The sequence below is a fragment of the Streptomyces sp. NPDC093064 genome (assembly GCF_044754605.1).
In the GTDB taxonomy this organism is placed as follows: domain Bacteria; phylum Actinomycetota; class Actinomycetes; order Streptomycetales; family Streptomycetaceae; genus Streptomyces.
Window position 1 is genome coordinate 1 of sequence record NZ_JBIVPK010000017.1, and the last position, 115063, is coordinate 115063.

Sequence of the window (115063 nt, forward strand, 5' to 3'; positions counted from 1 at the left end):
CCACGACCACCTCCAAGATCAGACCTTGGGGACAGTCTGCTGGCCGACGGGCAGCAGGTCGATTACCCGGCCAAGGCGGCGTGACAAGCCACTAGCTGTCAGAAAGAGCGCCGCCGCTCAGTCTCCATGAGGCCGAGCCAGGCCGTGGTCATAGGCGAAGATCACCGCCTGGATGCGGTCGCGGGCGCCGATCTTGGCCAGGACGCGGCCGACATGAGTCTTCACCGTGGACTCCGACAGGACGAAGCGGGCGGCGATCTCGCCGTTGCTCCAGCCCTTGCCGATGGCGACGAGGATCTCGCGCTCACGGTCGGTGAGGGAGCTCAAGCGCGGGTCCTCAGCGGAGCCGTGGCCGCCAAGTGGCACGAGACGGGCGAACTCGTGCAGGAGGCGGCGGGTGAGCGCGGGGGCGATCACAGCGTCTCCGACGGCCACGGCCCGGATGCCCGCAAGGAGTTCCTCGGGGCGGGCGTCCTTGAGGAGGAAGCCGCTGGCTCCGGCGCGCAGAGCCGCATACACGTACTCGTCCAGGTCGAACGTGGTCAGCATCAGGACGCGCGAGCGATCGCCGGCGGCGACGATGCGGCGGGTGGCCTCGATGCCGTCCATGCCCGGCATGCGTACGTCCATGAGGACGACGTCGGGCCGGAGCTCGGCGGCCTTGCGCACCGCTTCCGCTCCGTGCGCGGCCTCGCCGACCACCTCCGTTTCGGGCACGGAGTCCAGGAGCATGCGGAAGCCGTACCGCTGGAGCGGCTGGTCGTCCACGACGAGGACGGTGGTCACCGGGCACCGCCCTGGGGAGTGAGGTCGAGTGCGGCCCGTACCGTCCAGCCGCCGCCTGCGGGACCCGCGCTTACGTGTCCGCCGTAGAGAGCCGCTCGTTCCCGCATGCCCACCAGGCCGTGTCCTTCCTCGTTCGCCGTGCTGGGACGCTCGGCCGGGACGAGTGGGCCGGAGTCCTGGACGGTGATGGTCAGCCGCGTGTCCTCCACGGCGATAGCCAGGTTCACATGCGCGCCGGCGCCGGCGTGTTTCAGGGTGTTCGTCAGGGCCTCCTGCACGATGCGGTAGACCGTGAGCTGGACCCCGCTGTCGAGGGCGTCTACGTCTCCGGCGGTACGGTAGACGACCTCCAAGCCGGCGGCGCGCACCCCTTCGCACATCGCGTTGATGTCCGCGAGACCGGGCTGCGGGCTCAGCTCGGGCTCGGCCGGCGGGCCGTCCACCTCGCGCAGCACGCCGAGCACCCGGCGCAGTTCGCCCAGGGCCTTGCGACCGGTGTCGCCGATGAGGTGGAGGGCCTCCCTGCCCCGCTCCGGAGCGACCCCGGCGGCATAGGCACCCGCGTCGGCGAGCGTGATGATGACGGACAGGTTGTGGCCGACGACATCGTGCATCTCACGGGCCACCCGTACCCGTTCGGCCGCGACTGCGAGCCTGCCACGCTGGTCGCGTTCGATCTCCAGCCGGGCCGCACGGTCCCGAAGCCCGGCCAGCTGAGCCCGCCGGATACGGATCATCAGGCCGAGCGCGAGGGCCGCGGTCGCCGTGCTGAGCAGGAAGAACAGCGCGTCCCAGACCGACACCGCCACCGACACCCGTGCCGCGACCAGGCCCACCGCGCCCGCCGTGGCCGCACAGGCCCACGGCAGCTGCCGCAGCCGCCCGTGCAGGGCCAGGCTGTACAGGGCGACGAAGAGGGCGACGTCCGCACGGAGCGCGGCGCCGAGGGACCACTGGAGGACGAACACGGCCGCGATGGCGCCGAACGCGGCGGCGGGCGCCCGGCGCCGCCACAGCAGCGGCAGCACCAGCCCGGCCTGCAGGGCCAGCATGCCCGCCACGGGAAACCGGGTGAACACCAGGCGGAAGCGGCGCGGACCGTCGCCTTCCCCGTCGATCGCGCCGACCGCGTGCAGCAGGTCCGGCAGGCAGAACATCAGGAAGACCAGCACCACGACCGCGGTGTCCAGCACCCACGGACGGGCCCGGTCGGCATGCCGGAGCCGCTGGCCGGCCCGGCCGAGCCGGGCGACCAGCGGCCCCATCCCGCTGAGATCTTCGGTGGTCACGGAGTTCACCTACCCATGATGCGGGTGGCTGCTCAGACGTCGCTGCGCCGCAGCCGGTACGCCGCTGCAGCCAGCGCCAGTGCCGTCCAGCCGAGGAAGACCCAGAGCCCGGCGCCCGGCGACAGGGTGGTCGAGTCGTGGGTCAGGGCGAAGATCGACTCGCCGGCGTGACTGGGTAGATAGGGGTCGATGTTCCCGCTCCATGAGCTGGGCAGCAGGGAGATCAGTCCGGGTACGAGCATGAGGGCGGCCACCAGGACCGAGATACCGCCGGCCACGGACCGCAGCAGCGCGCCCAGGGCGGTGCCGATCACGCCGACCAGGCCCAGGTAGAGCCCGGCGCCCAGCAGACTGCGAAGGACACCGGCGTGGCCGAGGCCCATGGCGGCGGGCGTGCCGGAGACGACCTGGCTGCCTACGAGGAAGGCGACGAACGCGCCGACGGTGGCGATCACCAGCGTGACCAGCCCGTACACAGCCGCCTTGGACCACAGCACGGGCAGTCGGCGCGGCACCGCGGCCATGGTGGAGCGGATCATGCCGGTCGAGTACTCGCCCGCCGTGACCAGCACGCCGAGCACGCCGAGGGCCAGCTGGGCGAAGTTCGTGCCGAAGAGGGACAGACTCACGGCCGTCGCGTCGGCGAAGTCGCCGTGCATGGGGCGGCCGGAGTCGATCCCGGACTTGTAGCGGCTCGCGGCGATGACGCCGAAGGCGACGAGGAACAGCAGGCCCAGGCCGAGAGTGATCCAGGTGGAGCGCAGAGACCACAGTTTGGCCCACTCCGAGGCCAGCACGCGCCGTCCGGTCACCCGGTAGGCGGGGCGGGCCGACGCGGCCTGGGCGGTCTCGGGGGACTCCGGGGTTGCCGTGAGGGTGCTCATGCCGCGCTCCCGGAGGTCTCGGTGCCGGTCGTGGAGCCGTGGTATTCCACAGCGTCCCTGGTCAGTTCCATGAATGCCTCCTCCAACGACACCGCCTTCGTGGTCAGCTCGAACAGCGGAATCCCGTGCTCGGCCGCCTTCAGCCCGATCTCGCGGGCGGACAGCCCGGTCACCTGCAGTTCCTCGGAGCCCACGCGGCCGGTGATCTCCACGCCGTATCCGGCCAGTACCTCCCGCAGCCGTGCGGGGTCGTCCGTCGCGACCTTCACGGCGTCGCCGCCGGCCTCGCGGACCAAGTCACGTACGGTCGTGTCGGCCAGCAACCGTCCACGGCCGACGATGATGAGGTGATCAGCCACCAGTGACACCTCGCTCATCAGGTGCGATGAGACGAACACCGTGCGCCCTTCGCTCGCGAGGGAGGTGAGCAGGTTCCGGATCCAGAGGACGCCCTCGGGGTCCAGCCCGTTGACCGGCTCGTCGAGCATCACGGTCTGCGGATCGCCGAGCAGGGCGGCCGCGATGCCGAGCCGCTGGCCCATACCGAGGGAGAAGGCACCGGCCCGCTTCTTCGCGACGCTGCCGAGACCGGCAAGGTCGATGACCTCGTCGACCCGGCGGCGCGGGATGCCGTGGGTGAGGGCGAGGGCCCGGAGATGGTTGTAGGCCGAGCGGCCAGGGTGGATCGACTTCGCCTCCAGCAGCGCCCCGACCTCCTGGAGCGGCGCCTGGTGGCGGGCGTAGCGCCTGCCGTTCACCGTGACCGAGCCGCTCGTCGGAGCGTCAAGCCCGACGATCATGCGCATCGTCGTGGACTTGCCCGCCCCGTTGGGGCCGAGGAAGCCGGTCACCGTGCCCGGCTTCACGGTGAAGTCCAGCCCGGCGACGGCTGTCTTCTCCCCGTACCTCTTGGTGAGCTGCTGTGCCTCGATCATTCGCGTTCCCTCTTTCGGACTCCGGCGCGCCCTGGGCGCCTGACGCCTCCTCCGTCACGCTAAGCCCGCGATCTGCCGGATCCGGTGGTACCGGGGACTGAACACTGCCAGGCGGGTGGTACCGGGGTACTACAGCCCCGCTGGCGGCGGGGCGTGGTGCCGGGATACCAGTGACACGGGCGGCCGTCATCGGCTAGGGGAAACCCCAGGGGACTCCTCCATGACCACCTCCTGATCCTGAACCGCGTGCAGCGCCCGGACAGCACCTGGCAAGCGCTCTACACCCTCACGATGACCACGGAGGTGTGTGAGGAGCTGGGCCTGGCGACGGTGCCCCGCGAGGTGACGCCGGGCCTGCGACCGGCAATGGAGATAGCCGGAGTCGGCTACGAGCTGATCGACTGGTCCTCACGCACGCTGACGACGACCACCACCACGACCAGGCGGCGGCGCCGACGCCGTCGGCCACCCGGGCCGGGGCGCCGGAGACCGCCACCCCAGTAGTCGGCGCGGTGAGTGCCGCCGCCGTCCGTGTGCGGAGTCGCACGCTCGGTACGGCAATTACTACGAAGAGTTCCTAGTAATCGATGTTCGCGGCACGTATATGCGGATGAGGCGGTATACCATTTCGTAACCTCATTGGAGTTCTCTCTTCATGTCTTGCGGAGCCGACGCCGGATCCCAGCAGCCCAATCCCCATGCCGATCCGGTTCGCGCCCGCGGGTGTGAGGAGTGCCGGGAGTGGGGCAGCGTGGTCAATGACGAGGGCGGGCACGAACTTTGCCCCAACTGCCAGACGGACGTGGTCGGGGCTGAGTCGGCCGCACGTTCGCCGCGGACTCGAGACGGCGGCGGCCGGCCTGGTTCGGTTCAGGCCGGAGGCGCTCAGCAGGTGATTGACGACGCGTGCCGGTGAGCGGCCTGTCATGGCGGGCCGCTCACGGGCCGCCTTCGGAGACGAGGGGTTGCCGGCTCAGGCCACCGAGTTTGGAACGGTGGTGGACTTCCCGGGTGAGCGGATGAGACGGCGGGCCACCAGCGTGATCGCGGTCCAGGTGGGAATCAGGTCCGCGGGCCTGGATACGCCCAGGGCGGGTCCGCCAGGATGCGTTCCAGAGATCGTTGACCCAGCCGGCTCATAGTCGGGTTGCTTTCGATGTAGTACCAGACCAAGCCCATCGCTTGAACGAAAGCCCACGCTTTGCCTCGCTGCCATTCAAGGTCGTCGCAGCCCAGGCGATCGCGGAGCACCTGCCGTGGCCCGGCCTCAAGCAAGTGCCACGCGCTCACAAGATCCAGCGAGAGGTCAGCCGGCGCGAAACTGCCGACGTCGAGGATCCCTGCAAGCCTGCCGGCAGACACGAGCATGTTGCCAGGAATCAGATCACCATGAGCCATGACGTCCTCGGGCGCACTTCGTGGCAGTTCACGCGCAGTTGACCAGATGTGGCGAAGCCGAGGAACATCCAAGAGCCGCTCACTGTGCCTGAAGCAGGTCTCCATCCACGCGTCATGGGACTGCAGGTCGCCGCCTCGACCCGTGCCGGCAAACGTGCGGCCCGCCGTGTCGATCGCGCGTAGATCACCGATGAGATCGGCCAGGTCGCGGGCGAAGGCAACAGATTCGCCCGGGTCCTCGTCGTCGGCCACGGTCCCGGGAAGCCACGTCTGCACCGACCATGGGAGTGGGTAACCTGCCCCGGGTTCACCAAGCGCGACCGGCTCGGGCGTGGGGAAACGAATGCGACCCACCAGCTCGCGAGCCGCTTCCACTTCGCACTCCAGCCGGCGTCGCGCCGACTCGACGTCTGCGGACTCAAGAGGGAATCGGGCTGCGAACCGATCGCCAATGCGGAAGATCGCGTTGACCGTCCCCTGCGCAGCGATGCTCCTGATGGGCAGGCTCCGCCACTCAGGAAACTGCTGATCCACCAACGCGCGCACCGTCGTCGGTGGCACCGTCAGCTGGTTGGCGTGCATCTTCACGGTGGAAGCATCCGCGTCACACTCTTGAACCGCAAGCCGTTTTCATTGCGCAACCCTCCAGGTGCAGGTGGTCTGCTGGCTGTTTTTTCACGGCTTCTGATCTGCGACATCGGGAGTTTTGTCACCCGGACGCCGTCCGCGCGGTGTGGGAAGACGCCGTTGCCGTGCCCGCCCATCCCTCGGGCATGGCGACCTCATCGTGATGGGCGGCTCCTGCAGCGCACCTGGGAACACGCGATCCCCAAGTCGGAGCGGGCGGCCGGGCCCAGGGCCAGCATCCAGTTCCTGCTGGACGGCGTGCGCTCAGCCGGCACCCGGCCCCCCGCCCGCCGCTCCGGAGACCCCGCCGGAGCCGACGTGACCTGGGGGAACAGCAAGTCGCACACCTCAAACGCGAGTTCGGGTCCACATGTGCATCGGGTCCGGCCCGTGCCCGAGTCCGCCACACCCACGGACCGTGGTGGGACACGGAGTTGATCCCACCCCTTGTCCCGCAGCCCGTCGGCACCGAAGAATGCGCACGGCAACCATCGGCTACAGACGTCACACCCGGCGTCGGCAAGGGGGCTCCACCCAATGTCACCTGCAGCACCGATGACACGCACGACACGTCGCTCACCGAGGATCGGCAAGGCGCTCACCGGCGCGGCGTTCGCGCTCGCCCTGGTCGGCGCGGGCGCGGCACCCGCCGTCGCCGGGACTGCGGGCGGGGACGCCGGCACCCGCACGAGACCGAACGACGCGCCCGTCACGTTCGCCGGCACCGTCGCGCTCAGCAACTGTTCCGGCTCCGTCGTGCGCACCCCGCAGTCACAGCCCGACGACCCCGCCCTCGTGCTGTCCAACGGGCATTGCATCGAGGGCGGCTTCCCGAAGGCCGGCCAGGTCATCGTGGACCGGCCGTCCACCCGCACGTTCAAACTCCTCGACGAGGACGCCGGGGTGCTCGGCACGCTCCAGGCCGACCAGATCTCGTACGCGACAATGACCGACACCGACGTCTCGCTGTACCGGACGACCACCACCTACGCCGAGATCGAAAGCAAGTACCACGTACGGCCGCTGCTGCTCGACCCGCGCCACCCGCGCAAGAACACCGAGATCACCGTGACGTCGGGGTACTGGAAGAAGCAGTACAAGTGCTCCGTCGACGGGTTCGTGGACCAGCTCAAGGAGTACTGGTGGACCTGGAAGGACTCGGTGCGCTACACGCCCGGGTGCGAGACCATCGGCGGCACCTCCGGCTCCCCGGTGATCGACGACCACACCGGACGCGTGATCGCCGTCAACAACACCCATAACGAGGACGGCGAGCAGTGCACGCTCAACAACCCCTGCGAGGTCGACCGCAAGGGGCTCATCACCGTCCGCTACAACGCGCGCTACGCGCAGGAGACCTACGGGATCGTGCCGTGCGTCGTCGACGGCAGCAAGCTCGACCTGGGCCGCAAGGGATGTGAACTCCCCGAGCCTCAGGCCTAGTCCGCAGAGGGCGTACGCCGTACGGATCCTCGATGACGAACCGCCCGTCGATCAGCACGTGCGGGATGCCCACCGGCAGGGTGCGCGGCGCCTCGACCTCGTCAAGGGAGCCGCAAGTGGTGCGATCTCCGCCGACTATGTGTGCAGCACCTTGTAATCGCATTCGGGACAGGAGATTTCATGGCAGACACCGCGCTGACCGCACGCACCGGCTGGTTCCACGCCGCCGCGAGTCTGCTGCTCGGAGTCGTATCCGTGGCAGCCCTGGCGGTCAACTTCCTGCTGGCGGTGCCGGTTGGGCTCGCCGCGGTCGGCAGCTCGTTGGTCGGCCGCCGACGCGACGCCGAGCACCGCGGCATCCACAGCGCCGCGCTCATCATGGGTGCCGTCGCCGCCGTGGCGGGACTGCTCCTGGCGATGTTCCTGCTGTCGGCCACCACCGACGTCAGCAGCACCAGCGTTCCGGCCCCGTGAACCACCGGGGCAGCACTGCCTGATCGCGGCCCATGGGCCCCGTCCGCCGGCCCAAGGCGGACGGGGCTTCTTGCGCGTTGGGCGCTGGGGACAGCTCGTCATGTTCCTGGTCGGTGATGCGCGTGATGATGTGCTCGACGGCGACCGCCAACCGCTCGTTGTCCTCGGCGGCCCGGGACCGGCCGGCTGCCGCAGCGTCGGCCTGCAGTTCGCGCATTCGGGCGAGGGTGTCGCGGTGAATGGGAAGGAACTGCCGATCGCCTTGGAAGTCCTGGCAGAAGTAGCAGCCGTCCGCCGAGGTCTTCGGGCAGGGCCGCGAGATGTGCCGGCAAGGCTCCGGCCGGTGCGGCTGAATGAGCGCCACGTGCCGTCGGTGAAGGGCCGTCCACCCCGGGACGCCGACGGGGCCTTCGGCCAACACCCGGAGTCGCGCCTTCGTGTTACGGCACCGGCAGGCGCCGTAGTAGACGTGGGGCTGTGCTGCGGGACATCGGCGCGGCCAGGACACGGGCGAGACGGGTGGCCGCACGACCGCACAACTTCCGTGCCGCCTCCGAGATCTGGCCCGTCAGCCGCACCGTCCGACGCTGATGACGTCGGCGTGGGGCATGATGAACGGACGAGCACGGCAGCCTTGCGGATCTTGAGGCTTAGACAACTCCATGATCCACATGTGCCGTGCTCGTTTGAGTTTCCCCTCCCATCCCGCCGTGATCAAACGGGCGAAGCGAACTCTCCCCGGGGTTCTGAGCCGAGTTGAGTTAACGGGTCACGGCTTACTGCCCGTTGTTCGGCACCGCGTCCATGACGGTCAGCGTCATGCTGTTGTTCTTGTAGGACACCCGGAACAGGTAACCGCCCACGTTCAGGACCCGGTTCTCCGGGAGCGCGTGGAAGGCGCCCTTGATCGAGCTACCGCTCATGATCGTGAACACGGTGCCCGGGGTCAGCTTGCCCCGCACGTCCAGGTCCAGCTCACCGTCCAGCACCAGGCTCCCCGCCGCCCGGACGCTCGTGCAGTCCCGGTCGCCGGAGATCGTGACGGCAACGCGACCCTGCTTGCCGATGGTCGCGTTCCCGCCGACGTTCAGGACATTGCCTGCGGCGCCGGAAGCGCCGGTGATCTGCGCGGCCTCGTCGGCCGTGAGACCGGGCCGCAGCACGCCGCCGCCGACGTTGATGCTGCCCCCCACGGTGCCGCTGCCGCCGAGCGATCCGCCGCGCACGTCGACAGCGCTGGCGTGCGAGCCGACGATCGAGAGTTTGCCGTCGAGGACAGTGCTCGTCCCGTGCCAGGTCTCGCTGCCGGTGAGGAACAAGGTGCCGGCGCCACGCTTCGTGAGGCTGCCCTCGTAGGCGCGGGCCTCGCGGGCCTGCTCACGGCGGACCCCGATGGCGTAGTCCGACTTGTCGGCGTCGCTCGCGCCGGCCGGCAGGCCCTTGGTCCAGCCCTTGGCGGCCTTGGTCGCCGCCCAGGCGTCCGCCTCGGTGGCGTCCTCATGCTGGCGGGCCCGGATCGCGACGTCCGAGATGTCGTTCGACCACACGTCGTCGCGCCCCTGCGTGTCGACGACGAACGGCCCCAGGAACTGTCCCGGGCCGTTCATGGCCTCCCGCAGGCTGACCGTGCCCCAGCCGTTGCGGCTGTCCGGCACCTGCACGATCTGGCCGCTGGCGGGGTTCAGCACGGCGTTGCCCGCCGCGTCATTGATCGTGTTGTTCTGCCGGCCGGTGGTGAACATCGTGTAGAGCGCCTGCTCGTTGGTCATGTACGGGAAACGCTGCATGATCAACGACAGCGCGGCCGCCGAGTGAGGACCGGCCATCGACGTCCCCGACGCACTGCCGTAACGGGGCTCGGGCACGCCGGCGACGACCGACACGGTCGTGCTGTTGATGCTGTTGGCCGGCGCCGTCACGCAGGACCACTTCGCCACGCCGCACTGGTTGAACGTCTGCTGGCCGGGGACCAGGACGGAGCCGTCAGGGTTGAGCGTGCGCCCCTGGGTGGGGTTGATCCCCGACGTCGTGTACCAGCTACCCTCCAGTTCGGGCATGAAGTACGGAGCCGCGCCTCGCGGCGACGGGTTCACGTAGCCACTGTTACCGGCGGTGAACTGGATGACCGTGCCGGAACGCGCGGCTTCGATGGCACCGTTCAGCCAGTGGGCGGCGCTGCCGTTCGCGTCGACGACGCCGTCCGGAGTGGACCAGAGGCGCCATGCCGTGTTCAGACCGAAGCCCGCCGGGCTGCCGGACGGCGTGTCATACGTGTTGTAGTTTTCCGTGTTGGGCTGGCTACCCCAACTGCTGGTGATGATCCTGATGGGCTTGTCGTTCGCCGTCTTGGCGGAGTTCACGGCCCGGTAGACATTGCCGATGTAGGCGTCGTCCGGCGTCTGCGCGGCGGTCGCGTTCGCCGGCAGGAGACCGTAGAGCACGCCGTCCGTCTTGCCGGTGTTGCCCATGTACACGTTGCTGTTGAACGCGACGCCGTGCATGTTGGCATCCGGCCCGGCCGGTTGCGTCTCGCCGACGCCGTCGCGGCTCGCACCGATGGTCCCGGTGACGTGGGTGCCGTGGCTGTCGTTGAACGCCGGGTTGTAGAACCCCGGCGTGGGGCCCGTCTGGCCGCCCTGGGCCTCCACTGAGAAGTAGCGGTCTCCGACCGCGTAGTTCGTGTCCAGGCTTCCGTGCTCCCGGACGTGCCCGGCGAAGACGCCCGAGTCGACGACGCCGATGTTCATCCCGGTGCCGGAGTAGCCTGCGGCGTAGGCGAATTCGGCTCCCATCGACGCCAGGCCGGCGTCCCGGTTGAACTCAGGGGTACGCCAGCTCGCCGCGTCGCCGAGCCGGCCGGGATCTCCCTCGTACGTCTTGATCGGCGGTGGCACGGGCACCTGCCCCATCGCCGGCTGCGCGGCGACGCCGAGCACCACTATCGGTATCAGCGCTGTGATCAGCGCCGGCTTCACGCGTTTTGTGTTCGGCACTTCGACCCCTTCCAAGATCGATCGCGCCGGATGCTATTCCTCCTTCAGGAGCGGTTCAAGGCCTCGGCGGGCACGTTATCCATCCATCGAGGTCCATGAGTTGGCGGAGGCGGTAGAGGGTGCCGGGTATGGGTGGGTCGTGGAGAGTGCCCTCGTGCCGGCCTCTGGTGCCCACCGCACCTACCGGCGACTTCCCGCCCGTCGTCACGAGTAAGCGTTCGCTGGGCCGTCCCGCCAACCGCATGGCCGGAGGCTTCGCTCTTCGCATGGCCGACCGCGTCTACGAGCAGGCGGTCGTAAAGCTGCGCCACCGCCTGAAGCTGCCGCCACTGTCCGCGGCTGCGATGCGCCGACGGCAGGAACAGGCGAATTGGCCCATCCTGCACGGCTTCAGCACGGCACTGGTGCCTCGCCCCTCCGACTGGCGCTCCGGCCTGGAGGTAGTGGGCACCTGGTGGCCCCATCAGGATGCGTCTGAACGGCTGCCCACGGGCCTGGAGGACTTCCTTCGTGCCGGACCCCGGCCCGTCCTCATCGGCTTCGGGAGCATGGCAGCAGGCGACGGGGAACGGCTGAGCGAGATCGCCGTGCGAGCCCTGCGCCACGCCGGGCTGCGCGGCATAGTCCAAGCCGGCAGTGCCGGACTCGCGGCCGACGGCGACAACGTGCTCACCCTTGGGGACGTACCGCACGCCCTACTGTTCCCACGGCTGGCTGCGGTGGTTCACCACGCAGGGGCCGGCACGTCGGCCGCGGCGTTACGCGCCGGAGTGCCCGTGGTCACCGTGCCGGTGACCGCCGACCAGCCGTTCTGGGCGGGACGACTTGCTGCCCTCGGCGCCGCCACAGACCCGATCCCCTTCCGATCCCTGAACGCCGAACGGCTCGCCGACTCACTCGACCAAGTCGTGAAGCAGCAGACATACGCACGAGCCGCCGCGAGAGGCACGCAACACATGGTGACCGAGGACGGAGCGGGCCAGACCCTCAAGGCCATCCAGCAACTGACCAACGGATGATGTCGATCCGTTCCCGACCGTCGTCACTCAACGTTGTGCTCCGCCAGCCTCCATATCGAATCACTGAGCCTTTCCAACCTGGCTTGCGGCGAGCTGAGTCGGCGTGAGGAGCGGGTACGAGAAAGGGTGAAGCCGAGCGCCGCGAGCCCGCAACACGCTGGCGCCGGTTGTCGGCCGGTCAGCAGGCACTGCTCGTGCAGGCGCATCTGCGGTGCGAGCACACCTACGCTCAGCTCGCGGCCGGTTTCGGCGTCGCGTCCACCACCGTCTACCGGTACGTGGTCGAGGCGTTGGTGGCCACCTCGCTCCAGTCTGAGTAGGTGGATGGCTCAGTCTCCAGACCAACCCCAGAAGTAGATCTCCTGTGGCGTCCCGTGGTCGTCGTGCAGTACTGCGCAACGGCCGTACCAGCGCTCGCGAGCGAGGTCTTGGATCGCTGGAACGTGTTCGCGGGTCAGCCGTTCAGTGCCGATGGCCCTCTGGGCCTCTTCGGTGGTCACCGGCTGTACTGCACAGACCTCGGGCACCTCGTCTTCCCGTTGAACACGGAAAACATCGAGAATCGAGTGGGTTCCAGAGTGCTGCGTCCACTCGTCGGCCCACAGTTCGTCCAGGGTCAAAGGTTGCGGGCGGCGCTCCACCTCAGGAAGCCAGTCGCCACCGCGCACCCAGTAGTAGTCACCAGCGAGGAACACTCGGTGCCGCAACTCCTCCAGTGCGGCGCCAAGATCCTCCTGGTACGGCACGTAGTAGTCCCAGGCCGAAGCGCCCATCCTGTACCCCTCCGAGTCAGCTGCCATTGTGGTACCACGTCACAAGAACGTTAGCTGTCGCCCCCGACAGGCCATGAAGGCTGACGACGTCCCTCCTGCAGCGACGCGGAGACGTACCGAAGAAGACGACCAGCCCATGCATGGTCGACGAAGAGCCGAGCGGAGTTGTCACGCTGCGCAAGGTCTGCCCGCCGTGACCAAGGTGCCGGGCCCAGGCGGGGCGACTACTCTCGGCCGCTGCCCAACAGCGTAGGTGGGAGCCGCACTTGGATGCGCGCCTGACCGAAGTCCATCATGGGCGGTCGTGGGGCCCATTCGGGCGGATGGCACCGGCGGCCGGGCGTGGCCGCGTGGCATGGGATCTTTGGGCCCTTACTCTCCGGCTGACTGACCAGCAGCATACGGATCTCCGGCTGGACGTTCCCGGTCGGGGCCCGCCCGTTTTCCTGGGGGAGACAAGTGACCCGGCCCACCACACGTTGTTCCTCGCCGTCCCGCATCGTCGCCGGTCTGCTCCTCGCCGCGCTCTGGCTCGCCGGCTGCGCAGGTAGTGCACCGAGCGAGCGCTCCAGCGCCACGCAGGGATCCGTGGTTGAGGGCGGGCCCACACCCCCGGGCACGGGGCCGCGGCTCCAGGATCCCCCGGAGGTGGTGAGCCGCAACGGTGTGCTCAGGACCACGATCGTGGTGGAACGGCGAAAGGTCCGCGTGGGCAACCGCCAGTTGTACGCGACGACCTACAACGGGGCCTACATGCCGCCGACGTTGCGCGTGTGGCCCGGCGACCGTATCGACCTGACCATGATCAACAGCGCCGACAAGCACACCAATCTGCACACGCACGGACTGTTCGTTTCGCCGCGCGCCCCCTCGGACGACATCTTCATCTCCATCAAGTACGGGCAGTCGTACCACTACACCTATCAGCTGCCGCGCAATCACCCCACTGGCACCTTCTGGTACCACTCACACGCGGACATGCTGTCCGCCCCGCAGGTCGCGGGTGGTGAGTCGGGCATCCTCGTCGTCGGGAACCTGAAGCAGCACCTGCCTTTGTCGTTGCGGAACATCACCGAGCACACCATCGCGCTCAAGGACTTCCAGGTCCAGGGCGACGCGATCAAGACCCATCCCCTGAGTATCGGCGCGTCCACCGACCGCACCGTCAACGGCCAGCAGAACCCGGTGATCCACATCCGGCCCGGAGAGACCCAGTTGTGGAGGCTGGCCAACATCGGCGCCAACATCTACTACAAGCTGCACCTTCCGGGCACCCGCTTCCACGTGATCGCTCAGGACGGCGTCCCCGTGGGCAGGGTCTACGCCGAGGACACGCTGCTCATTCCCGCCGCGGCCCGCTTCGATGTCCTGGTCCAGGGCGGCGCCCCCGGCACCACCCGGCTGGAGACACTGCCGTACAACACCGGCCCGGCCGGGAACCAGTTCCCCCGGGCCGACCTCGCTACGGTTGTCACCAGTGGCACGCCCGTGACGCGGGCCGCGCTCCCGACCGACCTCGGCCCCTACGAGAACCTGAGCCACGCGACGATCGCGGACCGCAAGACCGTCGTCTTCACGGAGAACAAGGCCGGCACGATCTTCTACATCAACGGCCGGACGTACGACGCGAGCCGGACCGACTTCGTCTCCACCCTCGGCACCGTCGAGGAGTGGACCGTCCGCAATGACTCGGACGAGGACCACAGCTTCCACCTGCACACCAACCACTTCCAGTTGATGAGTACCAACGGGAAGGCCCACGACCCCACCCGCGGCGTGTACGACACGGTGAACGTGCCGAAGCGCGGTGCGATCGTCGTCCGCATCCACTTCAGGGACTTCACCGGCAGAACCGTGTATCACTGCCACATCCTCAATCACGAGGACATGGGCATGATGGCCGTCCTGGACATCGTTCCGCCCGGCGCGCGGCCCCGGGCCACCCACAGCGGATGACCGTCGACACGTGGCGCGACCGCCCGTCCCCAGGCCGGACCTGTCCCCGGCTGCGACGACTTGTACATGGCTCGCCGTGGCGCCTGTCCGGGCGGTCAGCACCACGGCGCATTGTTCTCGACGCGCACTACTTGTCAGCGTTCGGTCAGGGACGGCACGTGATGTGCAGGTGCGCCGCGGCGTTGTTGGCGTATCCCCTGGGATTCCAGACCGTCGCCGGGGATTCGGCCTGCACGGCCGCGGTGGAGTCCCAGGCGCGTGCGATGAGCTCGGCCTCACCGGGGGGCAGGGTGACCATGGCCCGCCAGTGCTGCCAGGTCCAGGGATTCTCCGGGGGGTCGAGATCCGTGGAGGTCCACGTGCTGCCGTGGTCGGCGGAGACATCCACGCGTGCCACAGTTCGGTCGTCCCCGGCGAAGGCGAATCCGCTGACCTCGGTCGGTCCAGAGGGCAGGTGCTCGTTCTTGCCGGGCCGTAGGATCGCGCAGTGGATGGCGACCGGGCCGAGGGTGATGCCGTCGTCCGGTCCAACGGCCTCGGGGTCGGCTTCGGGGGGCAGGACGCTGTATTCGGCTTGGAAGTAGTTGTCGGTCGGTTCGGCCTGTGCGCTGATGCGTTGGAGCCATTTGACGCTGCGGGCGCCGATCCAGCCCGGAACGATCACGCGCAGGGGAGCGCCGTGCGCGGCGGGCAGTGCCTGATCGTTCATGGCCCAGGCCAGCAGCACCTCGTTGGAGGTTGCCTTGGCCACCGGTATGGAGCCGCCGAAGGGCTGGGGTGGGGTGGCCTGCTGTGACACGTCGGCGCCGGTGAAGGCGATGTGGGTCGCTTCCGGCTGCGCTCCGGCCTCGGCCAGTACGTCTGCCAGGCTCGCCCCGCTCCATCTCGCAGTGGAGATGGCTCCTGGACCCCAGGGGACCTGGCCGGGTATGTCTCGGACCTCGATGAGATCGGCGCGGCGGTTGCCGGCGCACTGCAGCGTGGCCACCACTGTCCGCTCGGTGAAGCGGCGCAGATCGTCCATCGACAACTCCAGGGGACGGTCGACCAGACCTTCCACCCGCAGCCGCCAGCTCGCGGAGTCGATGCGGGGGATCGGCGCGTGGTTGCGGCCGTAGAAAGTGTCCAGGGAGGTGATCTGGGCTGCGAGGGCGCCAGGAGGCGTTTCGGCGTTGTAGGGCTCGTCTTGGTGTACGAGCATGTCGTCACGTTTGCCCCATATGTCCATGAGGTCAATCTCCATCACGTCGGGCGCGGACGCCAACCCGGTCACCAGGGGGGCAGGCTGGTGGCGTATGGATGGCGCGGGGGTCGGCAGGTGCTGAAACGGCAGAGATTCGCGGCGTCTCCTAGCCTGATGAAGGGCGGCACATCATCCCGCGCGCACGGGAAGGGGTGCGGTCAATGTGCTTCGGGCCGATTCGACGCCGACGCCGCCTTGAAGGCGTCGCCGGCGCCCGCCGCTCAGGAGAGCCACGGGCGGACACCGACGAGGGCGCCGAGCCCGACCCGCGTTTCACCTTCGCCAATGAACGCACGTTCCTGGCGTGGAGCCGCACCGCATTGGCGCTGGTGGCGGCTGGGCTGGCCGTCACGCAGCTCCTGCCGCCCTTCCCCGGAGTCTCCTGGGGCCGCCGTGCCATCGGCGTGCCGCTGATCGTGCTTGGTGCAGCCGTCGCCGTGATCAGCTACGTCGAATGGAGCCGAGACCAGCGTGCGCTGCGAACAGGCAGGCCTCTGCATCACACACATCTGCCGTTGATCCTGTCCCTGGTGATTGCCGCGGAATGCCTGTTGGCAGCAGCCCTCGTGATCTTTGCGAAGGGAGTCTGACCATGTCCGGATCCGAGGGATCGCCACGCCCGACTGTCGCCGAGGACCTCGAAGATCTCGACCCCGGACTCGCCCGGGAGCGGACCTGGCTGGCCTGGCGCCGCACGGCCATCTCCTTGACGGCCGTCAGCGCCGCCGTGCTGAAGATCTCCCCGATCGACGGGGCACTCCTGCTGGTGATGACCCTGGCGGTATGGGCCACTGGGCGAGGGCACGTCGCCACAGGAGCACGCTCGAGTGATACAAATGCACGGCGTCCCGCAGTACGTCTCACCGCGTCGACCATCGTGCTCACCGCTTTGGCCGCCCTCATCGTGGCCTTGCGATCGTATTGAGCGATCCGAACACTTCTGTCTGGGCGACCGCGACAATCTCGGTGAGCTGCAGGGCCGCTTCCCCGCCTCGCCGCTGCTGAGCAACCTCAAGCAGCGGACGTATCCGGTCGCGGACGGTGACCCTGCTGTCGAGGCCACCATCGCCGAGGAGGCCTTTCCGTCGGTCTTCGCCGCCGACGTGCCGTCGTCGAGGTGGAGGGCGCGTCGCACGCCGTCGCCGTTTCCCATCCCAAGGGGGTCGCGGACCTGATCCGCGAAGCGGTACGCGCGACGAGCTGACGGGCGGCAGGGAAAGCCGCGCGGGAACAGTCTCCGCACCGCGTCCGTGCGGCCCGGTCGTCGTGCCTCCCGGACCGCACGGGTCGCGGGCCGCGATCCCAGTTGCCGGGCCTTGAAATCGGGACGGGGGTCAGAGGGCCTCGCTCGGATGTGGTTGGCTCAAGCTCTGCCGGACGGTTCGAGCCCTTGAGGCCACCGACGGTGAAACCGTCCGAATCCGACATGAGTCAAGTACTTCAGGAGCCAGCTTGTCCCGGAGCCACTCTCGCAAGTTCTCTCGTTCTGAGACCACACGGGCTGAGGCCTTCAGCGACGGTGTATTCGCCATTGCCGTCACGCTTTTGGTTCTGAATCTCGCTGATCCGCCGCACAAGCCGGGCGGCCTTGGCCAGGCTTTGCTGGCTCAGTGGCCTGCCTACCTCGGCTACTTGGCGTCCTTCGGCTATGTTTCGGTGATCTGGCTCAACCACCACCAGGCCTTCGTGCGCATCAGGGCCATGGACCGCGGACTGCATGCTGTCAACCTGTTTCTCCTGCTCACCACGGCGGCGCTTTCCTTCCCCACAGCGGTGGTCGCGGACGCACTGCAGGCTGACCCTACGGGCTCCGACGCGCGGGTGGCCGTCGCTCTCTACGCCGGCCTCGCCGCAGCGATGTGCCTGAGCTGGGTGGCCTTCTACCAGCAGATCGCCCGCCGACCCGAGCTGCTGGACCCCGACGTGGAGGACACGTACGTACGGCACGGACAGCTTCGTTCCGGGGCTGGAGCCGTTGCCTACACCGTTGCCGGCCTTCTTGGGGTCTTCGTCGCACCGTTGCTGGCGATCGCGGTGTTCGTCATGCTCCCTGTCTTCTACTTCGTCACCAGCGAAGGTCTGCCCGGCGGCCGGGACGGCTCTCCTGATACAGGACCCCATGCCGACGAGGGAGGCCGTGGCGGTGCGGTCTGACGCGTCCTGACACGCGGTGGCACGGTGTCGGCCGGGCGGGCGGCGTCCTACAAGCGTCCGGATCCCTGGATGGATGGGCCACTCGAGAGGAGAGTGGCGCGCACTGGGCCAAGCTGCTCAAGAGCGGCCGAAGGCCGGCACGCGCTCGTCACGCCGTGCCCGGGTGATTCACCTCGCCGATGGCGACGGGGACAGCTCGATGGGAAGGTGCCGGGGTCCGCGCAGCACGACGCTCTGCCGGTAGGGGGGAGGGTCTTCGACCAGGGTTGCGGTGCTGAGATGGGGTAGCAGCGCGCCCAGGGCGATCTGGGCTTCGATCCGGGCGAGGGGTGCGCCGTAGCAGATGTGGATGCCGCTGCCGAAACCGAGGTGCTGGTTGTCCTCGCGGGCAGGGTCGAACCGGTCGGGTTCGCGGAATCGTCTGGGGTCACGGTTGCCCGAGGCCAGCACGAGCACTACGGGCACGCCCTTGGGGATGGTCTGGCCTGCGACCTCGATGTGGGTGAGGGGGACTCGCTGCAGCATGTGGACGGGTGGCTCGTAGCGCAGCAGTTCCTCCACCGCGCCTGGCAGCAGGCCGGGTTCCCGGCGCAACCGCTCCAGCTGGTCGGGGTGGCGCAGCAGGGTGAGCACGCCGTTGGTGATCAGGTTGACCGTGGTTTCGTGTCCCGCGACGAGCAACAGCACGGCGGTGGCCGACAGCTCCTCGCGGGTGAGCGCTCCGGACGGGTCCGGGTCGTTGACGAACGCGGACAGCATGTCGTCACTCGGGCGGCCACGGCGCTGTTCGGCCAGGTCCACCAGGTAGCTGCCCATCTGCGCCCGGGCCTGGATGCCGGCTCGTTGTCGCTCGCCGGGGTCCTCGCCGGGCCGGATGTCCACGGATTCGATGATCGCGGCGGACCACTCGCGGAACACCGGCTCGTCCTCGCGTGGGACCCCGAGCAGTCGGCAGATGACGGTGACGGGCAGCGGGTAGGCGAAGTCGTCGACGACGTCGACGCGCGTACAGCTTCGAAGCGTCTCGATCAGTTCCTCGGTGATCCCGGTGATCTCGCCGCGCATCGCGTCGATCCGGCCCGGGCTGTGCGGTGGACCGAACGGCCGTGTGGCCAGGCTGCGCAGCCTGCGGTGTTCGGGGTCGTCCAGCCGGATGAAGGAGTGCTGTTGGTCTTCCGCGTCGAGGTCGCGGTAGGGGGCGGCGCGGTTGCGGCGGTCGGAGCTGAGCCGCGGGTTGTGGAACAGGGCGACGATGTCGTAGTACGTGCCGACCAGGTAACTGCCGTCCGTCTGCCGTGCCACGCCCGCCTCGCGGAGTTCCGCATACAGCGGGTAGGGATCGGGGCGGTTGGCGTAGTCGGTGATCCGCTCCAGCAGGGTGTCGACAGCCATGTGCGGCTCCTCGTGGTGGAGAGGGACTCAAGGGGTCATCCGGCGGGTCGCACCACGATGAGCCGGCGGTCCGGCAAGTGACCGGTGAGCGCGACGGTGGGGCTGTGGGAAACCCCCTTGGGGTCCGGTACGTCGGAGGGGAGCGCGAATTCGGTGATCAGTGGGTGGCCGTCCGCCGCGCCGGGTGTGGGCGGGAACGGGGCGGCGGTCTCGATCAGGCCCTGGTAGTACTCGAGCCATTTGGCCATGTTGACGGTGACCGCGGCGGTGATGCGGCCCCGGTAGCCGTAGACCGCCACCAGACGGCGTTCGGCGAGCGAGCCCTGGGCGATGACGACCTCGTCGGAGAAGGTGGGGACGCCCACGGACTTGATGTTGACTCCGAACTGGCTCGACCAGAAGACCGGCACGCTGAGGTGGGGGCGTCGCAGCGGTCCCGGGCTGACCATGTTGTGGGCCGCCACCTCCGCCTGCGCGACCGCGTTGCCCCAGTGCTCCAGGGAGAGCATCTGGTAGTCGAAGAGCGGGTGCGGGAAGCGAGAGACATCGCCGGCCACGAAGACGTCGTCGGTGACGATCCCGTACATGTCGAAGGCGCGGCACCCCGCGTCGCAGGCGACCCCATGGGGGCCCGCCGCGAGTCCGGAGTCCGCCAGCCACTCGACGTTGCGGACGGCACCCAGGGCGATGACGCACACGTCCGCGTCGACGCGGCTGCCGTCGGACAGTTCTGCTCCGGTGAACAGGCCGGTCTCGTTCCCACGCAGTGCGGTGACCGTCACTCCGCAGCGCAGGTCCACACCGTGGGCCCGGTGCAGGCCGGCCGCGAGCTTCGCCAGGGTGCCGCCGAGTGCGCCCACCAGCGGCGCGGGGCCGCGTTCTGCGACCGTCACCTCGATGCCCCGCTCCCGGCAGGCCGAGGCGATCTCCGAGCCGGTGAAGCCGCCACCGATCACCAGCACCCGGCGCGGCCCCGCTGCCAGCCGGTCGGCCAGGCGAACGGCGTCGTCGCGGGTGCGCAGAGTGAACACGCCGTCCAGGTCGGCCTGCACCGGCTGCGGCCAGGGACGCGCCCGGGTCCCCGTGGCGATCAGCAGCCGGTCGTAGGGCAGCGACTCGCCGTCGGACAGCCGCACTCGCCTGCCGACCGGGTCGAGCCCGGTGGCGCGTACGCCGAGTCGCCAATCGGCTTCCGGATCCCGGCGCATCGGCAGCCCGGTCATGTCCGCCGCCGCGATGCCGAGCAGCACCTGCTTGGACAGCGGTGGCCTGTCGTAGGGCGGACAGGGCTCCTCTCCCACCACGGTCAGTGAGCCGGTGAAGCCGCTCTCGCGCAGCGCCTCCGCGGCTCGCAACCCGGCCAGCGACGCGCCGACGATGACGATCCGGCCCTCCCGAAGGTCACCGGGCACCGGCGCTCACCTCCGCACCCACGAGAATGGCCTGGACCGGGCACGCCGCTGCCGCCTGACGCACGCGGTCGAGCTGTTCGTCCGGGACATCCGGCCGGTACAGCAACGTCTCCTCCCCAGGCAGGTGGAAGACCGCCGGAGCGAGGAACACGCACTGCGCATACGCCTGGCAGCGGGTGAGGTCCACGACGACCCGCATCTCGAGCCACTCCCTCCGTCGCCTTGAGCTCCCTGTCCCTTTCTAGGCGCGGACCGGATCAGGCGCTCGCCCGGCTACTGCCGCGGAGCCCAGCGGGGCGCAGCACAGTCTGGGCCACATGCCGCATCCTGAGCGGTGCCTTCGGGCTGCTGCTTCCGGTGTCGATCCCGGTGTGCCGTTCTCCAGCACAGAGGGCTTGTTCGGCTGACCGAGTGAATACGGGCACTGGCCGGCTTACCGGCCGACATGGCGTTGGGGCACCCGGCATGGCGCAGGACCGGAGCCCGGACGAGGCCGTCGACAAGCGCTTCCGCAACCTCACTACGCACGGTCCGCTCCTACGAGTCCTGCTATCAGACCGTGACCTGCCGGCCGATCCGTGCCGCGTCCGGGACCTGCTTCAGCAGGCGGTGCCGCCGGACGGCGTGCAGGCGAGTCGTGGCGTCCACCGTCGCGCGCCGAGCTGACCGAAACGGCCCGGGCGCCCCCGTTTCGACCAGTACCGTCGCAGCACGACGGTCGGCGTCGGAAAGGGGGAGTCCATGAGCCGGAACGCCGGCGACATCTCACGTCCGGAGGACGCGGCGCTCACGCGGGCCGCGCAGGCGGGCGACGTCGCCGCCCTGGGACAACTGCTGGAACGGCACCGGGCCGGCATGCGCGCGGTCGCGCTGAGCGTGTTGGGGCCAGGGCCCGACGTGGACGACGTGCTCCAGGACGCGGCCGTGACCGCGCTGAGGCGCGTGGGGGACGTGCGAGACCCGGCGGCTGCGGGGGCCTGGCTGCGGATGATCGTGCGCAATGCGAGCCGTTCCCTGCTGCGCGGCACTGTGCCCGCACGGCCCATCGACGATCTGGACCTGCCCGCCGCCGAATCCGGTCCGGAACACCAGCTGGAACGGCATGCACTGCGGGACTGGATCTGGGAGGCGATCGACCAGCTCTCCCCGACCTTGCAACTTCCCATGTTGCTGCGCCACTTCAGCCTTGGCGTCACGCCCTATGAACGGATCGCCGAGGCCTGCGGTGTCCCGGTCGGAACGGTCCGCAGCCGGCTCAACCAGGGCCGGTCCAAACTCGCGGCCGCGCTCGCCGTCACCGCGGACGCCCCGCACGGCGACTCCGCCCAGCGCACGCGCGCCAGTCACATCGAGGCGGGCGAGACACTGGCCGCCGCCGAGCGCGGACATTTCGGCCGTCTGATCACCGAACGCTGGTCGCCCGACGTCCTCCTGCTGCGGGGGAACGAACCCGTGGGGGACAGGGAGCTGCTCGTACGCGCAATGGACGGCGACCTCGAAGTCGGCGTACGGCAGCGCCTCGTACAGGCCGTGGCCGGGCGGTCCGTCGTCATCTGGGAGATGGAGCTGCTCAACCCCGCCGACCACCCCGACCACTGCCCGCCCTCCGTGGCCTGGCTGCTGACCCTGGACGACACCGGCCGCCCCCACCGACTTCGGCTGGTGCACCCCAGACCGGTGCAGGCGATCCAAGCACTCTCGCCAATGTGACCGGGGTCACATGACCCGGATCGAACTTCCTCCCGTCTCCCGCGTCCTGTCGGTGTCATCGACACCGACAGAGCAACGGAGACCCCGTGACCGCATCCTCCGCCGAACTCACCGCCTTGGCCGACCCCCTGGCCACCGGCACGCACACCGTCCACATCGACGGCATCCCGCTGCGCTACCAAGTCCACGGCACGGGACCGGTGTGCGTCGCGCACTCCGGAGGGCCGGGCATCTCGTGGGAGTACCTACGTATGCCCTCTCTGGAACGGCAGTTGACTGTTGTGTACCCGGAGCCGATCGGCACCGGCGGCTCCGGCCGGCTGCCCACCCACCCGCACGGCTACACCCGCGACCGCTACAGCCGCTTCCTCGGCGCACTCATCACGCACCTCGGCGTCGACCAAGTCCACCTCCTCGGCCACTCGCACGGAGGATTCGTCGTCCAGCACCACGCTCTGAGGCACCCCGAGGGCATCGCCGGGGTGATCCTCTACGAAAGCTCCCCCGTGACGGGGCCCGAGCACGCCGCCGAGGCCGCGCGCAGGGTGGCGGCGTACGTCGAGCGCCACGCCAACCACCCCGAACTCCCCGGGATCATTGCGGCTTTCCAAGCACTCCCCGAGATCTCGGACGACGCGGGGATGACCAAGGCGGCCAGGATGCTGCTTCCCGCGTACTTCGCCGACTACTGGGGCCGGCAGGAAGAGTTCGCTTCCTTGCGTGCCTCCGTGACGGCGACGCACATCTCCGGTCTGGACGAGAACCTTGCCCCGGACCCGGTCGACGACCGCACGGCCCTCGCCACGCTCGCCGTACCCGCCCTGGTCGTCGTCGGCCGGCATGACTTCATCTGCGGGACGCGCTGGGCGAAAGATCTGCACGCGCTGATCCCGGGATCGGACCTGCTGGTACTGGAGAACAGCGGTCACTTCGGCCACCTCGAGGAACCACAGGTCTTCGCCCAGACGGTGGCCGGCTTCGTCGCCCGCCACACCACAGACCTCATCCAGCCTCCGTCGACTTACCGGCCGGGGTGTCAGCCGGTAAGCCAAGCCGCGCCGCTGCGATCCCTCCCCTGACCGATCAACGAACCAGCGCAGATCAGACATCTGGGAGGACGCCGACGAGGCCGGCTCGGCGGAAACCTCCACGAGTACCAACATGCCGCCTGACCAGGACGGATGATCAATCGGCCCTCGTGGTGTCCACTTTGACCTAATATCAGGCAAATTCTGACAGAGATTCACGACGAACCAGGGAGCGTCCGCATGTCCGGCAAGATTGCGCTCGAAGAGCACTTCAACCTTCCGGATTTCAGCGACGAGGTCCCGGAGTACGTCAGCCCTGAGAACATGAGGGAGATCAACCGGCGTCTGCTCGATCTGGGGGCGGAGCGGCTGGGAGAGATGGACGCCGCCGGTATCGACTTCCCGCGTCAGGCTGTCACCCGGGCCCAGGCCGCCAACGACCAACTGGCCAAGGTCGTGGCCGCCCACCCCACCCGCTACGGCGGATTTGCCGCCCTGCCCCTGCAGGACCCGGCCGCGGCCGCGGCCGAGCTGGAGCGCTGCGTGACCCAACTCGGGTTCCACGGCGCGTTGGTCAACGGCTTCACCAGCATCGGTGACGCCGACACCGGCTGGTACTACGACCACGAGCGCTTCCTGCCGTTCTGGGAGCGCGTCGAGGCGCTGGGCGTGCCGGTCTACCTGCACCCGCGTGACCCGCTGGCGGGCAATCAGGGGATCTACGAGGGTCATCCGGAGCTGTTCGGCGCGGTGTGGACGTTCACGGTCGAGACCTCCACCCACGCGCTGCGTCTGATGACCAGCGGCCTGTTCGACCGCTTCCCCAAGCTCACGGTCATCCTCGGGCATCTGGGCGAGACACTGCCGTTCAACATGTGGCGTATCTCCCACCGTGCGGCCGCGATGGGCGACCTGATCAAGTTCGAGAAGCCACTGCGCTCCTACCTGCTCAACAACTTCTACGTGACGACCAGCGGCAACTTCCACACCCAGACGCTCAACGCGACCCTGGCCGAGATGGGCGTCGACCGGGTGCTGTACTCCAGCGACTACCCGTATGAGTCCATGCGCGAGGCCTCCGACTGGTTCGACAACGCCGCCATCAGCGACAACGACCGCCTCCGGATCGGCTACACCAACGCCCGGTGCCTGTTCCCCAACATCCCGGAGAAGATCGGCCAGTGATCTGGTCTTCCCAGCTCCAGCACTCCTCACGACCACGGGCGCAGACTGGATCGGCGTGGGGACGCGCCTGCATACGGGCCCGGGCACCCTGCCAGTGCCTGCATACGGGCCCGGGCACCCAACTGGCAGGGGGTCCGCTTCGCCGCCTCCCAGGCGGGAGCGGTCCAGCAGGCCCGGGCTCGCGTCCTGACGGCGCGCCTGGCGCAGCCCGCTTGACGGCCGCCGCCGGCGTGCTCCTCAAACCGGCACGACGACGGGCCGGATCGACCGACCGCAGCACCTCCTCCAACGAGAGCGATGTCGCTGACCTGGGACGAACCCCGGTGTGAGATAGGTCAGTTGGGACTGCGGTGTGGCATGGGCCGCACCGGCCCATGCTTCGACGCCGTCGAGTCGTTCTTCGCACTACTCAAGGAGGAAATCGGGACCTGCCGCTGGCCCGACCGGGCCAGCGCCCGCGCGGACATCTCCGCTTTCGTCGAGACCCCCTCACCCCGCTGGTGACCCGACAGCGCCTCGAACGAGAACTCGCCCTCGTGGCATGAGCATCGAGTGTCCAAGGTCACGGGGAAGCTTCATTCCTCAGGAGAATCACAGATTGGTGCAAGCGTGCTCTCAGGGGATGCCGACAAGGTATCCACCATGACCACGACCTCACCCCAGGGGCGCACCGAACTGCTCAGGCCGGACGGGAGCCCCGTCCGAGTGCTGGTGGTGGACGACGAGCCGTCGATCACCGAACTACTGTCCATGGCCCTCCGTTACGAGGGCTGGCAGATCCGCAGTGCGGGGGACGGACAGGGCGCGATTCAGAGCGCGCGCGAGTTCCGGCCCGATACCGTCGTCCTCGACATGATGCTCCCGGACATTGACGGCCTGACCGTCCTGAGGCGGCTGCGGCAGGAACTACCTGACGTGCCGGTCCTGTTCCTCACCGCGAGGGACGCCGTCGAGGACCGCATCGCAGGCCTGACCGCAGGTGGGGACGACTACGTCACCAAGCCGTTCAGCCTCGAAGAGGTCGTGGTCCGGCTGCGTGGGCTGATCCGGCGGTCCGGGGCCGCTGACCGCTGCTCCGAGTCCGTACTCGTCGTCGGTGACCTCACCCTCGACGAGGACAGCCACGAGGTGTCGCGGGCCGGCGAGGACATCCATCTCACGGCGACCGAGTTCGAACTGCTGCGCTTCCTGATGCGCAACCCGCGGCGCGTGCTCAGCAAGGCACAGATCCTGGACCATGTGTGGTCGTACGACTTCGGCGGGCAGGCCAACGTCGTCGAGCTGTACATCTCCTACCTGCGGCGGAAGATCGACGCCGGACGAGAGCCGATGATCCACACCCGGCGCGGCGTGGGTTACCAGATCAAGCCCGCGACGTCATGAGCAAGCGGCGACGGCCGCGTACGCAGAGGCGAGGACGGGGGCCGCGCACGCTGCGGACACGGCTCGTCGTCTCGGCGGCCGCGCTGATCGCGGTGGTGTGTGTCGTGATCGGAACGGTCACGACGATCGCACTCGGCCAGCACCTGTACCAGCAGCTGGACAACCAACTGGGCGAGGTGGCGGCGCGGACGACGGGTGGGCCCATGGGCGGGCCGGGCGGGCCCAGGGAGGGGCTGCCCGAGCACGAGAACACGAAGGCCACGCTCCGGGACTTCGTGGCCCGGGGCCCCCAGCCGATGAACACCATCGCGGCGAAGGTCGACAACAGCAGCATCACCGAGGCCATGATCGGCAAGCGGTACAAGGACGCCAACGGCGTCGTCCAGTCGAGTGCGCGGTCCCTCGACACGGCCCAGATCGCCGCGCTCGGTTCCGTCGCCAAGGACGGCAAGCCGCACACCGTGGACATCCCCGGGCTGGGCCAGTACCGCGTCGAATACCGCACTGGCCTCAACGGCAGCTACTACGCGGCCGTGCCGACCACGGACGTCACCAACACCATCAACACCCTCATCCTCGTCGAGGTCAGCGTCACCGCGGCCGGTCTCGTCGCCGCCGGGATCGCCGGATCCGTACTCGTCGGCCTCGCCCTGCAGCCCCTGCGCAAGGTCGCCGCCACCGCCACCCGGGTCTCCGAACTCCCGCTGCACGCCGGCGAGGTGACCCTCAACGAGCGGGTCCCGGAGTCCGAGACCGATCCGCACACCGAGGTCGGACAGGTCGGGGCCGCGCTGAACCGCATGCTCGACCATGTCCACGGCGCCCTGCACGCCCGGCAGCAGAGCGAGATGCGGGTGAGGCAGTTCGTCGCAGACGCCAGCCACGAGCTGCGCACGCCGCTCGCTTCCATCCGCGGGTACGCCGAGTTGACCAGACGCGGACGGGAGGAGACCGGCCCGGACACTCGGCACGCCCTGAGACGGATCGAGTCCGAGGCCGGGCGCATGACCCTGCTCGTCGAGGACCTGCTGCTGCTCGCCCGGCTTGACGCGGGGCGGCCACTCCGGTTCGAGCGGACCGACCTCGTACCACTCGTCGTGGACACCATCAGCGACGCGCGCGCAGCAGGGAGCGACCACAACTGGCGGCTCGAACTGCCCGACGAGCCCGCGCTCGTGTCGGCCGACGTGGAACGGCTCCAACAGGTGCTCGTCAACCTGCTGGCCAACGCCCGCACCCACACCCCGCCCGGTACGACCGTCACCGCACGTGTGCAACGACGCGGGCCATGGCTGTGCGTGGACATCCAGGACGACGGCCCGGGCATTCCGCCCGATCTCCTGCCACACGTCTTCGAGCGGTTCGCACGCGGCGACTCCGCGCGCTCCCGGTCCACCGGCTCGACCGGACTCGGACTGGCCATCGTGCGGGCCGTCGCGACCGCGCACGGCGGTGCCGTGACCGCCGACAGTGGTCCCGGGCAGACCGTGTTCACCGTGCGTCTGCCCACGCTCACTCCGTACGCGGCGGCGCCCGCTGCCGAAACGTACCGGCAGCCGTACTCACAGGCACACCACAGCGCCACCACACGGGTACAACAGGACGTTTGAGAAGAGTCGGTTCCATGCGAACCGATTCCTCTCCCGGCACCCTGCCGGCGCGGGAGCACCTCCCGGCCGCCGGAGCCGATACGCCCGTCCTGGACGTAGTGATTCCCGTCTACAACGAAGAGAAGGACCTCCGCCCATGTGTGCTCAGGCTGCAGCAGCACCTCATGCGCACGTTCCCGTATCCGTTCCGCATCACGATCGCGGACAACGCGTCCACGGACGCCACTCCGCTGCGGGCCGCGCGCCTGGAGGCGGAGATCGCGGAGGTGACGTCAATCCGGTTGGACCAGAAGGGCCGCGGCCGGGCGCTGCGCACCGTCTGGTTCGCCTCGGAGGCCCCGGTCCTCGCCTACATGGACGTGGACCTGTCGACCGACCTCAACGCGCTGCTGCCCCTGGTGGCCCCGCTCATCTCGGGTCACTCCGACCTTGCGATCGGCTCCCGCCTCAGCCGCAGTTCGCGGGTCGTGCGCGGAGCCAAGCGGGAGTTCATCAGCCGCACCTACAACCTGATCCTGCGGGGCTCGCTGCAGGCCCGCTTCTCGGACGCGCAGTGCGGCTTCAAGGCGATCCGGCGTGATGTGGCCCAGGTGCTGCTGCCGCTGGTCGAGGACACCGACTGGTTCTTCGACACCGAGATGCTGGTCCTCGCCGAGCGGGCGGGCCTGCGCATCCACGAGGTCCCGGTCGACTGGGTCGACGACCCCGACTCCACGGTCCACATCGTGAGGACGGCGACCGACGACCTCAAGGGCGTGTGGCGCATCGGCAAGGCACTGGTCACCGGTTCGCTGCCGCTGGACCGGCTGACACGGCCGTTCGGCGACGATCCGCGCAACCGGGAACTACCGATCGTGCCCAAGGGCCTGGCCCGCCAACTGGTCGGCTTCTGTGTGGTCGGCGGCCTGTCGACCCTCTTCTACCTGCTGCTCTACAGCCTCTTCCGGCAGATCTCGGGAGCACAGATCGCCAACGCGTTCGCCCTGCTGGTCTCGGCGATCACCAATACGGCGGCCAACCGCCGGCTCACCTTCGGTGTCCGCGGCCGGGACGGCGCCGTCCGCCATCAGGCGCAGGGCCTGGGCGTCTTCGGTATCGGCCTCGCCCTCACCAGCGGCTCCCTGGCCGCCCTGAACGTGGCGACCAGCCATCCCGCGCATTCCACGGAACTGGCGGTGCTGATCGCCGCCAACCTCGCGGCGACGGTGCTGCGGTTCCTGCTCTACAGGGCCTGGGTATTCCCGGACCGGCGCTGCTCGACGCTCCCGTCGCCCGTCGTGGTCCACGGACCGACCCCGCCCACCCACGCCACGGCGATGGCCCCGTACGACCACCCGTACCAGCCGCACCCCACGGCGCCCCAGGACCTGCATGAGACGGACCGGTTCCGCGTCGATGCCACCTCGGACCGCACCACCCGGGGAGACACGACCGTGCGATTCAAGCCGGTGCGTCCGCACGACACCGACCCGAGGGGTTCCCGATGACCACCCACTACGGCCCGCCTACCCACCAGGGGGGCGCTGGTCCCCACTCCTGGGGTCCGCCCCCGGTCGTTCCCCCGCCGGCCCCCGCACCCGGGGCCGGTGAGCCCCGGCAGCTGTTCGCGCGCAGACTCTGGCGCGGGCGGCCGGAGGACCCGTGCTGGGTGCGCCCCGCCTTCTGCGGCCTGCTGCTCGCCGCCGGACTGCTGTACCTGTACAACCTCAGCGCCTCCGGCTACGCCAACTCCTTCTACTCAGCGGCGGTCCAGGCCGGCAGCAAGTCCTGGAAGGCGTTCTTCTTCGGCTCGCTGGACGCGGGCAACGCGATCACCGTCGACAAGCCCCCGGCGGCGCTGTGGCCGATGGCTCTGGCGGTGCGGATCTTCGGCCTCGACGCATGGGCGATCCTGGTCCCCGAGGTCGTCATGGGCATCCTCACGATTGCCGTTGTGTACGCGGCCGTCCGGCGCCGGTTCAGCCCCGCGGCCGGCCTGATCGCTGGCGCCGTGCTCGCGATCACCCCTGTCGCGTCGCTGATGTTCCGGTTCAACAACCCGGACGCCCTGCTCGCGCTGCTGATGGCGCTCACGGTCTACTTCGTGGTCCGAGGGCTGGAGGACGGTCGCACCAAGTGGCTGGTGTGGGCGGGTGTCGCCGTCGGCTTCGCCTTCCTGACGAAGACCCTGCAGGCGTTCCTGATCCTGCCCGCGCTCGCGCTCGTGTACGGCGTCTGCGCGCCCGTGACGCTGAGGAAGCGACTTGGGCAGCTGGCCCTGTCAGCCCTCGCGGTGGTCGTCTCCGGCGGCTGGTGGGTGGCGATCGTCGAGTTGTGGCCCGCGTCCTCGCGCCCGTACATCGGCGGCTCGCAAAACAACTCCTTCCTGGAGCTGACCTTCGGCTACAACGGCCTCGGCCGCATCAACGGCGACGAGACCGGCAGCGTCGGCGGCATGGGCGGCGGTCACATGGGCGGCCAGTGGGGTGAGTCCGGCTGGGACCGGATGTTCAACTCCGAGGTCGGGTCCCAGATCTCCTGGCTGCTGCCGGCCGCGCTGATCCTGTTCGTCGCGGGCCTGGCTCTGACCTTTTCCCGCTCCCGACTCCACTTGAGCAGGGACACCCCCGTGGCCGGGCGGACGGACCGGATGGACCCGGCGTTCGGGTCCTTCCTCGCCTGGGGCGGCTCGCTGTTGATGACCGCGGTCGTCTTCAGTTACATGGCCGGCATCTTCCACCAGTACTACACGGTGGCGCTCGCCCCCTACATCGCCGCGCTGGTCGGCATGGGCGTCACGGTCCTGTGGGAGGAGCGGTCGCGGATGTGGGCGTCGCTCACGCTGGCGGGCGCCGTCACGGCGACCGCGGCCTGGGGCTACGTGCTCCTCAACCGCACGCCCGCCTACCTGCCCTGGCTTAAGTGGCTCGTTCTGGTCGGCGGTCTGGTCGGCGCCCTCGGACTGATCTTCGTGGCCCGGCTCGGACGCCGGCTCACCCTCGCGACAGTGGGTCTGAGCGTCGTGGCCTCGCTCGCGGGTCCGGCCGCGTACACGCTCACCACGGTGAATCAGGGGCACACCGGCTCGATCGTCACGGCCGGTCCGGCGGGCGCGAGCATGATGGGCGGCCGCGGCGGTCCAGGCGGTGGCGGCATGCGCGGCGGCTTCCGCGGTGGCATGCCCGGCCCGAACGGCCGGAACCAGCAGAACGGCAACGGCAACGCCCAGAACCCGCAGGGTGGCTTCCCCGGCGGCCGGACGGGCGAGGGCCGCGCGGGCGGCGCCGGCGGCCCGGGCGGACTGCTCAACGGCACGAACGTCGGCTCCGAAGCCAAGAAGCTGCTGGAGAAGGACGCGCGGAAGTACACCTGGGTCGCCGCGTCCATCGGGTCCCAGAACGCCGCAACCTACCAACTCGCCACCGGCGAAGCCATGATGGCGATAGGCGGCTTCAACGGCAGTGACCCCTCCCCGACGCTGGCGCAGTTCCAGAAGTACGTGGCGGCAGGCAGGATCCACTACTTCATCGCCAGCGGCGGCTTCGGCGGCGGCAACAGCAACGGCGGCTCCAACGTCTCCTCGCAGACCAGCTCGTGGGTCGAGCAGAACTTCAAGAAGGTGACGGCTGGTGCGGCCACCTTCTATGACCTCACGCAGAGGACGAGCACCGGCTGAGGACTCGCCCCCGAAGGGGTGGCCCGGGCACGCCCGCCCGGGCCACCGAATCGAGGGTGCGGTGCTGTTCGCAAGCCAAGCGTCGAGGGCCTTGACCAGCAGGTGCAAGAGGTCGCAGTGGCTCCGCGGGATGGCCACGAGGCTGTCGGGGGCGACCTCACGTGCGTCGGGCATCGGCTACGACCCGACTGCGGAACCGGGCCCTCGTGCGGCGATCAGCTCGGGGGCTCTGACCTGGGGTTTCCTTGGTGGCGGCTGCGGCTCGTCTGTCATTGCCGGTTGCCGGTTGCCGGTTGCCGTTGGGCGTGGCCTCGGACGGCCCGGGGACGCCACACTTACCCGGTCTGATCACACCGCCTGGCTCATGCAGGCGGATCCCCTCTCCGCCCCTGATCAGATGTGGTGTGCGTCCGACGTCGACCGCCCCGATCCTCTGTGTTCGGTGTCAGACACCGATGTCGCTGATGTGGACACGCACGAGATTGGTCCAGTCGCTGTGGGTCGGGGCGCGTCGGAGACTGGGACTCGATGACGATCCGCTCAGGAGCACAGGGACCGCAGGGTAATGACACGCGACCGCACATCTCTGGTCGGCTGGAGTCGATGGCCTTCTCTCCTGCCTGCCGCGGTGCTCCTCGTCGCGGTCGTCGTCGATGTACTGACCCCGTCAGGATTCAGCGTGTTTCCGCTGCTGGCGGCCGTTCCCGTACTGGCCGCCCCCGTGTACTCGCTGTCGGGCACAATCGCTACCGGCGTAGTGACACAGCTGATCGGGATATCCCTGGCATACACGAAGGAGAACATCACCCTTACCGAACACTTCGTTCGATTCACAAGCGTCGTAATCCTGACCGTTCTGGCCGCGATCCTCAACCAGGTCATGGCCAAAGACCGGAAGCAGTTGAAGGACACCCGTGAGGTAGCCGAGGCTGTCCAGCGGGCGGTGCTCCCCGCCTCCCCCGAGCGGGTCGGGCCGCTGGACGTGGCCTCCCGGTACCGGGCCGCCGCGAAGGAGGCTGCCATCGGCGGCGACCTGTACGCCATCCACCCCACACCCGACAGCGTTCGGATGATGATTGCCGACGTGCGGGGGAAGGGACTGGGCGCGGTCCGAACCGTCAACAGGCTGCTCGGCGCCTTCTACGAGGCCGCGGCTCACGACTCCGGCTTGACGGACGTGGTCGACCGTCTGGAGGAGCTCATGCAGTGGGTCGATGCCGAGGAGGAGGGCACCGAATCCTTTGCCACCGCTGTCCTCATCGACGTCCCCAACGACGGCTCCGCCATATACGTGATCAATCTGGGACACCCGGCGCCGCTCCTCGTCCACCAGGGCCGCGCGAGTCCGCTGGAGCCGTCTGCCCCGTCCCTGCCGCTGGGCCTGGGCGACCTGGGCCGCACCCGGGTACCGGTCGATCGGTACACCCTGCCGCACGGCGCGACCCTGGTGCTGTTCACTGACGGCCTGGTGGAGGCACGCGACCGCCACGGCGCCTTCTACGATCCCGTGCCATTCCTGTCCCGTCCCCTCCCAGCGGACCCCGGTGTGATCCTGGACGCCCTCCTCGCCGATCTGACCCGGTACACCGAAGGACGCCTGGACGACGATGCCGCCCTCCTGGCCGTTACCCGCCTGCCGGACGCGTCCGACGGCACTCACAAAACTCGCTCCCGCACCTGAGGGGTCGCCCAACAGCGCCAGGCACTGCTACTGGGCCACGACGGCGGTGTGCCTAGCCAGCCAGCCAGCCAGCCCGGACGGTGGCGGTGCCGGCGGACCCGGCTCGTGCCGCCGCGGCGCGCTGACCTGCCGTGATCGGGCTCATGGTCGAGGCTGCTCGGCCGAACCGCGGGTTGGAGGAGATCCTCAGCCTCGTTTCTCGCAGCCGCGCTCTGGCTTCCTTCGCATTCACCCGGCCGATGCGCCGAGCGGGCGAGGTCGGGTGCTGGGGTTTTAGCGTCGTAATGCCTTGCGCTGTGACGGGACCGCAAGGCTCGGGCGGCGCTTGCACGCAGCGCCCTGGGCAGGGGCCGCCGTCCCACCTGCCATGCTGCGGCCGGAAGGAGACAGGCTCCGGCCTGGCTGGCCCCAACCGGCTTGCGGGATCGGATGCGCACTTCCCCGGTATCCGTGGCGCGGGCCTCCTTCTGGACGGGGGATGCGCAGCCTGGGCCGTCGGGCACTGCCTGCCGGCCGGGCCACTGCGCACGCTGACGTGCAGCGACTTCGGGGCCTGCGCATTTCGGCTGGGTGGGCTGCGCAATCCGCTGAGCTGCTGTGGCGGGGGTCATGTTCGGGGTTTTGGGGCTTGTGGTCGGCTTCATGGTCGGGTGGCAGGAGTCTGGTGCTGGGCTGGGTGGGGGTCCGGCGCTGGGGTGGGCCCGCCCTTCTTCGCAAGCCGGGCGATGAGTGGGAGGAGGGGCGGGTGCTCGGAGGGCGCCTCCTGCCGGGCGCCGCGCATACGGGCCAGACCAGCCGACGACTCCGACCGCACCACCGACCGGGACGATCCGACCAGGGTCGCGAAGTGACAACACCGTTCTCTGCTTCGACGTACATGCGGCGAGGCGCCGCACTCGCCAAGGAGTGCGGCGCCGCTTTGCCGTGCGGTCAGTACCGCGGGGTCAGTCTTCGGCCCCGGGCACGTTCGCGTACATGTGGTGCTGCGGTGCCGGCATCTTGCTGTGCTGCCCGCGGATTGCCTTCCAGATCTCCTCGTTGAGGGCCGAGGAGTCGGCCTGGTCGGGCTCTCCGGAAAGCTCTTCCGGCGTCATGGCCAGGGAGGGGAAGACCGACGGGTTCGTGGTCGGGCTGGTCTGGCTGAGCGGCTGCTGCCGCACGGCCGGCTGGGAACCGACCGGTGGGGCGTAGGACACCCAGATCGGGTAGCTGCCGACCTGGATCGGCGTGCCGGCCTTGCCCGTCTCGGTCGACAGGGGCACGAGCTTGCCCTCACCTGCCGCGGTGGCGAACACCGTGCCGCCGTCGGGCGAGACCACGACACCGCTCGCGGCGGAGCCGGCGGTCAACGCGGGCTTGGCGGTCCCGGTCGCGAGGTCGATCGGGGTGACCTTGTCGCTGCCGGTGTTGGCCACGTAGGCGGTCTTGCCGTCGGCCGAGATACTGATGTTGAACGGCGTCGCACCGGCCTTGATCCGGTCGCCCGGGGTACCGGTGGCGAGGTCGATCGGCGTGACGTCGCCGGATCCCATGTCGGTCACGTACGCGGTCTTGCCGTCGGGCGTGATGGCGATGCCGAACGGCTGGCTGCCGGTCTTGATCGCCGTACCGGCGGTACGGGAGTCGGTCTTGACCGGAGTGACGGTGTCGCTTCCCTTGTTCGCGACGTACAGCGTGGAGCCGTCCGGGGTGAGCGCGAGGTTCTCCGGGCCGCTGCCCACAGCGATCTCCGCGCCTGCCTTGCCGGTCGCGATGTCGACGGGCTGCACCGCGTTGTCGCCGTAGGCGCTGACCCACAGGGTCTTGTTGTCGGGGCTGACGGCGAGTCCGGCCGGGGTCTTGCCCACCGGGATGGTGGACACGACGGCGTCGGCGGCCACGTCGATCACGCTGACGGTGTTCGAGCCCTGATTGGCGACGAACGCCTTGGTGTGGTCGGGGCTGACGGCGATCGTGCCGGGGGCCGAGCCGACCTGGATGTCGGCCATGCGCTTACCGGTCGACACATCGACGGCGGAGACGCTGTTGCTGGAGAAGTTCGCGACGAAGGCCTGCGGCACCTGCGCGATGTGCGGGTCTGGTACGACCGCCTCCACGGTGGCCTGCTGCGAGCCGGTCATGTGGCCGTTGATGGGGTAGTCCGCCCGCACGGTGAACCGCTGCTGACCGGGCGTGGCCCCCGAAGGCACCTCGACCTTCCAGGTCAGCGTGGAGTCCGCGCCGGGGGCGACGGTGCCCAGGTCCGACTGGCCGTCCGGAGTGGCCTTCCACCCGTCCGGGGTGGTCAGCTGCACCTTCGCACCGGTCAGCGGGGTGCTGCCGGGGTTGGAGACCTTGCCTGTGACCGTGACGGTCTGACCAGGCTTCAGGATCGGGTCGGAGACGGTCGTCGTGACGCTCGGCGCCGCGACCGCGCCGTACGGGGCGAAGTCGGGCTTGTCGGTGAAGGAGTAGATCATCGGCAGCGCGGCCGCGTCGTACTGCGACATCGGATCGACACCCAGGAACAGCTCCATGGTGCGCAGCATCGACACCTGGCTGTAGAAGTGCGAGTCGACCTTGCCGGTCTGCGTGTACGGGCTGATGACCGAGGCGATCGTGCGGTGCGCGTCGACGTGGTCGGGGCCCGCCTGGGCGTCGTCCTCGACGACGAAGATCGCCGTGTTCTTCCAGTACTTCGAGTGCGAGACGGTGTCGACTATCTTGCCGAGCGCCAGGTCGTTGTCCGCGACGAGCTGCTTTGCCGTCGCCCCGCCCGCGGTGTGGTCGCGCGGCAGGTCGATGAACTGCATGCTGGGCAGGTTGTCGTGGGCGACGTAGTCCTGGAACTCCTTGTTCCACAGGTCGTAGCGGTGCTGGTCGCTCACGCCCATGTCGTACCACGGGTAGGTGTGGTTGGTGGAGGCGTCCAGCAGCGGGTCGTGCGCGCAGAAGTCGCCCTTGGCGCAGGTGACCTTCTCGTCCTGGCCGATCCAGGTGCTCGGCACCGCGAACTGGCCGTAGTTGCGGAACGGCACCTTCTTCTGCGCGAGCTTGTCCCACAGGTAGGCGTGGTCGGGGTCGGCGCCGGCGGCCGCCACGTCGGGGTGGTAGCCCTCGGAGTCGTACTCCGAGCCGTTGCCGCCGTAGCCCTGCGCGGTCCCGGTCTCGTTGTAGGGGTTGGAGCTGGCCTGGGTGGCCCACTGCCAGCCGTTCTGGCTGACCTCGCCGTTGACGTAGAAGTTGTCGAGGGTGACGAACTGGTCGGCGAGCTTGTGCTGGTTGGGTGTGACGTCCTTGCCGAAGATGGCCAGGGACGGGTCGCCGTTGCCCTTGTGCAGGTCGCCGAGAACCTGGTCGTAGGTGCGGTTCTCCTTGACGACGTAGATCACGTGCTTGATCGGCGAGGAGTCGCCGACGTTCCGGGGCACGATGGTGCCGGGCGTCTTGCCGTCGAAGCCGCGTACCTTGTTCTTGTCGCCGAAGCCGTTGTTCTCGCTCACCTGGCGGGTGTACTTGGCGAGCTGGTCGGCGTCCGGGACCGGCACGACGGACAGATAGCCCTGCAACTGGTTCTCGACGTACGGGTGGTTGTCCGGGTTCGAGGGGTCGGTGCCCTTGTTCGGGCCGGTGCCCAGACCCTTGGCGCTGGTGACGAGCAGCCGCTTGCCGTCGGGCGTGACCTGCACACCGGTGGGGTACCAGCCGGTCGGGACGAGGCCCTTGACCTGGCCGAACTCGCCGCGGTCGGAGACGTTGACGACAGCGACGTCGTTGTTGCCGCCGTTGGTGACGTAGAGCGTGGCCTTGTCGGGGGAGAGCGCCAGGTTGGTGGGCTGCGCTCCGCCGTGCGCGCCCTTGAAGGGTGCCAGCGAGATCGTGTCGATGACCTTGTTGCTGTCGGTGTCGACCACGGACACGCTGTCGTTGTCGCCGTTGGCGACGAACAGGCGGTGGTGGTCGGCGTCGAGGAGCATCACGTTCGGATGGGTGCCGACCGTGATCGCGGGCTGCGGGGTGAGGGTGAGGCCGTCGACCGAGAAGACCGAGACGGTCTTCGCGCCCTGGTTGCTGACGTAGGCGGTGCGCCCGTCCTGCGAGAGCGTCACCCCGTACGGGTACAGCTCCACCGGCGCCTGCTGGGTCTTGCCGGAGTCCACGTCGACGGCGATGAGCGAGCGGGAGTACTGGCCCGTCGCGTAGACGGTCTTGTCGTCCGGGGACACCGCCACATTCTGCGGGTACGAGCCCTGCGGCAGACGAAGGGACTTGTTCACGCTCAGCTTGCGCGCGGCAGAGTCCCAGTCCAGGACGAGGATCGCGTTCTTGCTCGCCGTCGCCAGGTAGACGCGGCTGCCGTCATGGCTGAAGGCCAGACCCGGCGCCACGCCCTGAGGCGTGGAAGAGTTCGACGTGTCGAGCTCCAACTCCTGCAGCAGTTTGCCGTCGACGGCGTCGAGTACCTGCACGGTCTGCTTGCCGTGCGTATTGCGCACGATGTTCGGTACGACGACCGCGCGGCCGTCGGGCGAGAGCACTGCGTTCGCCGGGAAGAAGCCGGCGGCCTTCTGCGTACCGGCCGGAGTCACCCGCCAGCCCGCGGGGGTGTACGCGGTGCCGTCGCCCTGAGGGCCCGCGTGATTGAACCCGCCGACGGCGACCGCCAGTCCGCCGCCCATGACGAGCGCGCTGGCGCAGACCGCCGCCACCACCGGCTTGCGTGACCTGCGTTCCTGTCCGCGCAGGAGTCCTGTCCATCTCACGGTTCGTGTCCCTTCCGTGGACTTCCGTTTGCCCCGCTCAGTGCGGGGAGGGACCGGAGCGTGCCCCTCCGGCTGTTGCGAGACTCCTCGCCACAAGCGACCGGAAAGGCGGTTCACGCTGTCGTACGCATGAACGCGTCCCCACGTCTGGGCTAGACCCGTTATGTTTTAGTAATATGACGGTAAGACAGCTCTTCATCGACGCAAACATGACCTTCGCCGCTGGCGCCAACGACCTGGTCGTCGACCTCGGTGCACCGACCCACGTCAAGCGGCCGGCCTTCGGCCCGAAGCGGCCCGGCAGCCGGCTGGTCGGTGGCGGGGCAGCAGGCAGGCGAAGCCGTCGACGATTTCGATCCGCTTACCACGCGGGACGTCCAGCAGCCGCACCCAGAGCTAGTCGGTATCGCCGCTCACCTCGCGGGCGCGTCCGGGAAGCGCCCGAACGAGGCATGGACTATGTCGACGAAGACGTCGAGATCCTTGTGGGTCGTGGGACGGATCGCCATTGCTTCCGCTGCCGCCTCGGGATACGCCGTCAGCGCGACGTCCAGCAGGACCTTGCCTGGATCATGGACGCCTTCGCGGACCACCTGTCGGACAGCCCGCTTCATGAAAGCGCGAGGTTAGGCAAGTGCGTTGTCGGGTCCGGTGTCGTCGGGTGCCGCGACGGAGATATTCGGACGACTGCCGGTCGCCTGGGACGCCTGACCGAGGGTTGGTGCCCGGCGGCCGACGACTGGCCGCCGGGCGGACACGGCTCAGACCAGCGCGTTCTTGTAGAAGATGCTGGAGCGCCGGTCGCCCTCCACGCCGGTGGCGAAGCCGATGAAGAGGCGGGCCTCGCCGGCGTCGGTGCGGTAGATCGCCAGGCCCTCGGGCTCGCGGTAGTGAAGGGTGGAGCCGGCCTTGGTGAGGACGGGGCCCTGCTTCACGGTGCCCGTGTTGATGTCGATGCTGGTGACGTAGGAGTTGCCGTCGCCGGTGGGGGTGCCGTCGCCGGGGTACGCGTCACCCGTCAGGTAGTACATGTACGAGCCGTAGAGGGTGTAGCCCTGCGGAGTGCCGGAGATCGTCGGCTGCTTGAAGTCGACAAGCGGCGAGCCGAAGCTGCGCGTCTCGAAGGCGGAGAGGGGGTACACGGCGATGCGCTTGCCGGCGCTGGTGTGGTAGCGCACGATCATGCGCTGGTAGACCGGGTCGACGGAGCAGGTGTACTCGGTGGCCCCAGAGATCGGCCGGTAGGCGGCCGAGGCAGCCGGCGAGCCCGGGGTGGTGTTGGCGGTGTAACGGATGGGGGCGAGCGCGGTGCCGTACCCGTTGGTGTTCGTGGCGCACTCGATCCACAGCTCGGTGCCGGAACCGCTCGGCAGCGCGGCGAAGGCGACGCCGTGGCCGAAGCCATTGAGGTGCATGTACGAGATGTAGTTCCCGGCGAAGTCCATCTTGTTGATGCACAGGTCACCGGCGGACTCGGCGCTTCCACTCCGCTTGGTTGCCACGAACAGGTACTTGTTCACCCAGTCGAAGGCGAAGCTCTGCTGGACCCGCGGACCGTGCGTGTTCTTGGAACGGAATAGGTCGTACGACGGCTGCGTGAGATCGAACCGCTTGGTGGTGGCCACCGCGGCGGAGGCGGTCTGCGCGCCGACGCCGAGCCCGAGCGCGGTGAGCGAGGCGCCGGCGCCGGTGCGTAGGAGGCCGCGGCGGGAGAGGGGGAAGCCAGGGGTGCGGTTCACGGGCGACTCCAGGGGGCATGGGTGGAGGGCACGGACACGTGATGCGATCCGTCACAGGGTGGTGTGAGTACCGGGTCTCGGTGGGCAGTTGGCTGTCCGGTTGCCCGGAGGCCAGGCGCGAAGTGGTGTCGTCCGGGGCCGCCCCGGACCGGGTGGAGAGGACTTCGCCCGCCTTGGCTGACCTCGCTGTTGTGGTTCGCGGACTTCGGAGCGCGCGGCGCGGATCGCGGTCAGCACCTTCTGACTTCTTGATCGGCCTCCCTGACCCTCGCTGCAGCTGCAGCGCGCGACCCTGGCCCGGCACTACGGCCGGCTGCTGCAGGGCCACGAGACCCAGCTCTGGCATGCCCTGTGGGAACTGGACGTGCGGGGCTGATCGCCCGGAGAGGCGAAGCTTCCCTCGAACGAGTCATCCCGAACGTCGTCTCCGCTGGTCGGAGGGCGTCCCGTCCCGTCGTGTCGTCAATTGCGGGGCGAGCGTTGCCGGTGTGCGCGCCCGCCCCGCACCCTCGTGGTGTCCGCTCGGTAGCACGGCCGTCGGCGGACGTGAACCGCCCTCCTCACTCAAGATCGGAGTACTGACATGCGGACGATCGGCACGCGCTTCGGCGTCCTCGCCGGCATCACCACCCTCACTCTCGGCGTGCTCGCCGGCCCGGTGGCCCACGCGGCGACCGCCGACACCACGGCGGCGGCGTGCAAGTCGGGCCACGGTGTGGGGGAACTGTGGTCCCCCAAGGGCCGGAACATCGGCGTGGAGAAGAACTGGAAGTGCGACGGGCACGGTGGCTACAACGGCAAGTTCCGCTGGTGGAAGAGCGAGGACGGCGTGTGGGCCCAGATGCTCATCAAGTGGGAGTCCGGCCGGCGCGAGCAGAAGAAGATGAAGTTCGGGAAGCTGTACACGTACAAGGGGGCCTACGGCGTCTACATGCGTGCCTGCGACTCGAGTGGCTGCGGCGGCTGGTGGTGAGCTGACCGGGAAGATCCACGCCATGGGGGCTGGTAGCCCTCGATCCTCAGCCGGATAGTCCGGATCGACCCGGTGGAACCTGCCGGTCACCGCACCAGTCGACCACCACCTGACGCGGGGGAGGGGTGATGCGCTCGCGGATCAGCGCATCGAGCACCTCCCAGCAGCACTCCGGCCAACCAGGACGGCTCAAGTGGATCCGATTGTGCAGCGTCAGTTCAAAAAAGGTGCTGGGGACCGAAGCACTGAGGAGGGCTGGAACGAGAGCAGCGCCGGCGGATCGGACAGTGCGCGGGGATGCCGTCGGCGCTGCTGCGACGGGTCACGCTGCTGGAGCCGCTGGCTCAACAGCCCCTCATCGGGGGGTCGGTGGAGTTCGGGGGTGTCTCGGGGGAGCTGCAGGTCGTCCAGATCTCCGCCGTCCCTCTGCGGCGCTGAACCGACACCGGCTCCGCATGCAAACACTATGACCAAAAAGATCGAGCCCTAGTCCAGCAGTCCGCTCCTTCCTAGCATCGCAGCGCACGGCGCCAGAACACACCGCGTAGGGACAAGGAGCAAGAGCTTGATCAGGTCCAACGCATCACAGCAAGCAGGCAAGAGAGTCCGCGGGCTGTTTCGCGCAGCCCTAGCCGTCGCTGCCACAGGTGTACTCGTCGGCACCCTCTCCAGCGCCCCGCCGGCCGCTGCGAACGTCCAGCACCCAACCGTCGCTGCATGTCCTGTTGATCTGACAGACAAGGCCACGTGCTACACCGGCCAGGATGTCAACGGCGCCTACTACGCGATTGCCGTCCCCAAGCACTGGAACGGCTCCCTCGTCGTACATGCTCACGGCGGCCCTGACCTGGGCGCCGATTCCGACCCCACGCGTAGCATCGACGACCTGGCGCGCTGGTCGGTCATGGTCGACCAGGGCTACGCCTGGGCCGGCTCGTCCTACCGCCGTGGCGGCTACGGCACACGCATGGCCGCCGCCGACACGGAAAACGTGCGCCGCCTATTCGTCTCGACGTTCGGTCAACCACAACGGACTTACGTGCACGGTCAATCCTGGGGCGGCGACGTGGCCGCCAAGGTCGTGGACCTCTACGGTAAGAAGAACGGCCCCTACGACGGGGCCCTGCTCACCAGCGGGGTCCTGGCGGGCGGCTCCCGCGGTTACGACTACCGTGTCGATCTGCGGGTTGTCTACCAGTACTACTGCCACAATCACCCCCGGCCCACCGAACCGCAGTACCCGCTGTGGCAGGGCCTGCGCGCTGACTCCACAATGACGACCACCGGACTGCGCGCCCGTCTGCAGGAGTGCACGGGCTATGCCTCCGCCCCACAGGACCGCACCGTCCTGCAGCAGCGCAACCTCGACGACATCCTCGCCGTCACCAATATCCCCGAACGCACCCTCGAGTCGCACCTGCGCTTTGCCACCTTCACCTTCCGCGACATCGTTCACAACCGCCTCGGCGACCGCAATCCGTTCAGCAACCAAGGCGTGTGGTACTCCGGATCCCACGACGACAAGGCCCTCAACGCCGCAGTCGAGCGCTTCTCAGCCGACCCGACCGCTACCCGGGATCTGTCCTATGACAGCGATCTCACCGGCAAAGTCGCCATCCCCATACTCACCCTCCACGCGATCGACGACCCCACCGCGTTCGTCGAGCACGAAGCGGCCTACCACGTCACTCTCCAAGGTGCTCACCGGGACAGGTACCTGGTGCAGACGTTCACCCAGGAGCACGAGCACAGCCAGCTCAGCAACTCGGAGTACGCCAGTTCCCTCTCGGCCCTGAACAGTTGGGTGCGCACCGGGAAGAAGCCGACGGCGAACTCCATCGGAGCCGCGTGCACTTCGTTCGACCGCGTCTACGGCACAGGATGCTTCTACGAACCCGCCTTCCGCCCCGCGCCCTACGCCTCGCGCGTCGCCGCCCGTCCGGACGGACTTCACTGGCCTGCCATGACCGCGACGCAGGAAAAGACGTGGAGCCGTATCAACGGCGTCGGCATAGCCCCCTAATACTCCAGTCCGACTTCGCGATCTTGTCGCGGATCCGGCTGGGGAACAGGTAAGGCCACCGTGTGATCATCGGGGGTTGTGTGGACCCCTGAAGGCCGTGCGGTGGCCGCAGGTCATAGCGTGGACCCTGCCCGCTGGTGGGCGATGTTCGACCAGGTCATGGCACGGATCACGGGCAGATTCAGCCGAGTTGAGCCCCGAGCCGCGGCCCGCGCTTACCTCGCGTCGTGCTGGAGGCCCTCACCGGCATCGTCCGAGGGCGCAAGGACGCTCGTGACGGCACCACGTGGGACCCCTGCAGCCCTTGCCCGACGGCCACTGATCACCATCGACGGTGTACACCCGCTTCCGCCGCCACGTCCTGGACCGCGTGTTCACCCGAGCCCTCCAGCAGATAAAGGCCCGCGCGGACGCGGCCGGGGACATCGACTGGCTGGTTCCGAATCGACTCTGCCATCGTGCGGCGGCGGTTCTCGTCAATGCTCGATTTCTATCTGCGCAACCACGTGGACGGGTCATCGATGATGGTCCGGATGACCGAGCTCGCGGCCCCGAGCACGGAGGCGTCGGTGCCTGCGAGCGAGATCCGGACGCGGATCGGGGACCAGGATGAGGACAGCACCCGAAGATCGACCTCACGCTGCACCTCTGGCTGGATCCAGGGCCCCAGCGGTGCGTAGATGCCGCCGAGCACGACGCAGCCGATGTCGAGGAGCTTGACGGCCCCGGCGATCGTGATGCCGAGAGCGCGGCCGGCCCGCCTGAGCGCCGCCAGGGTTTGCCAATGGCCCGCCTCGGCCGCCTGCACGATGCGGCCGACGGTAGCCTGTCCCCCCATGGAGGTGGCGGCCCGCAGGGGGAGTCCGGCGGCCCGCAAGATGGCCTCTTGGCCGGCCACTTGTTCCAGACAGCCGTGGGCGCCGCACTGACATGGTGGTCCGTCCATTCCGATGGCCATGTGCCCGATCTCACCGCTCCAGCCGTGTTCGCCACGAAACAGCGCACCGCCCATGACGATGCCGGCGCCCACCCCGATCTCGCCCGAGACATGCAGAAAATCGGTGGGCGCGGCGCCCCGGTCCATGCGCAGTTCGCCCAGCGCGGCGAAATTCGCCTCGTTGTCGACCGTGATCGCCAGCCCGTCCAAAGCTCCGGTCCGGGCGAGCAGAGACGAGATGTGGACATCGCGCCAGCTGAGGTTGGGTGCCAGGCGCAGCAGCCCCTTGTCGACCAGTCCGGGAACGGCCACGCCCGCACCGGCCACGGTCAAGTCCAGCCTCTCGGCCGCAGTGATCGCGGTCGCGGCCATGTCGGCGACGGTGCTCAGCACCTCGCGCGGGGTCCGCCCCCGCTGGTCCTGCTGTACAACCTCCTGGTACCGGATTCCTCCGGCGAGGTCGATGACGCATGCTGCGATGTAGTCGACGCTGATTTCCAGCCCGAGTCCGGCCGCTCGATCGTCGGCGAGTACCAATCCGGTCGCCGGGCGGCCCGTCGGCCTGGTCTTGCGTGGTTCCAGTTCGCCGACCAGACCACCCTCGATCAGGACGTCGACCAGAGCCGAGACGGTGGCCCTGGTCAGTCCGGTCGCCGCTGCCACGTCGGCACGCGACACCGGTTCCGCCGCGCCGGCGATCTGGTTGAGCACCAGCGACAGGTTTCGGGTCCGCAGGCTTTCTTGCCGGGCTGGACTGGCCATGACTTCTCTGTTCCCGGGTCCTGCCGAGTCTCCACCCTTCATAGGTGTTGACACTGCCACATTCCCGCTCTAAGTTCAGCGACTAAACAAAGCCAATCTGGACATGGATCTCACCTTGGGGGACCACGTGACCGTGCCGCGGTTGCGGGTGTAGGGCGTCAAGACGTTCCCCGGGGCCCGAGCACTCGATGGCGTTGACCTGGAGACACTCCCGGTGAGGTGCACTGTCGGCTCGGGCGGAACGGTGCCTCGGAAAGTCAATTCTGATCAAGGTTCTCGCCGGCGTGCATCAGCCGGACGGCGGTGAGATCCATAGCCGCGGCGATGCGCCGTGGCCCGATGGACCGTGGTCCGGCGATGTCGGACCGCAGAGGGAGGGGCCGTCCATGCACGTAAAGCTCCTGCGATTGCTCGCCTCGTCAACCGCGAGTGGCTAGGAGCCATCCACTGAGGGTGTCCCTCAGTCCCGGCAAGAGACCCCCCGTACCGCATTACGAGGGGACCCCTGACCCCGTCCCGGCCCCAGCCCGGCATGTGCGGCCGGACGACCCCAGAACGTGGGGCGGGGCGCTGACGTTGACAGCCCCCGGCGCACCCCAACCAGCAAGCGGCCCGATGAGTCCACATTCCCCCGAGCCCCAGAGGAACGGCTGTGGCCCACAGACATAGAACCCTCCGCCGAATAGCCGCGACGATGGCGTTTGCCCTCGTCCTTCCCATCCTGTCGCTGGTCGCCCCGGCGGCCCTGGCGTCGCCGGCGCACGCCGCCACTGCGGCACCTGCCTTCAAGGTGCTCGTCTTCTCCAAGACCACCGGATTCCGACACGACTCGATCCCTGACGGTGTCGCAGCCATTCAGAAGCTCGGCCAGGAACACGACTTCGCGGTCGACGCCACCGAGGACAGTGCGGCGTTCACCGACGAAAACCTGGCGCAATACCAGGCCGTCATCTTCTTGTCCACGACCGGCGACCCGCTGGGCACGCAGGACCAAAAGGACGCCTTCCAGCGCTATATCCAGCGCGGCGGCGGTTTCGCCGGCGTCCACGCCGCTTCCGACGGCGGTTACAACTGGCCGTGGTACGGCAAGCTCGTCGGCGGGTACTTCAAGTCGCACCCGGCGATCCAGAACGCCACGGTCAAGGTCGAGGACCCGGCGCACCCGTCGACCGAGGGTCTGCCGACATCGTGGAAGCGCAACGACGAGTGGTATGACTACCAGGCCAACCCTCGTGGCACCGTGCACGTGTTGCAGTCGATGGATGAGAAGTCCTACAACGGCGGCACGATGGGCATCGACCACCCGACCACGTGGTGTCAGGACTACGACGGCGGCCGGTCGTGGTACACGGGGCTCGGTCACACCAAGGAGAGCTTCAGCGAGCCGGAGTTCCTGAAGATGCTCCTCGGCGGCATCAAGACCGCCGCGGGTGTGGTGAAGGCCGACTGCGCGGCGTCGCAGAGCGCCAGCTTCGAGAAGGTCACCCTCGACAACAAGACGTCGAACCCGATGATGCTGGACGTCGCAAAGGACGGCCGGGTCTTCTACATCGACCGCCTGGGCGACGTCAGGGTCGTCAAGCCGACTGGCGGCACGGTGACGGCCGGTCACCTGAACGTGTTCACCGCCAATGAGAGCGGGCTGCTCGGGCTGGTGCTGGATGGTGACTTCGACTCCAACCACTGGGTGTACCTGTTCCACTCCCCGGTGGGCGAGAACGTGGACCGTCTGAGCCGGTTCACGGTCACGGGAGACACGCTCGACATGTCGAGCGAGAAGAAGATCCTCGACGTGCCGGTGCAGCGGGCGGAGTGCTGCCACCACGGCGGCGGCATGCTGATGGATCACAAGACCGGTGATCTATGGCTGGCTGTGGGCGACAACACCAACCCGTTCGCCTCGGACGCCTACACCCCGATCGATGAGCAGCCGGGCCGTGAGGCGTGGGACGCGCAGCGCACCTCGGGCAACACCAACAGCCTGAGTGGCAAGCTGCTGCGGATCCACCCCGAAGCGGACGGCACCTACAGCGTGCCGGCGGGCAACCTGTTCGCTCCGGGGACGGCGAAGACGAAGCCTGAGATCTACAGCATGGGCTTCCGCAACCCCTTCCGGATCGGCCTCGACCCGAAGACCGGGAATCCGATGGTCGCCGACTACGGCCCTGACGCCGGGTCTCCGAGCGCCACGCGGGGTCCGGAGAACACGGTGGAGTGGAACCTGATCACCAAGCCGGGCAACTACGGCTGGCCGTACTGCACCGGTCCCAACAACCCGTACATCGAGTACGACTTCGCCACCAAGAAGTCGGGATCGGCGTTCAACTGCGCGGCCCCGGTCAACAAGTCGCCCAACAACACCGGGCTGACCAACCTGCCGCCGGCGATCCCGGCAACGGTCTGGTACCACTACAACACCGACCCGAACCAGTTCCCCGAGCTGCAGGGCGGCGCGCCGATGGCGGGCCCGGTCTACCGGTATGACGCGGACCTGAAGTCGGACGTCAAGTGGCCGGCGTACTGGGACGGCAAGGCGATGTTCGGCGAGTGGAACACCAACAAGATGTTCTCGTTCCAGCTGAACGAGGACACCACCAAGCTCGTCAAGATCAACCAAATTCTCAAGTCCATGAGCTTCAAGCGGCCCATGGACATCAAGTTCGGCCCTGACGGTGCGCTGTACCTGATCGAGTGGGGGTCCGGCTTCGGCGGTGACAACGCCGACTCGGGCGTCTACCGGATCGAGTACGTCAAGGGCAACCGGCCGCCGGTCGCCCGCGCCTCGGCGGACAAGACCGATGGTCCGCTGCCGCTGACCGTGAAGTTCTCCAGTGAGGGGACCAAGGACCCCGACGGCAAGGCGCTCACCTACGCCTGGGACTTCGGTGACGGCACGGACGGCACGACCGACGCCAACCCCACGCACACCTACACCAAGGCGGGCGAGTACAACGCGGTCCTGACCGTCACCAACGACGACGGCATGACCGCCAAGGCCAGTGTGACGATCACCGCGGGCAACACCCGGCCCACCGTGAAGGTGGACCTGCCGCCGAACGGAGGCTTCTTCGACTTCGGCGACCAGGTGAAGTTCAAGGTCACCGTCACGGATCCCGAGGACGGCCAGATCAACTGCAACGAGGTCCAGATCCAGGCGATCCTCGGCCATGACGGTCACGGTCACCCCCTCGACCAACTCAAGGGTTGCGAGGGCATCGTGCAGACCAACGAGGGTGGGCACGGCGCCGACGAGAACCTCTTCTATGCGATCGAGGCCAGCTACACCGACCACGGTGCCGCCGGCGGGGCCAAGCCGCTGACCGGGCGGGGTCAGGTCGTGTTGCAGCCCAAGCACAAGCAGGCCGAGCACTTCTCGGCGACCGGCCGGGTGTCGGACAGCAAGGCCACCACTGCCCATGGCATTCAGAAGGAGACCACCGGCGACCCGCTGGGCGGCGGCCTGAACATCGGGTACATCCGGGACGGCGACTGGTGGTCGTTCGACCCGGTGAACCTGACCAACATCGACGCGATCCGGCTGCGGGTGGCCTCCAACAACTCCGGCGGGACTGTGCAGGTCCGGCAGGGTGACCCGGAGAACGGGAAGCTGGTCGGGACGGCCGATGTGCCGGGCACCGGCGGCTGGCAGAAGTACGTCGATGTCACGATGAAGCTGACCAACGCGTCGACCGACAGCGGCCCGCTGTACTTCGTCGTGCGCAAGCCGGCGAGTGCGGGCGACGACGCCTTCTTGATCAATGCCAACTGGGTCGACTTCATCGGCAAGGGTGTCACCGACAGCCAGCGCCCGGTGGTGACCGCGTCGGCGAACCCGACCTCGGGCACCGCGCCGCTGAAGGTCGACTTCACCGCGTCGGCCACCGACCCCGACGGCAACCTGCCGCTCACCTACAAGTGGGACTTCGGGGTGAAGGGAGCCCCGCAGCCGACGACCGCGAACGCGAGCTACACCTACAGCGCGCCGGGAACGTACACCGCCTCGGTCACCGTGACCAACGCCAAGGGCGCGGCGACGACCAAGGAGATCTCGATCAAGGTGGAGGCGTCGAACACGCTCTGCCTGAGCGGACGTTCCGACGACTTCCTGGGCACTGAGCTCAACCATGACCGCTGGTCGGTCATCCGGGAGAACCAGGACCTCAAGGTCGCGGACGGCAAGCTCGTCATCCCGACGTCGAACACCGACATCTACGGATCCAACAGCGGCTCGCCGAACATCGTCGTGCAGCCGGCGCCGGCAGGCGCCTGGATGGCCACCACCAAGGTCACGCTCAATGCCCGCGACGCCTACCAGCAGGCGGGCCTGATCCTGTACGGCGACGACGACAACTACGCCAAGATGGTGCTGCAGGGCCGCGGCACCGACAACCACGCCAACCGTATCTTCCAGTTCATCCGCGAGGAGAACGGCGATCCCAAGGAGGTGACGGCCAGTAACACGGCCCAGCTCGGGGACGCCTACCCCGACACCGTGTACGTGCGGTTCATCAGTGACGGCACCAACCTGACCGCTCACTACTCGGCGGACGGCGTCAACTTCACCGCGATGCCGGAGACGAAGCCGCTCGCCGGGATCAAGAACCCGAAGATCGGCCTGTTCGCCATCGCCGGGACCGGCAACCGTCCGGTGATCGATGCCCACTTCGACTGGTTCCACATCACCCCCGACGACACGGCGACCAAGCCGGGTCCGAACGACGAGTTCGACGGCATCACGCTCGACCAGTGCCGCTGGGACTCGATCGTGCGCCACGACCCCTCGGCCGTGCGGGTGACCGGTGGCAACCTGGAGATCGACACCTCCAAGGGAGACATCTACGGCACCGACAACAGCAACCCGAAGAACTTCATCGTGCAGAGGGCGCCGGCCGGCGACTGGACGCTGGAGACCAAGGTTGACGCCAGCGCCTTCAACGAGCGGTACCAGCAGGCCGGCCTGATCGTCTACAAGGACGACGCCAACTACGTGAAGTTCGACTTCGTCACCGACAACCAGCCCGGCGAGGCCGTCGCCCGACGGCTCGAGCTGCGCAGCGAAATCGGCGACGTGGTCCAGAACCCGCAGCCTGCGGTCAGCAACCTCACCAGCGGCGTGACCTGGCTGCGACTGAAGAAGGAAGGCGACACCTTCCACGGCTACTACTCCGCCGACGGCAAGACGTGGACCGAGATCGCGTCGAACGGCAACCCGACGCCGGTCAAGAACGACGTCGTCTCGGCGAACGCGAGAGCCGGACTGTACGCCTTCGGCGTCAACCAGACGGCGTCGAAGACGGCCAAGTTCGACTACTTCCACCTCACCCCGGCGGTCGAGCAGGACAAGACGCCGCCGGTGACGACCGCGAACACCGACCCGGCACAGCCGGACAGCGGCTGGTTCACCGGTCCGGTCACAGTCACGCTGACCGCCGCCGACGAGGACAAGGGCAGCGGCGTCGACCGTACCGAGTACAAGCTGGACGGCGGCGACTGGACGGCCTACACCGGCCCGGTCATCGTCTACGGCGACGGCTCGCACGCGCTGGCCTACCGCTCGGCCGACAAGGCCGGCAACGTCGAGGACGCCAAGACCGTCACGGTCAAGGTGGACGCGACGGCGCCGATGACCACCGCGAAGATCGCCTCGGCGAACGACGACGGGTGGCACAACGGCGCGGTGCCGGTGACGCTGACCGCGGCGGACGCGACGTCCGGCGTGGCCAAGACCGAGTACTCCCTGGACGGCGGCCCCTGGACGCCGTACACCGCGACGGTCACGGTCACGGGCGAGGGGCAGCACGAGCTGCGCTACCGCTCGACCGACAAGGCCGGGAATGTGGAGGACATCAAGGCCGTCACGGCCAAGATCGACACGAAGGCACCGACCGTGTTCGTCTCCGGTGTGGCAGCCGGCGAGAAGTACGGCGACAGCCAGGACCTGGCCATCGGCTGGCAGGCCGTCGACTCCGGGTCCGGGATCGCGTCGGTGAGCGGCACGCTGGACGGCAAGCCGTTCGCCTCCGGCACGGTCCTGGCGTTGCACGAGCTCGACCTGGGCAAGCACACGCTCAGCGTCACCGCCGTCAACAAGGCCGGCAACCGGACCGAGCAGACCGTGAAGTTCACCGTCGGCACCTCGACGGCCGACATCGCGAGCCTGATCGACCGCTTCGAAAGCACCGGAAAGCTCACCCCGCTGGGCGCCCACAAGCTCCACGGCAGGCTCGATGGCGCGATCGACGCCGAGAACAAGGACAAGTCCAACGACAAGACCATCGATGAGCTGGAGAAGTTCAAGGCCTTCGTCAACGACGACAAGAACGTCTCCGACGACCAGGTCCGGGCCACGCTCCTCCGCGACGCCGACGCACTGATCATTCAGTACGGCGGCACGCCGAAGGGCTGACCACCGGCCGCGACCCCGAAAGAGGTGCCGGGCGACCGAAAGGAACCCCGGCACCCCGCTGAACCAACCAGGGTGCCCCGTGACAACTGTCGTGGGGCACCCGCCCCATTCCGCTCTCATCAGTACATACGTCCAACGTTCATCAGGAGGTGGGCATCATCAGCCGACGCAGGGAACCGACGGTGGTCCGGAATTCGACCCGAGGTCGAGTGCTCACACTCGCGGCCGCATTCACGCTCGGCGCGCTTCTCGTCGGCGGCCTGGTGTTCGCCGGAACCCGCGCGAGTTCGACCGAACGGACGGCCGACCGGATTCGCGTCGAGGCCGCCCAGCGGGACAAGGCGCAGATCAAGACCCTGACCGAGCTGGCCCGTACGACCCGCGACCGGCTCGTCCCTGTGCTCGAGGGCCTGGACCGGGCCATGCCCGCTGACGGCAGCGCCCGACCCGCTGCGGTGACCTCCGCCGACGTCGCGGGTTGGCGGAGTGCGGCCACCGCAGCCGTCGAGGCCTTCGCCGACCCACCCTCCGGCGAGACCGCTACCAACGTCGCGAGATCGAGCCTTGCCTCCGCCGTACGCCAGATCGCCACCACCGTCGACACATACGCAACCTCGCGGGCACTGACCGGTTCCACCCGCGAGACCGTGGTGGCCCTCGCCGTACGGCAGCGCGCCGACGCGATCTTCACCTGGTCGACCGGGGCCACGGTGCTCGACGCCGCGAACACCGACGCAGGCCTCGGACACCAGCACGTGTTCTTGCCGGCACCCCCCGGCAGCGGGGCACTCGCCCCCGACGACGAACCCGAAGGGAGCCACGGACCATGAAGATGACACGGAGGCACGCCACGACGACTGTCCTGTTCACCGGGCTCGTCCTGCTGCTCGGCGCACCGGGGGCGTCCGCCCATAGCGGCCCGATCAACCTGGAAGTGATCGGGGATGGCAGCCACGACATCAACGTGCTGGTCACCTGGAAAAAGGACGGCCATCCGGTCAGCGACGTCGTCGCAGCGACGTTGGTCGCAACCTCCACCGACGGCCGTTCCTTCGGTCCGGTCCGGCTCAACTCGGCGCCCGAAGGCCAGAACCTCTACCACTCCGCCCGGCCGCTGCCGAGCGGCCAGTGGCGTGTCACGGTGACCACGACCAAGCCTGCCAAGGCGCAAGCGACGGCGGACGTGACGGCGCGAGACATCGCCGCACCCAAGAAAGCGGCAGCCGTGCCAGGCCCTGGGAACCCGATCGGCATGGCACTCAAGATCGGCGTCATCGCCGTCGTGGCGGCTATCGGCGTCGCGGCCTGGAGACGCCTGGCGAGGCGGTGATCGCGAAGAAGGCCCTGAGACAGCAGGCGTGGTTGAGGCGGTCGTTCTTCACCCACCGTCTGGTGATGCTGGACTTCGAGCATCTGCTGAGCGAGTACAGCGCAGGGCAGTCACGCAAGGGCTCGGGACCGCGGAGAGTCCGCGGCCCCGAGCCCGTTGGCGACGTGGCCAGGCCCGAAGACTCCTACCCACCAGCCGTTCCGGCTCGGTACCAGCTCTGGAACCGGGTGGCGTCATGGCTTCGGCGGCGGGGGTACGGCCGCTGTCAGCGGCCTACCGGGTCCTCCCAGGCGTGGTCCCCCGGAGCCGTCAGGGCCAGGTGGCCGCCGTCGTCAAGGGGGGTCGGTACGGTGAGCGTGGCCAAGGGCTCGGTTTTGTCGAAAAGGTGGACCTCGCCGTGGCCGCCGCGGGTGACGGCGATGAGCGGGGCGCCCGGCGAGGCGGCGATCGCCCGGCGCTGCACTCCGTCCCAGGGCGTTCCTCCGGGCTTCGGCGCGCCGTCCATGGGCGGCAGCGGGTGACGGGCGATGATCCGGGGCTCGCCGCCCGAGAGTTCGGCCGTCAGCAGGATCAGTTCGTCGCCGCCGGGGTGCACACGAGCGTACGCGATGTGGTGCGCGGCGACTGCGAGCCGGAAGACCAGCCCGGGGCCGAGTGGCACGCGACCGGTGCGGCCCCCGTCGAGGGTGTGGAACCAGGCGTCATTGGTCCACTCCGGCCATTGCCCCGGGTCGGTGGGGCCGCCGCGTACGCACGACCACAGTGCCCGGCGTACGGGATCGAGTCGCAGGTAGTAGCCGCGTCCGGGCCCGGCCCAGGGTATCGGCTCCTCCATGAGCAGGCGGTCGCCGTCGCGCCGGGCCCGGTGCACTCCGGAGGTCGCGGCGGCGAACAGCCGTCCGCTGAGCCGGTCGTAGGCGTCACCATGGCCGTCGTGGTCGGGCAGCTCCGTCTCGTACACGGGTGACGCGGGGGGACTGGCGGGGGCGGCGCTCTGCAGGTCGTCGTAGCGGTATGCGGTCAGCGTGCCGGGCTCGCGGTGCCGTAGGACGACGAGCGGGCCGCCGGAGCCGCACAGCACCGTCACGCCCGGTTCGCCGGCCCGCGTGCGCACCCGGACCGATCTGCCGCGGTCTGCGGGCATGCTGGCCCGCGGCCTCTACCTCGACCACCGCCCCGACCGGCGCTACCTCGACGCCTGCGGCGAGGACTTCGCGGGCGTACGCGATCTGGGAGCCCACGTCCAGGTGTGGCTCGACCCACGCATGGCCCCCTACACCCGCCGCTTCACCGACCCCGCACTCGGCACTGTCCCCGTCACCGACGTCGAACCCACCACACCCACCGACCTCAACGCCCGCCTCGACGGCCACCGCGTGATCACCTTCGACCTGACCACCGAGGGCATCCGCGAAACGCCCCTGCGTGTCGCCCGCGTGCTCGTGTCCGGCCTCGTCCCGAACCAGCCCGCGGCCTTCGCCTATCTGGGCTGCCCGCGCTTCGCGCAACAGGCACTGGCACGCCAGTGGCGCACCAGCGCGCCCACCACCGCCGCCGACTTCACCCTCGCGCCACCTCCCCACATGTGATGACCGCCCTTCACACCGCCCTCACCCGAGCCCGCTCCGCGCAGCCGCCCGGCCCCGACATCCCGGCAGGCCACCAGGTCACCCCGTGGCCAGGGGAGCCCCACCCGGTCCCGCGGCACCTGGACCGGCTCCTGCGCCTGTCCCTCGGCGGCGACCGGCTGCGCCCCGCGGCCTCCGCCGGCGCACTGCACCCGGTCAACACCCACCTCCTGCTGGGTCCAGACAACAGGCTCCCGCCCGGCCGGTACGCCTACGACCCCGTACGGCACCGCCTGCTCGCGCGCGGCACCGTACCCGCCGACGCGCCGCCGGGCGCGGTGGCGGTCCTCACCGTCACCGCGCGGCGCACGGTGTCCCACTACGGCCACCGGGCATGGCCGTTGCTGCTCCTGGACACCGGACACGCGGCCGCCGCCCTCGCGCTCGCGGGTGCGCCCCAGTGGTGCCCGGACGCGGACGTCACCCTCCTTGCGGCAGCGGCGGGCTTCCCCTCCGACTGGCACTGCGCCGAGCCGGAACACCCGCTCGCGGCCGTACGCCTGACACCCGGGCCGGCCGACGTCCTCGACCGCTGGGCGGCCTACGCCCCCGGTGGCCCACCCCTCCCGACACCCCACACCCCGCCGCCCGTCCTCCGCGAGTCGTGGAACATCCTCGGCTCCCTGCCCGGCACGAAGACCTGGCGTCCCACGGCGGCTCCCGTACTGCCCGACACCGTTCTGTCGTCCCGCCGCAGCGCTCGGCCGCCCTTCCCGGGCGTACCCGCGAGGGCTCTGCTGGCACAGGTCCTGGCGACCGCCCGCAGAGCCGCACCCGTCCCGTGGAACCTGCTGACCGCCCGCCGGCCTGGCGCGGTGCCCCCGTCCAAGGGCGAGGCCGCCCCCGCCGACCTGGCCGTCCGGGCGGCCGGCCAGTCACTGCTCGCGCACGTCGGCGCGCTGCTGGTGGCGCACGGCTGCCCCGACGACGCACCACCCACCCAGGTGCGCCGGGACCACGTGCTCGCGGGCCACGGCATCGGCCTCGCCCAGGCGGTCGCCGCCCACCTCGGCCTGGCCTCGCGCCCCATCGGCTCCTGGCAGCACGGCCCCTGGGGCCCGCCCCACATCGTCCACGCCCTCGCCCTGGGCATCCGCAACCGGCACACCGAAGGGACCGACCGGCCATGATGGTCCACCCGGAACTGCTGCGCGCCGCACGGATCGCGCGCCGCCCCCTCCTGGGGGCCACCGCTCTGCTCGGCGCCGTGGCCGCCACCCACCTCGCCCAGGCCGTGCCGATCGCCCTGGCCCTGGCCCGGATCGCACGCGGTGAGATCTCCGGCCTGCCCGCCCTGCTGGCCGCGGTCCTCGCCACCGTCGCAGTCCGCGCCCTGCTGAGCCACCGCCAACGCACCCTCGCCGTCCGCGCCGGGTCACGCGTACGGATCGGCCTGCGCGACGAACTCCTCGAACGCCTTGCCGCCCTGGGACCGCTGCGGGGCACGGTCAGCCGCGCGGGAGCCGTACGCGCCACACTCGTCGACGGGGTGGAGGGCGTCGACGCGTACGTCTCCCGCTACCTTCCGCAGCTCCTGGTCACCTGCGTGCTGCCGCTCCCGCTCCTCACCGCCGTCGCGGCGGTCGAACCGTACGCACTGCTCGCCCTCACCCCCGCGCTCCTGCTGGCCCTCTTCGCCCCGCGCTGGTGGGACAAGCTGCTCGCCCGCCGCGGCCAACAGCACTGGGGCTCGTACGAGGCGCTGTCCGCGGACTATCTGGAGGCGCTCCAGGGCATGCCGGCGCTCCGGGCGGCCGGCGCGGTCACCCGCACCCGGGCGCGCCTGGAGAAGCGGTCGGCGGCCCTGCACCGTGCCACCGTCGCCAAGCTGCGAGTCTCCCTCGTCGACACCGGCATCACGGACCTGGCCGTCCAAGGAGGCACGGTCGCCGCTGCGCTCCTCGCATGTGCCTCGGCCGCGTCCGGCCGGACCGCCGCCACCGGCACGTACCTCGTCCTGATGCTGGCCTCCGAGTGCTTCCGCCCGATCCGGGACCTGTCGCGCGAATGGCACGCGGGCTACCTCGGCCTCTCGGCCGCCGACGGCATCAGCGAGCTTCGCACGGCGCCGCCCGCCGTACGCGACGAAGGCACCGAGCCCGCTCCGCACCAACCGCCCGAGATCCGCTTCGACGACGTGCGCTTCACCTATCCCGGCGCCGCACACCCCGCACTGCGCGGGATCACGTTCACCGCCGAGTCCGGCCGCACCACGGCCGTCGTCGGCCCTTCCGGTGCGGGCAAGTCGACACTCCTCGCGCTCCTCCTGCGCCAGTGGGACCCGGACGGCGGGAACATCACCCTCGACGGCACGGACCACACCGCCCACACCCTCGCCTCCCTCCGGCGCGGCATCGCGGTCGTCTCCCAGGAGAGCTACCTCTTCCACGCCTCCGTCGCCGACAACCTCCGCCTGGCCCGCCCCGACGCGACCGACGCGGAACTGTACGCAGCCGCCGGTGCCGCCGGCATCCACGACGAGATCACGCGGCTGCCCGACGGCTACGGCACGCGGGTCGGCGAGCGTGGAGCGACGCTCTCGGGGGGCCAGCGCCAACGCCTCGCGCTCGCCCGGGCGTTGCTCGCCGACGCGCCGGTCCTGGTCCTGGACGAGGCCACGAGCGCGGTGGACGAGCGCCGCGAGTCGCGCATCGGCCGCGAACTGCTGCGTGCGGCGCGCGGCCGCACCTGCCTGGTCGTCGCCCACCGACTGGCGTCCGTACGGGACGCCGACCGGATCGTCGTCCTGGACGGCGGCCGCGTCGACGCGGCCGGCACGCACACGAGCCTTCTGGCACAGGGCGGGCTGTACACCCGGCTGGTGGCCGCGGGACGCGTCGAGGAGGCTGCCTAATGCTGTTGTCAAGCCACGAGACGCAGGGGTGGCCGGGCCTGGAAGGGCTGACGGTCACGGAGCATGGCGTACAGAACCGACGCCTGGTAGAAGACGCGTGTGAGGGCTTTGTCGCCGCCGGTGGCGGAGCGCGAGTAGCGGACCTTCCCGGCGGGGTCCACTGCTCGTTCCAGGCCGGGGTGGACGCCGGCCGGCAGGTCACGCAGCCGCGAGGTGCGGGCTGTGGCTTCTATCACGAGCGTGGTGCGGTGGCTGACCAGCAGCCGCAGTTCGACGGCCTGTTCGTCCGGGAGGTCGACCACGCGCAAGTCGTCGCGGAGCAAGACCTGCTCGGCGATGGTCTGTGCGTCGCGCGGGTCGGACTTGTTCTCTCCTCCGCGGGTGCCGCGTCGGGCCCGGTTCACTGCCAGGCCGGGAACGTGGACGCAGTGCGGCCCTTCGGCCAGCAGCATCGCCGTGAGCGGACTGGCGATTGTGCCGATGATGTTCAGCAACGTGCGGCGCGACTCCTCCTGCCTGTCCCCGCCCTACCAAGCGATGGTCCGCAGAGCCTGATCAGCAGTCCGGAAGAAGTGGCGGGGCAGGGGGATCAGCCGCCTGAGCCATCAAGGGCAGCCGGCATGAAAACCACCCACGCCCCACCCGCGCTGTCCCAGAATCGCGAACTCGTGGGACGCACTCGAGAAGGTAGGGCGGCGTGACCCCCATCGTGACCGGGACCGAACGCGGCTCCCTGCGGGCCCTGCTGCCGGTACTGGCGGCGCACAGGACCATGACGGCACGGACCTTCGGCGCGGCACTCCTCGACCAGACGGCGCTCGTCGCGCTGGTGACGCTCGCGGCGCACAGCGTCGGTACCGCGGTCGTGGAGCACTCCATCCCGGCACCGGCCGCCGTCACCGCCCTCGTCGCACTGGTCCTGCTACGCTCGCTCGCCACCTGGCGGGAGATGGACCTGTCGCACGACCTGGCGTACCGGGTCCTGGCCGAGCTGCGCGTACGGGTCTTCGACGGGCTGGCCCGCAGTGCGCCCGCGCGGATAGCCGGACGACGCAGCGGCGACCTGGCGGCGGCCGCACTGACCGACGTGGAGGCGCTGGAGTTCTTCTACGCCCACGCCGTCGCGCAGATCCTCGCCGGCGGCACCGTATTCGCCGCCGGCGCGGCGGCGCTGGCCGTGGTCGACACCTGGCTGCTGGCCCCGGTCCTGCCCGCAGCCGCGCTGCTCGTCCTCGGGCCGCTCCTGGACGGCCGGGCGCGGGCGACGCGCGGTGCCCGCACCCGCCGGGCAGCCGCCGAGCTGTCCGCGGAGGCGGTCGAGACCGTCGACGGGCTGCGCGAGCTGCTCACCTTCGGCGCGCTGGAGCGGCAGCGCGCCCGTCTGCGAGGGACGGGCGAGCGGCTGGGGGAGGCACAGCGCTCCGAGCACACGTGGGAGGCCGGCGCGGCGGCGGTGCGCGACCTGCTCGTGGTGGCGGCCGTCGTCGGGGTGGTCGGGACGGCCGCGCACTCGCTCAGCGGGGCCTGGGCGCCGACGGCCATGGCACTAGCGCTCGGCGTCCTCGCCCCGGTCGCCGACGGTGCCGCCGCGCTCGGTCAGGCGGCAGGGCTGCGCGCGGCGGCGTCCCGTGTAGACGCAGCGATCCACGCCCGGGCGGGGGCGCCCGCGCCCGCCGCACCCCGCCCGGCGCCGGCCGGACCCCTGGGCATCCGCATGCGCGGCGTGCGCTTCGACTACGGCGGTGCGCCCGTGCTCGACGGCCTCGACCTGACGGTCCACGCAGGCGAGACGCTCGCACTGGTCGGGGCGTCCGGCGCCGGAAAGTCCACCTGCGCGCACCTGCTGGCGCGCTTCTGGGACCCGACGCAGGGCGCCGTCGAGCTGACCGGGGCCCGTGATCCACACGTCGACCTGCGGGAGCTCGCGGAGGAGGAGCTGCGCCGTACCGTCTCGGTCGTCGGCCAGGACACGCCGCTCTTCCACGGCACGCTCGCCGACAACCTCCGTCTCGCCCGCCCGGACGCCACCGACGACGAACTGCACGCGGCCGCCCGCGTCTGCGGCGTAGACCGGATCGCACAGGCCCTGCCCGACGGGTACGACACACAGGTCGGCGAGCGCGGCGCGACCCTCTCCGGCGGGCAGCGCTCCCGCATCGCCCTGGCACGGGCCCTGCTGACGAACCCGCGCGTCCTGGTCCTGGACGAAACGACGGCCCACCTCGACACGGCGGGGGAGGAGGAGCTGTCCGCGGCGCTCACGGCCGCCTCCCAGGGGCGTACGACGGTGGTGATCGCCCACCGGCCGGCGACGGTACGGCGAGCGGACCGGATCGCGGTCCTGGAGAACGGCCGGATCGCGGAGACCGGCACATGGGACGGACTCTCCCGCACCGGCGGGGCGTTCTCCCGAGTGCTCACCCGGTGAGCATGGGAAGGCCACCCGACAACGTGGCAGCGCCCCGATGCATGCAGCCGCTCAACCTAGCTCCGACGTCGAGGCGTTCTCCCCCGATCGAGTCTCGTCGGGCAGCGCCTTGTAGTACCTCACCAGGGGCAACTGTGTGAACCCGGCCTTCTCATACACCCGCCTCGCCGGTGCGTGCCCAGGATCGCCACCGGTGCCAATTTCCACGACCGGCACGCCAGCCTCAGCCAGGCGCTCGACCGCGAAGGAAACGAGCAGGCCACCTGTACCGCGCCCCTGGTGGTCGGGATCAACCGCCACCATGTCGATCTCCCCGCGCACCGGACCCGCGTGGATGACTGTGGCCACGAAACCCACAGGCCGCGCGTCATAGTCGGCCACCCACACCCGAGTCCCCTCAGCCCGGCATACCGACTCCACCGCACGGGCCTGACCAGCCGCCCAATCCGGGTACACCCGCTCGAAGATCTCCACCCCCAAGATCTTCCTGAATGACTCGAACACGGGCTGCCAAGCACGTAGAGAGAGCCCCACGACCGTGCCGATATCGTCAGTGGACAGCGGCCGAACGTTGATCGTCATGGCTCAGGACTGTGCCAGCCCGGTCTCCACGCCTCAACCGAAAATCGCCTCGCAGAGCCATACCTGACGAAGCCTGAACTCTACTCACGAAGCGCGAAGGGCCACCACTCCATCAGGCCGTTCGTAGGGCTGTCCCGCATGCCAGGTCGAGACGGTCGGCGTGGCCCTGGCCGCGACCTCAGGATGCACCGTTCCCGCCGACGCCGTCGCCGGCATCTCCGTGACCGCCGACGGCCATCTGGTCGGCGTCATGATGGTCTGCGGACATCAGATCGATGGCGCGACCCTCTACGTGGACAGCGACGACGTCAACAAGCAGGTGTCGGTCGGTTCATGGACCGCCGACCGCCCCCTCACGCCGGGTCTCGCCACCTGGCCCCTTGGCAACCGTGCACGCGGCGGCAGCCCGGCCGAAGAACTACTTGCGTTCATGTGCAAGTAGTGGGGTACAGTATGGCTTGTTCGAAGGCAGCAGGCACCTCGTTCGGTGAGGCGTCTTCACGGACACAGGCCACTGATCCCACCCGTCGAGAGACGCTCCGGATCAGGACAGGTCTCCCCGAATTAAGGGGTGACCCCAAGTGGCTTCCCCGCGAGGGGATCACGCCGTGGAGTGCCAAAGCTCTGACGAGTTGGGGTGAGCCGGGATCCGCCCGGTCGCTCCTTGCCGAGTCGTACGGCGCGTCGCGCGCCCCGGCCGGAAGGAGGCGAGAGATATGGACTGCGACAGCAGTAGTCCGAGTAACAGTCATATCGCCCTGATGGCCTTCCGGTTTTCCGCTGCGGCCCGCCGTGTACCTGTCCGCACCCGCGCCCTCGCGGCTCTGTGAACCACCGCTGAGCTGGCCCGCAGTCGCTGCGCGGCTGTTCTCCGCATCCTCCGGGGTGCGGCCCGCGGCATGCCTGTTCTCCTGTCCCGCCGTTACCTGATCCTTTCCGGCATGGGGGCGCTTGTGCTGCCCCGGTGCCTTCTTCACTACTCCGCGCCGCGGTCGGCTCAGCCGTGCGGTCACGCCTGCCGTCGTGCGTGGAGGGAGGTACTTCGATGACCACGATGACCCCCGAGCGCCTGGCTCCGCCGGGCCGTAACCGTCGCGAGCGCAGGACGGCCGAACTGGAGGCCGGCACCCGTGCGGCAGGCAGGCGGCTTGCGGAGATCAGCCGCACACCCGCCGCGCAGGTCCTGCGCGACACCGACAGCCCCGGGCCGGGCCTGACGGAGGCCGAGGCGGCGGCCCGGCTGGAGCGGGACGGCGCCAACGTCGTCGCTCACGAGCGCACACCCCGGTGGTACGTCCAGCTGGCCCAGGCGTACGGGAACCCGTTCATCGCCGTCCTGGTCTTCCTGGCCGGCGTGATGTACTGGCAGGACCCGGCCGACCCTGGTGTGCTGATCCTGTCGACGATGGTGCTGCTCAGCGGGCTGCTTCGGTTCTGGCAAGAGTACCGGTCCGCCAAGTCGGTCGCCGCACTCAAGGCGCTGGTGACCACGACCACCAGGGTGCGCCGGTACACGGCGGGCGGCTCGGCTCCCTCGGCCCTCGAAGTGCCGATGGAGCGGGTCGTCAGAGGCGACCTGGTCGAGCTCGCCGCCGGAGATCTGGTGCCCGCCGACCTTCGACTGCTGAGTGCAAAGGACCTGACGGTAAGCCAATCCGCCCTGTCCGGCGAGTCCCTGCCGGTGAACAAGGCGGACACCCGCACCCGGGACCTCGGTCAGCGGGAGACCGCTGATCCCGTCGAGGCCGACAACCTCTGCCTGATGGGTACCTCCGTGACCTCCGGAACCGCCACCGGCGTCGTGGTGGCCACCGGGTCCGACACCTACTTCGGTTCGATGGCCGGCTCCCTGGCCGGCGCGCGCCCGCAGACCAACTTCGACACCGGCGTACGCAAGGTCAGTTTCCTGCTGATCAAGTTCATGCTGGTCATGGTCCCGGTGGTGTTCGCGGTGAACGGCCTCACCAAGGGCGACTGGAACGAGGCGTTCCTGTTCGGCATCGCCGTCGCGGTCGGACTCACCCCGGAGATGCTGCCCATGGTCGTCTCCGCAAACCTGGCGCGGGGCGCGGTGGCCATGTCCAGGCGCAAGGTCGTGGTCAAGCGACTCAACGCGATCCAGAACTTCGGCGCGATGGACGTGCTGTGCACCGACAAGACCGGCACTCTGACCGAGGACCGCATCGTCCTGGACCGCTACCTGGACGCACACGGCCGCGAGGACGACGAGGTACTGCAGTACGCCTACCTCAACAGCCACTTCCAGACCGGCCTGCGCAACCTGATGGACCAGGCGGTCCTCGACCGCGTCAACGAGGCCGAGGAGATCGTCGTCGACGCCCGCTTCACCCTGGTCGACGAGATACCTTTCGATTTCGCCCGCCGCCGCATGTCCGTGGTCCTGAGCCGCAAGACGTACGACGAAGGCGTCGCCGCGGCCGCCGAGCACACCCTGATCACCAAGGGCGCCGTCGAGGAAGTCCTCGCACTGTGCACCCACATGACCGACCGCGGAGAGCGGATCGAACTGAACGGGGAACTGCGCCGCCAGGTCACCCGCATCGCACAGGAGCACAACCGACAGGGCCTGCGCGTCCTGGCCGTCGCCACCCGCTCCCTGCCCGCCACCCGCGACTCCTACACGGTGGCCGACGAGGACGAGCTGACCCTGGCCGGCTTCCTCGCCTTCCTCGACCCGCCCAAGGCCGACGCCGCCCAGGCGCTGCACGCCCTGGCGGACAAGGGAATCACCGTCAAGGTCGTCACCGGCGACAATGAACTGGTCGCCGCGCGGGTCTGCGCCGACGTCGGCATCGACGTGGGCGAGGTCGTCACCGGAGCCGTCGTCGACGCCCTCGACGACGATCGGCTGACCGAACTCGCCGCCCGTACCACGGTCTTCGCCAAGGTCAACCCGGTGCAGAAGGCACGTATCGTCCGCGCTCTGCAGCGCGGCGGACGCACCGTCGGCTTCCTCGGCGACGGCATCAACGACGCGGCCGCGCTGCGTGACGCGGACGTCGGCATCTCCGTCGACACCGCCGTCGACATCGCCAAGGAGTCCGCGGACATCATCCTGCTGGAGAAGGACCTCACCGTTCTCGAACAGGGAGTGCTGCAGGGCCGGCAGACGTTCGGCAACACCATCAAGTACATCAAGATGACGGCCAGTTCGAACTTCGGCAATGTCTTCTCGGTCCTGGTCGCGAGCGCCTTCATCCCGTTCCAGCCGATGCTGCCGCTGCACCTGCTGGTGCAGAACCTTTCCTACGACATCTCACAGCTCGCCACCCCCTGGGACCGCATGGACCCGGAGTACCTGCGCAAGCCGCGGAACTGGGACGCACGCGGGATCGGCCGGTTCATGGTGTTCATCGGGCCGATCAGCTCGATCCTCGACATCACGACCTTCCTGCTGATGTGGCACGTCTTCTCCGCCAACACCGTCGGCAGCCAGAGCCTCTTCCAGTCGGGCTGGTTCATCGAGGGCTTGCTCTCCCAGACCCTGATCGTGCACATGATCCGCACCCGCAAGATCCCGTTCATCCAGTCCAGGGCATCCGTGCCGGTGATGGTCATGACGGCGGCCGTGATGGCCTTCGGCATCGCACTGCCCTTCACTCCGCTCGGTGCGTCCATCGGCCTGCAGCCGCTGCCCGCGGTCTACTTCCCGTGGCTGATCGGCACTCTGCTCGCGTACTGCGTCCTCACCCAGCTGGTGAAGACCTGGTTCATCCGGCGTTTCAACAGCTGGCTGTGACCTGTCCTCACCTCTGATCAGGAGGTTCCTTATGCTCACAAGCGTCCTGCACGTGGCCGCCCCAGTACGCCGCTCCGGCGACACCACCCACGTCACCGGAAAACTCGTCCACCTCCACCACGGAGACCACTTCGGCTTTGGCGGCGAAACGGAGCAGCAGACGCGATTCTTCCTCGCCTTGTTCCGGCGCTGCGAGTTCAGCGTCCTTGGCGGCGTACTTGGGCTCCGGCCCTGAGGTGACTTCACGCTGGAGCCACACCGGACCGGGATCGGGTGGCTGGTCTGCGGGCCCGGGGGCCGGCGGGGCTGCGCGGTGCGGCCGCAGGCCCGGGAGCTGGAACCCTATCGGCCCCCGGGCCGTGTCTGGAGACCGGACACCTGCGGAACGGTGCGATCGGCTTCAGTTGCGGTGCGCCGGCAGTACCTGCACGGTGTCGCCGACCGGGCGCTCACCGGTCGCGTCGGAGGTGATGTTGACGAGCCGTCCGTCCACCGCCATCGCGGAGGAGCCGCCGCCGTCCAGGTTGAGCGCCTGCACCGCGCCCAGGGAGCGCATGAAGTGCGCGGCCTCGGTCAGCGTGAAGCCCTCGCTGACACCGGGCTGCCTGCCGTCCACGGTGGCCAGGATCAGTCGGCCCTGGTGGTCGATGCCGGCCATGGTGCGGGGCTGACGCGCATTCGACCAGGCGTATCCGAACGACAGGTCCAGCGGGTCGAGGGTGCCCTCGGCGGCTGCGTCGATGTGGATCTGCCCGTCCTCCACCAGCGTTGGAGCTGCGCTGACGATGCTGTCACCGGGGCCGAGCTCGACCTTCCGGCCGTGGGTGTCCCGGACGACGTCCTTCAGCTTGATCTTCTTACCGGGCTCCGCGTGGTTCGAGAGCCAGCCGGCAGCCGCGCCGATGCCCTGGAGCACCGAGCCGTCGGCCGGGACCGTGCCGCCTCGGGCGCCGACCGAGACCACCCGGTCGGCGGTGTCCAGCACCACCTGGGTGCCGCTGCCGCTGGGCAGTGCGGCCCCGAACTGCGGGGTGAACTTCACCAGGTCGTCGCCGACCTGGCAGGTGAGGTCCTGGCGGGGCTGCTCGGTGGGGGTCCCCCCGGGGCGACCGCAGTTGCGGACCTTGCCCGGTACGCGGTTGATCCCCTGCACCTGGAAGGCGGCGGCCCCCGCCCGCGCGGTGACCGTGGTGGTGAGGTCGGCGATGCGGGCGTTGCGACCGCCGTTCTCCAGGATCAGCGCGGCGCGGCTGCCGGCGGCCATGGACTGCAGCTCACCGTCGTAGGCGGCGACCCCGGCCGAGGTGCCCTGCACGCCGTCGGCGTCGGAGGTGATGAAGAAGCCTGCGTTGACACCGATCAGGGAGCCCAGCCCGGCGGCGACCGACGAGGTCGTCTCACGCTGTGCCACGTTGCCGTGGTGGGTGCCCTCGACCGTGCCCTGGAAGCGGTGCGGGTCGACGACTGCGACGTGGACGCTCTCGCGGTCGGCCGGTTGCTCGGCGTCGTAGCCGGTCCAGTCCACCGCGGTCCGGAACCCGGCCGCGGTGAGTGCCTTGCCCGCGCTCGTCGCCGCGGCCTGGGTCGGATACGAACCCACCCGCAGCCGCCAGCCCATGGCGCCGCGCGGGGTATCCGCGTAGTCCGGCCACACCACCTCCTCCAACTGCGGAGCGAAGCCGGTGTCGCGCAGCCGCTGCGTCGTGGCCTCGGCCCAGGAGCGGTCACCCACCGGGGCCCAAGAGGCGGCACCGGTCAGCCGGTTGACAGCGGCTGCCTGGACGGTGACGGTCCAGGTCGGCGCGGCGTCCGCATGCCGCAGGACGCCCGTGCGTACCTCGACCCCGGGTGCGACAGTCTGCGTGGTCCACTGCGCCGTGGAGGAGTCGGCGGCGGCAGCGGCCGTTGCCGGAGCGGCGGCCTGGGCCACGCCGGAGACCCCCCAGGGGGTGACGGCTGTCAGCACGAGGGCGGTGGCCAGCGCCACTCGAGTGCGCATGCCCCCGCGGGTGCGCCAGGTACCGCTCGCACGTGTTCCGACTGTGTTGCCCATGGAACCCTCACTCACTCGATGTCCGGGAGGGCCGACTGCGCGCTCGCACCGGCCGATCAACGGACGCAGTCCAGCCGAGCCCGGCGACCTGTTCGGTACGGAGAAGAGACGACACCGACATACATGCGTGAATGATCGGAGGTGCCGACACTCCATGAGACGCCGTCACAAGAACCTTCCCGGCCCGCTGTTCGCTCCTCACACCGCCGACAGCCGGGGCGCACTCGACTTCGGCGGCCGATGTCCTGTGGGACGACGGTGAACAAGGGAGCCCGGCCTGCGGCCCTGAACCAGCTCCGCGGCACCGTGGTGAGGCCCTGGGTCGGCGAGCTCTGGCATGCCGCAGAACCTACCGAGCGTCACGAGTCGCGTGGGCGGCCGCACCGCATCGCCGAGCTTGTGGCGGCAATGCAGTGCGGCCGATGGGCACTTCTTCTTGACGACCGTGGTCACTGCCGAGCGGGCGGTGCTGTGCCCGTCCACGTTGGTGGCTGTGACGTTGATCCGCAGTCGCTTGCCGACGTCGGCTGCCGCGAGGCCGTAGGTGGTGCGGGTGGCGCCGGCGATGGAGGCGCAACCGGTGCCTCGGGCGTTGCAGCGCTGCCACTGGTACACGAAAGTGTGATCGGCACGCTGGAGGAACCGCGGAACACGACTCGGACCTATACCGAAACGCCTGGCGCGGCACGCCGAATCGACCAGAGAAACGCGGGGCCGGCCGGTGGCCGATGCAAGGGGAGCCCCCTGCCGGGGCTCCCGGCGTAGCGGGGCCCCCGGCGGCGCTGGGCGTGGATCTGCGGCACCAGTGCAGTGGTGATCAATCACCCTGTCTTCGTGGCGGTGGTTTCGCTCTCGCTGCCCAGTCGGTTGATCTCCGGGCTGTACAGGATCCGCTGCTCGCTCGCTCCGGGGCGGGTGACGGCGAGCATGGCGCGGCCGATGTGTTCGGTGGTCGTGGTGTGACGGGGGGCGAGGCGGTGCAGCAGCGGGTAGAGCCACGAGGTGAGGCCGTAGAGCAGCCGGTACATCGGGGTCCTGGAGACTGCTCCGTGGCGGGGGCGGATATAGGCGGGGCGGAACATGTACGCGTCCATCGGCATGGCCAGCAGGGCATTCTCGGTGCGGCCCTTGACGCGGCCCCACATGGTCCGGCCGCGTTCGCTGCTGTCGGTGCCCTCTCCCGAGATGTAGGTGAAGGTCAGTCCGGGGTTGGACGCGGACACGGCACGTGCGGCAGCGAGGGTGTAGTCGTAGGTGATGCGGGTGTACTCGGCCTCGCCGAGGCCGGTGGAGGAGATGCCGAGACAGTAGAAGCAGGCGTCGTAACCGGCCAGTTGTTCGGAGATGGCGGACAGATCGGTGAAGTCCTGGTGGATGACTTCCCGCAGTTTGGGATGGCTGATGCCCAGCGGGCGGCGGACCACCACCAGCACACGCGTGACGGTGGGGTCGAGGAGACAGGCACGCAGTACGCCGTGTCCCATCATGCCGGACGCGCCGAAGACAACGACTTTCATAGACAGGCTCCAGGGAGAGGGGGAGATTCAGGTGCGCAGCACCACGGTGGCAGTGACGGTGCTCGCTATCGATGCCGACGCCCATGGCGGGCGTGAGCGGGTGTTGCTCAGGGAAAGCACGAACTCAGGTCACGCAGTTCCGCAGCGGGCAGCACATCGAAGACGCGCCTGTCCTCCCACGCCTGGGTGATCTGGTCGACCTTTGCCTTGTGCATGTCGTGGATGGCCTGGGGCAACTCGTACTCGGGGCGCTCCAGTTGCCGCCAAGCGGTCGGCCGGACGATCTGAGGGTGTGTCTTGTAGTAGCCGTATTGGTGCCCGGCATAGCCGGGTAGGTCGCGGCCTGCGCCCTGGTGGGTCAGGACCACCGGCGCCGCATCGCCCTGCTCGAGTGCGGCCGAGCCAGACGCGTCGGACAACAGCCTCATACCCGTGGTTCGGGACCCAGTGACACCGCCCGGGGCCGCCGCTTCCGGATGAAGGCAGTCCGGTGGCGTCGGCCCGCTGGAGGTCGTCCGCGAACGGTGCTCTGGGGGTGTCGCCGTCAGTCGGTGCCGGCCGTGACCGGCTCCCAGCGGGCGTATTCGTCCATCAGCTCGGTGAAGCGGCCCCGCACCATCTCCAGGCCGGCGGTGGCCACGGCCAGGTGAAGCGGGGGCTCGTCGATGCCCGTGATGTCGGCAACGGCCGCCATGGACTTGACGAGGTCGCCCCTGACCGCCTGCTTGTCGAATTCGGCCATGGTTTCGTAGGCGGGCGCGTAGGCCGGGATGGTCGTGGCGGGGAGCTTCGAGTTGGTCGTGAACTGGGTGTTGAAGCCGGCCGGCTCGACCAGGGTGACGCGGATACCCAGCGGGCCGACCTCCGCGGCCAGTCCCTCGGTCAGGTTCTGCACGGCACTCTTGGAAGCGCAGTACACGGACATTGTGGGCAGGCTGACGTGGCCGCCCATGGAGCCGATGTTGAGGATGTGACCGGAGCCTCGTTCCCGCATGTGCGGGAGTACGGCCTGGATCACCTGGACGACGCCCACCACGTTGGTTTCGAACTGGTCGCGCAGCTGGTCTGGACTGATCTCCTCGACCGTGCCGACCTGCCCGTAGCCGGCGGCGTTGACGAGGGCGTCGATGGCGCCGAAGCGATCGATCGCCTCCCTGACGGCCTGCTCGGTGCTGGCGTGGTCGGTGACATCAAGGCGGGTGAGCAGGACGTTGGCGAGGTCGGTGAAGGCCGGGTTGGCCTTGGCGGTGTCACGCATGGTGGCCACGACATTCCAGCCGCGCTTGGCGTACTCGGAGGCGATCGCCTCGCCCATGCCGGTCGCGGCGCCGGTGATCAGAACGGTCTTGCTCATGATGCTTCCTCTCGGAGGTGCGGCCTCAGCCGTACTAAACAGAAACTACAACTACTGTATATCATGCTCATCCTGTACAGTGCGCCTATGTCCACACCCCGGGGAGATGCCCAGCGCCGCGAGCAGGTGCTCGCTGCGGCCCTGACTGTTTTCGCCACCTTCGGCTACCGCAAGACGTCGATGGACGCAGTGGCCCGAGCCGCGGACATCTCCCGCCCGGGTCTGTACTTCCTCTTCTCCAACAAGGAGGACCTGTTCCGCGCGACCATGCGGCAGGAGTTGGACCATGCCCTGGGCGATGTCCGAACGGCGCTCACCGCACCCGATGTGGACCTCAACGCTCGTCTGGTGGCCGCGCTCGACGCCAATCTGGGCCGCTACGTCGGTACGCATCTCAACGAGGGCGTCGAGGACCTGCTGGAGCAGGGCACAGCAAAGCTCGACAGCATGTACGACGACTACCGGGGTGCCTTCCACGACGCGCTCGCCGAGGCGATTGCCGCCTCTGGCCAGCCCGCTGGCAAAGTCACGTCGCGCCAGATCGCCGAAGTCTTGGCCGCAGCCGGCGAGGGTTGGAAGCACCGCGTTGCCGACCGTTCGGAATTCGTCGACAAGCTCAGCTTGGCCGTCAATGTCGCGTTGCGACCATAGGCAATACAGCCCGACGTCGAGCGCCACGGTGGCTGGGCCTCACGGCGACACCGGCAACGGCGGTGCGACGCAAAGTGCCGGCTCACGCAGCCGCTCGGTGAGCTCGGGGCCGCGTCGGTTCCGGGCGCGCACTGGGAAGCCTGTTTGGTTCGGCTGCAGCGGCTTGCTGCCGTGGGTGCATGCCTCCCTCGTCGCCCTGACGCTCCGCGCCTGTCGCCGAGCAGGATTCTGCCCGCCGGCGGTCATCACTCGGGAAGAATCCGGGCGGCGGAACGATCTCGCCGGGGTGGAAGACCTTGTCGCTGTCCTGACCCAGACCGCCTGTGTATGACGTGGGCGAGGCTGCGGCGACCGGAGCCAGATGCAGGAGGGGCCCGAAGGTCGGGGCACGGTCGGGGGTGTGGAGTCCTTCGACGCGGGTGCTGGGAGGCGGTGGGTCTTCCCGGACTGGGGGCTTGGCGAGCAGTGGCTGGAGGGAGTTGCCGGCTGGGGGGCTTCGGCTTCCCACAGGGGCAGGAAGTAGGAGGTTCGCGGTCGAGGAGCTGGACGAGGCGGTGGATGCCTTCCCAGGGGCCGGTGGCGGTGCTGTCGAGGAGGCCGGCGATGTAGTCCTCGTCGAGTTGGTTGCCGCTGGTGACGGCGATGGCCCAGGGAGTGGGCCTGCCTGCGCGCAGGTGCAGGAAGCGTAAGGCGGAGGCGAGTGAGGCGGGGCGGGGCCGGCTGTCGCGTCGGCTGGTTTCAGGTGCCGGGTCGCCCCGCGGACGCCCAGGCGGCGTATTCCTGGCGGACGTAGCGGCGGCAGCTGGGGCCGAGCGTGATGGTGTCGGGTCGGTACGGCCCGGCCACCAGGTCGGGACGGCGGCGGTCGTGCCGCAGGAGCTGCTCGGCGGTCTGTGCGGCGGCGCCGGCCGGGCCGGGGCCAGGGCTTTCCAGGGCCATACGGTCCATGAGGGCTGCCCGGCGCAGCAGCCAGGCGCGTTCGGCGACCGCGGCGTCGATTGGCGGGCCGGTGACGGTCCTGGCCTGGCGGCCGTCGCGCTCGGCTTCGAGGGCAAGCAACCGGTGCATTTCGCGGCGCAGGTCGGGCGCGTTCGCGTATGCCTGGTGCGGGGGCGGGGCGTCGACGTCCTCGCCGGTGTTCGGGGTGATGTCCTTCCCCGATACGGCGGGGCGGGCGCCACAGCGTGTGCACGCCACCGTGTCGTGGTCCAGATTGCCGCGGTCCAGGTTGCCATGGTCGAGGACCGGTGGGTTCGTCAGGGATCGCACGGGCCCCCGGACCGGGGCTGGACAGACATCGATGGGGCACGGCTTGTGGGTCGCGAGGGCCCACTCGTGGGGGTCGTCGGGTGATCCTGTGCCGCGGCGGCCGCCGGTGGCCGGCAGCCGACGCATTGCCGCGGTGCCAGGCCCTGCAAGGGGTGGCGGCTCGCACGGAAATCCGGGGCCGGTCATGCCGAGCACCTCAGGCAGGCGCGGACTTCGCGGCCGCTGCACGTCTGGTGGACCTCGGTCGACTGTGCGAGGTACTGGACGATGCCGGTGCCGCGGCCGTGCTCGTCCGGGGCGATGTCGGGGCGACGGCGCTCCACGGCCGTTCCGGAGTCACTGACCACGATGTTCAGGGTGCCGTGATCGAGGACGAGCCGCAGGGTCATGTGCTCGCGGCCGTACTGGGCGGCGTTGGCTGCGAGTTCGTCGACGATGAGAACGGCGGACTCGCGCTCGCTCTCGGGAACACACCAGGTCTCCAGCAGATCGGCCGCGAGGTGACGAGCGGCGGAGACGTGCGCCTCCTGCGCGGGCAGGGCGAGCAGTGCCTCGTGGCGGCAACGCCGGGAGATCGGTGGGCTCGGGCGGGGGGAATCGGTTACGAACATGGTCTTCTGACTCTTCTGTGCATGTGCGGAGACCGGAACGTGGAGACCGCGAACGCGTTCGTAGGGCGGTCGGTATGCCGGATCCTGCATCGGAGTGTTCATTCAGTTCCACGGACGGCGCATGCCGAACGGTTCGAGTAATTCGCTCCTTTTGCTCCACTTCTTGTTGCTCAGGTCAAGACCGGGGAGCACGTCCCGGCTGCGCACTCACGCGTCAAGTCGGCCAAGGACTGGCCTTCTTCGCGGGAATTGACGGCGAGGGCGACCGGTCCCACTGGTTCGGCAACCGCAGAAGGGGAGCGGGCCGCAGTCCCGTGAGCGACCGTGGTCCGGTGCGCCAGGAGTCCGCCCGACTCAGGGTCGGGCGCACTCCTGGCGATCTCACGCTCGGATCGTGACCAGCTTCTGACCGTTGCCGGCGACGATCTCGAAGTGGTCGATGGCGCCCGGAGACATGGGGACCGCCCCTGGGACCGTGGTGCCGGGAGGGTACTCGCCCGCCCGCCAGGTGGCGCCGTCCGCCCTGACCCCGCCGGACCCGACCGCCTGCAGCCGGCAGGTGATCCCGGCGGGCGCCCCCTTGGCGGAGGCCTGCAGGACGCTGCCCCAGGCAGAGGGCGAGACCTTCACCGAAGCGGTGACGCCGGTGGTGGGATTGTGTCCGGAGAAGGTGCGCGACGGAGCCGGGGTGGTCGGTCCGGGCGGCGTCGCCTCACTGACCACGGACCCGATGGTCGCCAGCCAGGTGCCGCCGACCGCTCCCGCGAGGAGCATCAGGGAAGCGGCGGCGCCCGCCAGTTGCAGCCGCCACGTCTTGCGGCGCCGGGCCGCAGCCTGCTGCAGCAGCCTCTCCAGCACCCCCGCCTCGCGTGCCTGCGGCGCCCCAGCCGCGGCGGGCCGCGCGGGCGGAGAGCCCTGCGCGCTCTCGGCTGCCCGCGCCACCAGCCGATCGGCCAGCTCCGCGTCGGCAGCCGGCACCGTCTGAACTGCGGCTTCGGCCGCGGTCACCGTCGCCAGCAGCGCGGGCAGCCCTGCCAGCTGTGCGTGTTCCGCCTGGCACTCGGCGCATCCCGCGAGGTGGTCGCGCACCTGTTCCATCTCTGCCGGGGGCAGCGCGCCCAGGACGTATCCTCCCAGCGCCAGCCGGAGGGCGTCGTGCTCCGCACTCATGGTCGCCACCTCCTGCATGGCATGGTCATGACTCGATGCCCCGCTCCCGCAGCGCCAGCCTGAGGGCGTGCAGGGCGTAGTACGTTCGCGACTTCACCGTGCCCAGCGGGATGCCCAGCACCCGTGCGGCCTCCGCCATGGTCCGTCCCCGGTAGTAGGTCTCCAGCAGGACCGCGCGGTGGTCCGGGGACAGCGTCCGGAGGGCGTCGGCAACTGCCCAGCTCTGCAGTGCCTCCTCGATCTCGTCCTCGCCCGGCGTCTGCTCGGCGGCTCGCTCCAGCGCCTCGCCGCCGGCCTCGGCCGGCCTGGCCTGCCGGGCCCGGTGGGCGTCGATGACCAGGTGCCGGGCGACCGTGCACAGCCATGCCCGGGCCGGGCCGCGTGCGGGGTCGAACGCGACGGGGTGCTGCCACGCCCGGAGCAGTGTCTCCTGCACGACATCCTCCGCCCATTGCCGATCTCCTGAGGTCAGCCGAAGCGCGTAGTGGAACAGGGGTCCCGCGTGCTCGGCATACAGGGTGCGCAGCAGTTCCTCGTCCGTGGCCGAAAGGGCCCCTTTACCAGAGACACGGCTCGCGGAGCGATCCGGATCGGTCCTTGGGCCACGTTTTCGGGAACTCCAGGGCATAACACGATCATTATGCACATTTACTGCTTTGTCCTGTGATGCAGTGCACAGAAGCGGTGACTCTCTGTGCGTATCGCCAGGGCTGCGCGTGCGGAACGCCGGAGGGTCGGCCGATCTGCAGCGACCCAAAGAAAGTGTCGCGAAAAGTGCGTATCGACCGAACCGTACGACCCCGCCGCCCGTGGAGTCAGACGAGAGCCGACATACACGGCATTTCTCGCCCATACCTCCAAGCCGTTCACGGCCCGCGGACGGGAACTGCCGTACGCCGCCTGCGCCTTCGCCTCGTTTGCGCGCACTCGGCAGGCGCATCCCGCGCCTCAACCTGATCGTGAGGAACGAACATCATGTACCCGCACCTTCGTACACCAGGCCGGCGATCACGCGCTGCGGCTGGGCTTGCCGTCGCCACCCTCGCCACCGTCGGCGCGCTGGGACTCCTGAGCGCATGCGGCCAGTCGTCGCACTCCTCGTCCACCGGTGCCGGCGCCATCACACCAGGACAGGGCCAGCACCAGACGGCCGGCATGCCCGGTGCCTCCGGACCGGGAAACGCGGCGGGCTCCGCTCCCGGCGCCTCGCCCCTGCCCAGCATGAGCATGCCCATGAGCCCCCCGAGCAGCAGTACGCCGTCCGCACCGGTGCCGAGGAACGCCGTTGCGATCAAGAACTTCGCGTTCGCCCCGGCCGCGCTGAAGGTCAAAGCGGGCACGACGGTGACCTGGACCAACCAGGACACCGATGCCCACACCGTCACCAGCGCCGGATCGGGTGGCCCGTTGCATTCGGCCGCCCTGTCCACCCACGCCACCTACCGCTACACGTTCACCAAACCCGGCACCTACCGCTACCTCTGCACCATCCATCCGTTCATGACCGCCACCGTGGAGGTGACCTGATGACCGAGTACCACGACCCTCACCAAGGAGAACCGCTGGACGCCACCGAGCCGCCCACCGGGCCGAACGGCATGTCCCGGCGCCAACTCCTCCGGCATGCTGGGTGGTTCGGCGGGGCGGTGGTGCTGACCGTGGCCAGTGGTGAGGTGATCAGCCACATCGCCGACAGGCGGGGCACCGCCGGAACCGCCGCCGGAACCGCGGCTGCGGGAGCCGGCACGACGGAGAGCGGCGCACTGCGGTTCGTGCAGGTCTCCGACAGCCACATCGGCTTCCAGGGGCCGGCGAACATGGACGTGGCCGGCTCCTTCTCCGAGGCGATCCACCAGGTCGACTCGCTCGGTTTCCGGCCCGACTTCGTCATGCACAGCGGCGATCTGACCCACCTCTCCACACCCTCGCAGTTCGACCAGGTCAGGCAGATGATGACCGGTATGCGGACCGACCGCGTCTTCACCGTGCCCGGCGAGCACGACTCCATAGGCGACGCGGGACGCGCCTACCGGCAGACCTTCGGCAAGGGCACGCTCGGCGACGGCTGGTACAGCTTCGACACCCACGGCGTGCACTTCATCGCCCTGGTCAACACCCTGAGCCTGGAAAAGCTCGGTCATCTCGGCAACGAGCAGATCGAGTTCGTCCGCAAGGACCTCACGGGACTGCCGCCGGACACACCCATCGTGGTCTTCAGCCACATCCCGCTGTTCGCCATGTACCCGCAGTGGGGCTGGAGTACGGACGACGCGTTGCGCGTCATCGCGCTCCTGCGCCGCTTCTCCTCCGTCACCTGCCTCAACGGGCATGTCCACCAACTGTTCACCAAGACGGAGGGCAACATCACCTTCCACTCCGCCACCACCACGGCCTATCCGCTGCCAAAGCCCGGACGGGCCTCCGCACCGACTCCGCAGGTCGTGCCCGCCCGGCAGCTCAAGGACGCGCTCGGCATCCGCACCGTGGGCTACCGGCAGGGCGACCGGGAGCTGGCGATCAAGGACGAGAGGCTGACATGACCGCCGGAAGACTCCTCGCCCCGGCCGTGCGCATCGCGATCGCCGCCACGCTCGCCGGGAGCGGGTACATCCACGCCCGCCTCTACGTCGACGAATACCGCTTCATCCCCGTCGTGGGCCCCCTGTTCCTGCTCCAGGCGAGTGTCTCCTTCGCGGTCGCCGCGCTGCTGCTGATCGGGATGCCTCCACTGCTGAAGCTCGCCGCCGCGGGGGTGGCGCTGGGCGCCCTCGGCGGCTTCGCCGCCTCCCGCACCGTGGGCGTGTTCGGATTCACCGAACACGGCCTGCAGCCTGCCCCGCAGGCCCTGCTCAGCATCCTGGCCGAAACCGGCACCCTGCTGCTCCTCGCCATCTGGCAGGCAGTCGCGACCAGGCAACACCGCGCTGCCCGGCCTCCCCGCAGGGCACCTGTCTGGGACCAGGCCACCACCCGCACACCACCAAAGTGACGAACCAAGGAGTCTCCCTCCATGCCACCGCAACTGCGACCAGCAGCCGCCGGTCTGACTCCGCGCCTGCGCGCACTGAGGGACACCGTGCGCGCCGTGCTCGGCCTTGACGACGACACCGCCGTCGTCATCCGCCAATTCACCTACACCGAACCCGGCCACCCACCACTGGAAACCGTCGTCACCGTACTGCCCATGGACGGCGAGGCCCGCCGCTGGACACTCCACCGCCCCGCCGACCAAATCACCGAGCACGACCTACGGGCCGCCCTGCTCCACCACCGGCGGAACTGACCGGAACTGTGCTGCCGCCCGGCGATGTGCAGTCGGGCAGTGTGCAGTCGGGCAGTGTTACGGAAGAAGCCGTCCCCTGGCGAGGACAAGATCTTCGCGCCGGAGGACGTGTCGGGCGCCCACAACCCGTCGCCGGAGTCCGACGGCTGACGTCGGCTGTTCGCGCCAAGGACCCCTGACCGGCATCACCACTGGCCAGGGGTCCCGCCGTCACACGCAACCGGGCATTCTCCCCACCGGTGTCGGCGTGCGCCGGCGGCCCGGATCGGTGCGGTATGCGCGGTGGTCGGAATCAAGCCGAGGAGACGCGGTGGCGCCGTCACTCTTTGTGCCTCGACTGCGACGTTGTAGTGTCGAGGCGCTCTTTACAGGGGTGTTGACCTTGCAACCATCCACCGTCCCCCGTGACACTCCGGTTTCGTGTGGCGCTGTACGTAGTGACCCCGGGCGGGGTCAGGCACCTGCACTCCAGGGGGAGGCTCGCGGGTGCCAACGTGCAGGGGCAGGCCAGCTCCCCCCCGTGGCAGGTCTGCCCCTGCTCGCAAGGCCGGTCTGGGCGGCCAACACGTGGCAGAGCGCCCGGGCCTCTTCGGTGGGCGGGGTGACAAGGGGCCGCACTTCAGGCTCGCGGCAGCCTGCCGGTGTAGTCGCCCGTAGGCCGGACCGGCCTACCTACCCTTCGCGTCAGCGCGCCCATGGTCGCGCCCGCCCACGCCGTGCCGTCCGGCGACGTGAACGTGCGCGCCGGCCTTCACCGCCTGGTCGACGCCCGCCGCGGCGATGGCGCTGCGGCCGGTCAGCTTCGGCGAGTCATCAATCCCAATCGCCTCCGTCGTCTCCAGGCGCAGCGTGGTGGCGTACTTGACCATCTGGTCGTACTGCTGGGCGATCAGGTCCCCGGGGCGTCAGCCAGCCACCGAGCATCGACCAGCCGGGCGGGCGGAGTCGTCCAGGGAGGCGAGCAGACGCAGTCGATCTTCGGAGTCGCTGCCCGGGCGGGCGTGGTAGGTGACGAGGGTCTGTCCTTGGGCGCCGGGGATCAGCAATTTCTCGTAGTACAGCTCCAGGGCGCCGACCTGGGGGTGTTGCAGCAGGCTGGTGCCGGTGGTCTTGTGCCTGACGTCCTGACGTGCCCAGAGCTTGCGGAAGCGCTCGCTGCGTACGGAGAGTTCGCCCACGATCTCGACGAGGCGCGGCTCGTCGACGTCCGGGCCGGCTACGGACCGGAGGTAGGGCACGATGCGGGCGGTCATCTCCTCCCAGTCGGCGTGCAGGGCGCGCAGCTCCGGTTCCAGGAAGGCGGCGAGGATGCTGTTGTGGCCGGGTGCGTTGAAGGGTGAGAGGGCGATGGCCAGGGAGTTGGCGGCGAGCACGTCCATGTACGTGCCGTGGACGTACGCCGGGGTCAGCGGCCATGTGTTGATCAGGGTGCGGATGCCGTCGCCAGCCTTCTCGGGCCGGCGCGGGCGGCGGCGATGGGTGCGAGGGGAAGCGGAGAGCTGAAGGAGGTAGGTGGTGGCCTCCTCGTCCAGTTGCAGTGCCCGGGCGATGCTGATCAGAACCTGTTCGGAGGGGTGCCGGTCGCGGCCTTGCTCCAAGCGCACGTAGTAGTCGGAGCTGACGCCGGCGAGGAAGGCCACCTCTTCCCGGCGCAGGCCCGGGACGCGCCGGTGGCCGGTATCGGGGACGCCCACGGCGGCTGGCTGGACGAGTTCCCTGCGGGCGCGCAGGTACGTGGCCAGGGGGCCCGGATCACCGTTGGCTGTCATAGGCTCCAGGGTAGGCAGGCGCTGCCCCGTCCGGGTGGCCCTGTCAGTCCCAGTCTCAGCCGGTCCTGGGTGGCCCGCCACGAGTGCCGCACAGTGGCAGAGCACGGCCACACCAGGCAGAAACAGTGGATGAGCGGCGTCTCGCCACACGCGACGGAGCAGGTTCAGCCGTGCTCCCGTACCCGCCTCCCGACCGAGGAACACCCGTGTCTGAGTTCTTCCGTAGTCCTTTCGACCGCCACTCGACCGCTTCGCAGGTGATCGACGGTGTCGACCTGTCCGGCAAGCGCGCCGTGATCACGGGCGCCACCTCCGGCATCGGCGTGGAGACCGCCCGTGCGCTGGCGTCAGCCGGAGTCGACGTCACCCTCGTGGTCCGGCGCCCCGACGCCGGAGAACAGGTCGCAGCCGACCTGCGTGCCAAGACCGGCAATGACGCGATCCATGTCGCCCGGCTGGACGTGGCGGACCTGGCCTCGGTGAACGCGTTCGTCGCCTCTTGGGCCGGCCCCCTGCACATCCTGGTCAACAATGCCGGGATCATGATGCTCCCCGAACTGGAGCGGGGCACCGGTGGCCACGAGCAGCAGTTCGCCACCAACTACCTGGGTCACTTCGCCCTGGCCCTGGGCCTGCACAGTGCACTCGCCGACGCCGGCGGCGCGCGCATGGTGACCGTCTCTTCCAGCGGCCACTTGTTCTCCCCGGTCGTCTTCGACGACCTCGATTACCGCTTCCGCCCCTACGATGCGCTGGGCGCCTACGGCCAGTCCAAGACCGCAGGGGTACTCCTGGCCGTCGAGGCGGACCGCCGCTGGTCAGGTGAAGGCATCAGGGCGAACGCGCTGCACCCCGGGGCGATCGCCACCAACCTCCAGCGGCACACCGGCGGGCTGAAGACCCCCGAGCCCTACCGCAAGACCATCGAACAGGGCGCGGCCACCTCCGTCTTCCTCGCCGCATCCCCGCTGGTCGAAGGCGTCGGCGGCCGCTACTTCGAAGACGTCAACGAAGCCCCGCAGGTGACCTCACGACCCACGGAACTGGGCGTGCTGGGGGTGGCCGCCTACGCACTCGATGCCGCGAACGCCGAGCGCCTGTGGGACCTCAGCACCACCATCCTGCGCTGACTTGGGCCATGAGAAGTGCGGGAGATCAGAAGAAGGCGGGCACATGAGGAACATCAGCAAAGTCGGTTTCATCGGGACCAGGCGGGCCCATGGCCGAGGCGATAGGCGAGCAGGGCTTCAAACTCCATATATGGGCGCGTCGGCCGGCTTCGCTGTCCGCCGTGGCGGCGGTGCCGCACGTGGTACACGACGCGGTGGCCGACCTGGCGGCCTCCGTTGAACTGATCGGGCTCTGCCTGCGCGACGACACGGACATCTGGAACCTGCTCGACGACCGGCGCCTCCTAGCGAACACCGCCCCCGGCACGATCATCGTCAACCACGGTACGGGCGACCTCACCGAGGCCGAGTGGATCGGTGCGCACGTCGCCGAAGAGGGCGCGGTCTCTCTGGACGCACCGGTCCGCGGCGGCCCAGGCGCCCGCGCCTGCACCCTGACCACATGTGGTCGTCGCGTACATCGAGGTCTGACCAGCGAAGGAGTCGCAGTGCCATCCCTCGTCCCAGGAGCTTTCCGGCCACCGCGAACTCGGAGGGCTCCGCGCGGTGGTGGAGTGCCACTTCAAGGCCACCGCGCTCCGCGAAGGGCCCGCGCAGGACTCCGGGCCGGGCGCGGCCTGGCTCGTGTTCCTGTGCCCTGTGCACACTGTGGATCTGGACGGGTGACTCGGCACCGTGGACCACGCCGACAACGGCACGATGCCGTGCGGCATCGTGCGCTACTACCGCTTTGATGAACAGCGGCTCCAGCCGCACGCCGACCTGTGGCTGACGCCCCTGACCGGGGTGGACCCCAAGGCGTACGGCGGTGTGTGGTCCGACGCCCTGGACCAGGCCGACCGCGTACTCCTCGCCCGAGTCCACGAGGCCGCTGCCGCCGGCGAGGACAGCCCGCTACAGCCCATGCTGGCAATGATGGCCGTGGCCCGCCGGGCCGCGGCCAAGGGCGACGTCCAGGTAGCGGCCACAGCCCTCGGATACTGCGAGACCCTCGCCCTCAACCTGTAGCCGCTGCGCGCTGCCCCTGATCGTGCTGCTACCTGCGGTCAGGGAGCCGGGAAGCTGAAGGTCGCGTTGCCGATGACGTATTTGTTGTCGTCGGCCTTGGTGAAGGTGAAGTAGTACGTCCCGTCATACGGCGCGTCGAAGTACGCGCGCTGGCCCACGCGGCACGTCAACGTGTGGCCTTCCAGCTTCGTGTTCGGACCGAACCTCTTCCACACGAGGAGGGCGTGGAAAGACCGCTGATCGCGGCACTTCGTGAAGAGGATCGAGACCTTGCCCCTCTTCTGCTTCCAGCTCTGCGTGTCCATCCGGTACATGAAGGCGAAGGACACCTTCTTCTCGGCAGCTGCGGCGGGACTGGCCTGGCTCAGGGCCAGGGCGGCGGCGCAGAACACGGCTGCCGTCGCCCGCGCGACTCCTCGTCGGGTGGTCTTGAGCATTCGAGCGGTTCCCCTGTCTGGTGAGAGCGTGGGACTCACAATTTTTCCAGGGCTTTGCGTAGTTCCCTATCCTCTGTACGGGGGACGCATCAGGCCGGAAGTTACCGGGGCGTCACGCCCGCGTCGGTCGGCGGATGCTCAGGAGCACGTCGAGCACCCGGCGCCCTGCCCCGGGAATCTTGGTTACGACGAGTACGCCACCTTCGACGCCCGGCTCGCAGGCTTGGTCATGAAGAATCATGACCAAGCCTGAAGACGGTGCCCCAAAGTTCAGGAGGAGCAGGAGCGGATGCGTTTGGAGGTGGTTGAGTAGTTCGACGTAAGAACACCGAGGCCGTCGCGGTGGTTTTGGTGTTTCGTCCGTCTCAGGGTTGGATGACGACCCGGCCGCGCACCTTCTTCTCCGCCACTGCGCGATAGGCCTCCGGGCCGTGGGCGAGGTCGAAGGTCTGCGCGATGGGGAGCGGCCTGAACTGGCCGCGCTCGAAGTAGGGGCTGATCCGCTTGAGGCGCTCGGCGGAGGCTGTCACATCCAGTTTGCGGCTGTCGGCGCCCAGCATCCGCAGATCGCGGTGGTAGAAGTCGCGGAGGTCGATCTCGGCGGTGGAGGTGCCGATGGCGCTGATGACGACCAGGCGCCCGCGGTGGGCGAGGGACGCGACAGCGGACGGCGTGGTGACGCCGCCTACGGCGTCGTAGACGACATCGGCGCCCCGGCCGCCGGTGATACGCCGGATCTCGGCGGGGACATCGGTGTCGACGTCGAAGGGCACGAACTCGTCGATGACCTCGGCCGCGGGGGTGCCGACCGCCGGGGCGTGGGGGGCGATGCCCACAATGCGCTGGGCGCCGGTGGCACGGGCGATCTGTGCGACGGCTCCGCCGACGCCTCCTGAGACGCCGAAGACGGCGATGGTCTCGCCCGGGGCGAGTTCGGCTGTTTCGATCGCACCGAGCCAGCCGACCACGAAGTTGACGCCGACCGTCGCCGCCTCGGCGAAGTCCAGGGTTCCGGGTTTGCGGGCCAGGGCGCTGACGGGCAGGGCGATGCGTTCTGCGTGCGAGCCGTCGAGGCGGGATCCGACGTCGCCCCCGGTGCCCCATACCTCGGCACCGACCCAGGCGTCAGGTCCTTCCAGGACGACACCCGGCCGTCACGGCCGGGAATGCGAGGGAGGGTAATGCCCTCCACGCCGCCCGAGACGACCATCACGTCCGAGGGGTTGACCGAGGCTGCGTTGACGGCAACGACCGCCATGCCGTCACCGGCGACCGGGTCTGCGACCTCACCGACGGACAGCACCTCGGGGCCGCCGAATCGCTCGAAGCGTAGCGCGTGCATGCCTGCTGTCCTATCCGTGCGTTGAAAGAGGTGTGGTGGTCAGCGGGGCGGGGAGAAGCGTGTGCCGGTGTCGATGTCGACGTCGAGCGCGTTGATCATCAAAGCCAGCCCGCTCCACCGGTTGATGATCATCAGTACTTCCAGCAGCTGCTCGTCGCCGAGCACCTCGCGCAGCCGGTCCAGCCTGGCGGGTGCGAGCGACGCGGTGGTGACCAATTCGGTGGTCATCTCCAGCACGGCCAGCTCGGCCGGGCTGAACCCGCCCTCGGCGAGCCGGCCGTCGGCAGCCAAGGCGTCGCGTTGCCGGGATCCGACACCGAAGTCTTCCGCCAGGTACGTGTGTTGCGCGATCTCGTACGGACACTTCATCAGGTGCCCGGTGCGCAAGATGACCAGCTCACGCAGGCGCGCGGGCACGACCGTGCTGGTCAGGGCGGCGCGGCCGGCGAGCATCCACCCGGCGAAGGGCTCGCCCGCGTGCGCCAGCGCCCGGTAGATGTTCAGGTTCCCGCGCTCGGCGACCAGGTCGCGGACCTGGTCGGACATGCTGGTGCAGTACGAGATCCGGGTCACGGGGAGGTCTCCAGCCGTGCGTCGTGATCGATGTCAAGATCGACAGCGTTCAACACGAGCGCGAGTCCGTAGTGCAGGCGGACCAGGAGCAGCAGTTCGCTCAGCTCCGGCTCATCCAGCACGGCCCGCGCCGCCGCGAAGGTCTCCTGGGTCACGTTGCCGGTCGTGCACAGCTCGTCGATGAAGGCCAGAACTGGCCGGCCCCGTACCAGCGGACTTCAGATGTGCTGGGCGTGGACCAGGGAAGGTGGTGTCCTGCTCATGTACCAACCGTCGCAGCGGGGCCCGACGAGGTCCGACGGCCAGCCTGCTGTCTCCACGGCGGCGTCGTAGACTGCGTCACCGAACGTGACGATGGCCTGGTGCGGGTCGGCTGTCTCCCTGAGTGCGGCCCACGGCAGCAGAACCAGACCGGCATCAGGATGCCAGGCCGCGCCGTCGACCCCCCACGACCGGGCCTCGAGGCCGTCCGGCTGGGGCCAGATATAGGCGTACATACCCACATTCGGCGCCTCAGGACTGCCGAAGGAGAATCCAACCGACACATACGCCTCGACTTGGGCGTTCTGCAGGAACGCCGGACCGTGGGCCGGGGGCACAGTGGGCTGCGCACGGTACCGCGTGGCGGACAGGTCGAAACCACCCCACATCACGCCGACCCGGGGACGGTGACCCTGGAAGGGCGCCTGCCACGCCTCGAGCCCGCCGGCGGCGAGGTTCAGCGCAGTCCAGATCAGCCAAGCCGCTTCGCGATCCCAGTGGCGTTCGACGCGATCTTCTCCGAAGGTCGCCGGGGCATCGGGAATCTCGCAGATCAACGAACTGCCCGGTCTGCGAATGCCGAGTTCGCCCACCGCATTGCAGAACGACGCGTAGAACGCAGCCAGTGATTCGTCGGACAACGGCACGGTCCGTGAGCCCGAATCCGTCTCGATGACCACGTCGCCATCGAGCAGGCGGTAATGCACGGTGAAGGTCACATCCAGCTTCCGGAGCGTTGGCGTCCTGAGTCCACGGGGCGTGACATCGAGGACGATGTTTCCCCAGCCGACTTCGAAAGGTTCGTCGAGGGTGTACTTGCCTGCAACCTGCACCAACCGGTTCACGTAGGCGACCATGGGAGCCAGGTCCTCGTAGACCAGCACTGGCCACGCGTGGAGAGGCATGCTCACGACGAACCTCCCAGCCTGTCGATGCGAACGGCGGGTCGCCCTGGGAAACACCGCAATGCCATCGGTACTCATTCTCCTGCGCCGACCAAGATTTCTCCTGCTCGGTGATGCCACGCGTCCGCACCATGCGTCGGAGGCTCACACCCCCGAGGCTGTGCTGAAGCCCGTCCAGCAGCAGGTTGAGCAGGCGTTTGTGCTGGTCGCGGTCGCTCGATGCGAGTGCGACCCACCGCGCCGGTTGGTTGGGGGCTTGCAGATCAATAACACGTCGTCTTGATCTTGTTGTTGGGCTCATCGCCCTGGGCACGAACCGGAGCTTGGAGGATGGCGAGGGCGGCGGGCGGGGTGGCCGCTGGCGGGATGACGACGTCGTGTGCCTTGAGCAATCTCCTGATCTTCAGCAGGGTGCGGTGCATGGCGGTCCGGCTGCTGCCGAACAGCACGGCGAGGGGTTCTGCGGCCAGGGAGACCGCAGGTCGAGCACGGCTGTCAGGACCAGTTCGGAAAAGTCGAGCCGGGAGGGCGACCACGCTTGACGCCGCCGTCTGACAAAGACTGGGTGAGGTGGCTGAGTTGCTCTCGGGTCATTCCGGTCAGGGCGAGGTCGGAAAGCAGGCTCCGTTCCCACGCTCGCGCTGGCGGCTGCGGAGGCCGGGCCACCGGAATGGCCGGGCATGTCCGGGGGTGCAGGGCATAGTTTGGCCGGCCGCCACTGCCGGCCGCCGTTTCGACCGTTGCCACCTGCTTGTCTTCCCGCTCCTGCTCGGCGCGGGCAAGCGTCTCTTCAGCACCACGGACAAGGACACCCAGAAGCTGAAGCTCGTCGAGCACGAGGTCTACGCCAACGGTCTGCAGAAGAACGTCTTCGACGTCGTCCGCTGACAAGGCTCCGGCCCTCGCCGTCCGTTGCGTCGCCGGACGTGGCACTTGCCCGGAGGACCTGTTCGGCGGGCGTTGGATCAGCGTGCTGATGGATCAGCGTGCTGACCAGAGGAAGATGCCCGCGATGTGGAGGCCGGTCAGGTAGACGGTCGCGGTCTTTTCGTAGCGCGTGGCGATGCCGCGCCACTGCTTCAAGCGATTGATGCACCGCTCGACCGTGTTGCGCTGTAGCGGGTGTGGCGGCCGGGTGCGTGGCTGAGGGTGATGCCTAGAGCGCGCAGTCCGCTGTGGGCTCGTCGGTCGTAGATGGCCATGCGGTCCGGTGCGGCTGCCGTGAGCGCGGCGGAGGCGAGGGCGTCGCCGGTGCGGAAGCCTGGTAGCGAGGCGAGGGCTGCTCGGCCGGCTTGTGCTGCCGCGCTGCGGCTGAGGGGGCCCGAGCGGCGGTTGTGGCTGCGGCTGCAGCCGCGGTATGCGTCATGAGAACTGTGATGGTCCCGGTGAGCGCGCTGCGCGGGGCGTTGATGTACACCGGAAGCGAGGCGATGGCAGCGGAGCCAGTGGCGCCGATGAGCAGGCGGCTCGCCGAAGGAGGAGGTGTCATTGTTTGGCATCCCCTCACCCTGGTTCACCACGCCGGCTCGCATGTGACGGTATGCGCCAGAGCGGCTGACCATCCGTGCCACCTTGGATGCCTTGTGAGAGCTGCCGTGCGCCGGCCACAGGCGGACGATGCCGTCTGCGCCCTGGTGGTGACCTTTGTCCGCCCAGCAGGTGATGCCAGCCCGCCCCACCCACACAGGACGCGGCGTTACCAGGACGGGAGATTCGCCTCTGAGAGCAGTTGACGCCGCATCTGCCGCCACTGCTACCAACAGCAACGCAATTAATATCACTAATCGATACAACTTGTGAGCAAAAAGTAAAGTTGGTATGTAATTCCCGGTATCCAGAATCCATGGCGTGAGCAGCCATGACGCTCGGCTGCTACATGAGCGAGAGGCGAACATGATCTCCGCGGCATTTCCGTACCAGAAGCAGCGCCGGCGGGTTCTCGGCCTCGAGATGGCGTACGTGGAGATTGGAGAGGGCGACCCCATCGTGCTGCTGCATGGCAATCCCACCTCGTCGTACCTCTGGCGCAATGTGCTGCCGTATCTGCAGCCGCGGGGCCGCTGCATCGCCCCCGACTTGATCGGCATGGGCGATTCCGACAAGCTGCCTGACAGTGGACCCGGCTCGTATCGCTTCGTCGAGCACCGGCGCTACCTCGACGCCTTGCTCGATGCTCTGGACGTGCACCAGCGTGTCACGCTCGTCGTCCATGACTGGGGCTCGGCCCTCGGCTTCGACTGGGCCAACCGCCATCGCGAGGCGGTGAAGGGTATCGCCTACATGGAGGCGATCGTGCGGCCGCAGGCCTGGGACCACTGGGACACGATGGGAAAGCGCTCGCTCTTGCACGCGCTGCGCTCCGAGGCCGGCGAGGCGATGGTCCTGCGGGACAACCTCTTCGTCGAGCAGGTGCTGCCGCAGGCCGTCCTGCGCACCCTCTCAGCCGAGGAAATGACGGCGTACCGAAGGCCGTTCGCCGAGCCAGGGGAGGGGCGACGACCGACACTGACGTGGCCCCGGGAGATCCCCATCGAGGGCGAGCCTGCCGACGTGGCTGCGATCGTGGCCGCCTACGCGGACTGGCTGGCTACGAGCGATGTACCCAAGCTGTTCCTGAAAGCCGAGCCAGGTGCAATCCTCGCCAGCGACTGGCTGCTCGACTTCGTCCGCAGTTGGCCGGCGCAGACCGAGGTGACAGTGGCAGGGATCCATTTCGTCCAGGAAGACTCGCCGGACGAGATCGGGCAGGCCATCGCCGACTGGATGGAGTCGTTGGACTGAGGGGGCCGTGCAGGTCAGGATGGCATGACGCCGTGTCTCAGATGCCCCGCGGTCACACGGCAGTTGCTCCATCCGCGAGGGGGACACGGCCTACGGTTGATTCCATGCCGGCCCTACTCACCTTGCCGATGGCCACACTCAGCGTCAGCGCCTGCATGTTGCTGTAGCCGTTGCTCCAGCGTCCGCTCGATGATGGTTCCGGGTGCGGTGACGGACAGGGCGCCGATCGGCCGGTCCTGGCCGTCGGCGGCCACCAGAGTCAGGCTGACGCTGCCCATCGAGTCGGCCATCGTGTGCCCGACCGTCCGGCGCACGAAGTCTCGACCTCGAAGGCGATGCGCCGCAGGATCGCCGCGACCCTGGGCAGGCGGATAGGCACGGCACAGGTGTCGGGGAAGTCGCCCTCGGGGCGGAGGCCGGCGCGCAGCACGCAGCAGCCCGAGCGCGGCGTCCAGGGCGTCGAGGTCGGCGCCCTGGGTGAGCTGGTGCACCCGGGTCGGCGACAGCCCCGCCGCCTCGGCGACCTTCCGGACGGAGACGTTCTCGTGCCGGGCGGCAGCCAGGGCCCAGTCCCGCTCTCGCTCAACCTGCTCCAGCCGCCACGCGACCCGCTGCACCCGCGCCACCACACGCCGCTCGCGGCAGAACTTCTTCAACCACTCCGTCACCCGTGACAGCCTGCCGCCCTGCCCCGCACCACCTGCAGACGTTCAGGAAACTGAACGCCGTAACGGTGATCCCTGGTCGGATACTCCTCGGCCCCGGGGCCTGCCGGACCGGAACCCGGAGCGGTCACCCGCGGCAGAGGGTGGCGGCTCGGTGGCCTAACGAGGCGCCTTACGCTCCCGCGACGGCTACGGACGGTGAGGCACCACCGATGTTCCGCCCCGCCGGCCCGGTACCCGACGACCTGCGCCGTCTTCAGCTGCCTCCACCGCCCTGAGCGCGTCGCCACTCAGGGGAATGCCCGCGCGACCTGCCGCGTTGCGGGACACGTGGTGATGAAGGGGCGGTATCCCCGGACCTCATCTTCTGCCCAGGCGCGGTCCCGCAGGGGGAGGGGGCGAGTCGGGAATGCAGCGAAGGGTTCCGTTGTTCGGAGGAGCAGTGGCTGACATGCCCGGGCCAATCGCCTGGGGTGTCGGTGAAAGGAGGACCCCATGGCACGCAGCACCATGCGCCCCGTCGTCAGGCTGAAGTCGACGGCAGGGACCGGCGTCACCTACGTGACCCGCAAGAACCGTCTCAACGACCCCGACCGGCTCGTCCTGCGCAAGTACGACCAGGTGGCCGGCAAGCACGTCCCGTTCCGCGAGGAACGCTGAGCCGAGCCGCCGCCCCGGCGGCCGGCCTCGAGGAGGAACACCTCATGAGGCCTGGAATCCACCCCGTCAGCCGCCCGGTCGTCTTCCGCGACCGTGCCGCGGACGTCGCGTTTCTGACCCGTTCGACCGCGCACTCGAGCCGCACGATCGAGTGGGAGGACGGCAACACCTACCCGCTGATCGACGTGGACATCTCGTCGGGCAGCCACCCCTTCTACACCGGTACCTCGCGCGTCGTGGACACGGAGGGCCGGGTGGAGCGATTCGAGCGGCGCTACGGCCGCGAGGCCTCGGCCCGCGGTTGACCGCCGGCCGGCGCCCGAGCAAGGGGAGCCGGAGCAAGAGGAGGAGACAGTCATGAAGGTGCGCAAGTCCCTGCGCTCCCTGAAGGCCAAGCCGGGCGCTCAGGTGGTGCGCCGCCGGGGAGTGACCTTCGTCGTCAACAAGAAGAACCCCCGTTTCAAGGCGCGCCAGGGCTGACGCCGCGAGCGCGACCGCGCCGGCCTCGGCGCGTTTCGGGGAGCCTGCGGGGAATCTGCGGCCCGCCCTGAAAAGGAAGGTGGCAAGCGGGGACGGGGCGCGGATTCCGCTGAACAGGGTCGGCATGGTGCCATGCCGTAGCACGTCCAGGTCGTCGATGCTGTCGGCGCCCGCCACCATCCCGGCTGCCATGCTGGTGACCTTGACGTCCGCCGCGGCACCCGCACCATTCTTGGCCCCGCCCAGCTTCACCTTCTCCACCACCAGACGGTCGAGCCCGCCAGCCGCATGCATCACCTACTGGAGTGAACAGGGGCGCGATGTGTGTATCAGGTGATGCGGGCGGCTATGCCACACACTGTGCGAGCCGTGCAACACGATGATGGTGTAGCGGCGTGCACAGACACCGTCTTCTGACGATGTGTCTTGTCCGAAGCCGACCAGGGAGGTTCTCATGTGGGACGATGAGGAAGAAGAGGAGTGGGAGTGGGAATAGCCCAACTCCTTTCTCGTGGCGGCCCGCCAACCTCCGGTCGGCGGGCCCCATCGTGTCTCGTGCAGGCCCCTGCGGGGTCGCCCCGGGTCGGTAGAAGTACGTTGCCTCGTTCGATCACATAGGGCTCACTCGTCCAGACGTACCATGCACAGCGGCTTGGGGATGTCATGACACTTCCCGTTCCGAGGCGTGCTGCGTGATCAATTGTTGACACTGCCGCGCTCGGGCTCCCATTGCACCCTCCTTGGTGGAAGGCTCAGTTGGGTAGTGAAGCAGGTCTGTGACGGCGTCGGGGTCCGGGCCCCGGGTGGAGTGGGGGGCGTACCCGCGGGCTACGCCCCCCACTTCGAGGGTTGGTGGTTAGTGGGATTTGGTGGTGAGGCGGAAGGTGGTTACTACGGCGGCGTGGTCGCTGGGCCAGGAGTTGGCTGACGGGTTGGTCGCCGACGGGCGGCCGACGAAGAGGGTGTCGGAGGAGATCAGTTCCAGGCCGCCGGAGGTGGTGTAGTCGACGTAGTCGATCCGGTCCTGCGGCTCCGGCTTCCCGTTGGCGTTGGTGTTGATGGCCGGCGACCAGGTGATGCCGGGCTTGGCGCTCGGGTCCGGGTTCGCGGTCCGGTAGGAGTCCAGCAGGCCCGCCGTGCGGAACACAGCGGGAACCGGCCAGTCGACCGCACCCGCCTTGCAGTGGGACGCTGACGTGGCGGTGGTCCAGTCGGTCCCGGATGCAGACGCCAGGTCGCCGAGCAGGACGAGCGGCGTACCCGACCGGAGGTCGGTGGCCATGGCCTTGGCGACAGCCTGCGCTTGGGCGTACCGGGTCGTCGACGTCTCCTTGGCGACCACGGACGCGACGTCGGCGCCGTCGAAGCAGGTGCCGTACGGACCGTAGTTCGACTCGTCAAGGTGGACGTCCCAGATCCGTACCGGCTTGCCGCCGACGCTGACCGTCTCCGCGGCAGCCGGAGCCGACGCGGTCGGGAAGACTGCCGTCGTACCGGGAGTCATCGGGTACGACGACACGATGCCGAGATCACCGATTCCGTGCACGGACCATCCCAGGGCGGCGCCGACGGACTGCGCCATCGGATAGCCGCCGTCCTGGAAGCCGATGACTCCGACACCGCGAGCGGCGATGACGGCGAGGTTCTTGCCCATCGCATCAGTGACCTTGCTGCCCGCGTTCCAGGCGTTCCACGTTGCCGCCTTGAAGTCCGGCGACGTGTTGGGGGCCGCGACCGGCACCTCGACCAGGATCGTCGAGGTCGTACCGCCGCTCGTGGCCGAGACCGTGATCTCTCCGGCATTCTTCTGCCGGCGGTCCGGCGCAGTTCCGGTGACGGTGCCGTCGGCGGTCACGTCGAGCCACGCATCACCCGAGACCTTGGTGAACGAGGTCGGCGCCGCGCCGTTCCACAAGCCCAGCAGCGGCTGGCTGACGGCCCCCGAGGTGGGCACCGCCGGAACCTTGAACGTATCGGTGACGAAGCCCTTGGGCAGGCTCGGCCAGTTGCCGGCCTGAACTGAGAGCTTGACCCACTGGGCGTACAGAGTGACGACTCCGCCGTTCCTGGCGGTCAGGTTCTTCACCGATGCCAGGTCGCTGTACACGACCGCTCCGGTCGGAGTCGTGCTCCAGCCGGCGAAGCGGTAGTTGTCCCGGACGAAACCGTTGGGCGCCAGCGCGGCCGCGGTGTCGTAGGTGAGCGTGCTGGCGTCCGTCGTACCGGCCTCAGCGCCGTTGCCGTCAAAGGCGACCTTGTACGTGTTGGCCTCGAAACGCGGCACGACCACGACATCGGCCGTCGGCATGGTGAAGCTGCCCGCAGCGTCGATGGTGAGACCGGACGGCGTCGACACCTTCCAGTCGTTGAAGTGGTAACCCGTCGCGGCCGATGGCGTGAGCTTGACGGAGTCACCGGGTGCGGCCGAGCGGACCGACGGCGTACCGCTTCCATGGTCGGCATCATCGATCGATACGAGGTACTGCCCGTGTGCGCGCCAGCGGGCGTACAGCGTGATCGACGCACCATCGGTCGGGATGCGGTCGGTGAAGTCAGCGCCATCGGCGTGGACGACAGGCCCGACGGGGCTGGTGGCCCAGCCGGCGAAGTCGGAGCCGCTCAGGGTGTAGCCATTGGCGCTCAGCGGCGTGGCAACGTCGTACTGGACCGGCTGGTCGGCCATGGTCCCGCCGTCGGCGCCGTTGCCGTCGAAGTGCACGGTCGCCGAGTCGGGGACGAACGTGGCTTCCACGGCCACCGCCGCGTTCGGCATGGTGAAGGTGCCGTCGGCCGCGATCGTCAGGTCGCTCGGGCTGGTCACGTGCCAACCGGCGAACTTGTAGCCGCTGTCAGGTGTCGCGGTCAGCGTGACCTTGTCGCCCGGTGTCACCGCGCTGGATGATGCCGAGGCGGTGCCGTGGCCGGAGGACGTCACGCTCACCGTGTTGGTCGGGTGGACGATGTTGATGATGAGGGGCGATCCGATGATCGTGTGCCCGTCGTTGTAGAGCAGGCAGACGGCGTACGACCCGACGGTCATGCCGGTGAAGGTCAGCGTGCCGCCGGCGACGGGTGACGAGCCGGCCGGCGGGTAGTCGTGCGTACCGGTCTGGGTGTACTGCCAGTACGTCGATCCCACGCCGCAGGTCGTCTTGCCGCGGTACCAGCCGACCCAGTTGCTCGTGCTCACCTGATCGGCGGGCGCCTTGTAGGAAAGGGATACCGGCGTACCCACCACGGCGGTCGTCTGTGACGTGGCGAGCGAGGCGTTCACCACGGTCATGGTGATCTTCGAGCCGATGACCGTGTAGCCGTCGTTGTAGAGGAAGTAGACCTCGTAGGTTCCAGCAGCCACGCTCGGGAACTCGAGGGTTCCGCTGGCGATCGCCGTACCAGGCACGGTCTGGCTGTTGGTCGCCGTGTACACCCAGTATGTCGACCCGACCTGGCCCGGCTTCTGACCGGGCTTGTAGAAGCCGATCCAGTTGGTGCGGGAGACCCGGTCGGCCGGGGCGGAGTAGCTGAAGGTGATCGGGGCACCGGCGGCCACGGTCGTGGTCGGGGTGCTCAGGGCCGAAGTGGCCTCGGTAGCAGACGCCGACGCGACCGGCGCGACGGGCACGGCCGGTGCCGCGACCAGAAGTGCGACGAGGAGCGCGACCACCGCCGTCATCGCGGCGGCGACGCGGGTGCGAAGTGTGCGGATCATCGGGACTCAGTCCTTTCCGATCGTCGCGACGCGGCCGGCGTACCGCTGGGTCCAGCCAGTGCCGGTGTCAGCGGTGATGACGAGGTCGTAGTACCCGTCCTTCGTCGGCCAGGGGACGACCTTGGACTTGCCGCCATTGAGGTGAACGACCTGGGTACCGCCGAGGTAGTCGTGCGCGCTCAGCTCGTAGCGCACCGGCTCGGTGCCGTCGTTGTACAGCGTGACCTTGGCCTTGCCCTCCTGGCCGTTCTCGGCCATCTTCAGGTCGACGTCGACACGCGGGATGCCGAGGTCCTGCTGGCCCGCGGGCACGAGCTGTCCGGCGAACGAGCGCACGAATCCGTCGTTGCAGTAGATCGAGAACGCGTACTTGCCGTCCGTGGTCGAGCTGTCCCAGGTGTACTCGCGCGGCGCGCTCGAACTGACGGTGAACGGCGTACTGGAGAACGCCCGGTACTTGTCCGGGAAGGCCTGGAAGCTCACGGCCTTGCCGTCGGGACCGCCGGCCAGAGTCATGGTGGCGGTGACCTTGCCCGTGACCCGGTCCTCGGACAGCGTGGCGTGCGGGTGGAACGAGAGCGGCCGCGGCTTCATATGGTCGGCAGAGACCGACACCGGCTGCTCGTCGACCGGATTCGGGAAGGTCACCGGGTCGACCTGCGGATGCGCGAAGTCGAGCGCGCTGCTCAGGTCGCCGGCGATCGAACGCCGCCACTCGGTGATGTTGGGGCAGGTGAACGGCTTGCCGAGGTGGGCGGCCCACTTCTCCAGGAACTTGATCGGCGAGACGTGGTCGAAGACCTCCGAGGCGACGTAGCCGCCGCGAGTCCATGGCGAGATGAGCAGCATCGGCACGCGCGGACCGAAGCCGAGCGGGTAGGAGCCGTCGTACTCGCCCGCCGTACCCGTCTCAGGCCACGGCGGCAGCACGTGGTCGAACTTCCCGTCGTTCTCGTCGTAGTTGAGGATGAAGAGCGTGTGGTTCCAGATCTCGGGGTTGCCCTGCAGGATGTCGATCACCCGTTTGACGTAGCGCTCGCCGTGCAGGGTGTCGGCGGACGGGTGCTCACTCCAGCCGTACGGCGCAACGATCCAGGAGACTGCGGGCAGCGGGAACTCCGCACCCGGCTGGCACGCATCATGGAAGTCCTTCAGGACGACGTCGAGGTTCTGCTCGGAGTCGTTGTTCGGCGAGGACATGCCGGAGTAGTACGTGCAGTTGCCGCGCCAGATCAGGCCGGTGCCGGGCTGCAGCTTCGGGTCGTCGGGGCTGAGCCCCTTCGGGTCGAACCCCTTGAAGTACTTCAGCTCGTTGTCGCCGTAGTCGCCGACCCAGGTGCTGATGTAGCCCTGCCGCCCGTTGCCGCTGTTGTCCGAGTAAAGGCGCCAGTCGATACCGACCTCCTGGAGCTGCTCGGGCACGGTGATCCACGGACGGCTGTAGTTGGACTCGTCCGTGTTGCCGGTCTCGGTGTTGGCGGTACCACTCCACAGGTACTTGCGGTTGGGGTCGGTCGGCCCGAACTCGGAGCAGAAGTTCTGGTCGCAGATCGTGTACTGCGCGGCCAACGAGTGGTAGAAGCTCATGTAGCCGCCGGAGTGGTAGTTCATGCAGCTGGCGCCGTTGTGCTGCACCCACAGGTCCCACTTACGGTGGTTGACGTCACCCCACGGCCCGTGGTCGTTTCCCCAGGGACCGTCGTCGACCTTCGGCGTGACGATCTTCCCGGTGCTGTCCTTCTGCTGGAAGACGTTCGTGCCGTCCTGGAAGGTGAGCGCCTGCTTGTCGCCGAAGCCGCGGACGCCGGGGAACTGGCCGAAGTAGTGGTCGAAGGACCGGTTTTCTTGCATCAGGATCACGACGTGCTTGAGGTCTGACATGTCGCCGTGGAAGCCCGTGGGCAGGACATACTCGTCCGAGCTGTCGGCGAATGCCCGGCCGGCCGGCCCGGCGAGCCCGCCGAGGGCCAGGGCGCCGGCGGCGAGGCCCGCGCCCTGCAGCACGCGGCGCCGGGTGACGCCGGGGACCTGCCCGGCGCTGTCGCCTGACGCAGGCTCGGGTGACGGGGCGGTTCGGTCGGTGGCCATCGATGGAGTCTCCTCCGGACGGACGGACAGGAATCTGGCGACCGTCACGCAATCGATCGGACCGAAACACCACCTGAACACGGCCGGACCGTCTCCTTTACGTCCCATGTCACTCCCAGGGCCCGGCTGTTGGCCTCGCCGCGTTCAACGACGCCGCGACTGTGACCTCACGTCGCTGCCCACGCCAGTCCCAGCGCGGCGAGCTTGTCGGGGCCGAGTTTGGCCCGCCTGGTCTTGGTGTTCGACAAAAACACATCCAGGCGCACGGACGTGCCGTCAGTAATCGTCTCCACATGGCCCCTGGGAACGTCAGGTGGCTTTCCCGACCTTGTACTGCCGCAGTGCCTCCACGCCCCGTTCGAAGGCCCCAGTGGCCGCCTTGGATGGTTTTGTGGGCACCTTCTGCTCTGGTGGCAGCGGCGTGACGCCGATCGCTTCCAGGAGTTCGCGCTGCGCCGGCTGGAGTGCGTGCAGGTCAGGAAGGTGCCGGTGCCGCGTCACTTCCAGAAGAACGGATCGAGTGCCCCATGCGCCCTTGACTCGGTCATTGAAACTCCCGGCCAATGTCGCGGAGCCGACCGCGTGGTCCAATGGGCGCCGAGGGGGGCGGAATGAGCGAGCAGAGGCTGTCCGAAGCAAGCGCGTGGAAGTACCTGATCGAGACACTCACGATGCTCGCTGTGGACGCGAGGGATCAGACAACATGGCTCGACAAGTACCGACTCGAAACCGACGACTTGGCGTTGGACTTCGAGAACGCGCAGAGCGCCATCGCGATCCTCGCCGAGGCTGGTCGTGTCGACGTCGCCATGGAGTCGCGCCTCGCACGCATTGATGCGATCCTCGACGCGATGAGCGGGGCGAAGCAGGCCTCCAGGTGGACGTATGAGGCGCTGACCGCCCACGCAGGGTGGCTCAAAGTGCGCCAGCTGGCACGCGAGGCACTCACCGAACTGGCCGGTACCTGGCAGCTGCCGTTGCCCACCCTGGGGATCTACGGTGGCTCTCAACAACCGCCCGGGGCCGTCTCTGGGCCGTCCGAGGCGAACCGTCAATTGACAGATGATGACGACCAGTCCCGGCATCCCCCCCAGGTCACGGGGGCAGCTATGGTGAGCCGCCGTACCTGAGAGGCCCGGCGCACGTTCGAGCTGATGCGCAGGCTCGGCGCCGACACGGTCCTGGTCTGCTCCAACGTCGCCCTGGTGGCCGTCGACGACGCGCTGGCCGCCGAGCAGCTGAGCGAACTCGCTGGCCTTGCAGAGGACTTCGGGATCCGCGTTGCCTACGAGGCACTCGCCTGGGGCTGGCACGTCGACACCCACGACCACGCCTGGTTCACACCCAGCACATCGCCCTGTCCGCCGACGACGTGGCCGCCGCCCGCCGCCCGCCGCCCGCCGCTTCCGCGCCGCGGGCGCCGGCATCCTACCGATGCCGGCGAACTACTACGACGACCTGACGGCACGGTACGAACTGGCCGACGGCGAGCTGGAGACCTACCGCGACCTCGGCATCCTCTACGACCGCGACGCCGGTGGCGCCTTCCGACACTGCTACACCGAGACCGTGAGCCGGGCCTTCTTCGAGCTGGTCCGGCGGGACCCGGACTACGGCGGCTACGGCGCCGCCGACGCCACTGTGCGGCTGGCGGCTCAGCACACCCAGCGCCCGGCGCGCAGACGGCCGCTCCGGTCAAAGCACGGTGAGAGGCCGGTGAGACTCCCCTTTCGTTCACGATCCGTTCAGCTTCCGCTCAGGTCGGCCGACGGACAATCGCCGCGATCCGGACCGCAGCCCGCGTCCCGGGCAGGAAGATCCCCGGCAACCAGAAAGGGCCGCCCATGCTCAGCCCGACCAGCCGGTCGGTCGCGCCGGCCTACGGGCCGCCGCTTGCGGCCGTGCCCCGCTCCCCGCGCCCGTACCCGTACGAGCGCCCGGCGCTGATGGTCATCGCGGCGCTCGCCGCGATGCTGTCCCTGTGGGGCGTCGACCGCAGCGTCTACCACGGCTTCTACGCGAGTGCCGTGCGCAGCATGACGGACAACCCGGTCGCCTTCTTCTACGGCTCCTTCGACCCGGGCAACTCGATCACGCTCGACAAACTGCCCGGCTTCCTGTGGCCGCAGGCGCTCTCGGCACTCGTCCTCGGATTCCACCCGTGGGCCCTGGTGCTGCCGCAGGCACTGGAGATGGTGGCCTGCGTCGTCCTGCTGCATCTGCTGGTGCGCCGCTGGGCGGGGGTTCCGGCTGGGCTGACGGCCGCCCTCTTCCTGACCCTCACGCCCGTGACCGTCGGCCTTGGGCGTTCCATAGTGGAGGACGCGCCGTTCGTCCTGATGCTGCTCCTCGCCGCCGAGGCCACCCAGCGCGCAACCGAGCGGGCCCGGCTGCGCGCCCTGCTGCTTGCGGGCGTCTGGGTGGGCGTCGCCTTCCAGTGCAAGATGCTGGAGGCCTGGGCAGTGCTGCCCGCGCTCGCCGTCACCTATTGCGTCGCCGCGCCCACGACCCTGCGCCGTCGGCTCGCGCACGTGGCGTCGGCCGGCGCGGTGACCCTGCTGGTGTCGGTGTCCTGGATGGCGGCGGCCACCCTCACTCCGGCCTCGGCCCGCCCCTACCTCGATGGCACGACCGACAACTCGGCGATCGGCCTGGTCGTCGGCTACAACTTCCTGACCCGCTTCCACACGGTCGGCGTCGATGCGGCCGGCACCGGCAGCATCGTCACCGGCCCCGCGGTCCACGCGGCTGGACGGGCGGGGCCCGGCATGGGCGACAGCGTCTGGAAGATGTTCGGCCCGGGTCTCGCCACACAGACCGGTTGGCTGTACCCGCTGGCCGCGCTCGGCCTCGTGGGCGGTGCGGTGACCCTGTGGCGGCGGCGCGCGCCCCGCACGGACCGCGTGCTCGCGGGCCACCTGCTGTGGGGGGTGTGGCTGGCCACGTTCTTCCTGGTGTTCAGCTTCGGCAGCGTGACCGGGCACACGTACTACATGGGCGTCGTGGCGGTGGCGCTCGCCGCGCTCGCCGGTGCCGGGGCCGTCCAGGGCGTGAGGGCCTGCCAGGCCGGGCGCAGACGAGCCTGGGTGCCGGCCGCCGTGATCGCCGCGAATGTCGCCTGGTGCGTGATCCTGACGCTGCGGTACCCGGGCTTCTTCCCCTGGACGGCGCCGACGGCCACGGTGCTCTGCCTGGTGGGCCTGGGCCTGGTCGGCACCCGTCGGCCGCGCGTCGTCACCGCCGGCCTGGCCGCCTGCCTGGCAGCCGTCCTCCTCGTCCCGGCCGTGTGGTCGGCCTCCGCGCTCTCCCCGCGCTACAACGTACCGGGGTCCATGGGCCGTGTCGGCCCCACCAGCGTGCGCCCTGGCAACCCGCTGGTGCGCCTCGGCCGGACCCGCGGGCGCCTGCTGGCCTACCTGCTGGCCCACCGCGGCGGTGCCGAGTACCTCGCGGCGATCCCGGGCTGGTCGGAGGCCGCCCCATACATCATCTCGGACAACGTTCCCATCCTGCCCATGGGCGGATTCACCGGCCGGGTCCCGTATCCGATGCCGGCCCGCTTCCACCAGCTCATCGACTCCGGCCGGCTCCGCTATGTCGTGCTGCGGAACTCCGGCAGTGTCGCGGCGAGCCACCGGGGGAGTGCGCCCGTGGACGGACTCGTCCGGTGGACGGCGGCTCACTGCGCGGTCGTCCCGGCGGCGGAGTACGGCTCCGGGGACCGGGGGCCGGTCGTGTACCGCTGTGGCCCGGACCACGACGAGTGACCTGGGCCAGCACCAGGAGTCTGGGCCGCCTGTTCCACTCCGCGATCACCGGACGGCCGTGCTTCAATCCATCCCGGAGGTGGACGCCCCGGAGTGACCATCCCCGTGGGTGCGGGGAGCAGATCACGAAGATCCTCGGCCCGGTCATCGGGCAAGGGCCATCCTCGCGGGCGCGGGGAGCAGAGCACGTCGCCGTTGCGGATGTTCCACGGATCGGGCTCCGTGATCGCGGGCGGGCTTGGCGCTGCGGCTCGCAGGGCTCGCGCGGTGAACCCCGGTGACGTCCTACCACCGTCACCGTCTCACTCAGGCTGTCGTCTGGTTGTCGATGGGGATGTCCAGTCGGTCGGCGACGGTGGTGAGGGCTGTTCCCAGGGGGAGCGCGATGCGGGTGAGGGCGTGCCGGTCGCCCCGGGTCGGGTCCCGGTTGATGATCAATATCGGCTTCCCGGCCTGGGCTGCCTGGCGGACGAACCTGAGCCCGGACATCACCGTCAGTGAGGATCCCAGGACCAGCAGGGAGGCCGCTTCACGGACCAGGTTGCGGCAGTGCTCGACCCGCTGCGGCGGAACGGCTTCGCCGAAGAACACCACGTCCGGTTTGAGGATGCCGCCGCAGATCGTGCAGGGCACCACGCGGAAATCCCCGACCTGTTCGTCGGTGAGGTCGGCGTCACCGTCCGGGTTGATTCCGGCGGCCACCGGCTCGAAGCCCGCGTTGGCCTGCTCCAGCCGCCGGGCGATTTCGCGGCGCGGGCTGAAGGCGCCGCAGGAAAGGCAGACGACCCGGTCCAGGCCGCCGTGGAGTTCCACGACGCCCCCAGTGCCGGCGGCCTGGTGCAGGCGGTCGACGTTCTGGGTGATCACACCCGAGAGCAGGCCGTGCCGCCCGAACGCGGCCACGGCCCGGTGTCCGGTGTTGGGGTGGGCGCGACCGAAGGTACGCCATCCGAGGTGGCTGCGCGCCCAGTACCGGCGCCGGGCTTGGGCGCTGGCGGTGAAGTCCTGGTAGGTCATCGGGGTGTGCCGGCTCAGGCTGCCGCCCTCGCCGCGGTAGTCGGGGATGCCCGACTCCGTGGAGAGGCCCGCCCCGCTGAGCACCAGCACACCGCCGGTGCTCAGCGCATCGGCGACCGGCTCCAGATCGGTGGTGCCCGGCGGTAGGTCCTCGGCAGGGGTCCAGCTCACAGTGGGGCGCATGCGCATACCCGTCAGGGTACGGAACAGGCTGCCAGTACCTGCTTCTGCCGTCGATGGCGTCGTTGGCTCGGATGTTGCCCTGCACGATCGGCGGTCGGGGGAGCGGTGCTCTCCGGTTCGGGCTGGGGTGCCTTCTGCGGTGCTTGGCCGGTGGGGGCGTGGGCCGGCTCGGCGGCTCCACACCCCTGCTGCTTGTGCTGCGCGTCCTGCCCTGCGTAATTGCGCTCGCTGCTTGCCCAGGCGGGGTCCGACGGTAGGCGATGCCGCCCGGCTTGCCGTACCGCACGGACGTCTCGGACGCCTCCGGGGCCGGTCATCTGGGCGGAAACGGTGGCCCTGACAGTGGTCGCGGCGCCGATGCCGTGCCGACGCGGGCGTCGATACCGAGTCGGGAGATGGACCTGACGCGCAGCATCTCGGCCCACGGCGTGACGGCCCGCGGCTTCCCGCCCGGGCCGTCACGCCATGGGGAAGGGGACGGAGTGGACATCGATCTCGTGCATGCGCCGGGCGTAGTCGCGGTAGCGGCGGCGGGCTTCAACTCTCCGGATGGGCCGAGAGCGGACTCATCCATAAGATCGGCCCCGCCCTCTGTACCGCCATACCTTGGTCTCCAACTCCCTTGCAATGACACGGAGATCGTGAACTGCTCGGCCTTGTTGTGTCCTGAACGCGAAAGGAAGAAGTATGTAGGAACTCTTCTTGTAGCGATGCTGCACGAAGGATGAAGGTATGGCCCTTCAAATTCGCCCTGCGGGGGGAGGATTTAAACCACCTCATGCTGCGCTAGCTGAAGACTGCCGTGGTGAACGATGAGGAAAAGGCGTCCGTTGAGGCGTCAGGTGGGGATCGGGAAGGCGAGCGCAAGCGAATCGCTGCGGACGTGTCGAAACGTAGAGTTGACATCAAAACCGGGGTGTCAAGGCGACCCCGGGATGAGTCTGGCGGGTGCCCGTTTATTGGCCAGGCGGTGTCCGGCATGCAGGCGACGCGAGCCCGGTCTGCGGCCTTCGTGTGGAACAGGAGAAGGCGGGCCTGGATACGTCTCCGCTGGCCAGCGGGGAGAGAGGGAGCCTCCCGGGCGGCCCGAAGCCGTGAGGGACTGAGTACCGTTGCCAAGCACGCCGGCGGACCGGCTCGTAGTAGTGGTGAAACCCTTGTAATGGGGGTGGAGCGAAGGGGCCAGATCGTTCGTGACTGTGTTCGTTCGATCAACCAGGAAATTCCTGGGAGGAGTCGTGTGGACGAGTTGAAAGCACCGGGCAAGCCGTTCGATATTTCGAAGTGGTCTGTCTGGGAGGCGTACGAGAAGGTGAAGGCGAATAAGGGCGCACCTGGCGTGGACGCGGTGTCGCTGGGCGAGTTCGAGAAGGATCTGAAGAACAATTTATACAAGATCTGGAACCGGCTCTCCTCGGGCACCTATTTTCCGCCGCCGGTGCGTGCGGTGGAGATCCCCAAGAAAGGGGGCGTCCGGATCCTGGGCGTGCCCACGGTGGGGGATCGGATCGCCCAGACGGTAGTGGCGGGAGTGCTGGAGGGGAAGGCCGAGCCGGTCTTCCACCCCGACTCCTACGGCTATCGTCCCGGGCGGTCCGCGATCGACGCTGTGGGTCGGTGCCGGGAACGCTGCTGGAAGGCGGACTGGGTCATCGACCTGGACATCCGCGCCTTCTTCGACAGCGTTCCCTGGGATCGGGTCCTCAAGGCGGTCGCCGCCCACGCTGACCGGTCCCAGTCCTGGGTGGTGCTGTATGTGAAGCGGTGGCTGCAAGCCCCGCTGCAACTACCCGACGGGACACTGCGCGAGCGGGACCGCGGAACCCCCCAGGGCTCAGCGGTTTCGCCCGTCCTCGCCAACCTCTTCCTCCACTACGCGTTCGACGCCTGGATGGCCCGGACCTTTCCGGCCGTCACGTTCGAGCGTTACGTAGACGACGCAGTGGTGCACTGCGTCAGCGAGCGGCAAGCACGGTACGTACTGGCCGCGATCAGGAAGCGGATGGCCGAGGTGGGCCTGGAACTGCACCCGGAGAAGACCAGGATCGTGTACTGCCAGGACGACAACCGGCGCGGCTCGTACGGGCATGCCGAGTTCACGTTCCTGGGGTACACCTTCCGCAGGCGCTCCGCGAGCAGGAAAGACGGCGGGATGTTCCTGTCGTTCATCCCGGCGATCAGCCGGGAGGCCCTGAGCAGGATCAGTACCGAGGTGCGGTCCTGGCGGCTGCACCATCGCACCAGCCTGACCGAGGCGGACCTCGCACGCAAGATCAACCCGATCGTGCGGGGTTGGGTCAACTACTACGGAGCCTTCTACAAGTCGGCTCTGTTTCCCCTCCTGGAACGTATCAACGCCTACCTGATGCGGTGGATGCGCAAGAAGTTCAAACGGCTGCGGGGACGCAAGAAAGCCCAGGACGCATGGAACCAAGCCGTCGCACGACGGCCCAGGTTCTTCGCCCACTGGGCCTGGACCACCCACGTCCCCCGGGTCTGGTGACCAGAACGACAAGAGCCGTATGACGGGCGACCGTCACGTACGGATCTGTGAGGGCCGGGAGGTGAGACTCCTCCCGGCTACTCGGCGGGAGGGCCCAAGGTCGGGCTCGGGCGTGGAGGCTCAGCCGCCGACGGGGTACCGGCTGGTGATCGCGACGCGGTTGAAGGCGTTCATCACCGTTGCCAGCCAGGCGACCGCCGAGACCTGGTCTGCGGTGAGTACGGCTGCGGCGGCGCTGTAGTCCTTGTCGCTCACGTGCCCGTCCGGCACGCGTGTGATCGCCTCGGTCAGGCGGAGGGCAGCGCGGTCGGTCTCGGAGAAGTAGCCGGTCTCTGCCCACCCTGGTAGCACGGTGATCCGGTCGGTGGTTTCTCCCTTCTTGAGGGCGTCGCGGGTGTGCATGCGCAGGCAGAACGCACAGCCGTTGATCTGGGAGGTGCGGATCTTCAACAGCTCGACCAGGAGTGGGTCAAGGCCCGCCGCGGCGGCGGCTTCTTCCACCTCTGCCGACAGGGCGATGAGGGCTTTGTAGGCGGCCGGATGCTGCTTTCCGACGTTGACGCGCTGCGTGTTCGTCATGGTTCCTTCGATTCTCGTGTGGTCTGCGCCGTGGGTTCGCCTCAGGCGCGAATCAGTGGCCGGTGGTTTGTGCTCCGGCAGGGTCGGTGAGTTTTCGTGCGGGATCGTTGCCGCCCGCTGCGGGGCCGGTGTCCAGTGCCGCGACGGGTGAACGTTGCCTGTCGCGGCCCTAGCGTTGGGGGTCGTCGGCCTTGAGGGGGTCTCCCGTATTGGAGACGAAGACGACCAGGAGCTGGGCCCGTTCCGTTCGGCTGGTGTTTTCCGTGAGGACGTGATGGGCGCCCGGCTGTTCGACCCAGTTCTCGCCTTGGCGGTACGTGCGCACGGGCTCGCCGTCGAGCTTGCTGCGTACGGTGCCTTTGAGGACGTAGGCGTAGACGAACGCTTCGCCGTGGCGGTGCGGCACTGCGCGTGCGCTGGGCGGGAAGTCGACGACCGCCGAGGTGAATGTCTTGCCCTTCACGTTCGGAAGGGCCTGGTGGAACTGGGTTGTCAGGGTTTCGGAGGGGTGCTTCGATGCCACGGCAGCGGCCGGTGCCGTGGCGTGGGCGCTCTGGGCCGAGGTGGTGCAGGCCGTGGCCGCGGCCAGCGTGGCGACCGCCAGGAGGCCACCGGCGATCCGCATTCCGATCACGATGGGTCTCCTGTTCAGTCTTCGGTGACTCGGATGATCGTCTTGCCGGGGGTGCGCTTGTCGGGGACGAACGCGGCGGGTGCCTCGGCGAGCGGCCGTACGGCGCCGACGGTCGGCTTGAGCCGTCCGTCCCTCAGCCGCGTGGCGAGGTCGGTGAGCCGAGCGCGGTCGGGTTCGACGACGAAGAAGACGGCCCTCCCGTCCTGGGGCTGGACCTTGGGCGGCATGGCGATGGTGACGAGGGTGCCGCCGGCGCGCACCAGACGGGCCGAGCGGTCGAGGATGTCTCCGCCGATCACGTCGAACACGACGTCGACGTCGCCGGCCTGCTCCAGCTTCTCGCTCTCCAGGTCGAGAAAGGTGTCCACGCCGAGCGCGAGCGCCCTGTCCCGGTCGTGGGCCCGGCCGGTGCCGATGACTCGGGCACCGACCTCGTGGGCGAGCTGCACCGCGATCGAGCCGACGCCGCCCGCGGCGCCGTGGATCAGGACGGTCTGTCCTGTGGTGAGGCGGCCGTGGTCGAACAGGCCCTGCCATGCGGTCAGCCCGGAGATCGGTACTGCGGCGGCTGTGGTGTGGTCGATGTCCGCCGGCAGCGGAGCGAGGTTGCGGGCCTCCACCGCGGCGTACTCGGCGAGTGTGCCGTTGCGGGTCCAGTCGGTCAGGCCGAACACTCGCTGGCCGACACTCAGGCCGGTGGTGCCGTATCCCAGCTCGACGACGACTCCCGACAGCTCGTGCCCGGGCACGCTCGGCGTCCGGTCACGGCCTGCGCGGTCGGTCCACGTGCCGGGCCACTCCAGCTCTCCGGCGGTGAAGCCCGCGGCGTGCACTCGCACGATGACGTCGTTCTCGGCCGCGTGGGGATAGGGCATGTCGTCCGTCAGGGACAGCCCGGCGATACCGGCGTCACGGTCTCGTACAGTGATGGCTTGCATGACAGGTCCTTACTCGTCTCTCCCGGTCGGCGATCTCATCAGGGAGACGAGGTAACCCCTCCGGGTGTGACAGCTCAGACGTGAGAAAGTTTGTCCGGATTGATGACCCTGCGGTAGGCGGTGATCAGACCGTCCGTGATCTGCACCGTATCGACGGAGTAGACGCGGCCTTCCCGGTGGAACCTCAGGGCGAGCTCACCGCCGACCTCGACGAAGTCGATTCGGTCCGGGCGCCGCTGGCGACCCACGCGCACCATGACCTCGGCGACGCGCTCACCACCGTGGATGAGCTTGCGCGCCGCGGCGACCCTACCGCCGCCGTCGGTGACGTAGACGGCATCCGGGTGCAGGAGCTTGACCAGGCCCTCCAGGTCGCCGGCCTCGTAGGCGGCGCGGAAGATCGCCAGCACGCGTTCGCGCTCCGCCTTCGGCGCCTGCGGCGTGGACTGCTTCACCTTGGCCACACGCCGTCGCGCCCGCGAGGCAAGCTGCCGGGCACTCGGCACGGAGACGCCCAGCACTTCGGCGACCCGGCCGAACTCAAGACCAAAGACATCGTGCAGGACGAAGGCCACCCGCTCCGGCGGGCTCAGCTCCTCCATGATCAGGAGCATCGCCGAGCTGACGGACTCGTCAACGAGAACCGGCTCCGACGCGTCCGACCCCGTCAGCAGCGGTTCCGGCAGCCATGGCCCGATGTAGGTCTCGCGGCGAAAGCGGGCACTCTTGAGGACGTCGTACGACCGGCGCGCGGCCACCGTGACCAGCCAGGCCCGCAGATTCTCGACCTCTCGCAGATCCGTTCCGGCCGCCCGCAGCCACACGTCCTGGGTCACGTCCTCGGCATCGGCCACAGTCCCCAGCAGCCGGTAGGCCACACCGAAGACCGCGGGCCGATGCATCTCCCACTCGACGCCGAGGGTGTCCTCCCACTCCGGCGTCCTGGGCGCGTGCCCGTTACCCATGCAGACGCATCCTCCCTCAAGTGCGGATCCAGACTAGCCATCCGGATTCGTGATCTCTGCCAGCAGCTCCGTGGCAGACACCCGGGCCAGGCCCAAAGCCGGCCTCGGTCCGTGCGAGGACCTGCCCACCGAGATCAAGCACGGGACGTCCCCCTGTACCTCGTCCGTGGAGACTGGTACCCGGCGTTATTACCTGGTCGCGGGCGGCATCGCCTGGCAGGCGACATCTGCGGAGTTCTGCGCCTGGGACCCGTCCAGGCCGTGGGGGGCCGTGGTTCAGCGCGGTCCGAGCATCAGTGTTGACGCGCGGGCCTCGGGACTGGTCACCAGGCCGATGATCTCGTTGGGGTACTGGTGGTACTTGGCTCGGTAGGCGGTGTCCATCTCGTCGGCCTGTTCGGGGGCCGCGGTGTCGAGTGTGACGTCTTGTTCGATGCCGTCGATGAGGATGTGCCCGCGGTGGCTGAGTTGGGCCCGGCAGCCGAAGGCGCGCTGCGAAGCCGGCTCCGCAGCGGCGGGCCGACCTGGATGCGCTTGGCATGCGCTGGTAGGCCGCTTGTTGCCCGGTCCGGCGTCACGTCGCATCAGTCTCGCATGATCAGAGAGGGCCCTTCGCGGCGCAGTTGGTCGACCGAGGTCACGCCAAGCAATTGCATAGTGCGGCGCAGTTGGCCGGTAAGGACCTGCAGGAGGCGGCTGACTCCCTGCTGTCCGCCAGCCGCCAGGGCCCACAGGTAGGGGCGCCCGATGAAGCAGGCATCAGCCCCCAGGGCCAGCGCGGTAGCGATGTCCGCGCCGTGCCGGACACCCGAGTCGACCAGGATGGAGAAGTCCTCGCCCACCGCCGAGCGGACAGGGGACACCAGGTCGATCGGGGCGATGCAGCGGTCGAGCTGGCGTCCGCCGTGGTTGGACAGGTGTACGCCGTCCAGCCCGAGTTCGCGGGCTCGCACCGCGTCCCGCGCCCTGATCGGCCCCTTGATGACCATCTTGCCCGGCCACTGGCCGCGAATACGCGCCACGTCGTCCCAGGTGACTGCCGGATCGAACTGGCTGGTGATGTTCTCGATGGTGTAGCCGGCCGGGTCGTCCGCGTCATCGGAGCTCACGTTGGCGAACTGCAGCGCCGGATGGCGCAGCATGCTGGTCCAATAGCGCGGACGCATACCGATGTCCACGAGGCTGGACAGGGTGAGCGCCGGCGGGATCGTGAGCCCGTTGCGCACATCGCGTACACGGAAGCCGGAAACAGCGGTGTCCACCGCGATCTCCAGAGTCGAGTAGCCGGACTGTGCGGCCCGTTGCACCAGTTGGTCGGTCAGTGTGCGGTCCTTCCACACATACAGCTGGAACCAGCGCTCCGCACTGGGCGCTGCTGCCGCGATGTCCTCCAACGACGTCGTGGCCATGGTGGACAGTACGTAGGGAAGGCCCGCGGCAGCGGCCGCGGACATCACCGCAGGCTCTCCGAGTGCGGAAATCATGCGGGTGTAACCGGTCGGCGCCAGACCCAGCGGTGCTGAGACGGCTTGGCCAAGGATCTTCGTGTTGAGGTCAGGTGCGGAGACGTCGGTCAGCGAGCGTGGCGCGAACCGCCAGTGGCGGAAGGCATCCACGTTGGCACGCAGGCTCGTCTCCTCGTCAGCGCCGCCGTCGATGTAGTCGAAGACGGAACGAGGCAGAGCGCGGCGCGCCAGCAGCCGGAAGTCCTCCGTGGTGTGTGCAGCCGCCAGGTGCCGGCGGCGCCGGTTGAGTTCGACGGGCTTGAGCTGGATGAGCGCGCGCACTTCATTGATTTTCATCGGCGGTTCGCCTCGCCCTTCACAGTTCCGAGTCTTGCAGACAAGACAGCTGTCTCGAATTCAAGGTGTGGGTGTCTTTGCGTGTCCGTGCCTCAGATCGCCTTGGCGGGGTTGAGGATGCCGGTGGGGTCGAGCGCCTTCTTGATGGCCTGGTGCACGCTCATGGCCTCGGCCCCGATTTCCAGTTCGAGCCACCGTCGCTTCAGCGCGCCGACGCCGTGTTCACCGGTGAGGGTGCCGCCCATCGACAATGCCGAGCGGAAGACGGCGTCGGCTGCCGCCCAGACGTTGTGTGGGACTTCGCCGGTACTCGATTCAAAAACAAAGGTCGGGTGGAGGTTGCCGTCGCCTGCGTGAGCGACCGTCAGGACGGTGACTTCGTGCTCGGCGGCGATCTGCTCGATCCGCTCGATCATGTCGGGGATGCGGGATCGCGGGACGCCGACGTCCTCGACCAGGCACCGTCCGAGGCGCTCGGCGGCCGGGTAGGCGAGCCTGCGAATCTCTAGGAGTTGGGCGGCTTCGAGAGCGTCAGTCGAGGTGGCGACGAAGTCGGCGCTCGCCTCCTCGAAGACGTTGCCGATCAGGGCTGCGGCCTGTTCGTCGTCGGCCTGGGCGAGGAGCATGGCGGCGGTATCGGTGTCGAGGCCGACGTGCTTCCAGTCGTCGATGGAGCGCAAGGTGGCCCGGTCCATCAGTTCCATCAGACCTGGAGTGATGCCCGAGCGGACGACACCGGCGACTGCCTCGCCTGCGCTGCGCAGAGAGGGGAAGCTTCCCACGATGGTGATGGGCTCCTGGGCTGGGCGCGGGCGTAGTCGGAGGGTGGCGCCGGCGATGATTCCGAGCGTTCCTTCCGAGCCAACGAACAGGCTGGTCAGGTCGTATCCGGTGACGCCTTTGACGGTGTGGCCGCCGGTGCGGATCACGCGGCCGTCGGCGAGGACCACTTCGAGCCCGAGGGCCCAGTCGCGGGTGACTCCGTGCTTCACGCAGCGCAGACCGCCCGCGTTGGTGGCGAGGTTGCCGCCGATCGTGGAGGTCCCCCAACTGGACGGGTCAGGCCCGTACATCAGGTTCACCGCCCGAGCGGCGCGGTCCAAGTCGGCGGTGATGACGCCGGGCTCGACGACGATGTACTGGTCTTCGGCGTTGACCTCGCGGATGGCCGTCATCCGGGACAGGCAGAGCACGAGGCAGCCGTCGATGGCGGTTGCCCCGCCGGCCAGGCCGGTTCCCGCGCCGCGGGGCACCACGGGTACGCCGTGGGCGTGCGCCCAGCGCATGGCCGTTGACACTTCCTCGGTGCTGGTGGCCAGCAGGACGGCGAGGGGTTGACCGGCCACGACCGTGTGGGCCTCGTCGCGGCGGTAGCCGTCGACGATGTCCGGGTCGGTGATCAGACGGCCGGCAGTGAGGAGGCCGGCGAGTTCTTGGATGGGGTCCACGGGGGCGTCCGTTCGTCGCTTTCGTCGGCTTTCGGAATGGTCCGACCCCGCCGATCCGGGGGATGCCGGCGGGGCCAGAGTTGGGCAGCCGGCGCTCCGGCGGCAGGTACGACCGCAGGTTGCGCCGGCTGTGATCAGCTCGGTGTTGTGGCGCCGGCAGGGGCGGTGTCGGACAGGAAGCCCTCCGGGTAGATCATCTGTTTCGGTGCCCGGGAGCGACTGCGGCTCAGGGGGTAGTACAGGGCGGCGGTGACGACCAGTCCGACGATCCAGGAGACGTCGGCACCGCCGAGCATCTTCGTCATAGGGCCGGTGTAGAGGGTCTGGGCGAGGAAGGGGATCTGGGTGACGATCCCGGCGGCGTAGCAGCCGAGCGCGACGAGGTTCCAACGGCCGTAGCGGCCGTCGGGGTCATACAGGGCGGGAATGTCGACGCGTTCCTTGGCCACGAGGTAGTAGTCCACCAGGTTGATGGCGCTCCAAGGGGTGAAGACCATCAGCAGGGTGAGGACGAAGTTCTTGAAGTTGCTGAGGAAGTCGTGGCTGGCCAGCAGGGCGACGAGAACGGACAGCGCGAGGAAGCTGGTGATGTAAAGGGTGCGCATGCGCGAGGAGATCCGCCGTTCGCTGGTGATGGCGGAGACGGTGGTCAGGATCGACATGAACCCGCCGTAGGCGTTGAGAGTGTTGACGGTCAGTTTGCCCACGACGATGACCAGGTAAATCAGCAGCGCGACCACACCGCTGCCGCCCAGGTGTCCCAAGAAGCCGATCTGGCTGTCGAGGAAGCCCTGCCCACCAGCGGCCGGCAGGGCGGCGAGGAGTGCGCCGAAGGACCCGGACCACTGCGAGCCGAGCACGCTGCCCCACAGGGTGCAGTGGAAGGTGGTGCGTGGGGAGGTTGTCCTGGGCAGGTAGCGGGAGTAGTCCGCGACGTAGGGGCCGTAGGTCAACTGCCATCCGGCGCCGAGAGAGATCGCGAGCAGGAAGGTCGCGGCGTCGAAGGGCTTGGCCCCGAGCAGGGAGCTGAGGTGGTCCGTGGTGGTTACGAGCCGGAAGGCCAGGTAGGCGAAGCCGATGCCGCCGAGAACGGTCGTGACCCGCCCGAGGGCGTGGATGTAGCGGTATCCCAGTACCGCGACCAGCGCGGTCAGGGCGCCGAAGACGATGATGCCCACCGGGCGGGCACTGGTGTGCACGATCTCGTTGACAGCCTGGCCGGCCAGCACGGTGCCGGTGGCGGCGAAGCCGAGGTACATCACGATGACCATCACGAGCGGGAGGACTGCGCCCAGGACGCCGAACTGCGCGCGGCTGGAGATCATCTGCGGCAGGCCGAGGCGCGGACCCTGGGCGGAGTGCAGTGCCATGACGATGCCGCCGAGCAGGTTGCCAATCAGCAGGCCGATGATCCCCCATAGAGGGTCGGCGCCGAAGGCGACCGCGAGCGCGCCGTTGACGACGGCGGTGATCTGCATGTTCGCGCCGAACCACAGCGTGAACTGGTTGAAGGGTCTGCCGTGGCGCTCGGATTCGGGCACTACGTCGATGGTGCGGCGTTCGACGAGCCCAGTGGGTCTGACGGGCGGATCCAGTTGTGCCATGGTGCGCCTCCTACGGCGACGGTATGGGGCTGGGCGGGGTCAGAGGTGTGCGAGGTGCTGCGGCCAGGCCTGACGGACCAGTTCGGTCGGGGGCGGGCGGCGTCAGGCGAGAGCTCGCTCCACGAGTTCGAGCCCCCTGGTCGTCGGGACACTGATGCGTACGGTTCCGGGCACGCCGAGGGCGCTTCCGGGGCGGACGGCCACGCCGTGCCTGGCGAGCCTGTCGATCAGTTCTGTTTCGTCCCGGGCTTCTACCAGGACGAAGTTGGCCTGGGAGGGGACGACCTGGTAGCCGGCGCGGGTGACGAGGCTGGTCAGCGCATCTCGGTGGGTGAGGGTGTGCCGGCGAACGGCCTGGTGGTGCCCGGCATCCCGCAGGGCGGCGAGGCCGGCGGCTTGTGCCAGCACACCGACTGAGAAGGGGGCCCGGATCTTGCGGAGCGTCTCCACTATGGCGCTGTCCGCCACGAGGTAGCCAACTCGCAGACCGGCGAGCCCGTGGATCTTGGAGAAGGTACGCAGGACCGCCACCCTGCCCTCGCGGGCGAGAGGCATCGCGGTCGTGGTGCTCGGGTTGTCCGTGAAGTCGATGTACGCCTCGTCCACCACGACCAGGCGGGCACGACTCTCGGTGGCGAACCGTTCCAGCGCCACCAGCGGCAGCGCGGTGCCGGTCGGGTTGTGCGGGTTGACCACGTAGGCGATGTCGGCGTCCACCTCTGCCATCGCGTCCAGGTCGTGGGCCCAGGCGCGCAGCGGAACCTTCGTCAGATGGGCACCGACCACCTGACTGCTGATCTCGTCCATGCGGTAGGCCGGATCCGCGCAGACCGCGCGACCGCCGTGGGCAAGATAGGCCCACGCCAGCAGGAAGATCAGTTCGTCGGAGCCGTTGCCCACGAGGATCTGCTCGGGAGCGACCTGGTGCAGCCGGGCCAGCTCGTCGCGCAGCTCACCCGCCAACGGGTCCGGGTAATGGTGGGCCCCGGCAGCGGCCTCGGCCACCGCCTGGGCCACCCGCGGGCTCGCGCCCAGCGGCGACTCGTTGGACGCGAGCGAGCCGTCCTCGCTGCTCGCATGCGCACCGGGCCGATAGGGCTGGATACAACTCAGCCACGGCCGAGGCTTGATCATTGAGGAGACCCTCCCAGGATCGATGCCAGTCGTCCGCCCACGGGGCCGACGTGCTCGCCCGTATGTCGGGAGCGGAAAGCTCATGTTCGTATATACGAAACTGAAACGCTTATACGGACGGAGGCACCATAGGAGCGACTCAACCGGAGTGTCAATGGTCGGTTGTCGAGTGCGGCGGGCCCATTGATAGTCAATGAGGAACGGTGTTTCTATATGCGAACAGACCCGGAGGAGGAACGTGAGTACATCCGTCGTCCGCGCCATGCGCATCCTCGACCTACTGGCCCACGCAGACGAGGCGATGACGCTGACCGAGATCACCGAGAAGCTCGACATACCCAAGAGCACGGCCTTCGGCATCCTGCGCGACATGGTGAACGAGTCCTTCGTGTCGCTGCCTAAGCCGGCCACGTACACCATCGGCATGAAGGCATTCGAGGTCGGCTCCGCCCACCTGCGCCGCGTCGGCGTCACCGGCATCGTGGCCCCGGAGCTGAGCCGGCTCACCCGCGCGCTCGGGGTGACCTCGCACTACGCGATCCTCGATCGCACCGACGCCGTCTACCTGTGCAAGCAAGACCCACCCGGCCTCGGGATCCGGCTGGCAAGCTCTGTCGGCGCGCGCCTTCCGTCCCACCTGACCGCCGTCGGCAAGGCCTGCCTCGCCTGGCTGGCCGAAGAACGCCTGCCCGAACACATCGAACTGACCGCGCCGAACGACACCGCCATCGCGAATCCGCTCCAGCGACTCACCGCGGAGCTGGCCCAGATCCGCCAACGCGGCTTCGCCGCCGACAACGGACAGATCACACCAGGAGTCACCTGCGTCGCAGCACCGGTCTTCAACCCGGCAGGCTGCCAAGGCGCCGTCGGTGTGAGCTACCTGCGCGACACTGCAGTGGACTTCGACACCCTCGTCACGCAGGTCCGCGACGCCGCCGGCCGGACCTCCGCGCTACTCGGCGGAGCCCCGGCCTGACAACGCCCCCATGGCCTACCGCGCGTGACCCCCTGCCACGCGTATTCGCTGTGCAGGTCCCCGGCGTCCAGTGCGAAAAAGCCTTGCAGGTGGGCGCCGACGAAGGCGTCGTGGAGGATGCCGCGGACCGTGCCGACGAAGCCGGTCAGGAGCGCATCGAGCTCCTGGTGGGAAGTGAACATCGGGGATCTCCGTGCCCGTGGGAATGGGCGCGGCGGAGATGACGAGGGATGCCGCCGCGCTCAGGCGCGGCCGATCCGGATGGCGGCGAAGCGGTAGGACATCACGGCGGGCCCGATAGCCCCGGTACCGGCCGCGACGACCGTGGACCTTGTCGTGGTCGCTCATGCCGGTGCCGTCTCCCGTTCCGTGTCGAGGGACGGGGCGTCGAGGTGCCAGTGCAGGTCGCGGACGCCCGGTTCCAGGGACAGGCGGGCGATGAGCTGCTCCAGGCCGCGGGCGGGGTCGCCGTCGAGGGAGACGGTGGCCTGGAGGCGGGCGGTGTCCTCGCCGTCGCGGCGCACCCGCAGCCCGGTGGGGGCGAGTTCGTCGGTGCTCAGGGCCTGGGACAGCAGGGCGCGGACGTGGGTCTCGTCGGCGCGGTCGCACACCAGGTGGACGGTGGCGCGCACGCCCTCGTTGTCGGGGTCGCGTTGCGGTACGCGGTCGATCAGCCGTCCCGCCGGGCGCAGCAGCAGATGTACGGCGATCACGACGGCCGTGCCGAGGAGGCACAGGTCGAACCGGCCGGAGGCGGCCAGGACACCGACCGCCGCCGAACACCACAGCGTGGCCGCGGTGTTGAGACCGCGCACGCCGCCGCCCTCGCGCAGGATGACGCCGCCGCCGAGGAAGCCGATGCCGGAGACGACGTAGGAGGCGACCCGGGTGGGGCTGCCGGGGTCGCCGACAACCTCGCTGTACAGGACGAAGAGCGTGGCGCCGACGGCCACGAGGGCGTTGGTGCGCAGCCCGGCCATGCGGGCGCGCCACTGGCGCTCGACGCCGATCAGGGCGCCGCAGCCGACGCCGGCCGCGAGACGGAGCGCGAAGTCGACAGTGGTCAGGTTCGCCATGGGGACCTCCCTCGCCCGCCGCGAGAGGAGTGGCGGGACAGGTCGAGGGCGCGGCAGCCGCCGGAGCGTGCCGGGGGGCTACCGGATGCCCGAGGAGTAGGGGGACACGGGGATGCGGGGATGTCCGGGCCGGCTCGGGCTACTACTACTGCCGCTGCGATCCATGTCGCTCACCTCCTCCTCGGTCCTGGTGCCCGACCTACTCTGCCTCTATTTGCGTATCGACGCAACAATGGGCACACTGCCTGTCGGCACCGGCCTGTCGCGCCGTGCGCGACGGGCCCGTGCATTCTCTCCACGACCGGAACGACTTGACCGAACGGAGGCACCCGTGGACATCGATCCATCCAGTTCCGACTGCCTCACCAGCAGTCACTGATCACTTCCGTTCGACCGACGGCCCGCTGTCCGCTGTCCTCACGAGCGGCCCTCCCTCGACGGTTGCCGCGGCCGCATACAGGTCTCGGTCACCGTCAGCGCGTGCCCGACCCGCAGCCGCACAGTGGTCCGAACCGACACCGTCTTCGACGGCCGCCGTTCCCGCAACTCCAGCCACTCGCAGGTGACCTGCACGCCGTACTGGGTGGGAAACCACACCCTTGTCCGTCCGGCCTAAGGCAGGGCGCAGGGGCTGCCGGACGGCCTCGGCTCGGCCGTGACCGCCCAGGGCCGCAGCCTGGTCGACCAGACCCTCAGCGCGCAGCTTGGCCAGCCGGCGCCGGGTCTGCTCGATCCGCACCTTGGGGTTGAGGATGAATCTGCTCGGTGGTCGCCATCCGGTACTGGGTCAGCACTGCCAGTGCCAGCCGGTCACCGCCGCCCGCGTCCACGTCCGTCATCGCCCGTCCCACCCCTCCCATACGGTGCGGCGCACTCATGCCAGGCGCCGCACTTACGAGCCAGACCAGCCAACGACCCCGACCACACCAGCGACCATGAGAAGGGGGAACGCCGATGTCCCCGAGGGCAGCGAAGTCGACGTGGGTCTGGTCGCCGGGCGCTCCCGTGGCGGGTTCGCCGGACCGGTCACCACGGCGGTGGTGCGCTGAGCGGAGCGCGCAGCTCGGTCCGTACAAGATGGCCGGCACCCGGCAGCATGGTCCGTTACTCCGTCCTGTCATCATGACCACGACGCGGGAGCGGCGGCGTCGTGATCCGCATGAGGGCATCTACGCCTTTTGCCTTCCGCCGGTGCTGCGCCCCCTCGCTCCGATGTGCGCGAGCATGCCGGGCGCAAGACGCGCTCGCCTGAGACAGGAGCCGTAATGGCACTGAAGAAACGCAGACCGAAGACTGCCGCCGTGGCGCTCGCCGCCACCGTGGCCGCGGTCTCGTTGGGCACCACCCTTCCCTCGGCCGCCGCCGGGTACCCCGCATCGGCGGGGCCATGGAGCACCGCCGTCGCCCTGACCGGAGCGGACGGCCAGCAGACTCTCATCGATGTCCAGGTGGCCGGTGACGGCACCGCGTTCGCGTTGTGGCGGGACAAGGCCGCCCGGGCCACCGGTTGGGACTTCCAGACCGCCGTCCGGCCTGCCGGCAGCGCGACCTGGAGTGCGCCGCACACCCTGGCGACCGGGCGTGACAAGAACTCCGCGGCCGTCCTTGCCGTGAGCGCCGACGGGCGGGCCGTGGTGACCTGGCTGGACGGCAGTGGAGCGAACGGCTCGCTGGTCGCCCTGGCCGCCGGCTGGAACCCGGCGACGGCAGCCTGGTCCGCCCCGGCCACGCTCGCCGCCTGGGACGGCCTGGACATGTCCGCGCCCCGCCTGGCCGCGGCGGCCGACGGCACCTTCACCGCCGTATGGGACCAGGGCGACGGGTACCGGAACTACGACGTGAGGACCGCCACCCTTGCCCCCGGTGACCGGGCTTGGTCCGCACCCCGGACGCTGGGCTCCACCGCCACCGGATCCATCTGGAGCCTCGACCTCGCGGTGGCGCCCGGCGGCGCCGCCACCGCGGTCTGGGATGAACTCAACCGCTTCACCGACGAGCACACGGTCTCCACTGCCACCCGCGCCTCGGCCCAGGCGAGTTGGAGCGGCACCTCCGTGCTGCCCGGCACCGACGCCACGTCCAGCAACGTACAGGTGGCGATGGACGCCAAGAATGCCACCACCGTGCTGTGGCGCAACGGTGCCGACGACCTCAAATCCGCCACCCGAACCGCTCCTTCGGGCAGCTGGGGGGCCGCGCAGACCGCAGTTTCCGCCATCAACTTCAGCGACGGCAGCGAACCGCTGGCCGCACCCAACGGTGACGTCACCTACGTGTGGACGGGCTGGAGCCGCACCGCCGGTACCCCTGTTGTGCAGACCGTCACCCGCACCGCGAGCACCGGTACCTGGTCCGCGCCGAAGACACTGTCCACCGGCTACGTCAACTGGCAGGTGGACGCCTCCATCGGCGCCGACGGAACCGTGCAGGTGGTGTGGCCGCAGGTGCCGAGTATCGACAACGGCAACGACAACTACCTTGAGTGGGCGGTGCGCGCCGACGGCACCTGGAGCAAGGCCACCGCTTTGAACAGCAGCCCAGTCGCCGCCGTCCCCAACACCGACGCCCTGGCCGGCGAGGTGGCTGCCGGACCGGACGGCCGGGCCACGGTGCTGTGGCGCAAGGCCGAGTACACCGGCAGCGGCGGCTACAACTCCCAGGTGTGGTCCCAGTCGCAGACCCTGCTGACCAAGCCACAGATCACCACCAACGCGGCGATGAGCGGAACGGTTCGAACCGGCTCCACCCTCACCTGCTCCGCCGCCTGGAACGGCACCAACACCAAGGCCACCTGGTCCTGGCTGCGTGACGGCGTGGTCATCTCCGGCGCCACCGCCAAGACCCGCGCCCTCACCTCTGCCGACTACGCCCACAAGGTGTCCTGCCGGGTCACGGTCAGCAACGGCGCGGGCTCCGTTGCTTCCACCTCACCTGCGCTGAAGGTCGCGGTCGGCCCCGCCCTGAAGGCCACCACCGCGCCGTCGATCTCCGGTTCCGTCAAGGTCGGCTACAAGCTGACGGCTGCCCGTGGCACTTGGTCGCCGTCCGCCACTTCCTACACATACCAGTGGAAGCGCAACGGCAAGTCCATCAGCGGCGCGACCAAGTCCACCTACGTCCTGGTGAAGGCCGACCGTGGCCAGAAGATCACGGTCAAGATCACTGCCCACCGCAACGGCTGGACCAACGGCACGGCCACCACAAAGCCCGTCACCGTGCGCTGACCCGACGCGGGCCGGTCCCACCGGCCCGCGTCTGCCGATCCGGGCCCCAGTCGACTCAGAGGTGGTGATGGCTGGCCTTCAACTCACCTATGAAAGATGCCCTTAGCGAGCGCAAGACCGTGCGGTTCGAGGTTGGGCGCCTGCCGTGCCGCTTCGAGGACCTTGCTGGGATCGTGGCCGGCCGGCGGCGGCACGCTATCAGTGAGCCAGCCCGCGCGGGGCGGCAAGGAGCACTGCGGGCCCGTGCCGACCGGCACCCTGGACGCTACGGCTGCAGACCGTGCGTCTGGGCTCGATTGA

Annotated in this window: 93 protein-coding genes, 11 pseudogenes and 1 riboswitch; of the genes and pseudogenes, 53 read left to right on the top strand and 51 right to left on the bottom strand. The window is 69.0% G+C overall.

Annotated features, from left to right (window positions below; genetic code table 11):
- Nucleotides 1-117 precede the first annotated feature (117 nt).
- From ACIQFZ_RS21305 to ACIQFZ_RS21320, 4 genes are read right to left on the bottom strand one after another with little or no spacing between them, the layout of a single operon-like run.
- A complete protein-coding gene (locus tag ACIQFZ_RS21305) occupies nt 118-786 on the bottom strand; it encodes a response regulator transcription factor (RefSeq protein ID WP_365430751.1) in 669 nt (222 codons plus the stop codon).
- Nucleotides 783-2051 carry a sensor histidine kinase gene (locus ACIQFZ_RS21310; RefSeq protein WP_402691958.1) on the bottom strand — a complete coding sequence of 423 codons (1269 nt, stop codon included), beginning with the start codon at nt 2049-2051 and terminating at the stop codon, nt 783-785. Before ACIQFZ_RS21310 ends, ACIQFZ_RS21305 begins: the two co-directional genes overlap by 4 nt.
- A gap of 56 nt (nt 2052-2107) precedes the next feature.
- Nucleotides 2108-2959 (bottom strand): ABC transporter permease, encoded by an 852-nt coding sequence (locus ACIQFZ_RS21315; protein ID WP_365430755.1) that lies wholly within the window; start codon nt 2957-2959, stop codon nt 2108-2110.
- Nucleotides 2956-3894 (bottom strand): ATP-binding cassette domain-containing protein, encoded by a 939-nt coding sequence (locus ACIQFZ_RS21320; protein WP_365430757.1) that lies wholly within the window; start codon nt 3892-3894, stop codon nt 2956-2958. Before ACIQFZ_RS21320 ends, ACIQFZ_RS21315 begins: the two co-directional genes overlap by 4 nt.
- Before the next feature lie 246 nt (nt 3895-4140).
- Here ACIQFZ_RS21320 and ACIQFZ_RS21325 point away from each other — a divergent pair, with 246 nt between their 5' ends.
- Nucleotides 4141-4398, top strand: a complete 258-nt coding sequence (locus ACIQFZ_RS21325) for a hypothetical protein (protein WP_402691888.1) — start codon at nt 4141-4143, stop codon at nt 4396-4398.
- Nucleotides 4399-4956: 558 nt separating this feature from the next.
- On the opposite strand, the gene ACIQFZ_RS21330 is transcribed toward ACIQFZ_RS21325, so the two are convergent.
- Nucleotides 4957-5874 (bottom strand): aminoglycoside phosphotransferase family protein, encoded by a 918-nt coding sequence (locus ACIQFZ_RS21330; RefSeq protein WP_402691959.1) that lies wholly within the window; start codon nt 5872-5874, stop codon nt 4957-4959.
- A gap of 139 nt (nt 5875-6013) precedes the next feature.
- On the opposite strand from ACIQFZ_RS21330, the pseudogene ACIQFZ_RS21335 reads away from it, so the two are divergent.
- The 3 genes and pseudogenes from ACIQFZ_RS21335 to ACIQFZ_RS21345 form a co-directional block, all read left to right on the top strand.
- Nucleotides 6014-6183: pseudogene (locus ACIQFZ_RS21335) on the top strand (alpha-ketoglutarate-dependent dioxygenase AlkB); the annotation flags it as partial.
- A 321-nt stretch (nt 6184-6504) separates the two neighbouring features.
- Nucleotides 6505-7362: a serine protease gene (locus ACIQFZ_RS21340; protein ID WP_383060439.1), complete on the top strand. Its 858-nt coding sequence runs from the start codon at nt 6505-6507 to the stop codon at nt 7360-7362.
- 180 nt (nt 7363-7542) lie between these two features.
- Complete coding sequence (locus ACIQFZ_RS21345) at nt 7543-7836, top strand: hypothetical protein (RefSeq protein ID WP_402691889.1); 294 nt, start codon at nt 7543-7545, stop codon at nt 7834-7836.
- On the opposite strand, the gene ACIQFZ_RS21350 is transcribed toward ACIQFZ_RS21345, so the two are convergent.
- Both ACIQFZ_RS21350 and ACIQFZ_RS21355 read right to left on the bottom strand, forming a co-directional pair.
- Nucleotides 7808-8053: a hypothetical protein gene (locus ACIQFZ_RS21350; protein ID WP_402691890.1), complete on the bottom strand. Its 246-nt coding sequence runs from the start codon at nt 8051-8053 to the stop codon at nt 7808-7810. The genes ACIQFZ_RS21345 and ACIQFZ_RS21350 overlap by 29 nt on opposite strands.
- A gap of 559 nt (nt 8054-8612) precedes the next feature.
- Nucleotides 8613-10829 (bottom strand): S8 family serine peptidase, encoded by a 2217-nt coding sequence (locus ACIQFZ_RS21355; protein WP_402691891.1) that lies wholly within the window; start codon nt 10827-10829, stop codon nt 8613-8615.
- A gap of 164 nt (nt 10830-10993) precedes the next feature.
- On the opposite strand from ACIQFZ_RS21355, the pseudogene ACIQFZ_RS21360 reads away from it, so the two are divergent.
- Both ACIQFZ_RS21360 and ACIQFZ_RS21365 read left to right on the top strand, forming a co-directional pair.
- Nucleotides 10994-11848: pseudogene (locus ACIQFZ_RS21360) on the top strand (glycosyltransferase); the annotation flags it as partial.
- A gap of 131 nt (nt 11849-11979) precedes the next feature.
- Nucleotides 11980-12141 (top strand): annotated as a pseudogene (locus tag ACIQFZ_RS21365) (transposase family protein); the annotation flags it as partial.
- Between the two features lie 36 nt (nt 12142-12177).
- Here ACIQFZ_RS21365 and ACIQFZ_RS21370 read toward each other — a convergent pair.
- Nucleotides 12178-12621, bottom strand: a complete 444-nt coding sequence (locus ACIQFZ_RS21370; protein WP_365776706.1) for a hypothetical protein — start codon at nt 12619-12621, stop codon at nt 12178-12180.
- Between the two features lie 651 nt (nt 12622-13272).
- On the opposite strand from ACIQFZ_RS21370, the gene ACIQFZ_RS21375 reads away from it, so the two are divergent.
- The gene (locus tag ACIQFZ_RS21375; RefSeq protein ID WP_402691892.1) at nt 13273-14577 is read left to right on the top strand and encodes a multicopper oxidase family protein; all 1305 of its coding nucleotides are present in this window, start codon (nt 13273-13275) and stop codon (nt 14575-14577) included.
- Between the two features lie 145 nt (nt 14578-14722).
- Here ACIQFZ_RS21375 and ACIQFZ_RS21380 read toward each other — a convergent pair whose 3' ends face one another.
- On the bottom strand, nt 14723-15778 hold the full coding sequence (locus tag ACIQFZ_RS21380; protein WP_365422640.1) for a sulfite oxidase: 1056 nt from the start codon (nt 15776-15778) through the stop codon (nt 14723-14725).
- Nucleotides 15779-15981: 203 nt separating this feature from the next.
- Between ACIQFZ_RS21380 and ACIQFZ_RS21385 the strand changes: the two genes are divergently transcribed.
- The 4 genes and pseudogenes from ACIQFZ_RS21385 to ACIQFZ_RS21400 all read left to right on the top strand — a co-directional run bounded on the left by ACIQFZ_RS21385 (nt 15982) and on the right by ACIQFZ_RS21400 (nt 17974).
- The gene (locus ACIQFZ_RS21385) at nt 15982-16410 is read left to right on the top strand and encodes a DUF202 domain-containing protein (protein WP_365422642.1); all 429 of its coding nucleotides are present in this window, start codon (nt 15982-15984) and stop codon (nt 16408-16410) included.
- Nucleotides 16411-16412: 2 nt separating this feature from the next.
- Nucleotides 16413-16745, top strand: a complete 333-nt coding sequence (locus ACIQFZ_RS21390; protein ID WP_383060413.1) for a DUF202 domain-containing protein — start codon at nt 16413-16415, stop codon at nt 16743-16745.
- Nucleotides 16746-16758: 13 nt separating this feature from the next.
- Nucleotides 16759-17024: pseudogene (locus tag ACIQFZ_RS21395) on the top strand (alpha/beta hydrolase); the annotation flags it as partial.
- Between the two features lie 248 nt (nt 17025-17272).
- The gene (locus ACIQFZ_RS21400) at nt 17273-17974 is read left to right on the top strand and encodes a TMEM175 family protein (RefSeq protein WP_365422646.1); all 702 of its coding nucleotides are present in this window, start codon (nt 17273-17275) and stop codon (nt 17972-17974) included.
- A 168-nt stretch (nt 17975-18142) separates the two neighbouring features.
- Here ACIQFZ_RS21400 and ACIQFZ_RS21405 read toward each other — a convergent pair whose 3' ends face one another.
- Genes ACIQFZ_RS21405 through ACIQFZ_RS21415 form a run of 3 tightly spaced genes read right to left on the bottom strand, consistent with a single transcriptional unit; the run spans nt 18143 to nt 20977 of the window.
- Complete coding sequence (locus ACIQFZ_RS21405; RefSeq protein WP_402691893.1) at nt 18143-19366, bottom strand: cytochrome P450; 1224 nt, start codon at nt 19364-19366, stop codon at nt 18143-18145.
- Nucleotides 19367-19401: 35 nt separating this feature from the next.
- Complete coding sequence (locus tag ACIQFZ_RS21410; RefSeq protein WP_402691894.1) at nt 19402-20778, bottom strand: NAD(P)/FAD-dependent oxidoreductase; 1377 nt, start codon at nt 20776-20778, stop codon at nt 19402-19404.
- Complete coding sequence (locus tag ACIQFZ_RS21415) at nt 20768-20977, bottom strand: ferredoxin (protein ID WP_365776693.1); 210 nt, start codon at nt 20975-20977, stop codon at nt 20768-20770. Before ACIQFZ_RS21415 ends, ACIQFZ_RS21410 begins: the two co-directional genes overlap by 11 nt.
- A gap of 542 nt (nt 20978-21519) precedes the next feature.
- Here ACIQFZ_RS21415 and ACIQFZ_RS21420 point away from each other — a divergent pair.
- The 9 genes from ACIQFZ_RS21420 (at nt 21520) to ACIQFZ_RS21460 (ending at nt 33030) form a co-directional block, all read left to right on the top strand.
- The gene (locus tag ACIQFZ_RS21420) at nt 21520-22488 is read left to right on the top strand and encodes an RNA polymerase sigma factor (RefSeq protein WP_383060419.1); all 969 of its coding nucleotides are present in this window, start codon (nt 21520-21522) and stop codon (nt 22486-22488) included.
- Nucleotides 22489-22574: 86 nt separating this feature from the next.
- On the top strand, nt 22575-23567 hold the full coding sequence (locus tag ACIQFZ_RS21425; protein WP_402691895.1) for an alpha/beta fold hydrolase: 993 nt from the start codon (nt 22575-22577) through the stop codon (nt 23565-23567).
- A 189-nt stretch (nt 23568-23756) separates the two neighbouring features.
- The gene (locus ACIQFZ_RS21430) at nt 23757-24701 is read left to right on the top strand and encodes an amidohydrolase family protein (RefSeq protein ID WP_402691896.1); all 945 of its coding nucleotides are present in this window, start codon (nt 23757-23759) and stop codon (nt 24699-24701) included.
- A 357-nt stretch (nt 24702-25058) separates the two neighbouring features.
- The gene (locus tag ACIQFZ_RS21435) at nt 25059-25205 is read left to right on the top strand and encodes a hypothetical protein (protein ID WP_402691897.1); all 147 of its coding nucleotides are present in this window, start codon (nt 25059-25061) and stop codon (nt 25203-25205) included.
- A gap of 138 nt (nt 25206-25343) precedes the next feature.
- Nucleotides 25344-26084, top strand: a complete 741-nt coding sequence (locus ACIQFZ_RS21440) for a response regulator transcription factor (protein WP_402691898.1) — start codon at nt 25344-25346, stop codon at nt 26082-26084.
- Entirely contained in the window at nt 26081-27694 is a 1614-nt protein-coding gene (locus ACIQFZ_RS21445) for an ATP-binding protein (protein WP_402691899.1), read from the top strand. Before ACIQFZ_RS21440 ends, ACIQFZ_RS21445 begins: the two co-directional genes overlap by 4 nt.
- Nucleotides 27695-27708: 14 nt before the next feature.
- Nucleotides 27709-29181, top strand: a complete 1473-nt coding sequence (locus ACIQFZ_RS21450; protein ID WP_402691900.1) for a glycosyltransferase — start codon at nt 27709-27711, stop codon at nt 29179-29181.
- Nucleotides 29178-31349: a glycosyltransferase family 39 protein gene (locus ACIQFZ_RS21455; RefSeq protein ID WP_402691901.1), complete on the top strand. Its 2172-nt coding sequence runs from the start codon at nt 29178-29180 to the stop codon at nt 31347-31349. The genes ACIQFZ_RS21450 and ACIQFZ_RS21455 overlap by 4 nt, the downstream gene beginning before the upstream one ends.
- Before the next feature lie 628 nt (nt 31350-31977).
- A complete protein-coding gene (locus tag ACIQFZ_RS21460; protein ID WP_402691902.1) occupies nt 31978-33030 on the top strand; it encodes a PP2C family protein-serine/threonine phosphatase in 1053 nt (350 codons plus the stop codon).
- A gap of 944 nt (nt 33031-33974) precedes the next feature.
- On the opposite strand, the gene ACIQFZ_RS21465 is transcribed toward ACIQFZ_RS21460, so the two are convergent.
- The 3 genes from ACIQFZ_RS21465 to ACIQFZ_RS21475 form a co-directional block, all read right to left on the bottom strand.
- Nucleotides 33975-37772 carry a beta-propeller fold lactonase family protein gene (locus ACIQFZ_RS21465; RefSeq protein WP_402691903.1) on the bottom strand — a complete coding sequence of 1266 codons (3798 nt, stop codon included), beginning with the start codon at nt 37770-37772 and terminating at the stop codon, nt 33975-33977.
- A gap of 413 nt (nt 37773-38185) precedes the next feature.
- A complete protein-coding gene (locus ACIQFZ_RS21470; RefSeq protein WP_365423436.1) occupies nt 38186-38386 on the bottom strand; it encodes a hypothetical protein in 201 nt (66 codons plus the stop codon).
- A 147-nt stretch (nt 38387-38533) separates the two neighbouring features.
- Nucleotides 38534-39511: a teichoic acid biosynthesis protein C gene (locus ACIQFZ_RS21475; RefSeq protein ID WP_402691904.1), complete on the bottom strand. Its 978-nt coding sequence runs from the start codon at nt 39509-39511 to the stop codon at nt 38534-38536.
- A 583-nt stretch (nt 39512-40094) separates the two neighbouring features.
- Between ACIQFZ_RS21475 and ACIQFZ_RS21480 the strand changes: the two genes are divergently transcribed.
- The 3 genes from ACIQFZ_RS21480 (at nt 40095) to ACIQFZ_RS21490 (ending at nt 42507) form a co-directional block, all read left to right on the top strand.
- Complete coding sequence (locus ACIQFZ_RS21480; protein ID WP_365423402.1) at nt 40095-40484, top strand: hypothetical protein; 390 nt, start codon at nt 40095-40097, stop codon at nt 40482-40484.
- Nucleotides 40485-40781: 297 nt separating this feature from the next.
- Complete coding sequence (locus tag ACIQFZ_RS21485) at nt 40782-40922, top strand: hypothetical protein (protein WP_365423404.1); 141 nt, start codon at nt 40782-40784, stop codon at nt 40920-40922.
- A gap of 175 nt (nt 40923-41097) precedes the next feature.
- Nucleotides 41098-42507: a hypothetical protein gene (locus tag ACIQFZ_RS21490; RefSeq protein ID WP_402691960.1), complete on the top strand. Its 1410-nt coding sequence runs from the start codon at nt 41098-41100 to the stop codon at nt 42505-42507.
- Between the two features lie 490 nt (nt 42508-42997).
- Here ACIQFZ_RS21490 and ACIQFZ_RS21495 read toward each other — a convergent pair whose 3' ends face one another.
- The gene (locus ACIQFZ_RS21495; protein ID WP_402691905.1) at nt 42998-44155 is read right to left on the bottom strand and encodes an ROK family protein; all 1158 of its coding nucleotides are present in this window, start codon (nt 44153-44155) and stop codon (nt 42998-43000) included.
- Nucleotides 44156-44405: 250 nt separating this feature from the next.
- On the opposite strand from ACIQFZ_RS21495, the pseudogene ACIQFZ_RS21500 reads away from it, so the two are divergent.
- The 4 genes and pseudogenes from ACIQFZ_RS21500 to ACIQFZ_RS21515 all read left to right on the top strand — a co-directional run.
- A pseudogene (locus ACIQFZ_RS21500) lies at nt 44406-44532 on the top strand (ATP-binding cassette domain-containing protein); the annotation flags it as partial.
- Between the two features lie 368 nt (nt 44533-44900).
- Nucleotides 44901-50612, top strand: coding sequence for a ThuA domain-containing protein (locus ACIQFZ_RS21505; protein WP_383060098.1), 5712 nt, complete (start codon nt 44901-44903; stop codon nt 50610-50612).
- Between the two features lie 209 nt (nt 50613-50821).
- Entirely contained in the window at nt 50822-51442 is a 621-nt protein-coding gene (locus ACIQFZ_RS21510) for a hypothetical protein (RefSeq protein ID WP_402691906.1), read from the top strand.
- The gene (locus ACIQFZ_RS21515) at nt 51439-51942 is read left to right on the top strand and encodes a hypothetical protein (protein ID WP_402691907.1); all 504 of its coding nucleotides are present in this window, start codon (nt 51439-51441) and stop codon (nt 51940-51942) included. The genes ACIQFZ_RS21510 and ACIQFZ_RS21515 overlap by 4 nt, the downstream gene beginning before the upstream one ends.
- Nucleotides 51943-52207: 265 nt before the next feature.
- Here the strand turns inward: ACIQFZ_RS21515 and ACIQFZ_RS21520 are convergent.
- Nucleotides 52208-53077 (bottom strand): annotated as a pseudogene (locus ACIQFZ_RS21520) (hypothetical protein); the annotation flags it as partial.
- A 1-nt stretch (nt 53078) separates the two neighbouring features.
- On the opposite strand from ACIQFZ_RS21520, the pseudogene ACIQFZ_RS21525 reads away from it, so the two are divergent.
- The 3 genes and pseudogenes from ACIQFZ_RS21525 to ACIQFZ_RS21535 form a co-directional block, all read left to right on the top strand.
- Nucleotides 53079-53531: pseudogene (locus ACIQFZ_RS21525) on the top strand (hypothetical protein); the annotation flags it as partial.
- The gene (locus ACIQFZ_RS21530; protein WP_402691908.1) at nt 53531-54700 is read left to right on the top strand and encodes a hypothetical protein; all 1170 of its coding nucleotides are present in this window, start codon (nt 53531-53533) and stop codon (nt 54698-54700) included. The pseudogene ACIQFZ_RS21525 and the gene ACIQFZ_RS21530, both read left to right, overlap by 1 nt.
- On the top strand, nt 54697-56424 hold the full coding sequence (locus tag ACIQFZ_RS21535; protein WP_402691909.1) for an ABC transporter ATP-binding protein/permease: 1728 nt from the start codon (nt 54697-54699) through the stop codon (nt 56422-56424). The genes ACIQFZ_RS21530 and ACIQFZ_RS21535 overlap by 4 nt, the downstream gene beginning before the upstream one ends.
- Nucleotides 56425-56432: 8 nt before the next feature.
- Here the strand turns inward: ACIQFZ_RS21535 and ACIQFZ_RS21540 are convergent, their stop codons facing one another.
- Nucleotides 56433-56918 (bottom strand): transposase, encoded by a 486-nt coding sequence (locus tag ACIQFZ_RS21540; protein WP_383060085.1) that lies wholly within the window; start codon nt 56916-56918, stop codon nt 56433-56435.
- A gap of 203 nt (nt 56919-57121) precedes the next feature.
- Between ACIQFZ_RS21540 and ACIQFZ_RS21545 the strand changes: the two genes are divergently transcribed.
- Entirely contained in the window at nt 57122-58852 is a 1731-nt protein-coding gene (locus ACIQFZ_RS21545) for an ABC transporter ATP-binding protein (protein ID WP_402691910.1), read from the top strand.
- 51 nt (nt 58853-58903) lie between these two features.
- Here ACIQFZ_RS21545 and ACIQFZ_RS21550 read toward each other — a convergent pair whose 3' ends face one another.
- Nucleotides 58904-59434 carry a GNAT family N-acetyltransferase gene (locus tag ACIQFZ_RS21550; RefSeq protein WP_402691911.1) on the bottom strand — a complete coding sequence of 177 codons (531 nt, stop codon included), beginning with the start codon at nt 59432-59434 and terminating at the stop codon, nt 58904-58906.
- 160 nt (nt 59435-59594) lie between these two features.
- Here ACIQFZ_RS21550 and ACIQFZ_RS21555 point away from each other — a divergent pair, with 160 nt between their 5' ends.
- From ACIQFZ_RS21555 to ACIQFZ_RS21565, 3 genes are all read left to right on the top strand, one after another.
- Nucleotides 59595-59876: a hypothetical protein gene (locus ACIQFZ_RS21555; protein ID WP_376651579.1), complete on the top strand. Its 282-nt coding sequence runs from the start codon at nt 59595-59597 to the stop codon at nt 59874-59876.
- Between the two features lie 30 nt (nt 59877-59906).
- Nucleotides 59907-60078: riboswitch (M-box (ykoK) riboswitch) on the top strand.
- Between the two features lie 401 nt (nt 60079-60479).
- Complete coding sequence (mgtA, locus tag ACIQFZ_RS21560; protein WP_402691912.1) at nt 60480-63194, top strand: magnesium-translocating P-type ATPase; 2715 nt, start codon at nt 60480-60482, stop codon at nt 63192-63194.
- A 31-nt stretch (nt 63195-63225) separates the two neighbouring features.
- Nucleotides 63226-63429 carry a hypothetical protein gene (locus ACIQFZ_RS21565; protein ID WP_365778501.1) on the top strand — a complete coding sequence of 68 codons (204 nt, stop codon included), beginning with the start codon at nt 63226-63228 and terminating at the stop codon, nt 63427-63429.
- Nucleotides 63430-63594: 165 nt separating this feature from the next.
- On the opposite strand, the gene ACIQFZ_RS21570 is transcribed toward ACIQFZ_RS21565, so the two are convergent.
- The 4 genes from ACIQFZ_RS21570 to ACIQFZ_RS21585 all read right to left on the bottom strand — a co-directional run bounded on the left by ACIQFZ_RS21570 (nt 63595) and on the right by ACIQFZ_RS21585 (nt 68118).
- On the bottom strand, nt 63595-65193 hold the full coding sequence (locus tag ACIQFZ_RS21570) for a phosphodiester glycosidase family protein (protein WP_402691913.1): 1599 nt from the start codon (nt 65191-65193) through the stop codon (nt 63595-63597).
- Nucleotides 65194-66068: 875 nt separating this feature from the next.
- On the bottom strand, nt 66069-66764 hold the full coding sequence (locus ACIQFZ_RS21575; RefSeq protein WP_402691914.1) for an epimerase: 696 nt from the start codon (nt 66762-66764) through the stop codon (nt 66069-66071).
- A 107-nt stretch (nt 66765-66871) separates the two neighbouring features.
- Nucleotides 66872-67192: a hypothetical protein gene (locus tag ACIQFZ_RS21580; protein WP_402691915.1), complete on the bottom strand. Its 321-nt coding sequence runs from the start codon at nt 67190-67192 to the stop codon at nt 66872-66874.
- A gap of 116 nt (nt 67193-67308) precedes the next feature.
- Nucleotides 67309-68118 carry an SDR family NAD(P)-dependent oxidoreductase gene (locus ACIQFZ_RS21585; RefSeq protein ID WP_402691916.1) on the bottom strand — a complete coding sequence of 270 codons (810 nt, stop codon included), beginning with the start codon at nt 68116-68118 and terminating at the stop codon, nt 67309-67311.
- Nucleotides 68119-68205: 87 nt separating this feature from the next.
- On the opposite strand from ACIQFZ_RS21585, the gene ACIQFZ_RS21590 reads away from it, so the two are divergent.
- On the top strand, nt 68206-68769 hold the full coding sequence (locus ACIQFZ_RS21590) for a TetR/AcrR family transcriptional regulator (protein WP_402691917.1): 564 nt from the start codon (nt 68206-68208) through the stop codon (nt 68767-68769).
- A 738-nt stretch (nt 68770-69507) separates the two neighbouring features.
- Here ACIQFZ_RS21590 and ACIQFZ_RS21595 read toward each other — a convergent pair.
- From ACIQFZ_RS21595 to ACIQFZ_RS21610, 4 genes are all read right to left on the bottom strand, one after another.
- On the bottom strand, nt 69508-70038 hold the full coding sequence (locus tag ACIQFZ_RS21595; RefSeq protein WP_365427046.1) for a hypothetical protein: 531 nt from the start codon (nt 70036-70038) through the stop codon (nt 69508-69510).
- A gap of 182 nt (nt 70039-70220) precedes the next feature.
- Nucleotides 70221-70649: an ATP-binding protein gene (locus ACIQFZ_RS21600; protein WP_365427049.1), complete on the bottom strand. Its 429-nt coding sequence runs from the start codon at nt 70647-70649 to the stop codon at nt 70221-70223.
- 381 nt (nt 70650-71030) lie between these two features.
- The gene (locus tag ACIQFZ_RS21605) at nt 71031-71819 is read right to left on the bottom strand and encodes a zf-HC2 domain-containing protein (RefSeq protein WP_365427051.1); all 789 of its coding nucleotides are present in this window, start codon (nt 71817-71819) and stop codon (nt 71031-71033) included.
- A 25-nt stretch (nt 71820-71844) separates the two neighbouring features.
- Nucleotides 71845-72759 carry a sigma-70 family RNA polymerase sigma factor gene (locus ACIQFZ_RS21610; protein WP_402691918.1) on the bottom strand — a complete coding sequence of 305 codons (915 nt, stop codon included), beginning with the start codon at nt 72757-72759 and terminating at the stop codon, nt 71845-71847.
- A 293-nt stretch (nt 72760-73052) separates the two neighbouring features.
- On the opposite strand from ACIQFZ_RS21610, the gene ACIQFZ_RS21615 reads away from it, so the two are divergent.
- Genes ACIQFZ_RS21615 through ACIQFZ_RS21630 form a run of 4 tightly spaced genes read left to right on the top strand, consistent with a single transcriptional unit; the run spans nt 73053 to nt 75102 of the window.
- Entirely contained in the window at nt 73053-73346 is a 294-nt protein-coding gene (locus ACIQFZ_RS21615; RefSeq protein ID WP_383060071.1) for a plastocyanin/azurin family copper-binding protein, read from the top strand.
- On the top strand, nt 73346-74359 hold the full coding sequence (locus ACIQFZ_RS21620) for a metallophosphoesterase family protein (protein ID WP_376651583.1): 1014 nt from the start codon (nt 73346-73348) through the stop codon (nt 74357-74359). Before ACIQFZ_RS21615 ends, ACIQFZ_RS21620 begins: the two co-directional genes overlap by 1 nt.
- Nucleotides 74356-74808 (top strand): hypothetical protein, encoded by a 453-nt coding sequence (locus tag ACIQFZ_RS21625; RefSeq protein ID WP_383060069.1) that lies wholly within the window; start codon nt 74356-74358, stop codon nt 74806-74808. Before ACIQFZ_RS21620 ends, ACIQFZ_RS21625 begins: the two co-directional genes overlap by 4 nt.
- A 21-nt stretch (nt 74809-74829) precedes the next feature.
- Nucleotides 74830-75102: a hypothetical protein gene (locus tag ACIQFZ_RS21630; RefSeq protein WP_402691919.1), complete on the top strand. Its 273-nt coding sequence runs from the start codon at nt 74830-74832 to the stop codon at nt 75100-75102.
- Nucleotides 75103-75770: 668 nt separating this feature from the next.
- Here ACIQFZ_RS21630 and ACIQFZ_RS21635 read toward each other — a convergent pair.
- Together ACIQFZ_RS21635 and ACIQFZ_RS21640 are read right to left on the bottom strand one after the other, a co-directional pair.
- On the bottom strand, nt 75771-75971 hold the full coding sequence (locus ACIQFZ_RS21635; protein ID WP_365778487.1) for a hypothetical protein: 201 nt from the start codon (nt 75969-75971) through the stop codon (nt 75771-75773).
- 36 nt (nt 75972-76007) lie between these two features.
- Nucleotides 76008-76871, bottom strand: a complete 864-nt coding sequence (locus ACIQFZ_RS21640) for a helix-turn-helix domain-containing protein (RefSeq protein WP_402691920.1) — start codon at nt 76869-76871, stop codon at nt 76008-76010.
- 206 nt (nt 76872-77077) lie between these two features.
- Between ACIQFZ_RS21640 and ACIQFZ_RS21645 the strand changes: the two genes are divergently transcribed.
- From ACIQFZ_RS21645 to ACIQFZ_RS21655, 3 genes are all read left to right on the top strand, one after another.
- Nucleotides 77078-78001 carry an SDR family NAD(P)-dependent oxidoreductase gene (locus ACIQFZ_RS21645; protein ID WP_383060067.1) on the top strand — a complete coding sequence of 308 codons (924 nt, stop codon included), beginning with the start codon at nt 77078-77080 and terminating at the stop codon, nt 77999-78001.
- Nucleotides 78002-78090: 89 nt separating this feature from the next.
- Entirely contained in the window at nt 78091-78735 is a 645-nt protein-coding gene (locus ACIQFZ_RS21650) for an NAD(P)-binding domain-containing protein (protein ID WP_402691921.1), read from the top strand.
- Entirely contained in the window at nt 78677-79009 is a 333-nt protein-coding gene (locus ACIQFZ_RS21655) for a hypothetical protein (RefSeq protein WP_383060107.1), read from the top strand. The genes ACIQFZ_RS21650 and ACIQFZ_RS21655 overlap by 59 nt, the downstream gene beginning before the upstream one ends.
- A 38-nt stretch (nt 79010-79047) precedes the next feature.
- On the opposite strand, the gene ACIQFZ_RS21660 is transcribed toward ACIQFZ_RS21655, so the two are convergent.
- From ACIQFZ_RS21660 to ACIQFZ_RS21685, 6 genes and pseudogenes are all read right to left on the bottom strand, one after another.
- Nucleotides 79048-79446 carry a hypothetical protein gene (locus ACIQFZ_RS21660; RefSeq protein ID WP_365432252.1) on the bottom strand — a complete coding sequence of 133 codons (399 nt, stop codon included), beginning with the start codon at nt 79444-79446 and terminating at the stop codon, nt 79048-79050.
- A gap of 365 nt (nt 79447-79811) precedes the next feature.
- On the bottom strand, nt 79812-80414 hold the full coding sequence (locus ACIQFZ_RS21665) for a zinc-binding dehydrogenase (RefSeq protein WP_402691922.1): 603 nt from the start codon (nt 80412-80414) through the stop codon (nt 79812-79814).
- A 413-nt stretch (nt 80415-80827) separates the two neighbouring features.
- Entirely contained in the window at nt 80828-81361 is a 534-nt protein-coding gene (locus ACIQFZ_RS21670) for a carboxymuconolactone decarboxylase family protein (protein ID WP_383061935.1), read from the bottom strand.
- The gene (locus ACIQFZ_RS21675; protein ID WP_365432261.1) at nt 81358-81516 is read right to left on the bottom strand and encodes a hypothetical protein; all 159 of its coding nucleotides are present in this window, start codon (nt 81514-81516) and stop codon (nt 81358-81360) included. Before ACIQFZ_RS21675 ends, ACIQFZ_RS21670 begins: the two co-directional genes overlap by 4 nt.
- A gap of 63 nt (nt 81517-81579) precedes the next feature.
- A complete protein-coding gene (locus tag ACIQFZ_RS21680) occupies nt 81580-82527 on the bottom strand; it encodes a DUF5996 family protein (protein ID WP_402691961.1) in 948 nt (315 codons plus the stop codon).
- Between the two features lie 263 nt (nt 82528-82790).
- Nucleotides 82791-83241, bottom strand: a pseudogene (locus ACIQFZ_RS21685) (ISAzo13 family transposase); the annotation flags it as partial.
- A gap of 21 nt (nt 83242-83262) precedes the next feature.
- Between ACIQFZ_RS21685 and ACIQFZ_RS21690 the strand changes: the two are divergent.
- Nucleotides 83263-83415, top strand: a pseudogene (locus ACIQFZ_RS21690) (dihydrofolate reductase family protein); the annotation flags it as partial.
- A 93-nt stretch (nt 83416-83508) separates the two neighbouring features.
- Here the strand turns inward: ACIQFZ_RS21690 and ACIQFZ_RS21695 are convergent.
- Nucleotides 83509-83640 (bottom strand): annotated as a pseudogene (locus ACIQFZ_RS21695) (IS5/IS1182 family transposase); the annotation flags it as partial.
- A 735-nt stretch (nt 83641-84375) separates the two neighbouring features.
- Between ACIQFZ_RS21695 and ACIQFZ_RS21700 the strand changes: the two are divergent.
- Nucleotides 84376-85308, top strand: a complete 933-nt coding sequence (locus ACIQFZ_RS21700; protein WP_402691923.1) for a haloalkane dehalogenase — start codon at nt 84376-84378, stop codon at nt 85306-85308.
- Nucleotides 85309-85421: 113 nt separating this feature from the next.
- Here ACIQFZ_RS21700 and ACIQFZ_RS21705 read toward each other — a convergent pair whose 3' ends face one another.
- Nucleotides 85422-85976: a hypothetical protein gene (locus ACIQFZ_RS21705; protein ID WP_402691924.1), complete on the bottom strand. Its 555-nt coding sequence runs from the start codon at nt 85974-85976 to the stop codon at nt 85422-85424.
- Nucleotides 85977-86468: 492 nt separating this feature from the next.
- Between ACIQFZ_RS21705 and rpmG the strand changes: the two genes are divergently transcribed.
- From rpmG to ykgO, 3 genes are read left to right on the top strand one after another with little or no spacing between them, the layout of a single operon-like run.
- Nucleotides 86469-86633 (top strand): 50S ribosomal protein L33, encoded by a 165-nt coding sequence (gene rpmG, locus ACIQFZ_RS21710; protein ID WP_383061933.1) that lies wholly within the window; start codon nt 86469-86471, stop codon nt 86631-86633.
- Nucleotides 86634-86677: 44 nt separating this feature from the next.
- Nucleotides 86678-86938: a type B 50S ribosomal protein L31 gene (locus ACIQFZ_RS21715; protein ID WP_361420042.1), complete on the top strand. Its 261-nt coding sequence runs from the start codon at nt 86678-86680 to the stop codon at nt 86936-86938.
- Nucleotides 86939-86990: 52 nt separating this feature from the next.
- Nucleotides 86991-87113: a type B 50S ribosomal protein L36 gene (gene ykgO / locus ACIQFZ_RS21720; RefSeq protein ID WP_141365801.1), complete on the top strand. Its 123-nt coding sequence runs from the start codon at nt 86991-86993 to the stop codon at nt 87111-87113.
- A gap of 856 nt (nt 87114-87969) precedes the next feature.
- On the opposite strand, the gene ACIQFZ_RS21725 is transcribed toward ykgO, so the two are convergent.
- The 3 genes from ACIQFZ_RS21725 to ACIQFZ_RS21735 form a co-directional block, all read right to left on the bottom strand.
- A complete protein-coding gene (locus ACIQFZ_RS21725) occupies nt 87970-90822 on the bottom strand; it encodes an InlB B-repeat-containing protein (protein WP_402691925.1) in 2853 nt (950 codons plus the stop codon).
- A gap of 6 nt (nt 90823-90828) precedes the next feature.
- Nucleotides 90829-92910, bottom strand: coding sequence for an alkaline phosphatase family protein (locus ACIQFZ_RS21730; protein WP_402691926.1), 2082 nt, complete (start codon nt 92908-92910; stop codon nt 90829-90831).
- A gap of 167 nt (nt 92911-93077) precedes the next feature.
- Nucleotides 93078-93203: a hypothetical protein gene (locus ACIQFZ_RS21735; RefSeq protein WP_402691927.1), complete on the bottom strand. Its 126-nt coding sequence runs from the start codon at nt 93201-93203 to the stop codon at nt 93078-93080.
- Between the two features lie 318 nt (nt 93204-93521).
- Between ACIQFZ_RS21735 and ACIQFZ_RS21740 the strand changes: the two genes are divergently transcribed.
- The 3 genes and pseudogenes from ACIQFZ_RS21740 to ACIQFZ_RS21750 all read left to right on the top strand — a co-directional run bounded on the left by ACIQFZ_RS21740 (nt 93522) and on the right by ACIQFZ_RS21750 (nt 96677).
- Nucleotides 93522-94040 carry a hypothetical protein gene (locus ACIQFZ_RS21740; RefSeq protein WP_402691928.1) on the top strand — a complete coding sequence of 173 codons (519 nt, stop codon included), beginning with the start codon at nt 93522-93524 and terminating at the stop codon, nt 94038-94040.
- A 209-nt stretch (nt 94041-94249) separates the two neighbouring features.
- Nucleotides 94250-94581, top strand: a pseudogene (locus ACIQFZ_RS21745) (sugar phosphate isomerase/epimerase and 4-hydroxyphenylpyruvate domain-containing protein); the annotation flags it as partial.
- A gap of 173 nt (nt 94582-94754) precedes the next feature.
- A complete protein-coding gene (locus ACIQFZ_RS21750; protein ID WP_402691929.1) occupies nt 94755-96677 on the top strand; it encodes an ArnT family glycosyltransferase in 1923 nt (640 codons plus the stop codon).
- 306 nt (nt 96678-96983) lie between these two features.
- On the opposite strand, the gene ACIQFZ_RS21755 is transcribed toward ACIQFZ_RS21750, so the two are convergent.
- Nucleotides 96984-97883 carry an NAD-dependent protein deacetylase gene (locus ACIQFZ_RS21755; protein ID WP_402691930.1) on the bottom strand — a complete coding sequence of 300 codons (900 nt, stop codon included), beginning with the start codon at nt 97881-97883 and terminating at the stop codon, nt 96984-96986.
- A gap of 1234 nt (nt 97884-99117) precedes the next feature.
- On the opposite strand from ACIQFZ_RS21755, the gene ltrA reads away from it, so the two are divergent.
- Complete coding sequence (gene ltrA / locus ACIQFZ_RS21760) at nt 99118-100380, top strand: group II intron reverse transcriptase/maturase (protein ID WP_376545533.1); 1263 nt, start codon at nt 99118-99120, stop codon at nt 100378-100380.
- Nucleotides 100381-100500: 120 nt separating this feature from the next.
- Here ltrA and ACIQFZ_RS21765 read toward each other — a convergent pair whose 3' ends face one another.
- The 9 genes from ACIQFZ_RS21765 to hisC all read right to left on the bottom strand — a co-directional run bounded on the left by ACIQFZ_RS21765 (nt 100501) and on the right by hisC (nt 109484).
- The gene (locus ACIQFZ_RS21765) at nt 100501-100959 is read right to left on the bottom strand and encodes a carboxymuconolactone decarboxylase family protein (RefSeq protein ID WP_402691931.1); all 459 of its coding nucleotides are present in this window, start codon (nt 100957-100959) and stop codon (nt 100501-100503) included.
- Nucleotides 100960-101128: 169 nt separating this feature from the next.
- Nucleotides 101129-101584, bottom strand: coding sequence for a cupin domain-containing protein (locus ACIQFZ_RS21770; RefSeq protein ID WP_402691962.1), 456 nt, complete (start codon nt 101582-101584; stop codon nt 101129-101131).
- A gap of 23 nt (nt 101585-101607) precedes the next feature.
- A complete protein-coding gene (locus ACIQFZ_RS21775) occupies nt 101608-102531 on the bottom strand; it encodes an NADP-dependent oxidoreductase (protein WP_365425150.1) in 924 nt (307 codons plus the stop codon).
- 74 nt (nt 102532-102605) lie between these two features.
- Nucleotides 102606-103496: an RNA polymerase sigma factor SigJ gene (sigJ, locus tag ACIQFZ_RS21780; RefSeq protein WP_402691932.1), complete on the bottom strand. Its 891-nt coding sequence runs from the start codon at nt 103494-103496 to the stop codon at nt 102606-102608.
- Between the two features lie 276 nt (nt 103497-103772).
- Nucleotides 103773-104081, bottom strand: a complete 309-nt coding sequence (locus tag ACIQFZ_RS21785) for a DUF2255 family protein (RefSeq protein ID WP_365425154.1) — start codon at nt 104079-104081, stop codon at nt 103773-103775.
- Nucleotides 104081-105283, bottom strand: coding sequence for an alpha-hydroxy acid oxidase (locus ACIQFZ_RS21790; RefSeq protein WP_402691933.1), 1203 nt, complete (start codon nt 105281-105283; stop codon nt 104081-104083). Before ACIQFZ_RS21790 ends, ACIQFZ_RS21785 begins: the two co-directional genes overlap by 1 nt.
- A 107-nt stretch (nt 105284-105390) precedes the next feature.
- Nucleotides 105391-106746 (bottom strand): FAD-binding oxidoreductase, encoded by a 1356-nt coding sequence (locus tag ACIQFZ_RS21795; RefSeq protein WP_402691934.1) that lies wholly within the window; start codon nt 106744-106746, stop codon nt 105391-105393.
- A gap of 134 nt (nt 106747-106880) precedes the next feature.
- Complete coding sequence (locus ACIQFZ_RS21800; RefSeq protein ID WP_402691935.1) at nt 106881-108350, bottom strand: purine-cytosine permease family protein; 1470 nt, start codon at nt 108348-108350, stop codon at nt 106881-106883.
- 102 nt (nt 108351-108452) lie between these two features.
- Nucleotides 108453-109484, bottom strand: coding sequence for a histidinol-phosphate transaminase (gene hisC / locus ACIQFZ_RS21805; protein WP_365425160.1), 1032 nt, complete (start codon nt 109482-109484; stop codon nt 108453-108455).
- Between the two features lie 238 nt (nt 109485-109722).
- Here hisC and ACIQFZ_RS21810 point away from each other — a divergent pair, with 238 nt between their 5' ends.
- The gene (locus tag ACIQFZ_RS21810; RefSeq protein ID WP_402691936.1) at nt 109723-110463 is read left to right on the top strand and encodes an IclR family transcriptional regulator; all 741 of its coding nucleotides are present in this window, start codon (nt 109723-109725) and stop codon (nt 110461-110463) included.
- A 344-nt stretch (nt 110464-110807) separates the two neighbouring features.
- Here the strand turns inward: ACIQFZ_RS21810 and ACIQFZ_RS21815 are convergent, their stop codons facing one another.
- Nucleotides 110808-111539, bottom strand: coding sequence for an MgtC/SapB family protein (locus tag ACIQFZ_RS21815; protein WP_402691937.1), 732 nt, complete (start codon nt 111537-111539; stop codon nt 110808-110810).
- A 1265-nt stretch (nt 111540-112804) separates the two neighbouring features.
- Between ACIQFZ_RS21815 and ACIQFZ_RS21820 the strand changes: the two genes are divergently transcribed.
- Entirely contained in the window at nt 112805-114763 is a 1959-nt protein-coding gene (locus ACIQFZ_RS21820) for a hypothetical protein (protein ID WP_402691938.1), read from the top strand.
- The last annotated feature ends 300 nt before the right edge of the window (nt 114764-115063 follow it).

Coding starts and splice junctions, on each gene's coding strand:
- ACIQFZ_RS21750 (WP_402691929.1), top strand. CDS start 94,755: ATGCTCAGCCCGACCAGCCGGTCGGTCGCGCCGGCCTACGGGCCGCCG.
- ACIQFZ_RS21445 (WP_402691899.1), top strand. CDS start 26,081: ATGAGCAAGCGGCGACGGCCGCGTACGCAGAGGCGAGGACGGGGGCCG.
- ACIQFZ_RS21565 (WP_365778501.1), top strand. CDS start 63,226: ATGCTCACAAGCGTCCTGCACGTGGCCGCCCCAGTACGCCGCTCCGGC.
- ykgO (WP_141365801.1), top strand. CDS start 86,991: ATGAAGGTGCGCAAGTCCCTGCGCTCCCTGAAGGCCAAGCCGGGCGCT.
- ACIQFZ_RS21820 (WP_402691938.1), top strand. CDS start 112,805: ATGGCACTGAAGAAACGCAGACCGAAGACTGCCGCCGTGGCGCTCGCC.
- ACIQFZ_RS21430 (WP_402691896.1), top strand. CDS start 23,757: ATGTCCGGCAAGATTGCGCTCGAAGAGCACTTCAACCTTCCGGATTTC.
- ACIQFZ_RS21315 (WP_365430755.1), bottom strand. CDS start 2,959: ATGAGCACCCTCACGGCAACCCCGGAGTCCCCCGAGACCGCCCAGGCC.
- ACIQFZ_RS21635 (WP_365778487.1), bottom strand. CDS start 75,971: ATGGTCAAGTACGCCACCACGCTGCGCCTGGAGACGACGGAGGCGATT.
- sigJ (WP_402691932.1), bottom strand. CDS start 103,496: ATGGGTAACGGGCACGCGCCCAGGACGCCGGAGTGGGAGGACACCCTC.
- mgtA (WP_402691912.1), top strand. CDS start 60,480: ATGACCACGATGACCCCCGAGCGCCTGGCTCCGCCGGGCCGTAACCGT.
- rpmG (WP_383061933.1), top strand. CDS start 86,469: ATGGCACGCAGCACCATGCGCCCCGTCGTCAGGCTGAAGTCGACGGCA.
- ACIQFZ_RS21450 (WP_402691900.1), top strand. CDS start 27,709: ATGCGAACCGATTCCTCTCCCGGCACCCTGCCGGCGCGGGAGCACCTC.
- ACIQFZ_RS21815 (WP_402691937.1), bottom strand. CDS start 111,539: ATGGCGAACCTGACCACTGTCGACTTCGCGCTCCGTCTCGCGGCCGGC.
- ACIQFZ_RS21770 (WP_402691962.1), bottom strand. CDS start 101,584: ATGCGGATCGCCGGTGGCCTCCTGGCGGTCGCCACGCTGGCCGCGGCC.
- ACIQFZ_RS21535 (WP_402691909.1), top strand. CDS start 54,697: ATGATGGTCCACCCGGAACTGCTGCGCGCCGCACGGATCGCGCGCCGC.
- ACIQFZ_RS21640 (WP_402691920.1), bottom strand. CDS start 76,871: ATGACAGCCAACGGTGATCCGGGCCCCCTGGCCACGTACCTGCGCGCC.
- ACIQFZ_RS21345 (WP_402691889.1), top strand. CDS start 7,543: ATGGCAGACACCGCGCTGACCGCACGCACCGGCTGGTTCCACGCCGCC.
- ACIQFZ_RS21470 (WP_365423436.1), bottom strand. CDS start 38,386: ATGAAGCGGGCTGTCCGACAGGTGGTCCGCGAAGGCGTCCATGATCCA.
- ACIQFZ_RS21615 (WP_383060071.1), top strand. CDS start 73,053: ATGAGCCCCCCGAGCAGCAGTACGCCGTCCGCACCGGTGCCGAGGAAC.
- ACIQFZ_RS21775 (WP_365425150.1), bottom strand. CDS start 102,531: ATGCAAGCCATCACTGTACGAGACCGTGACGCCGGTATCGCCGGGCTG.
- ACIQFZ_RS21570 (WP_402691913.1), bottom strand. CDS start 65,193: ATGCGCACTCGAGTGGCGCTGGCCACCGCCCTCGTGCTGACAGCCGTC.
- ACIQFZ_RS21370 (WP_365776706.1), bottom strand. CDS start 12,621: ATGGGCGCTTCGGCCTGGGACTACTACGTGCCGTACCAGGAGGATCTT.
- ACIQFZ_RS21650 (WP_402691921.1), top strand. CDS start 78,091: ATGGCCGAGGCGATAGGCGAGCAGGGCTTCAAACTCCATATATGGGCG.
- ACIQFZ_RS21515 (WP_402691907.1), top strand. CDS start 51,439: ATGAAGATGACACGGAGGCACGCCACGACGACTGTCCTGTTCACCGGG.
- ACIQFZ_RS21385 (WP_365422642.1), top strand. CDS start 15,982: ATGTGCTTCGGGCCGATTCGACGCCGACGCCGCCTTGAAGGCGTCGCC.
- ACIQFZ_RS21660 (WP_365432252.1), bottom strand. CDS start 79,446: ATGCTCAAGACCACCCGACGAGGAGTCGCGCGGGCGACGGCAGCCGTG.
- ACIQFZ_RS21550 (WP_402691911.1), bottom strand. CDS start 59,434: ATGACGATCAACGTTCGGCCGCTGTCCACTGACGATATCGGCACGGTC.
- ACIQFZ_RS21415 (WP_365776693.1), bottom strand. CDS start 20,977: ATGCGGGTCGTCGTGGACCTCACCCGCTGCCAGGCGTATGCGCAGTGC.
- ACIQFZ_RS21590 (WP_402691917.1), top strand. CDS start 68,206: ATGTCCACACCCCGGGGAGATGCCCAGCGCCGCGAGCAGGTGCTCGCT.
- ACIQFZ_RS21800 (WP_402691935.1), bottom strand. CDS start 108,350: ATGGCACAACTGGATCCGCCCGTCAGACCCACTGGGCTCGTCGAACGC.
- ACIQFZ_RS21350 (WP_402691890.1), bottom strand. CDS start 8,053: ATGCGCGAACTGCAGGCCGACGCTGCGGCAGCCGGCCGGTCCCGGGCC.
- ACIQFZ_RS21440 (WP_402691898.1), top strand. CDS start 25,344: ATGACCACGACCTCACCCCAGGGGCGCACCGAACTGCTCAGGCCGGAC.
- hisC (WP_365425160.1), bottom strand. CDS start 109,484: ATGATCAAGCCTCGGCCGTGGCTGAGTTGTATCCAGCCCTATCGGCCC.
- ACIQFZ_RS21380 (WP_365422640.1), bottom strand. CDS start 15,778: ATGCTCGTACACCAAGACGAGCCCTACAACGCCGAAACGCCTCCTGGC.
- ACIQFZ_RS21715 (WP_361420042.1), top strand. CDS start 86,678: ATGAGGCCTGGAATCCACCCCGTCAGCCGCCCGGTCGTCTTCCGCGAC.
- ACIQFZ_RS21435 (WP_402691897.1), top strand. CDS start 25,059: ATGGGCCGCACCGGCCCATGCTTCGACGCCGTCGAGTCGTTCTTCGCA.
- ACIQFZ_RS21575 (WP_402691914.1), bottom strand. CDS start 66,764: ATGAAAGTCGTTGTCTTCGGCGCGTCCGGCATGATGGGACACGGCGTA.
- ACIQFZ_RS21730 (WP_402691926.1), bottom strand. CDS start 92,910: ATGGCCACCGACCGAACCGCCCCGTCACCCGAGCCTGCGTCAGGCGAC.
- ACIQFZ_RS21785 (WP_365425154.1), bottom strand. CDS start 104,081: ATGCGACGTGACGCCGGACCGGGCAACAAGCGGCCTACCAGCGCATGC.
- ACIQFZ_RS21310 (WP_402691958.1), bottom strand. CDS start 2,051: ATGGGGCCGCTGGTCGCCCGGCTCGGCCGGGCCGGCCAGCGGCTCCGG.
- ACIQFZ_RS21485 (WP_365423404.1), top strand. CDS start 40,782: ATGCCGTCGGCGCTGCTGCGACGGGTCACGCTGCTGGAGCCGCTGGCT.
- ACIQFZ_RS21620 (WP_376651583.1), top strand. CDS start 73,346: ATGACCGAGTACCACGACCCTCACCAAGGAGAACCGCTGGACGCCACC.
- ACIQFZ_RS21330 (WP_402691959.1), bottom strand. CDS start 5,874: ATGCACGCCAACCAGCTGACGGTGCCACCGACGACGGTGCGCGCGTTG.
- ACIQFZ_RS21405 (WP_402691893.1), bottom strand. CDS start 19,366: ATGGCTGTCGACACCCTGCTGGAGCGGATCACCGACTACGCCAACCGC.
- ACIQFZ_RS21725 (WP_402691925.1), bottom strand. CDS start 90,822: ATGATCCGCACACTTCGCACCCGCGTCGCCGCCGCGATGACGGCGGTG.
- ACIQFZ_RS21740 (WP_402691928.1), top strand. CDS start 93,522: ATGAGCGAGCAGAGGCTGTCCGAAGCAAGCGCGTGGAAGTACCTGATC.
- ACIQFZ_RS21420 (WP_383060419.1), top strand. CDS start 21,520: ATGAGCCGGAACGCCGGCGACATCTCACGTCCGGAGGACGCGGCGCTC.
- ACIQFZ_RS21585 (WP_402691916.1), bottom strand. CDS start 68,118: ATGAGCAAGACCGTTCTGATCACCGGCGCCGCGACCGGCATGGGCGAG.
- ACIQFZ_RS21680 (WP_402691961.1), bottom strand. CDS start 82,527: ATGCCTCTCCACGCGTGGCCAGTGCTGGTCTACGAGGACCTGGCTCCC.
- ACIQFZ_RS21530 (WP_402691908.1), top strand. CDS start 53,531: ATGACCGCCCTTCACACCGCCCTCACCCGAGCCCGCTCCGCGCAGCCG.
- ACIQFZ_RS21320 (WP_365430757.1), bottom strand. CDS start 3,894: ATGATCGAGGCACAGCAGCTCACCAAGAGGTACGGGGAGAAGACAGCC.
- ACIQFZ_RS21480 (WP_365423402.1), top strand. CDS start 40,095: ATGCGGACGATCGGCACGCGCTTCGGCGTCCTCGCCGGCATCACCACC.
- ACIQFZ_RS21625 (WP_383060069.1), top strand. CDS start 74,356: ATGACCGCCGGAAGACTCCTCGCCCCGGCCGTGCGCATCGCGATCGCC.
- ACIQFZ_RS21630 (WP_402691919.1), top strand. CDS start 74,830: ATGCCACCGCAACTGCGACCAGCAGCCGCCGGTCTGACTCCGCGCCTG.
- ACIQFZ_RS21765 (WP_402691931.1), bottom strand. CDS start 100,959: ATGACGAACACGCAGCGCGTCAACGTCGGAAAGCAGCATCCGGCCGCC.
- ACIQFZ_RS21600 (WP_365427049.1), bottom strand. CDS start 70,649: ATGTTCGTAACCGATTCCCCCCGCCCGAGCCCACCGATCTCCCGGCGT.
- ACIQFZ_RS21455 (WP_402691901.1), top strand. CDS start 29,178: ATGACCACCCACTACGGCCCGCCTACCCACCAGGGGGGCGCTGGTCCC.
- ACIQFZ_RS21390 (WP_383060413.1), top strand. CDS start 16,413: ATGTCCGGATCCGAGGGATCGCCACGCCCGACTGTCGCCGAGGACCTC.
- ACIQFZ_RS21580 (WP_402691915.1), bottom strand. CDS start 67,192: ATGAGGCTGTTGTCCGACGCGTCTGGCTCGGCCGCACTCGAGCAGGGC.
- ACIQFZ_RS21755 (WP_402691930.1), bottom strand. CDS start 97,883: ATGCGCATGCGCCCCACTGTGAGCTGGACCCCTGCCGAGGACCTACCG.
- ACIQFZ_RS21605 (WP_365427051.1), bottom strand. CDS start 71,819: ATGAGTGCGGAGCACGACGCCCTCCGGCTGGCGCTGGGAGGATACGTC.
- ACIQFZ_RS21610 (WP_402691918.1), bottom strand. CDS start 72,759: ATGCGCCTGCCGAGTGCGCGCAAACGAGGCGAAGGCGCAGGCGGCGTA.
- ACIQFZ_RS21505 (WP_383060098.1), top strand. CDS start 44,901: ATGGCGTTTGCCCTCGTCCTTCCCATCCTGTCGCTGGTCGCCCCGGCG.